This window comes from Vibrio sp. SCSIO 43097 (assembly GCF_023650755.1).
Lineage (GTDB): Bacteria > Pseudomonadota > Gammaproteobacteria > Enterobacterales > Vibrionaceae > Vibrio > Vibrio alginolyticus.
This window is the reverse complement of the sequence record NZ_CP071840.1, coordinates 2,537,417-2,652,759: the sequence shown is the minus strand read 5'-3', so window position 1 is coordinate 2,652,759 and position 115,343 is coordinate 2,537,417. Positions and strand designations below refer to the sequence as shown.

Annotated in this window: 105 protein-coding genes, 22 tRNA genes and 1 pseudogene (2 of these 128 running past the window's edge); 55 read left to right on the top strand and 73 right to left on the bottom strand. The window is 44.5% G+C overall.

The features are described from left to right. From rsfS to leuS, 4 genes are all read right to left on the bottom strand, one after another. Positions 1-54, bottom strand: the start of a protein-coding gene (gene rsfS, locus J4N40_RS12905; RefSeq protein WP_005373015.1) for a ribosome silencing factor. Its footprint begins 264 nt before the window's first position; 54 of the gene's 318 nt are visible here — the first part of the coding sequence; the start codon lies at positions 52-54; the stop codon falls past the left edge of the window. Between the two features lie 88 nt (positions 55-142). Further along, entirely contained in the window at positions 143-1,162 is a 1,020-nt protein-coding gene (holA, locus tag J4N40_RS12900; RefSeq protein ID WP_064369038.1) for a DNA polymerase III subunit delta, read from the bottom strand. A 5-nt stretch (positions 1,163-1,167) separates the two neighbouring features. Then, on the bottom strand, positions 1,168-1,707 hold the full coding sequence (locus J4N40_RS12895) for an LPS-assembly lipoprotein LptE (RefSeq protein ID WP_005384122.1): 540 nt from the start codon (positions 1,705-1,707) through the stop codon (positions 1,168-1,170). A 152-nt stretch (positions 1,708-1,859) separates the two neighbouring features. After that, a complete protein-coding gene (gene leuS / locus J4N40_RS12890; RefSeq protein WP_005391313.1) occupies positions 1,860-4,433 on the bottom strand; it encodes a leucine--tRNA ligase in 2,574 nt (857 codons plus the stop codon). Positions 4,434-4,586: 153 nt separating this feature from the next. Here leuS and J4N40_RS12885 point away from each other — a divergent pair, with 153 nt between their 5' ends. Then, complete coding sequence (locus J4N40_RS12885) at positions 4,587-5,057, top strand: zinc ribbon-containing protein (RefSeq protein WP_005373024.1); 471 nt, start codon at positions 4,587-4,589, stop codon at positions 5,055-5,057. An 84-nt stretch (positions 5,058-5,141) separates the two neighbouring features. Here the strand turns inward: J4N40_RS12885 and lnt are convergent, their stop codons facing one another. From lnt to miaB, 5 genes are all read right to left on the bottom strand, one after another. Beyond that, positions 5,142-6,659: an apolipoprotein N-acyltransferase gene (gene lnt / locus J4N40_RS12880; protein WP_005384119.1), complete on the bottom strand. Its 1,518-nt coding sequence runs from the start codon at positions 6,657-6,659 to the stop codon at positions 5,142-5,144. Between the two features lie 33 nt (positions 6,660-6,692). Next, positions 6,693-7,592: a CNNM family magnesium/cobalt transport protein CorC gene (corC, locus tag J4N40_RS12875; RefSeq protein ID WP_005384118.1), complete on the bottom strand. Its 900-nt coding sequence runs from the start codon at positions 7,590-7,592 to the stop codon at positions 6,693-6,695. Positions 7,593-7,697: 105 nt separating this feature from the next. Beyond that, positions 7,698-8,162, bottom strand: coding sequence for an rRNA maturation RNase YbeY (ybeY, locus tag J4N40_RS12870; RefSeq protein WP_005373030.1), 465 nt, complete (start codon positions 8,160-8,162; stop codon positions 7,698-7,700). A 2-nt stretch (positions 8,163-8,164) separates the two neighbouring features. After that, on the bottom strand, positions 8,165-9,262 hold the full coding sequence (locus J4N40_RS12865; protein ID WP_005373033.1) for a PhoH family protein: 1,098 nt from the start codon (positions 9,260-9,262) through the stop codon (positions 8,165-8,167). A 73-nt stretch (positions 9,263-9,335) separates the two neighbouring features. Continuing rightward, positions 9,336-10,760, bottom strand: coding sequence for a tRNA (N6-isopentenyl adenosine(37)-C2)-methylthiotransferase MiaB (miaB, locus tag J4N40_RS12860; RefSeq protein ID WP_005373038.1), 1,425 nt, complete (start codon positions 10,758-10,760; stop codon positions 9,336-9,338). A 257-nt stretch (positions 10,761-11,017) separates the two neighbouring features. Between miaB and J4N40_RS12855 the strand changes: the two genes are divergently transcribed. Beyond that, positions 11,018-12,196 carry a 2-octaprenyl-3-methyl-6-methoxy-1,4-benzoquinol hydroxylase gene (locus tag J4N40_RS12855; protein WP_170890799.1) on the top strand — a complete coding sequence of 393 codons (1,179 nt, stop codon included), beginning with the start codon at positions 11,018-11,020 and terminating at the stop codon, positions 12,194-12,196. Between the two features lie 135 nt (positions 12,197-12,331). On the opposite strand, the gene J4N40_RS12850 is transcribed toward J4N40_RS12855, so the two are convergent. From J4N40_RS12850 to lolB, 25 genes are all read right to left on the bottom strand, one after another. Then, a tRNA-Leu gene (locus J4N40_RS12850) sits at positions 12,332-12,416 on the bottom strand. Positions 12,417-12,469: 53 nt separating this feature from the next. Then, positions 12,470-12,544, bottom strand: a tRNA-Gln gene (locus J4N40_RS12845). 50 nt (positions 12,545-12,594) lie between these two features. After that, positions 12,595-12,679, bottom strand: a tRNA-Leu gene (locus tag J4N40_RS12840). 29 nt (positions 12,680-12,708) lie between these two features. Then, a tRNA-Leu gene (locus J4N40_RS12835) sits at positions 12,709-12,793 on the bottom strand. 46 nt (positions 12,794-12,839) lie between these two features. Continuing rightward, a tRNA-Met gene (locus J4N40_RS12830) sits at positions 12,840-12,916 on the bottom strand. A gap of 22 nt (positions 12,917-12,938) precedes the next feature. Next, positions 12,939-13,023: transfer RNA gene (locus J4N40_RS12825), tRNA-Leu, on the bottom strand. Positions 13,024-13,076: 53 nt separating this feature from the next. Next, positions 13,077-13,151 (bottom strand) — tRNA-Gln (locus J4N40_RS12820). 30 nt (positions 13,152-13,181) lie between these two features. Further along, positions 13,182-13,266: transfer RNA gene (locus tag J4N40_RS12815), tRNA-Leu, on the bottom strand. Positions 13,267-13,320: 54 nt separating this feature from the next. After that, positions 13,321-13,397: transfer RNA gene (locus J4N40_RS12810), tRNA-Met, on the bottom strand. 22 nt (positions 13,398-13,419) lie between these two features. Beyond that, positions 13,420-13,504 (bottom strand) — tRNA-Leu (locus J4N40_RS12805). A 53-nt stretch (positions 13,505-13,557) separates the two neighbouring features. Next, positions 13,558-13,632: transfer RNA gene (locus J4N40_RS12800), tRNA-Gln, on the bottom strand. Between the two features lie 30 nt (positions 13,633-13,662). Further along, positions 13,663-13,747 (bottom strand) — tRNA-Leu (locus J4N40_RS12795). Positions 13,748-13,800: 53 nt separating this feature from the next. Next, positions 13,801-13,875, bottom strand: a tRNA-Gln gene (locus J4N40_RS12790). Between the two features lie 30 nt (positions 13,876-13,905). Then, a tRNA-Leu gene (locus tag J4N40_RS12785) sits at positions 13,906-13,990 on the bottom strand. Between the two features lie 53 nt (positions 13,991-14,043). Continuing rightward, positions 14,044-14,118, bottom strand: a tRNA-Gln gene (locus J4N40_RS12780). 30 nt (positions 14,119-14,148) lie between these two features. Next, positions 14,149-14,233: transfer RNA gene (locus tag J4N40_RS12775), tRNA-Leu, on the bottom strand. 54 nt (positions 14,234-14,287) lie between these two features. Beyond that, positions 14,288-14,364 (bottom strand) — tRNA-Met (locus tag J4N40_RS12770). A 77-nt stretch (positions 14,365-14,441) separates the two neighbouring features. Further along, a tRNA-Gln gene (locus J4N40_RS12765) sits at positions 14,442-14,516 on the bottom strand. A gap of 32 nt (positions 14,517-14,548) precedes the next feature. Continuing rightward, positions 14,549-14,633, bottom strand: a tRNA-Leu gene (locus J4N40_RS12760). 40 nt (positions 14,634-14,673) lie between these two features. Continuing rightward, positions 14,674-14,750 (bottom strand) — tRNA-Met (locus J4N40_RS12755). Between the two features lie 284 nt (positions 14,751-15,034). After that, entirely contained in the window at positions 15,035-16,126 is a 1,092-nt protein-coding gene (gene ychF / locus J4N40_RS12750) for a redox-regulated ATPase YchF (RefSeq protein ID WP_005393178.1), read from the bottom strand. Positions 16,127-16,136: 10 nt separating this feature from the next. Then, the gene (gene pth, locus J4N40_RS12745) at positions 16,137-16,727 is read right to left on the bottom strand and encodes an aminoacyl-tRNA hydrolase (protein WP_005384112.1); all 591 of its coding nucleotides are present in this window, start codon (positions 16,725-16,727) and stop codon (positions 16,137-16,139) included. Between the two features lie 151 nt (positions 16,728-16,878). After that, positions 16,879-17,823, bottom strand: a complete 945-nt coding sequence (locus J4N40_RS12740) for a ribose-phosphate pyrophosphokinase (protein ID WP_005393176.1) — start codon at positions 17,821-17,823, stop codon at positions 16,879-16,881. 27 nt (positions 17,824-17,850) lie between these two features. After that, complete coding sequence (gene ispE, locus J4N40_RS12735; RefSeq protein WP_167415055.1) at positions 17,851-18,723, bottom strand: 4-(cytidine 5'-diphospho)-2-C-methyl-D-erythritol kinase; 873 nt, start codon at positions 18,721-18,723, stop codon at positions 17,851-17,853. Then, positions 18,720-19,358 carry a lipoprotein insertase outer membrane protein LolB gene (gene lolB, locus J4N40_RS12730; RefSeq protein WP_250654274.1) on the bottom strand — a complete coding sequence of 213 codons (639 nt, stop codon included), beginning with the start codon at positions 19,356-19,358 and terminating at the stop codon, positions 18,720-18,722. Before lolB ends, ispE begins: the two co-directional genes overlap by 4 nt. 134 nt (positions 19,359-19,492) lie before the next feature. Between lolB and hemA the strand changes: the two genes are divergently transcribed. From hemA to ybaK, 8 genes are all read left to right on the top strand, one after another. Continuing rightward, positions 19,493-20,749, top strand: coding sequence for a glutamyl-tRNA reductase (hemA, locus tag J4N40_RS12725; RefSeq protein WP_005384104.1), 1,257 nt, complete (start codon positions 19,493-19,495; stop codon positions 20,747-20,749). A gap of 29 nt (positions 20,750-20,778) precedes the next feature. Continuing rightward, positions 20,779-21,867, top strand: a complete 1,089-nt coding sequence (gene prfA, locus J4N40_RS12720) for a peptide chain release factor 1 (RefSeq protein ID WP_171346010.1) — start codon at positions 20,779-20,781, stop codon at positions 21,865-21,867. 3 nt (positions 21,868-21,870) lie between these two features. Beyond that, positions 21,871-22,725, top strand: a complete 855-nt coding sequence (prmC, locus tag J4N40_RS12715; RefSeq protein WP_171346011.1) for a peptide chain release factor N(5)-glutamine methyltransferase — start codon at positions 21,871-21,873, stop codon at positions 22,723-22,725. Between the two features lie 40 nt (positions 22,726-22,765). Further along, entirely contained in the window at positions 22,766-23,149 is a 384-nt protein-coding gene (locus tag J4N40_RS12710; RefSeq protein WP_005382225.1) for a SirB2 family protein, read from the top strand. A 5-nt stretch (positions 23,150-23,154) separates the two neighbouring features. Then, positions 23,155-23,964 carry a SirB1 family protein gene (locus J4N40_RS12705; protein WP_005384098.1) on the top strand — a complete coding sequence of 270 codons (810 nt, stop codon included), beginning with the start codon at positions 23,155-23,157 and terminating at the stop codon, positions 23,962-23,964. Positions 23,965-24,017: 53 nt separating this feature from the next. Further along, positions 24,018-24,869, top strand: a complete 852-nt coding sequence (gene kdsA / locus J4N40_RS12700) for a 3-deoxy-8-phosphooctulonate synthase (protein ID WP_005384095.1) — start codon at positions 24,018-24,020, stop codon at positions 24,867-24,869. Between the two features lie 220 nt (positions 24,870-25,089). Further along, a complete protein-coding gene (gene ushA, locus J4N40_RS12695; protein ID WP_025768955.1) occupies positions 25,090-26,772 on the top strand; it encodes a bifunctional UDP-sugar hydrolase/5'-nucleotidase UshA in 1,683 nt (560 codons plus the stop codon). A 102-nt stretch (positions 26,773-26,874) separates the two neighbouring features. Next, positions 26,875-27,348: a Cys-tRNA(Pro) deacylase gene (gene ybaK / locus J4N40_RS12690; protein WP_005382231.1), complete on the top strand. Its 474-nt coding sequence runs from the start codon at positions 26,875-26,877 to the stop codon at positions 27,346-27,348. Positions 27,349-27,412: 64 nt separating this feature from the next. Here the strand turns inward: ybaK and rluF are convergent, their stop codons facing one another. The 3 genes from rluF to J4N40_RS12675 all read right to left on the bottom strand — a co-directional run bounded on the left by rluF (position 27,413) and on the right by J4N40_RS12675 (position 29,519). Next, positions 27,413-28,570, bottom strand: coding sequence for a 23S rRNA pseudouridine(2604) synthase RluF (gene rluF, locus J4N40_RS12685; RefSeq protein ID WP_104978867.1), 1,158 nt, complete (start codon positions 28,568-28,570; stop codon positions 27,413-27,415). Positions 28,571-28,664: 94 nt separating this feature from the next. Further along, complete coding sequence (gene smrA, locus J4N40_RS12680) at positions 28,665-29,246, bottom strand: DNA endonuclease SmrA (RefSeq protein ID WP_250654273.1); 582 nt, start codon at positions 29,244-29,246, stop codon at positions 28,665-28,667. A 132-nt stretch (positions 29,247-29,378) separates the two neighbouring features. Next, positions 29,379-29,519 carry a DUF3149 domain-containing protein gene (locus J4N40_RS12675; protein WP_005382236.1) on the bottom strand — a complete coding sequence of 47 codons (141 nt, stop codon included), beginning with the start codon at positions 29,517-29,519 and terminating at the stop codon, positions 29,379-29,381. 259 nt (positions 29,520-29,778) lie between these two features. Here J4N40_RS12675 and J4N40_RS12670 point away from each other — a divergent pair. After that, a tRNA-Pro gene (locus J4N40_RS12670) sits at positions 29,779-29,855 on the top strand. 441 nt (positions 29,856-30,296) lie between these two features. On the opposite strand, the gene J4N40_RS12665 is transcribed toward J4N40_RS12670, so the two are convergent. Both J4N40_RS12665 and J4N40_RS12660 read right to left on the bottom strand, forming a co-directional pair. Further along, positions 30,297-30,680, bottom strand: a complete 384-nt coding sequence (locus J4N40_RS12665) for a hypothetical protein (RefSeq protein WP_005384085.1) — start codon at positions 30,678-30,680, stop codon at positions 30,297-30,299. 152 nt (positions 30,681-30,832) lie between these two features. Beyond that, positions 30,833-31,705 carry a TraB/GumN family protein gene (locus tag J4N40_RS12660; RefSeq protein WP_064353689.1) on the bottom strand — a complete coding sequence of 291 codons (873 nt, stop codon included), beginning with the start codon at positions 31,703-31,705 and terminating at the stop codon, positions 30,833-30,835. A 494-nt stretch (positions 31,706-32,199) separates the two neighbouring features. Between J4N40_RS12660 and J4N40_RS12655 the strand changes: the two genes are divergently transcribed. Next, positions 32,200-34,851 (top strand): beta-N-acetylhexosaminidase, encoded by a 2,652-nt coding sequence (locus tag J4N40_RS12655; protein ID WP_250654272.1) that lies wholly within the window; start codon positions 32,200-32,202, stop codon positions 34,849-34,851. Between the two features lie 439 nt (positions 34,852-35,290). Then, positions 35,291-35,983 carry an oligogalacturonate-specific porin KdgM family protein gene (locus tag J4N40_RS12650; RefSeq protein WP_005382004.1) on the top strand — a complete coding sequence of 231 codons (693 nt, stop codon included), beginning with the start codon at positions 35,291-35,293 and terminating at the stop codon, positions 35,981-35,983. Positions 35,984-36,048: 65 nt separating this feature from the next. Here the strand turns inward: J4N40_RS12650 and J4N40_RS12645 are convergent, their stop codons facing one another. Continuing rightward, a complete protein-coding gene (locus J4N40_RS12645) occupies positions 36,049-36,498 on the bottom strand; it encodes a DUF411 domain-containing protein (protein ID WP_047102912.1) in 450 nt (149 codons plus the stop codon). A gap of 21 nt (positions 36,499-36,519) precedes the next feature. Beyond that, positions 36,520-39,216: a heavy metal translocating P-type ATPase gene (locus tag J4N40_RS12640; protein ID WP_250654271.1), complete on the bottom strand. Its 2,697-nt coding sequence runs from the start codon at positions 39,214-39,216 to the stop codon at positions 36,520-36,522. Between the two features lie 478 nt (positions 39,217-39,694). Between J4N40_RS12640 and chiP the strand changes: the two genes are divergently transcribed. The 4 genes from chiP to J4N40_RS12620 all read left to right on the top strand — a co-directional run bounded on the left by chiP (position 39,695) and on the right by J4N40_RS12620 (position 44,746). Beyond that, positions 39,695-40,816, top strand: coding sequence for a chitoporin (gene chiP, locus J4N40_RS12635; protein WP_033906930.1), 1,122 nt, complete (start codon positions 39,695-39,697; stop codon positions 40,814-40,816). A 123-nt stretch (positions 40,817-40,939) separates the two neighbouring features. Beyond that, positions 40,940-41,536, top strand: a complete 597-nt coding sequence (locus tag J4N40_RS12630; RefSeq protein ID WP_005382008.1) for a YccT family protein — start codon at positions 40,940-40,942, stop codon at positions 41,534-41,536. Positions 41,537-41,713: 177 nt separating this feature from the next. Beyond that, positions 41,714-43,141 carry a glutamate--tRNA ligase gene (gltX, locus tag J4N40_RS12625; protein ID WP_005384075.1) on the top strand — a complete coding sequence of 476 codons (1,428 nt, stop codon included), beginning with the start codon at positions 41,714-41,716 and terminating at the stop codon, positions 43,139-43,141. Positions 43,142-43,783: 642 nt separating this feature from the next. Continuing rightward, positions 43,784-44,746, top strand: coding sequence for an OmpA family protein (locus J4N40_RS12620; protein ID WP_006743033.1), 963 nt, complete (start codon positions 43,784-43,786; stop codon positions 44,744-44,746). Positions 44,747-44,860: 114 nt separating this feature from the next. Here the strand turns inward: J4N40_RS12620 and J4N40_RS12615 are convergent, their stop codons facing one another. The 3 genes from J4N40_RS12615 to J4N40_RS12605 form a co-directional block, all read right to left on the bottom strand. Then, on the bottom strand, positions 44,861-45,367 hold the full coding sequence (locus J4N40_RS12615; protein ID WP_005382011.1) for a hypothetical protein: 507 nt from the start codon (positions 45,365-45,367) through the stop codon (positions 44,861-44,863). A 279-nt stretch (positions 45,368-45,646) separates the two neighbouring features. Continuing rightward, a tRNA-Arg gene (locus J4N40_RS12610) sits at positions 45,647-45,723 on the bottom strand. Positions 45,724-45,898: 175 nt separating this feature from the next. Then, positions 45,899-47,032, bottom strand: coding sequence for a flagellar assembly protein FlgT (locus J4N40_RS12605; RefSeq protein WP_005382012.1), 1,134 nt, complete (start codon positions 47,030-47,032; stop codon positions 45,899-45,901). A 169-nt stretch (positions 47,033-47,201) separates the two neighbouring features. Here J4N40_RS12605 and J4N40_RS12600 point away from each other — a divergent pair, with 169 nt between their 5' ends. Continuing rightward, positions 47,202-47,840 (top strand): FlgO family outer membrane protein, encoded by a 639-nt coding sequence (locus J4N40_RS12600; RefSeq protein ID WP_005382013.1) that lies wholly within the window; start codon positions 47,202-47,204, stop codon positions 47,838-47,840. Positions 47,841-47,849: 9 nt separating this feature from the next. Continuing rightward, positions 47,850-48,281 (top strand): flagellar assembly lipoprotein FlgP, encoded by a 432-nt coding sequence (gene flgP / locus J4N40_RS12595; protein WP_005382014.1) that lies wholly within the window; start codon positions 47,850-47,852, stop codon positions 48,279-48,281. Positions 48,282-48,383: 102 nt separating this feature from the next. Here the strand turns inward: flgP and J4N40_RS12590 are convergent, their stop codons facing one another. From J4N40_RS12590 to flgA, 3 genes are all read right to left on the bottom strand, one after another. Beyond that, positions 48,384-48,809, bottom strand: coding sequence for a flagella synthesis protein FlgN (locus tag J4N40_RS12590; RefSeq protein ID WP_005382015.1), 426 nt, complete (start codon positions 48,807-48,809; stop codon positions 48,384-48,386). 27 nt (positions 48,810-48,836) lie between these two features. Further along, a complete protein-coding gene (flgM, locus tag J4N40_RS12585) occupies positions 48,837-49,151 on the bottom strand; it encodes a flagellar biosynthesis anti-sigma factor FlgM (protein ID WP_005382018.1) in 315 nt (104 codons plus the stop codon). A 116-nt stretch (positions 49,152-49,267) separates the two neighbouring features. Beyond that, a complete protein-coding gene (flgA, locus tag J4N40_RS12580) occupies positions 49,268-50,014 on the bottom strand; it encodes a flagellar basal body P-ring formation chaperone FlgA (RefSeq protein ID WP_005382020.1) in 747 nt (248 codons plus the stop codon). Between the two features lie 76 nt (positions 50,015-50,090). Here flgA and J4N40_RS12575 point away from each other — a divergent pair, with 76 nt between their 5' ends. The 16 genes from J4N40_RS12575 to J4N40_RS12500 all read left to right on the top strand — a co-directional run bounded on the left by J4N40_RS12575 (position 50,091) and on the right by J4N40_RS12500 (position 67,592). Then, positions 50,091-51,017: a chemotaxis protein CheV gene (locus tag J4N40_RS12575; RefSeq protein WP_005382022.1), complete on the top strand. Its 927-nt coding sequence runs from the start codon at positions 50,091-50,093 to the stop codon at positions 51,015-51,017. A gap of 11 nt (positions 51,018-51,028) precedes the next feature. Beyond that, on the top strand, positions 51,029-51,856 hold the full coding sequence (locus tag J4N40_RS12570; RefSeq protein WP_005382024.1) for a CheR family methyltransferase: 828 nt from the start codon (positions 51,029-51,031) through the stop codon (positions 51,854-51,856). A gap of 303 nt (positions 51,857-52,159) precedes the next feature. Further along, a complete protein-coding gene (gene flgB / locus J4N40_RS12565) occupies positions 52,160-52,555 on the top strand; it encodes a flagellar basal body rod protein FlgB (protein ID WP_213901882.1) in 396 nt (131 codons plus the stop codon). A gap of 5 nt (positions 52,556-52,560) precedes the next feature. Further along, positions 52,561-52,974: a flagellar basal body rod protein FlgC gene (flgC, locus tag J4N40_RS12560; RefSeq protein ID WP_005393132.1), complete on the top strand. Its 414-nt coding sequence runs from the start codon at positions 52,561-52,563 to the stop codon at positions 52,972-52,974. Between the two features lie 17 nt (positions 52,975-52,991). Further along, positions 52,992-53,702 carry a flagellar hook assembly protein FlgD gene (gene flgD, locus J4N40_RS12555; protein ID WP_005382029.1) on the top strand — a complete coding sequence of 237 codons (711 nt, stop codon included), beginning with the start codon at positions 52,992-52,994 and terminating at the stop codon, positions 53,700-53,702. A 30-nt stretch (positions 53,703-53,732) separates the two neighbouring features. Then, positions 53,733-55,046, top strand: coding sequence for a flagellar hook protein FlgE (flgE, locus tag J4N40_RS12550; protein ID WP_250654270.1), 1,314 nt, complete (start codon positions 53,733-53,735; stop codon positions 55,044-55,046). Between the two features lie 330 nt (positions 55,047-55,376). Next, on the top strand, positions 55,377-56,126 hold the full coding sequence (gene flgF / locus J4N40_RS12545; protein WP_005382031.1) for a flagellar basal-body rod protein FlgF: 750 nt from the start codon (positions 55,377-55,379) through the stop codon (positions 56,124-56,126). Positions 56,127-56,144: 18 nt separating this feature from the next. Then, a complete protein-coding gene (gene flgG / locus J4N40_RS12540; protein WP_005382032.1) occupies positions 56,145-56,933 on the top strand; it encodes a flagellar basal-body rod protein FlgG in 789 nt (262 codons plus the stop codon). Between the two features lie 30 nt (positions 56,934-56,963). After that, complete coding sequence (gene flgH / locus J4N40_RS12535; protein ID WP_017634834.1) at positions 56,964-57,743, top strand: flagellar basal body L-ring protein FlgH; 780 nt, start codon at positions 56,964-56,966, stop codon at positions 57,741-57,743. 43 nt (positions 57,744-57,786) lie between these two features. Further along, positions 57,787-58,878, top strand: a complete 1,092-nt coding sequence (locus J4N40_RS12530; RefSeq protein WP_005393118.1) for a flagellar basal body P-ring protein FlgI — start codon at positions 57,787-57,789, stop codon at positions 58,876-58,878. Positions 58,879-58,894: 16 nt separating this feature from the next. Next, positions 58,895-59,821, top strand: coding sequence for a flagellar assembly peptidoglycan hydrolase FlgJ (gene flgJ, locus J4N40_RS12525; protein WP_115385802.1), 927 nt, complete (start codon positions 58,895-58,897; stop codon positions 59,819-59,821). A gap of 160 nt (positions 59,822-59,981) precedes the next feature. Next, positions 59,982-61,922: a flagellar hook-associated protein FlgK gene (gene flgK, locus J4N40_RS12520; RefSeq protein WP_250654269.1), complete on the top strand. Its 1,941-nt coding sequence runs from the start codon at positions 59,982-59,984 to the stop codon at positions 61,920-61,922. Between the two features lie 13 nt (positions 61,923-61,935). Continuing rightward, complete coding sequence (gene flgL / locus J4N40_RS12515; RefSeq protein WP_005382037.1) at positions 61,936-63,129, top strand: flagellar hook-associated protein FlgL; 1,194 nt, start codon at positions 61,936-61,938, stop codon at positions 63,127-63,129. A 427-nt stretch (positions 63,130-63,556) separates the two neighbouring features. Then, positions 63,557-64,711, top strand: a complete 1,155-nt coding sequence (locus tag J4N40_RS12510) for a flagellin (RefSeq protein ID WP_005382038.1) — start codon at positions 63,557-63,559, stop codon at positions 64,709-64,711. Positions 64,712-65,217: 506 nt separating this feature from the next. Continuing rightward, positions 65,218-66,351 carry a flagellin gene (locus tag J4N40_RS12505; protein WP_005380447.1) on the top strand — a complete coding sequence of 378 codons (1,134 nt, stop codon included), beginning with the start codon at positions 65,218-65,220 and terminating at the stop codon, positions 66,349-66,351. Between the two features lie 116 nt (positions 66,352-66,467). Continuing rightward, positions 66,468-67,592, top strand: coding sequence for a flagellin (locus J4N40_RS12500; protein ID WP_005382040.1), 1,125 nt, complete (start codon positions 66,468-66,470; stop codon positions 67,590-67,592). A gap of 80 nt (positions 67,593-67,672) precedes the next feature. On the opposite strand, the gene crr is transcribed toward J4N40_RS12500, so the two are convergent. From crr to cysZ, 5 genes are all read right to left on the bottom strand, one after another. Next, positions 67,673-68,182 carry a PTS glucose transporter subunit IIA gene (gene crr, locus J4N40_RS12495; protein WP_005382041.1) on the bottom strand — a complete coding sequence of 170 codons (510 nt, stop codon included), beginning with the start codon at positions 68,180-68,182 and terminating at the stop codon, positions 67,673-67,675. Between the two features lie 121 nt (positions 68,183-68,303). Then, the gene (gene ptsI / locus J4N40_RS12490) at positions 68,304-70,028 is read right to left on the bottom strand and encodes a phosphoenolpyruvate-protein phosphotransferase PtsI (RefSeq protein WP_005389298.1); all 1,725 of its coding nucleotides are present in this window, start codon (positions 70,026-70,028) and stop codon (positions 68,304-68,306) included. Positions 70,029-70,168: 140 nt separating this feature from the next. Further along, entirely contained in the window at positions 70,169-70,426 is a 258-nt protein-coding gene (locus J4N40_RS12485; protein ID WP_005382043.1) for an HPr family phosphocarrier protein, read from the bottom strand. Positions 70,427-70,726: 300 nt separating this feature from the next. Beyond that, positions 70,727-71,695, bottom strand: coding sequence for a cysteine synthase A (cysK, locus tag J4N40_RS12480; protein ID WP_005382045.1), 969 nt, complete (start codon positions 71,693-71,695; stop codon positions 70,727-70,729). Between the two features lie 164 nt (positions 71,696-71,859). Continuing rightward, the gene (cysZ, locus tag J4N40_RS12475; protein WP_025998633.1) at positions 71,860-72,603 is read right to left on the bottom strand and encodes a sulfate transporter CysZ; all 744 of its coding nucleotides are present in this window, start codon (positions 72,601-72,603) and stop codon (positions 71,860-71,862) included. Positions 72,604-72,854: 251 nt separating this feature from the next. Between cysZ and zipA the strand changes: the two genes are divergently transcribed. The 3 genes from zipA (at position 72,855) to J4N40_RS12460 (ending at position 77,834) form a co-directional block, all read left to right on the top strand. Further along, positions 72,855-73,811: a cell division protein ZipA gene (gene zipA / locus J4N40_RS12470; protein WP_115385804.1), complete on the top strand. Its 957-nt coding sequence runs from the start codon at positions 72,855-72,857 to the stop codon at positions 73,809-73,811. A 90-nt stretch (positions 73,812-73,901) separates the two neighbouring features. Next, a complete protein-coding gene (gene ligA / locus J4N40_RS12465; RefSeq protein ID WP_017819968.1) occupies positions 73,902-75,914 on the top strand; it encodes an NAD-dependent DNA ligase LigA in 2,013 nt (670 codons plus the stop codon). A gap of 510 nt (positions 75,915-76,424) precedes the next feature. Next, positions 76,425-77,834 (top strand): OprD family porin, encoded by a 1,410-nt coding sequence (locus J4N40_RS12460; protein ID WP_005382055.1) that lies wholly within the window; start codon positions 76,425-76,427, stop codon positions 77,832-77,834. A 40-nt stretch (positions 77,835-77,874) separates the two neighbouring features. Here the strand turns inward: J4N40_RS12460 and J4N40_RS12455 are convergent, their stop codons facing one another. The 6 genes and pseudogenes from J4N40_RS12455 to J4N40_RS12430 all read right to left on the bottom strand — a co-directional run bounded on the left by J4N40_RS12455 (position 77,875) and on the right by J4N40_RS12430 (position 83,330). After that, positions 77,875-78,057: a hypothetical protein gene (locus J4N40_RS12455; protein ID WP_021707681.1), complete on the bottom strand. Its 183-nt coding sequence runs from the start codon at positions 78,055-78,057 to the stop codon at positions 77,875-77,877. Between the two features lie 617 nt (positions 78,058-78,674). Then, a complete protein-coding gene (locus J4N40_RS12450) occupies positions 78,675-79,136 on the bottom strand; it encodes an NfeD family protein (RefSeq protein ID WP_250654268.1) in 462 nt (153 codons plus the stop codon). A gap of 3 nt (positions 79,137-79,139) precedes the next feature. After that, on the bottom strand, positions 79,140-80,057 hold the full coding sequence (locus J4N40_RS12445; RefSeq protein ID WP_005382060.1) for an SPFH domain-containing protein: 918 nt from the start codon (positions 80,055-80,057) through the stop codon (positions 79,140-79,142). 159 nt (positions 80,058-80,216) lie between these two features. Next, complete coding sequence (locus tag J4N40_RS12440) at positions 80,217-81,071, bottom strand: co-chaperone YbbN (protein WP_005388628.1); 855 nt, start codon at positions 81,069-81,071, stop codon at positions 80,217-80,219. Positions 81,072-81,543: 472 nt separating this feature from the next. Beyond that, positions 81,544-82,371 (bottom strand): annotated as a pseudogene (locus J4N40_RS12435) (SDR family oxidoreductase). A gap of 44 nt (positions 82,372-82,415) precedes the next feature. Further along, positions 82,416-83,330, bottom strand: a complete 915-nt coding sequence (locus tag J4N40_RS12430; protein WP_065274254.1) for a TIGR01777 family oxidoreductase — start codon at positions 83,328-83,330, stop codon at positions 82,416-82,418. A gap of 255 nt (positions 83,331-83,585) precedes the next feature. On the opposite strand from J4N40_RS12430, the gene J4N40_RS12425 reads away from it, so the two are divergent. The 6 genes from J4N40_RS12425 (at position 83,586) to yfcE (ending at position 86,832) form a co-directional block, all read left to right on the top strand. Further along, on the top strand, positions 83,586-84,320 hold the full coding sequence (locus J4N40_RS12425; RefSeq protein WP_005382077.1) for a DUF1538 domain-containing protein: 735 nt from the start codon (positions 83,586-83,588) through the stop codon (positions 84,318-84,320). Next, entirely contained in the window at positions 84,317-85,108 is a 792-nt protein-coding gene (locus tag J4N40_RS12420) for a DUF1538 domain-containing protein (RefSeq protein ID WP_005382078.1), read from the top strand. The genes J4N40_RS12425 and J4N40_RS12420 overlap by 4 nt, the downstream gene beginning before the upstream one ends. Further along, positions 85,098-85,448: a P-II family nitrogen regulator gene (locus J4N40_RS12415; RefSeq protein WP_054578025.1), complete on the top strand. Its 351-nt coding sequence runs from the start codon at positions 85,098-85,100 to the stop codon at positions 85,446-85,448. The genes J4N40_RS12420 and J4N40_RS12415 overlap by 11 nt, the downstream gene beginning before the upstream one ends. Then, positions 85,445-85,852, top strand: coding sequence for a CBS domain-containing protein (locus J4N40_RS12410; RefSeq protein WP_005382085.1), 408 nt, complete (start codon positions 85,445-85,447; stop codon positions 85,850-85,852). Before J4N40_RS12415 ends, J4N40_RS12410 begins: the two co-directional genes overlap by 4 nt. A gap of 149 nt (positions 85,853-86,001) precedes the next feature. After that, positions 86,002-86,211, top strand: a complete 210-nt coding sequence (locus tag J4N40_RS12405) for a hypothetical protein (RefSeq protein ID WP_005382086.1) — start codon at positions 86,002-86,004, stop codon at positions 86,209-86,211. A 75-nt stretch (positions 86,212-86,286) separates the two neighbouring features. Further along, positions 86,287-86,832 (top strand): phosphodiesterase, encoded by a 546-nt coding sequence (gene yfcE / locus J4N40_RS12400; protein WP_047102892.1) that lies wholly within the window; start codon positions 86,287-86,289, stop codon positions 86,830-86,832. A gap of 38 nt (positions 86,833-86,870) precedes the next feature. Here yfcE and J4N40_RS12395 read toward each other — a convergent pair whose 3' ends face one another. The 4 genes from J4N40_RS12395 to J4N40_RS12380 are packed head-to-tail and all read right to left on the bottom strand — an operon-like array spanning position 86,871 to position 89,378. Next, entirely contained in the window at positions 86,871-87,149 is a 279-nt protein-coding gene (locus J4N40_RS12395) for an Rdx family protein (protein WP_005382088.1), read from the bottom strand. Between the two features lie 21 nt (positions 87,150-87,170). Further along, positions 87,171-87,926: a sulfite exporter TauE/SafE family protein gene (locus tag J4N40_RS12390; RefSeq protein WP_042523148.1), complete on the bottom strand. Its 756-nt coding sequence runs from the start codon at positions 87,924-87,926 to the stop codon at positions 87,171-87,173. A gap of 46 nt (positions 87,927-87,972) precedes the next feature. Further along, positions 87,973-88,488: a transmembrane regulator ToxS gene (gene toxS, locus J4N40_RS12385; protein WP_005382091.1), complete on the bottom strand. Its 516-nt coding sequence runs from the start codon at positions 88,486-88,488 to the stop codon at positions 87,973-87,975. A gap of 11 nt (positions 88,489-88,499) precedes the next feature. Beyond that, positions 88,500-89,378 carry a transcriptional regulator gene (locus J4N40_RS12380; RefSeq protein ID WP_250654267.1) on the bottom strand — a complete coding sequence of 293 codons (879 nt, stop codon included), beginning with the start codon at positions 89,376-89,378 and terminating at the stop codon, positions 88,500-88,502. 271 nt (positions 89,379-89,649) lie between these two features. On the opposite strand from J4N40_RS12380, the gene htpG reads away from it, so the two are divergent. From htpG to hemH, 3 genes are all read left to right on the top strand, one after another. Next, complete coding sequence (gene htpG, locus J4N40_RS12375; protein ID WP_053303298.1) at positions 89,650-91,554, top strand: molecular chaperone HtpG; 1,905 nt, start codon at positions 89,650-89,652, stop codon at positions 91,552-91,554. 320 nt (positions 91,555-91,874) lie between these two features. Then, positions 91,875-92,519 carry an adenylate kinase gene (gene adk, locus J4N40_RS12370; protein ID WP_005382094.1) on the top strand — a complete coding sequence of 215 codons (645 nt, stop codon included), beginning with the start codon at positions 91,875-91,877 and terminating at the stop codon, positions 92,517-92,519. A gap of 167 nt (positions 92,520-92,686) precedes the next feature. Beyond that, positions 92,687-93,649 carry a ferrochelatase gene (gene hemH, locus J4N40_RS12365; protein WP_053307522.1) on the top strand — a complete coding sequence of 321 codons (963 nt, stop codon included), beginning with the start codon at positions 92,687-92,689 and terminating at the stop codon, positions 93,647-93,649. Positions 93,650-93,698: 49 nt separating this feature from the next. Here hemH and J4N40_RS12360 read toward each other — a convergent pair whose 3' ends face one another. Continuing rightward, positions 93,699-95,087, bottom strand: coding sequence for a peptide MFS transporter (locus J4N40_RS12360; RefSeq protein WP_005382097.1), 1,389 nt, complete (start codon positions 95,085-95,087; stop codon positions 93,699-93,701). Positions 95,088-95,420: 333 nt separating this feature from the next. Here J4N40_RS12360 and rfaH point away from each other — a divergent pair, with 333 nt between their 5' ends. After that, positions 95,421-95,921: a transcription/translation regulatory transformer protein RfaH gene (gene rfaH / locus J4N40_RS12355; RefSeq protein WP_005382098.1), complete on the top strand. Its 501-nt coding sequence runs from the start codon at positions 95,421-95,423 to the stop codon at positions 95,919-95,921. A gap of 115 nt (positions 95,922-96,036) precedes the next feature. Here rfaH and asnB read toward each other — a convergent pair whose 3' ends face one another. The 4 genes from asnB to nagA form a co-directional block, all read right to left on the bottom strand. Then, positions 96,037-97,701 carry an asparagine synthase B gene (gene asnB / locus J4N40_RS12350; RefSeq protein ID WP_005384979.1) on the bottom strand — a complete coding sequence of 555 codons (1,665 nt, stop codon included), beginning with the start codon at positions 97,699-97,701 and terminating at the stop codon, positions 96,037-96,039. A 230-nt stretch (positions 97,702-97,931) separates the two neighbouring features. Then, positions 97,932-99,521, bottom strand: coding sequence for a cation:proton antiporter domain-containing protein (locus J4N40_RS12345; protein ID WP_005384981.1), 1,590 nt, complete (start codon positions 99,519-99,521; stop codon positions 97,932-97,934). Positions 99,522-99,602: 81 nt separating this feature from the next. Further along, positions 99,603-100,817, bottom strand: a complete 1,215-nt coding sequence (gene nagC, locus J4N40_RS12340) for a DNA-binding transcriptional regulator NagC (RefSeq protein WP_005382105.1) — start codon at positions 100,815-100,817, stop codon at positions 99,603-99,605. Positions 100,818-100,819: 2 nt separating this feature from the next. Then, positions 100,820-101,956, bottom strand: coding sequence for an N-acetylglucosamine-6-phosphate deacetylase (gene nagA / locus J4N40_RS12335; protein WP_054578023.1), 1,137 nt, complete (start codon positions 101,954-101,956; stop codon positions 100,820-100,822). Positions 101,957-102,445: 489 nt separating this feature from the next. On the opposite strand from nagA, the gene nagE reads away from it, so the two are divergent. Together nagE and glnS are read left to right on the top strand one after the other, a co-directional pair. Beyond that, a complete protein-coding gene (gene nagE, locus J4N40_RS12330) occupies positions 102,446-103,939 on the top strand; it encodes an N-acetylglucosamine-specific PTS transporter subunit IIBC (RefSeq protein ID WP_104975952.1) in 1,494 nt (497 codons plus the stop codon). 276 nt (positions 103,940-104,215) lie between these two features. Then, positions 104,216-105,886: a glutamine--tRNA ligase gene (gene glnS / locus J4N40_RS12325; protein ID WP_115385807.1), complete on the top strand. Its 1,671-nt coding sequence runs from the start codon at positions 104,216-104,218 to the stop codon at positions 105,884-105,886. Between the two features lie 220 nt (positions 105,887-106,106). Here the strand turns inward: glnS and fcrX are convergent, their stop codons facing one another. Then, positions 106,107-106,556, bottom strand: coding sequence for a ferric iron uptake transcriptional regulator FcrX (fcrX, locus tag J4N40_RS12320; protein WP_005382141.1), 450 nt, complete (start codon positions 106,554-106,556; stop codon positions 106,107-106,109). Positions 106,557-106,756: 200 nt separating this feature from the next. Here fcrX and J4N40_RS12315 point away from each other — a divergent pair, with 200 nt between their 5' ends. Then, entirely contained in the window at positions 106,757-107,260 is a 504-nt protein-coding gene (locus J4N40_RS12315) for a DUF4442 domain-containing protein (RefSeq protein ID WP_005382144.1), read from the top strand. 52 nt (positions 107,261-107,312) lie between these two features. On the opposite strand, the gene fldA is transcribed toward J4N40_RS12315, so the two are convergent. The 3 genes from fldA to J4N40_RS12300 form a co-directional block, all read right to left on the bottom strand. Next, on the bottom strand, positions 107,313-107,846 hold the full coding sequence (gene fldA, locus J4N40_RS12310) for a flavodoxin FldA (RefSeq protein WP_005382146.1): 534 nt from the start codon (positions 107,844-107,846) through the stop codon (positions 107,313-107,315). 48 nt (positions 107,847-107,894) lie between these two features. Then, positions 107,895-108,116 carry a DUF2788 domain-containing protein gene (locus J4N40_RS12305; protein WP_005393038.1) on the bottom strand — a complete coding sequence of 74 codons (222 nt, stop codon included), beginning with the start codon at positions 108,114-108,116 and terminating at the stop codon, positions 107,895-107,897. Positions 108,117-108,228: 112 nt separating this feature from the next. Beyond that, complete coding sequence (locus J4N40_RS12300) at positions 108,229-108,996, bottom strand: alpha/beta fold hydrolase (RefSeq protein WP_115385808.1); 768 nt, start codon at positions 108,994-108,996, stop codon at positions 108,229-108,231. A gap of 92 nt (positions 108,997-109,088) precedes the next feature. Here J4N40_RS12300 and seqA point away from each other — a divergent pair, with 92 nt between their 5' ends. Beyond that, positions 109,089-109,631: a replication initiation negative regulator SeqA gene (gene seqA, locus J4N40_RS12295; protein ID WP_005382149.1), complete on the top strand. Its 543-nt coding sequence runs from the start codon at positions 109,089-109,091 to the stop codon at positions 109,629-109,631. Positions 109,632-109,723: 92 nt separating this feature from the next. Beyond that, on the top strand, positions 109,724-111,370 hold the full coding sequence (gene pgm, locus J4N40_RS12290) for a phosphoglucomutase (alpha-D-glucose-1,6-bisphosphate-dependent) (RefSeq protein ID WP_053303294.1): 1,647 nt from the start codon (positions 109,724-109,726) through the stop codon (positions 111,368-111,370). A 61-nt stretch (positions 111,371-111,431) separates the two neighbouring features. Here the strand turns inward: pgm and J4N40_RS12285 are convergent, their stop codons facing one another. Next, the gene (locus tag J4N40_RS12285) at positions 111,432-112,205 is read right to left on the bottom strand and encodes a DUF1853 family protein (protein ID WP_064369057.1); all 774 of its coding nucleotides are present in this window, start codon (positions 112,203-112,205) and stop codon (positions 111,432-111,434) included. A 232-nt stretch (positions 112,206-112,437) separates the two neighbouring features. On the opposite strand from J4N40_RS12285, the gene J4N40_RS12280 reads away from it, so the two are divergent. Beyond that, the gene (locus tag J4N40_RS12280) at positions 112,438-113,196 is read left to right on the top strand and encodes a Nif3-like dinuclear metal center hexameric protein (protein ID WP_025766984.1); all 759 of its coding nucleotides are present in this window, start codon (positions 112,438-112,440) and stop codon (positions 113,194-113,196) included. A gap of 92 nt (positions 113,197-113,288) precedes the next feature. Here J4N40_RS12280 and J4N40_RS12275 read toward each other — a convergent pair whose 3' ends face one another. Next, on the bottom strand, positions 113,289-114,578 hold the full coding sequence (locus J4N40_RS12275) for a citrate synthase (protein WP_005382163.1): 1,290 nt from the start codon (positions 114,576-114,578) through the stop codon (positions 113,289-113,291). A 396-nt stretch (positions 114,579-114,974) separates the two neighbouring features. Between J4N40_RS12275 and sdhC the strand changes: the two genes are divergently transcribed. After that, a protein-coding gene (sdhC, locus tag J4N40_RS12270; RefSeq protein ID WP_017634811.1) for a succinate dehydrogenase cytochrome b556 subunit crosses the window boundary here: on the top strand, positions 114,975-115,343 show its 5' portion. 24 nt of this gene lie beyond the right edge of the window; only the first 369 of its 393 coding nucleotides appear in the window; the start codon lies at positions 114,975-114,977; the stop codon falls past the right edge of the window.

The following is a 115,343-nucleotide window of genomic DNA, read 5'->3' as shown; positions in this document are numbered from 1 at the left end:
TTTCATGTCGTCGGCTTTATCAGCTAAAAAGTCTTTCAGTTCTTCGCGAAGCACTCGGTTTTCCTCGGTTTGTCTCTTATCTCTACAGTGTTTTACATTCTTGCTTGCAAAACAGGTCGCGCACTATATCACGCTTTGATTTTTAAATTGCCAGCTTAATATCAGGAGAGCAGGTTTCTAAGCTCAACTGATGAATAGTTGGCCATACAGACTCGTCATATTGAGTTTTGGCTTTTATCTCGGCTTGAGCCAATAAGGAGAGCAATGCACAAATACGACTCGCTGATAAGCGGGCCAGTGCTGCGTTATAGAGTGGACGCTTGTTTTGCCAAACTCGATATTTCTCAAATACCTGGTTCATTCCCATTTGAGTTAAGTCTTGATGCATATTTAAAAGTTGGCTCAACTCTTTTTGTACACTTCGAATCAAGATCACGGTCTCAACCCCTTCCGCCTCAAGTTGGCGAAGAATACGTTGTGCACGGTTTGCTTTACCTGCCAGTAAGGCGTCGATCCAGTTAAAGGTAGTGAAGTGATTATGGCGACTTAGGGCTTCCTCTAAACGTATGATGGTCAGCTCACCATCCGGATAGAGTAGGGCCAATTTCTCTAAGCTTTGTGTCAATGCAAATAGGTTACCTTCATGCCATTGAGCCAACATTTGCAGTGATTGCTGATCGGGTTTTAGTCCCAACGTGCGGCAACGTGTCTGAATGAACATAGGTAGGCGTTGAAGGTCTGGCGACAAGCAGCTTACCCAATCGCCTTTTGAGCTTAATGCTTTGAACCATTTCGCATTTTCTTGGGCTTTGGTCAGTTTGCTACCAACAATGACGAGCATGATGTCATCATGAAGCATATCACACAGTGTTTGCAGCTCTTTGCTGACGGCGGTTGTTACGCCACTTTCAGGAATTTCAAGCTCAATCAATTGACGGTTTGAAAACAGGCTCATCGCTTGGAAACAGTCGTAAACTTGGTTCCAGTCGATGCTAGCATCCACCGAAAAACGGTGTTTTTCCTCAAAACCTTGCTGAAACGCTGCCTTTTGGATTGCTTGGCGGCTTTCTTGAATCAGTAACGGCTCATTACCAAAGATTAAGTAAACCTGTTTAATTTGTTTAGTTAAATGATCCGTTAGCTTATCGGCATAAATTCGCATAGTGACTAAGAGTTTTTGTTCGCTGGCTCAGAGATTTGTCCTGCTTCATATTCGGCACGAATACGGCCCAACTGGCGCATCATCTGTTTTGCAGCTTGCAAGCGCATCTCGTCTTCAATTACGTCACGCTCAACAGATTTTGCAAGTGCGGTCAACGGGTTGTCTAGGTAGTTGCGGTTTACTGTTGTCGTAAAGTTTTTAGAACCATAGCCAGGAATTGTCACACGGTATTTTACTACGTATGTCAGCTCTTTTTCTGCTGCACGGCTATTTTGATAAAGCGATAGTGTACGCTCATCGATTGTCGCTTCCGTCAAATGAAGGTTGGGTACCGTCGATGATGGTTGAACAAGTTCAACTTTGTTCAGTTCGAGTTGAGAGCGAACATAGCGAGTTAATTCACTGTATTCATCGTAGCTGGAGAAAGACATAGTGTGCAGCTCTTCCGGTACGGAATACTCGCCGCGAAGGTGAAAACCACAGGCAGAAAGAAGCCCCGCTAATACCAATACCACTGGTAGTTTAATCAAAGAGAAAAAGCGCATTGATTGTATTCATCCTAAATTGAAGGGGTTATTTACCTTAAACCACTCATGTGAATGGTTTGAGGTAAATAAACAGGGTAGAAAACTACCCTGTTTAATGACTCTTGGTTAACAAATAAGTTCGCTAAACAGAGACAAATTGACAGCTGCGATTAGTTTGCAACGATGTTCAGCAGTTTACCTGGAACGTAAATAACTTTACGAATAGTCAGGCCATCAGTGAACTTAACCACGTTTTCGTCGTTTAGACCAAGCTGTTCGATATCGTCTTTAGAGATATCAGCTGGGACTGTTAGCTTCGCACGTAGCTTACCGTTAACTTGAACAACGATAGTTTTTTCGTCTTCAACTAGCGCTTTTTCGTCAAACGTCGGCCATGCCGCGTTATCAATGTCTGTTTCACCTAGTGCTGCCCATAGCTCGTATGAGATATGCGGAGTGATAGGGTAAAGCATGACAACAATAGCTTTCAGTGCCTCGTCAAGGATTGCACGATCTTGCGCAGATTCTTGAGGCGCTTTCGCTAGTTTGTTCATCAGCTCCATGATCGCTGCGATCGCGGTGTTGAATGTTTGACGACGAGCGATATCGTCCGTCACTTTCGCGATAGTCTTGTGAACGTCACGGCGAAGTGCTTTTTGATCACCAGAAAGCGCTGCGGTATCTACTGCTTCTGCTGCGCCTTTCGCTGTGTGCTCTTTCACTAGTTTCCAAACACGTTTTAGGAAGCGGTTCGCACCTTCTACGCCAGACTCTTGCCATTCAAGTGTCATGTCCGCTGGAGACGCGAACATCATGAATAGACGTACTGTGTCAGCGCCGTACTTGTCTACCATTTCTTGAGGGTCGATACCGTTGTTCTTAGACTTAGACATCTTGATCATGCCTGAGTGCGTTACATCACGACCTTCAGTGTCTTTAGCAGAAGTAATGCGGCCTTTACCATCACGTTCAACGGCTACGTCTGTTGGAGCTACCCACTCTTTACCACCTTTCTCGTTCTCGAAGTAGAACGCATCAGCCAGTACCATGCCTTGACACAGTAGTTGCTTGAACGGTTCGTCAGACGTTACGTAGCCCGCGTCACGTAGCAACTTGTGGAAGAAGCGTGAGTACAGTAGGTGCATACAAGCGTGCTCGATACCGCCGATGTACTGGTCTACTGGTAGCCAGTAGTTTGCTTTTTCTGGATCTAGGATGTCGTCCGCTTGTGGTGAACAGTAACGCGCGTAGTACCAAGAAGATTCCATGAACGTATCGAACGTATCTGTCTCACGTAGAGCAGGTTCGCCGTTAAAGGTTGTCTTCGCCCACTCTTTGTCTGCTTTGATTGGGCTCGTTACGCCGTCCATTACTACGTCTTCTGGAAGAATCACTGGTAGTTGGTCAGCAGGTACTGGGTGAACTTCACCGTCTTCAGTGGTTACCATTGGGATTGGCGCACCCCAATAACGTTGACGAGATACACCCCAGTCGCGTAGACGGAAGTTTACAGTCTTAGTGCCTTTGCCCTCTGCTTCTAGCTTCGCTGCGATTGCGTCGAATGCCGCTTGGAATTCTAGGCCATCGAATTCACCTGAATCGAACAGTACACCTTTCTCAGTGTATGCTGCTTCAGAGATGTCTAGCTCGCTGCCATCAGCAGGCTTGATAACTGGCACGATGTCTAGACCGTACTTCGTTGCGAACTCGTAGTCACGTTGGTCGTGCGCAGGTACAGCCATTACCGCGCCTGTACCGTAGTCCATCAGAACGAAGTTTGCTACGTATACTGGTACTTCGCGGCCGTTCAATGGATGAATAGCAGTAAGGCCAGTTGCCATACCTTTCTTCTCCATTGTCGCTAGCTCAGCTTCTGCAACCTTGTTGTTCTTACATTCGTCGATAAACGCTGCAAGCTCTGGATTGTTCTCTGCTGCAAGAGCTGCAAGAGGGTGGCCGGCTGCGATACCCACGTAAGTCACACCCATTAGCGTATCTGGACGTGTTGTGTAAACTTCTAGGTCTTGTTGACCCTTAACTTCAAACTTCAGTTCAACACCTTCAGAACGACCAATCCAGTTGCGCTGCATGGTTTTCACCATTTCAGGCCAACCTTCAAGCTTGTCTAAGTCGTCTAGTAGCTCTTGAGCGTACTCAGTGATTTTGATGAACCATTGAGGGATTTCTTTTTGCTCTACAGGCGTATCACAACGCCAGCAACAACCGTCTTCAACCTGCTCGTTTGCAAGAACAGTTTGGTCGTTAGGACACCAGTTAACAGAAGAAGTCTTTTTGTAAACTAAACCTTTCTCGTAAAGTTTAGTGAAGAACTCTTGTTCCCAGCGGTAGTACTCCGGTGTACATGTTGCGAATTCACGGTTCCAATCGTAACCAAAGCCTAGAAGCTTAAGTTGGTTCTTCATGTATTCGATGTTTTCGTAAGTCCAAGGTGCTGGCGCAGTTTTGTTTTTTACTGCTGCGTTTTCTGCAGGTAGACCGAATGCGTCCCAACCGATTGGTTGCATCACGTTTTTGCCTTGTAGGCGTTGGAAACGAGATACTACATCACCGATAGTGTAGTTGCGCACGTGACCCATGTGCAGTCGACCACTTGGGTATGGGAACATGGACAGACAGTAGAATTTTTCTTTATTTGGGTCTTCACTTACAACAAAGGTTTTGTTGTCATCCCAGTGCTTTTGAACTTTTTGTTCAATATCTTGTGGGTTGTATTGTTCTTGCATCGATGGTATCCGTTATCTTGGAATTTGTGAGTTCGGTTAGAACAGACTTAAATAGATCGTCATAGAATACCTAAAGCTAGGGATCACAACAATAGCCAATCTGTACCCATGCGCCCTTAAGTGACGCAGGTAGGAGAAAGATGGAGGTCAGTTATGCCTAAACGTAAAACAGGTTATGAGGAAATGCTCGAGGATGTGATTGAAACCTTGAAGCACAGTCCGGAAGAAGTTAACAAAGCGATTGAGACGTCGGGCAAAGTGGTGGATGCTGCTAATGACTTGACCAAAGATGAATTGGCTTTAATCAAAGCGTACCTTAAAGCAGACTTAAAAGAGTTTTCAGAGAGTTACGAGGATAGCAAAAGCGGTCCGTTTTACTTAACGATTGCGGATTCGATATGGCAAGGGCTGTTAGAGATTACAGACCGAACTAAAGTTGAGTGGGTTGAGTTGTTCGATGACTTAGAGCATCAAGGGCTATATGAAGCAGGAGAGGTGATAGGCTTAGGCACTTTAGTTTGTGATGAGTGTGGTCACAAGACAACGTATAACCACCCAACAGTAATCATTCCGTGTATTAAGTGTGGTCACAAAGGCTTTACTCGTCAGTCATTAAAGCCATAAATGGCGAGTAACGACTGTATAATGCAATGAATAAAAAAGAGGCTTAGTCGCCTCTTTTTTGTCTTTTCTACTTTCAAGCTGTTATCAGCTCTGTTTTCTTCTTAAACCGAAAGCCAGCGCTAAACTTAACCCTACCCAAATATACAATGGCCAAGTACCAACGATTCGATATGGCGTTTTCCCATCGGTTGGGGTGAGCTCTGCGCGCAGTACTGCAGTTTCAAACTGCGGAACTTGCTCAACGATTTTACCCTTGTGATCGGTTACCGCTGTTAATCCATTGTTAGTCGAGCGGATGAGCGGTTTGCCCAACTCTAAGGCACGCATACGGGCGATCTCCATATGCTGAAGAGGGCCGATAGAGTGACCAAACCATGCATCGTTTGAAAGCGTTAGAATGAAGTCTGTTTCGTCAGTCACATTTTGACGCACTTGCTCATTAAAGATGATCTCATAGCAAAGCGCTGGTGCCATGTGCATGCCATTCGCAACGATGTTTGGCTGCACAAAAGCCCCACGGCTAAACGATGACATCGGTAGGTTAAAGAATGGCGCTAATGGGCGCAAAATATCTTCAAATGGTACAAACTCACCAAACGGTAGTAGGTGATGCTTATGGTAACGTTCGCTTAAATCGAAGCTGTAGTCACCGTATGGTGTGATGCCGAGGGACAGAATACTGTTGTAGAACTGTCGATCTTCAGCTTGGTTGACGACACCGGTGATGATTGCGCTGTTATTCATTTTTGCAGCGCTGTCGATATTGCTCAAAAATGAAGGCACTTCAATTTCAAAAGCAGGAATTGCTGCTTCTGGCCAAACGATAATGTCAGCATCCCAGTTTTCACGAGTTAAGTCAGCATATTTCATTATGGTTGGCCAGCGTTGACTTGGTAGCCACTTTAGGTTCTGGTCTACGTTACCTTGAATCAGCGCGAGCTTAGTCGTGTCTTCTGGTCGGGGTGTTACCCAATCGTAGTTGCGAATCCCAAAGCCAGTACTGAGTAGTACCGCAGGGATAATCACCATCAGCCACTGCTTATGAATCCATGCATAGGCTAACGCCCCTGCGCTGATAAGGATAAATAGAGTAAGCAGTTCTACGCCGCCAATTGGTGCAAAGCTTGCGAGTGGAGCATCTATCTGGCTATAGCCTAGCCATAACCAAGGGAAGCCGGTCATCACCCAACCACGCAACCAATCACTTATCAGCCATAAAGCAGGTGCAGCGAGAAGTGCTTTTGTGAGCGTAAATTGAGGAAACAGCTTGTTGTTGAGCCAAGCAAATAAGCCTGAATAAACAGCCAAGTAGGCAACAAGTAAGCCCATTAAAAATAAATTGGCAATGAGCGGCATACCGCCAAAACCGGAGATACTGACGTAAACCCAGCTAACGCCAGTTGCAAATTGACCTAACCCCCAAGCATAACCAATCCATAGTGCGCGTTTCGGAGTTTGGTTAGCAAGAAGAATCAGTAGAATTGCAGGGCTAAGAATGGCAATAGGCCACAGCTGGTAAGGAGCGAAAGCGAGTGTAGTAGAGGCGCCAACAAAAGCGGCCACTAAGGGCCGCTTAAGGCGATGAAAGAGTTCATTCATCATTGTAATTTTCTGAGATTCCCAATGGGTATCGCGTTACTCTTGAGTGGCTTCAACCAGGGTTTCTTCGTCTGGGATCGTCACTTGGAGTTGAATGACACGACGGTTATCGGCAGCGGTGACTTTGAAGTTGTAGCCTTCAATTTCAACCAGTTCACCACGAGAAGGTAAGTGACCAAAGGCAGTCATGACCATACCACCAACGGTATCAACTTCCTCATCGCTGAAGTTGGTTCCGAATGTCTCATTAAACTCTTCGATGGTTGTCAGCGCTCTGACAGCAAACGTATGCTTGCTCAGCTTACGAATGTCCGTCTCTTCACTTTCATCGAATTCATCTTCAATATCCCCGACGATTTCCTCAAGGATATCTTCAATGGTCACAAGACCAGAAACACCACCGAATTCATCGACAACAATGGCCATATGATAACGTTCTTCACGGAATTCTTTCAGCAGTCGATCAACGCGTTTACTTTCCGGTACCACAACCGCTGGTCGAATGACTTCTTCGATATCAAATGGATTACTGCCTGAGCCTAAGTATTTAAGTAAGTCCTTCGCTAGAAGTATGCCTTCCACATGGTCTTTATCTTCGCTGATCACAGGGTAGCGAGAGTGTTGAGCATCGGTAATCAAAGCAACCAAGGTATCAAGGTCGTGAGTACGCTCAACTGTAACCATTTGCGAACGCGGGATCATAATGTCACGCACACGCATTTCGGAGATTTCCATAACACCTTCGAGCATATCGCGAGTGTCATGGTCAATCAGGTCGTTAACTTCAGAGTCGCGGATAACATCCACAAGCTCTTGGCGATCTTTTGGTTCGCCCTGAAATAGTTGACCTAGACGTTCAAAGAAGGACTTTCTACTCGGACCTTCTGCCTTTTCTTTCTTATCTTCGTTAGAAGAGGGAGAATTATCTTCGTTCATTGTTTCTCAATTAAGTAACGCTATCAGAAGTGTGATAGCACACATAGAGAGGCGAACACGAGAGTCATTTAGGTGGTTCGCCTTTCCCTGTCGAGTGGCCAATAGCTACTCTTTTTCAGCAATGTAAGGATCTTCATAACCCATACCTTGCATGATTTCGGTTTCGAGGGACTCCATCTCTTCGGCTTCGTCATCCTCTATATGATCATAACCTAGCAGATGCAAGCTGCCATGTACAACCATATGCGCCCAATGTGCTAGCAGAGGCTTGCTCTGTTCAACCGCCTCTTTTTCAACAACTTGGCGGCAAATAATCAAATCACCAAGTAAATCTATTTCCATACCAGGAGGTGCTTCAAATGGAAACGACAACACATTAGTTGGTTTATCTTTGCCGCGATACTCATGATTGAGCGTATGACTTTCTTGTTCATCAACAATACGAATGGTGACTTCGGCTTGTGGCTGGAAGAGAGGAATTGTCTTATCTAGCCACAATTGGAAATCTTGCTGCGAAGGCAGACCTTCTTCATTTTCGACTGCCAGTTGCAGATCAAGTTCAATCGCCATGATTATTCCTTAGTTGAAGCAACTTGTGCATTCAGTTCGGCTTTTGCTGCTTCTAGTAACTTCGCATCGCGTTCTTCACGACGGCGTTTCTCGAACTCTTTACGCTCTTTCTGGTCTTGTGCTTCCCACTTCTCGTACGCGTTAACGATACGAGCAACCACAGGGTGACGTACAACGTCGTCGGCTAAGAAGAAGTTAAAGCTGATGTCGTCAACTTCGCTTAGTACTTCAATAGCATGACGAAGACCCGATTTCGCACCACGAGGTAAGTCAATCTGCGTGACATCACCAGTGATAACCGCGCGAGAGTTAAAACCAATACGCGTTAGGAACATCTTCATCTGCTCAACAGTGGTGTTCTGACTCTCATCAAGAATGATGAAGGCGTCGTTTAGAGTACGACCACGCATGTAAGCAAGAGGGGCAACCTCAATCACGTTACGTTCAATCAGCTTCTCTACGCGCTCAAAGCCCAGCATTTCAAATAGGGCGTCGTATAGCGGACGTAGGTATGGGTCGACTTTCTGGCTTAAATCACCAGGTAGGAAGCCCAATTTCTCACCAGCTTCAACCGCTGGACGAGTAAGTAGAATACGGCGGATCTCTTGGCGCTCTAGTGCGTCAACAGCTGCTGCTACAGCAAGGTAGGTTTTACCTGTACCTGCCGGGCCAATACCAAAAGAAATATCATGCGTGACCATGTTAACCAAGTACTGCGCTTGGTTTGGCGTACGTGGTTTGATCACACCTTTCTTGGTTTTGACGAAGACTTCTTTACCATGCTCGATATTAGACTCAGTATTCTGCTCAAGAACACCAGACTCTTTGATCGCTAGATGGATTTGCTCAGGCTCAATATCTGGGATCTCACCTCGTACAGGTGCGGTATCAACATATAGAGTTTTCAGGATATCCAGCGCAGCTGATGCGGTATGAGGTTTACCGACAATCGTAAAGTGGTCACTACGGTGGTTAATTTCAACGCCTAGACGACGTTCTAAATGCTTGATGTTGTCATCGAATGGACCGCACAGGCTAGCTAGTCGGCGGTTGTCTGAAGGTTCTAGGTTAATTTCTAGAGTTACGATTTTATTGCTCAATGTTGCCTCTCATTTTTTGCCACTTAGTGAGAGCCTGATAACGACCAGGCTCTCTATGGCTATTTATACGAGCTTACGGCGTAAAAGTAGCTACACCCAGCTCATCTTCGCGACGTGTTTTCGCCATCATCTGCGTTGGGGAAATCACACTACGAAGATCCATGTCTTTTTCAGTACGTACTAGCTCACCACGCAGTGAGTTTGCAAATACGTCTACGATCTTCACATCAACGAACTGACCAATTAGGTCTGCACTACCTTCAAAGTTTACTACACGGTTGTTTTCTGTACGAGCGCGTAGTTCCATTAGGTTTTTCTTCGAAGGACCTTCAACTAGAACACGTTGTTCTGTGCCAAGCATTAAGCGAGAGTAACGCATCGCTTGAGCATTGATAGTTTGCTGTAGTTCGTAAAGGCGCTCTTTCTTCACTTGTTCTGACACATCGCAAGGGTAATCCGCTGCTGGCGTACCTGGACGTGGAGAGAAAATAAAGCTGAAGCTCATGTCAAAGTCTACATCTTTGATTAGCTTCATGGTGTCTTGGAAGTCTTTGTCTGTCTCACCAGGGAAACCAACAATAAAGTCTGAACTGATTTGAATATCAGGACGAGCTTTACGCAGTTTACGGATGATCGATTTGTATTCGATAGCGGTGTGAGGGCGTTTCATCATCGTTAGGATACGGTCACTACCACTTTGCACAGGTAAGTGCAGGAAGCTCACAAGTTCTGGCGTATCTTCGTATACTGCGATGATGTCGTCTGTGAATTCTAACGGGTGGCTCGTCGTGAAACGAATACGGTCGATACCATCGATAGACGCAACCAAACGAAGCAGTTCTGCAAATGAACAGATCTCACCATCGTGCATAGGACCACGGTACGCGTTTACGTTTTGCCCCAGAAGGTTTACTTCACGTACGCCTTGTTCAGCAAGTTGGGCGATTTCGAACAGTACGTCATCCATTGGACGGCTTACTTCTTCACCACGAGTGTACGGTACGACACAGTAAGTACAGTACTTAGAGCAGCCTTCCATAATAGAAACGAATGCTGTCGCACCTTCTGCGCGAGGTTCAGGTAGGCGGTCGAATTTTTCGATCTCTGGGAACGAAATGTCCATAACTGGTGCATCATCGGACTGAGATTGTTTGATCATCTCAGGTAGGCGGTGCAAAGTTTGTGGGCCAAAAATAACGTCAACGTATGGTGCACGTTCACGAATATGGTCACCTTCTTGCGTTGCTACACAACCACCTACACCGATAACTACGCCAGGTTTTTTATCTTTTAGTGTTTTCCAGCGGCCTAGCTGGTGGAAAACTTTCTCTTGCGCTTTTTCACGGATCGAACAGGTGTTAAGTAGAAGTACGTCTGCTTCCTCTGGCTCTTCCGTCAGCTCGTAGCCGTTTGCAGCATTAAGCAGGTCGGCCATTTTTGATGAATCGTATTCGTTCATCTGGCAGCCCCAGGTTTTAATTAGCAGTTTCTTACTCATCTCACTTTCGCTCGTTCAGTTGTACTTAAATCGGAGAGCTATTGCTCAAATTATAGCCGCCATCACGGCGGTAAGCGGCGTATTGTACTGCTTTAAAAAGCACCTGACTAGTGATCTAGCTAATTCTCTGCAAAGCCTGATGAAATCTAGTTTTTCGCCCTATGCAGAACAAGGTTTTTTGTTAAACAATTTTGTAAAAATAGCCATGGAAAGTACAATAAAAAACGCCAATTAATCAGCACGATGAAGAGTGAAAAATGAACAAGTATGACATCGCCGTGATCGGTGGCGGTATGGTCGGGGCAGCCGTCGCTGTTGGATTTGCCAAGCAGGGCAGAAGCGTTGTCTTGGTTGAAGGTACAAAACCTAAAGTTTTTGATGCCGCTCAGGCGATGGATATTCGTGTATCTGCAATCTCGCACCAGTCGGTGGAGTTACTTGATTCACTCGGAGCATGGTCAGAGATCAAGAGCATGCGAGTTTGTCCTTATCGTCGCTTAGAAACTTGGGAGCACCCAGAGTGCCGTACTCGTTTTCACTCTGATGAATTGTCATTGGATCAGCTAGGTTACATCGTTGAAAATCGCCTAATCCAATTAGGTCTTTGGCAAGTCTTCTCTCAGTATGAAAATCTAACCGTGATGTGTCCTGAGCGATTAAAAGCCATTGAGTTTGCAGATGTAAACCTTGTGACACTAGAAAGTGGGGAGCAGTTTGAAGCTAACTGGGTGATTGGTGCTGATGGTGCAAACTCTAAAGTTCGTCAATTGGCTGGAATTGGTGTAACTGCGTGGGACTACCGACAACACTGCATGTTGATTAACGTGAAAACAGAATTGCCTCAGCAAGATATTACTTGGCAACAATTTACACCTTCAGGCCCACGTTCATTTTTACCTCTGTGCTCTTTGAGTAACGACGATGGTCAAGTAGTAGGCCAAGGTTCTTTGGTTTGGTATGACTCGCCTAAACGTATTAAACAACTGTGTGCGATGGGTAAACCTCAACTAAGGGAAGAAATCTTACGTCATTTCCCTGCTGAATTAGGCGATATTGAAGTTTTACAGTTTGGCTCATTCCCACTCACTCGTCGTCATGCGCAAAGCTACTCAAGCAAAAATTGCGTGTTAGTGGGTGACTCTGCTCATACGATCAATCCGCTTGCAGGGCAAGGGGTAAACTTAGGCTTCAAAGATGTAGACGTTCTCCTTTCGGTAACAGAACAACAAGAAAAGCTGGAAGATACCTTACTCGCGAAATACGAACGCGCACGTCGACCTGACAACTTACTCATGCAGACGGGCATGGACTTTTTCTATAAAGGTTTTAGCAACGATCTAGGGCCATTGAAGTTCGTACGTAATGCTGCATTGAAGCTTGCTGAAAACTCAGGGCCAATTAAGGCTCAAGTACTGAAATACGCGTTAGGTATGTAGTAAGCTACTCAAATCACAGATAGAAAAAAAGCGAGCCATGAGCTCGCTTTTTTAATTCGGCAAATCTAATGATTTCCCGAGTCCAGAACCAAAAAAAGAAAAAACCCAGCAAAGTCATGCTGGGTTTTCCGATAATGGTGCGGAAGGAGAGACTTGAACTCTCACACCTTGCGGCGCCAGAACCTAAATCTGGTGCGTCTACCAATTCCGCCACTTCCGCAACTTAATCTATAGATATCAAGATAATTGGTAAAATCTCAATATCGTTGTATATGGCAGGGCTACCTGGATTCGAACCAGGGAATGGCGGCATCAAAAGCCGCTGCCTTACCGCTTGGCGATAGCCCTACAGCGTAAATAGTCAAAGACTACTTAACCTCTCTTATCGAGAGAAAGAATGGTGCGGAAGGAGAGACTTGAACTCTCACACCTTACGGCGCCAGAACCTAAATCTGGTGCGTCTACCAATTCCGCCACTTCCGCGTATTCTGATAGTGTAGATTAATTTAAGATGGTGCGGAAGGAGAGACTTGAACTCTCACACCTTGCGGCGCCAGAACCTAAATCTGGTGCGTCTACCAATTCCGCCACTTCCGCATCTTAAATCTACGTGACTGATAGCTTATGCTAGCAATCCAATCAATGGTGGCTACGACGGGATTCGAACCTGTGACCCCATCATTATGAGTGATGTGCTCTAACCAGCTGAGCTACGTAGCCATTTTAAACTTTTGATCAAGAATGGTGCGGAAGGAGAGACTTGAACTCTCACACCTTGCGGCGCCAGAACCTAAATCTGGTGCGTCTACCAATTCCGCCACTTCCGCAACTTGATCTGTAGATATCAAGATAATTGGTAAAATCTCAATATCATTGTATATGGCAGGGCTACCTGGATTCGAACCAGGGAATGGCGGCATCAAAAGCCGCTGCCTTACCGCTTGGCGATAGCCCTACATTGCTCTAATAAAAGAGACTTAAATAATGGTGCGGAAGGAGAGACTTGAACTCTCACACCTTGCGGCGCCAGAACCTAAATCTGGTGCGTCTACCAATTCCGCCACTTCCGCAACTTATTCTGTAGTTATCAAGGTAATTGGTAAAAACCTAAATAACGTTGTTTATGGTGGCTACGACGGGATTCGAACCTGTGACCCCATCATTATGAGTGATGTGCTCTAACCAGCTGAGCTACGTAGCCATTTTAAAACTTTGATCAAGAATGGTGCGGAAGGAGAGACTTGAACTCTCACACCTTGCGGCGCCAGAACCTAAATCTGGTGCGTCTACCAATTCCGCCACTTCCGCAACTTGATCTGTAGATATCAAGATAATTGGTAAAATCTCAATATCATTGTATGTGGCAGGGCTACCTGGATTCGAACCAGGGAATGGCGGCATCAAAAGCCGCTGCCTTACCGCTTGGCGATAGCCCTACATTGCTCTAATAAAAGAGACTTTAATAATGGTGCGGAAGGAGAGACTTGAACTCTCACACCTTGCGGCGCCAGAACCTAAATCTGGTGCGTCTACCAATTCCGCCACTTCCGCAACTTATTCTGTAGATATCAAGATAATTGGTAAAATCTCAATATCATTGTATATGGCAGGGCTACCTGGATTCGAACCAGGGAATGGCGGCATCAAAAGCCGCTGCCTTACCGCTTGGCGATAGCCCTACATTGCTCTAATACAAGAGACTTAAATAATGGTGCGGAAGGAGAGACTTGAACTCTCACACCTTGCGGCGCCAGAACCTAAATCTGGTGCGTCTACCAATTCCGCCACTTCCGCAACTTGATCTGTAGATATCAAGATAATTGGTAAAATCTCAATATCATTGTATGTGGCAGGGCTACCTGGATTCGAACCAGGGAATGGCGGCATCAAAAGCCGCTGCCTTACCGCTTGGCGATAGCCCTACATTGCTCTAATAAAAGAGACTTTAATAATGGTGCGGAAGGAGAGACTTGAACTCTCACACCTTGCGGCGCCAGAACCTAAATCTGGTGCGTCTACCAATTCCGCCACTTCCGCAACTTATTCTGTAGTTATCAAGGTAATTGGTAAAAACCTAAATAACGTTGTTCATGGTGGCTACGACGGGATTCGAACCTGTGACCCCATCATTATGAGTGATGTGCTCTAACCAGCTGAGCTACGTAGCCATCTTTTGGAGCGAGACAATATAAACCTTCACGCTCTCAGTGACAACCCCTTTTATAAAGGAATCTCACTTGAATCATGGCAGGTCTACCTGGATTCGAACCAGGGAATGGCGGCATCAAAAGCCGCTGCCTTACCGCTTGGCGATAGACCTGTAGGCAATAGTCACAATGACTATTTAAAATATGGTGCGGAAGGAGAGACTTGAACTCTCACACCTTGCGGCGCCAGAACCTAAATCTGGTGCGTCTACCAATTCCGCCACTTCCGCATCTATTCCTAACTGCTCTGATAAAAAGAACATTTAGGAATGGTGGCTACGACGGGATTCGAACCTGTGACCCCATCATTATGAGTGATGTGCTCTAACCAGCTGAGCTACGTAGCCAAAACCATATTTTTTGTTCTCAACGCTTTGTTGCCTTGTCGTTGGGAACGGCGCGCATTATGCGAAGTTGAGTGAGATCCGTCAACAGTTTTTTTTAATAAATTTCGGAAAAAACCTCGTTCGCTTCCTTTTTAAACAAAGAGGCGTGTTTATGATCTAAAACTGGAAATAAATTAGCTTGCAGTTGCGTAATTTATTTTTGTTCATTTACTTAAGGTATTAAAAAAGCCAGCTTAACAGCTGGCTTTTAGTGTAAATGAAGTGTTTAGAATTCATTCATTTAATTAAACATTGAAGCGGAAGTGTACAACATCGCCATCTTTTACGATGTAGTCTTTACCTTCTAGACGCCATTTACCTGCGTCTTTTGCGCCATTTTCACCATTGAATTGGATGAAATCGTCGTAACCAACTACTTCTGCACGAATAAAGCCTTTCTCGAAGTCAGTGTGGATCTTACCTGCCGCCTGAGGCGCAGTTGCACCAACAGGGATTGTCCAAGCACGTACTTCTTTAACACCTGCTGTGAAGTAGGTGTGTAGAGTCAGTAGTTCGTAACCAGAGCGAATTACACGGTTCAGGCCCGGCTCTTCGATCCCCATATCTGCTAGGAATTCTTCGCGATCTTCATCTTCTAGTTCAGATAGTTCAGATTCGATAGCTGCACATACAGGTACAACGACATTGTTTTCTTTTTCTGCGAACTCACGAACCGCATCTAGATATGGGTTATTTTCGAAGCCATCTTCGTTTACGTTTGCAATGTACATAGTTGGCTTCAGTGTTAGGAAGTTTAGGTAGCCGATTGCTGCTAACTCTTCTTTAGATAGCTCAACTGTGCGTGCCATGCCGCCTTCAGTTAGTACTGGTAACAGTTTTTCTAGTACGGTTAGTTCAAATTTTGCGTCTTTATCGCCGCCTTTTGCCTTCTTCGCGTTACGTTGAATCGCTCGCTCACAAGAATCAAGGTCAGCCATTGCAAGTTCAAGGTTGATCACTTCGATATCTTCGATAGGTGAAACTTTACCTGAAACGTGAACAATGTTTTCGTTTTCAAAACAGCGTACAACGTGGCCAATCGCGTCTGTTTCACGGATGTTAGCTAGGAATTTGTTACCTAAACCTTCACCACGTGATGCACCAGCAACAAGACCAGCGATGTCCACGAACTCCATCGTCGTTGGAAGAACTCTCTGTGGGTTAACGATCTTAGCTAGTGCGTCTAGACGTAGATCTGGCACAGGAACCACACCAGTGTTTGGTTCAATGGTACAGAACGGGAAGTTTGCTGCTTCGATACCCGCTTTAGTTAGTGCGTTGAACAGAGTTGATTTACCTACGTTAGGTAGACCAACGATGCCACATTTAAAACCCATGATAGTAACCTTATTCAGCTTTGAACGTGTGGAGGCGATTTTGTGCTTTAGATAGGCCATCCTTAATCAGGATATCTAGACAACGAACAGCCTCATCAGCTGCTGCATCTAAAAGCTCTTGCTCTTTAGCTGGCGCTTTACCTAATACAAAACCCGCCACTTTATCTTTGTGTCCCGGATGACCAATGCCAATACGAAGACGATAAAAATCTTTGTTATTGCCCAGTTTGCTAATGGTGTCACGCAGACCGTTGTGTCCACCGTGCCCCCCACCTTTTTTAAACTTAGCGACACCTGGCGGTAAGTCTAGCTCGTCATGAGCAACCATGATCTCTTCAGGTTTAATTTGATAAAATTTCGCAAGCGCAGCGATCGATTTACCTGATAGATTCATGAAGGTGGTTGGGATAAGCAAACGGAGATCCTGGCCATTGACCATAATGCGTCCTGTTAGACCAAAAAACTTTGGTTCGTTCTTCAGTGTAACGTTGTGAACGCGTGCTAATTCTTCTACAACCCAAGCGCCCGCATTGTGACGAGTTCTGGCGTATTCTGGTCCTGGATTAGCAAGACCAACAAGAAGTTTGATTTGTTGACTCAAGGTTAGGATCTCTCTGGAATCTCAAAAAGCGCAGTATGATAGCACAGAAAACTCGCGGTGGGCGACCAAGGGATTTTCTAGTTATCAGTACAAATAAAAAAACACCCCAAAGAGGGGTGCTTTTGAAATCAGTGTAACTGAAATGTTCGTATTAGTTGAACATTGCAGAGATTGACTCTTCGTTGCTGATACGACGAATCGCTTCAGCCAGCATGCGAGATAGGCTTAGTGTTGTCACTTTACCTGTTGCAGCCATCTCTTTAGACAGAGAGATAGAGTCAGTTACGATAACTTGGTCAAGAACTGAGTTCTTGATGTTATCCGCAGCGTTGCCTGAGAATACTGCGTGAGTAGCGTAAGCGAATACACGCTTAGCACCGCGCTCTTTTAGTGCTTCAGCTGCTTTACATAGTGTGCCACCTGTGTCGATCATGTCATCAACGATCACACAGTCACGACCTTCAACATCACCGATTAGGTTCATTACTTCAGAAACGTTTGCACGTGGACGACGCTTATCTACGATTGCGATGTCGATGTCGCCTAGTGCTTTTGCTGTTGCACGAGCACGAACAACGCCACCTAGGTCAGGAGATACCACTACAGGGTTATCTAGACCGCGAGCCTGCATATCTTCAAGTAGCACTGGCGTGCCGAAGATGTTGTCTACAGGTACATCGAAGAAGCCTTGAATTTGCTCTGCGTGTAGGTCGATAGTTAGAACGCGGTCAACACCAACGTTAGATAGGAAATCAGCAACAACTTTTGCAGTAATTGGCACACGCGCAGAACGTACACGACGGTCTTGGCGAGCGTAGCCGAAGTAAGGGATAACTGCAGTGATACGGCCTGCTGAAGCACGGCGCATTGCATCAATCATAACAACCAATTCCATTAGGTTGTCGTTAGTCGGTGCACAAGTGGATTGAATGATGAAAACATCGCTACCACGAACATTCTCATTGATTTGAACTGCAACTTCGCCATCAGAAAAGCGAGAAACAGATGCATCACCAAGAGAGATGTAAAGACGATCAGCAATACGTTGGGCTAGTTCAGGTGTTGCGTTACCAGCAAATAGCTTCATATCAGGCACGGTGGAAACCTCGGGTTTGCGTCCAGTTTAAATAGGTCGGTGTGAGGCTGATTGGTATTCAGCCAAAGTCTCTTTTAATGGCGAAATATTGCGCCCTTGAGCGATAAATGCCGAGACTTTATCAGAGAGTTGTGCAAGGATAGTTTCTGCTTCAGATTTGCTCGAAAATTCAGCAAAAACGCAAGATCCTGTCCCCGTCAATCTTGACGGCGCGTATTGTAGCAGCCAAGAAAGTTGCTTATCAACCTCTGGGTAGAGCATTCGTACAATTTTTTCGCAATCGTTTACGCTTGGCGTATTTAAAAGTGTTTCTAGATCTCGTTTTGGGGTGTTTCGCGTCAGATCTGGATGACAAAAAACGTCGACGGTTGCGATAGATACATTCGGTCTGACGACTAAATACCATTTTTCTTCGGGATAAGCAGGAGAGAGTTTTTCACCAACACCTTCAGCAAAAGCTGCAAATCCGCGCACAAATACGGGCACGTCTGCGCCTAGTTTTAAACCTATTTCAGCCAGTTCGTCGTCAGTTAGATTCAGTTGCCATAAGTAATTCAGTGCCACTAATGCTGTAGCTGCATTCGATGAGCCCCCACCAATGCCTCCACCCATAGGCAGCACTTTCTGTAGCTCAATATGCGCGCCAAAAGGGCAGTTTGAGTAAGTTTGAAGCGCGGTTGCAGCTTTCCAAATTAAATTGTCTTGAAGAGGCACACCTTCTATCTCTGGAGAAATCGTAATATCACCAGAATGGTTCGCTTGAATGGTGAGCTCATCGCCGTGATCGACGAATTGGAATAACGTTTGTAACTCGTGATAGCCATTCTCTGTACGGCCGTTGATATATAGAAAGAGATTCAATTTCGCTGGTGATGGCCAGCGTGTTGAAAGTTCAATCATTGGGTGATGTTCCATTTTGTGATCACTAGATTTATTTTGACATCAGCTGTGGTGAGTTTCAGCTTATTTGGCAGAGGGAGAGACTGTTCATGCCATTGAACGTCGCTATATCTTTGATATGCAATACTCCAATCATTTAAACCAATTTGTTTGTTTAACGCTTGCAGTGTATTGGTTGGAGACAGTTGGAATTTGTCGGCATCGGTCGGTAGACCTAATAGCCAGTCAGGCATGTGCTCGACGGGCATCATTAACCCTGTAAGACGGTAAATCAGCTGGTTAGCACTGCGAGAAGAAAGGACCTGATCATCGTAAGTTTCTACTGTGGCGCCTTGTGGGGTGATGGTGAGCTTTAATGCCGTTTGTCCGAGAATCGTTGTTAAACGCAACTGGCTTAGTGCTGAAGAATGTTTCCAGTAGAAGTTTAAATTTTGTCTTTGGTCTGGGCCAATATAACCAAGTTTCCCCGTTGCTTGAAAATCTTGGATGGTTTCGAGTCGCTGCTCATGAGCTTGCCATTCAACGCTGGTAACACTTTCAGGAACGGACGAACAACCAGCGAGCAGTAAGCTCGACAAGAAAAAAAGAATAAAGGAGCGTAACGTCATGTTTGATGGCTTATTAATCAGTTTCATCGGGAATCGCTCACAACTATAGCATTGAAAAGTCGCACTTAGGAAAACAAATCCGGCTTACCCTTTCAATAAATGCGTGCTTACAGTAAAATTCTGGACCTATTTTATAACCTATCCCAGAGATACCACGTTAGATGTCCTTGCTTGCTATTGGAATTAATCACAATACAGCGTCTGTCGACTTGCGAGAGAAGGTGGCGTTTGGTCCGGATAAACTCGGCCCTGCACTCGAGCAACTTAGAGAGCACGAAGCGGTTAACGGCAGTGTGATTGTTTCAACCTGTAACCGAACTGAGTTGTACTGCGATGTTAAGCAAGGAGCGCGAAACAAGTTGATCGATTGGCTTGCTCAATTTCATCAAGTGAGCCGCGAAGATTTAATGCCGAGTTTGTATGTTCATGAAGAACAAGCTGCAATAAAGCATTTGATGCGCGTATCGTGCGGTCTTGACTCTCTGGTGTTGGGTGAGCCTCAAATTTTGGGGCAGGTAAAGCAAGCATTTTCTGACTCGCGAGATCATCAAGCCGTCGATGCCTCGATTGATAAATTGTTTCAAAAGACGTTCTCAGTCGCCAAACGGGTAAGAACAGAGACAGATATTGGTGGTAATGCCGTGTCCGTGGCTTATGCGGCATGTACACTGGCAAAACATATTTTTGAGTCGTTATCAGATTCAACCGTGCTTTTAGTTGGTGCGGGTGAGACGATTGAATTGGTCGCGAAGCATTTAGCGTCCAACGGTTGCACAAAAATGATTGTCGCGAACCGCACTAAAGAGCGCGCGCAAGGCTTAGCGGACCAATTTGGCGCAGAAGTGATCAGTTTGAACGAAATTCCTGAACATTTGGCGAAAGCGGATATTGTGATTAGCTCAACGGCGAGTCCATTGCCTATTATTGGCAAAGGTATGGTCGAAACGGCTCTAAAGCAGCGCCGGCATCAACCTATCTTGTTGGTCGATATTGCGGTGCCGCGAGATGTGGAGTCGGAAGTCGGTGAACTGAACGACGCATATCTGTATTCTGTTGATGACTTGCAATCTATCATCGACAGCAACATTGAGCAGCGTAAAGTCGAAGCGATTCAAGCTGAAGCGATTGTTAGTGAAGAAAGCGCTGCGTTTATGACATGGTTGCGTTCACTGCAAGCCGTCGATAGTATTCGCGACTATCGCAAATCAGCCAACGAAATTCGTGAAGAGTTACTGAGCAAAAGTTTGCAATCTTTAGCGGCAGGCGCAGATCCGGAGAAAGTGCTGCGCGAGCTGAGTAATAAACTCACCAACAAACTGATTCACGCTCCAACTCGCGCATTGCAAAGTGCAGCAGAGCAAGGCGAACCAGCAAAATTAACGATTATCCGCCAAACACTTGGCTTGGATGATCTATAACTCACGCTTTTTATTAAGAAAACGACACTATGAAAGCCTCTATTCTGACTAAGCTAGAAACGCTAGTAGAACGTTACGAAGAAGTTCAACATCTTCTTGGTGATCCTGATGTAATTGGAAATCAGGACAAATTCCGTGCTCTATCAAGAGAGTACTCTCAGCTAGAAGAAGTAACCAAGTGCTTCCAAGCTTATCAACAAGCACAAGAAGATCTTGTCGCCGCTGAAGAGATGGCAAACGAAGACGACGAAGAGATGCGTGAAATGGCGCAAGAAGAAATCAAAGAAGCGAAAGCGACGATTGAGCGTCTTACTGATGAGTTACAGATTCTTCTTCTGCCAAAAGATCCGAACGATGATCGTAACTGTTTCCTAGAAATTCGTGCAGGTGCGGGTGGCGACGAAGCGGGCATTTTCGCGGGTGATCTATTCCGTATGTACAGCAAGTACGCAGAAAAGCGTGGCTGGCGCATCGAAGTCATGTCTTCAAACGAGTCAGAGCACGGTGGTTACAAAGAGATGATCGCGAAAGTAAGCGGCGACGGTGCATACGGCGTGTTGAAATTTGAGTCAGGCGGTCACCGTGTACAGCGTGTTCCAGCAACTGAATCTCAAGGCCGTGTGCATACTTCTGCTTGTACAGTAGCAGTAATGGCGGAAATCCCTGAAGCGGATCTGCCAGAAATCAAAGCAGCAGACCTGAAAATCGATACGTTCCGTGCATCTGGCGCGGGTGGTCAGCACGTTAACACCACGGATTCTGCAATCCGTATTACCCACTTACCAACGGGTACGGTAGTAGAGTGTCAGGATGAGCGTTCACAGCACAAGAACAAAGCGAAAGCAATGGCGGTTCTTGCTGCTCGTATCGTTCAAGCGGAAGAAGAGCGTCGTGCCGCAGAAGTGTCTGATACACGTCGTAACCTTCTAGGTTCTGGTGACCGTAGTGACCGTATTCGTACATACAACTACCCACAAGGTCGTGTGTCTGATCACCGTATCAACCTGACCATCTATCGTTTGAACGAAGTGATGGAAGGTGACCTGCAGAGCTTGATTGATCCTGTGATTCAAGAGCACCAAGCAGACCAACTTGCGGCGCTCGCAGAGAACGGCTAATCGATGAGCCAAGTTCAATCGATTGAGCAAGCACTGAAAAGTGCGACGGCGAAACTGGCAGAAGGCGGCAAAGAGTCGCCTTCTCTCGATGCAGCTGTACTCCTTTGCCATGTCCTTGGCAAACCACGAACTTATCTACTGACCTGGCCAGAAAAAGCATTAGAAGCAGAGCAACAAGCAAAATTCGACGCTCTACTTGAACGACGTTTAACTGGTGAACCCGTCGCTTATATTATTGGTGAGCGAGAGTTTTGGTCTTTACCGTTCAAAGTTTCTCCCTCTACCTTGATCCCAAGACCGGATACAGAACGTTTGGTCGAGGTTGCACTCGATAAGACCTACGAGCAAACTGGGCCTATTTTAGATCTTGGAACGGGGACGGGGGCAATTGCTATCGCACTCGCATCTGAAATGCCAAAACGTCAAGTGATGGGCGTAGATCTCAAACAAGAAGCGAAAGCACTTGCAGAGTACAATGCTGAGCAGCTAAACATCAAAAATGTGACCTTTGCTCAAGGCAGTTGGTTTGAGCCTATTACAGAAGGTACGAAGTTTGCTTTAATTGTCTCCAACCCGCCATATATTGATGAAAAAGATCCACATTTATCCCAAGGTGATGTGCGCTTTGAGCCAAAATCTGCATTAGTTGCTAAAGAGAATGGCTTAGCTGATATTCGTCATATCTCGGATCTTGCTCGTCAGTATCTTGAAGTGGGCGGTTGGCTGGCATTTGAACATGGTTATGATCAAGGTGAGGCGGTGCGTGAGATAATGCGTGGCTTAGGTTACCAACAGGTCGCTACGGCAAAAGATTATGGCGGTAACGATCGAGTAACGCTTGGTTGTCTGGCCAGTTAATCATGGAAGTCAGCAAACACTAACTAAAAAGAGAAGAAAAATGTACGTAGCTCTAAAACACATACACTTAGTGACGATCGCTCTCAGCGCGACGCTACTATCGATCCGATTCGTGTTAATGATGATGAACTCACCGAAGCGAAATAATCGTTTTTTGAAAGTGTTTCCCCACATCGTTGATACTGCATTGCTAGTGTCAGGTATCGCGCTTATTTTCATTACGGGTTTCATCCCGTTTACCGATGCCGCACCGTGGTTAACAAACAAAATCACCTGCGTACTGGCGTACATTGCGCTTGGATTCTTCTCATTGAAACTTGCGAAAAACAACCTACTGAAGATATTTGGCTTTTTCGGCGCATTAGGTTGGTTGGTCATGGCTGCAAACATTGCTGTGTCTAAGAGCCCTACGTTATTTGGATAGACGTCATGTTAGAGTTTTTTGACGAAGATTTTGACAATATACCGTTGGTGGAAGGTGCGCTTGAGCTAAACAAAGCGATTAACCCAGAAACCAAAGTACATTGGGCGAAACAAGAGTTAGAGCGTCTTTACAAAGATGCAGAAGCCACGCTTGTTCATGAAACCGATGAAGAGCAACGATTTGATGCATTCCTACGACTGTTTTTCCACGAGTGGGGATTCAAAGGCGACGAGCAGGAATACTTTATTTCGGACAACAGCTTCATCGATAAAGTGTTGGAGCGCAGAAAAGGTATTCCTGTGAGCTTAGGTTCGATTTTGTTATACCTAGGCAAAAAGCTGGGGTTCCCGTTGAAGGGAGTTACTTTCCCTACTCAGTTCCTGTTAAAAGTCGACTGGATGCATAAGAAGCCAGACTACATCAACCCATTTAATGGTGAGTATGTAGGTGAAAGGATTCTTCAAGCTTGGCTTATTGGCCAAGAAGGACCGCTAGCTCAGCTAAAGCCTGAACATTTTGAGGAAGCTGACAACCCAACAATTATTGGTCGCTGGTTGGCGTTGATTAAAAGTGCGATGTTGCGCGAAGAGCATTATACGCTGGCATTACGTTGTACGAATCTTGCTCTAACGTTTGTGCCAGATGATCCATACGAAATTCGTGACCGTGGTTTTATTTTCCAACAGCTAGAGTGCCCTCAAGTAGCGGTATCAGATTTTCAGTACTTTATTGACCAATGCCCTGATGATCCGGCTTCCGAGCTACTAAAATCACAAGTTAATGTGATGAGTGAAACGCACGTCACACTTCACTAATTTTATCGATGTGCCGAACTGTGGCGTATCGTGGACAGAAAAAGAGAATCAAAATGGAACAGAAAATCGTTAATATCGGCGACATTCAGGTTGCTAACGACAAGCCATTCACCCTATTTGCAGGTATGAACGTTCTTGAGTCTCGTGATCTTGCGATGCAGATCTGTGAGCACTACGTAAAAGTAACGGAAAAACTTGGTATTCCTTACGTATTTAAGGCGTCGTTTGACAAAGCAAACCGCAGTTCTGTTCATTCATACCGTGGTCCAGGTCTGGAAGAAGGTATGAAAATCTTTCAGGAGCTGAAAGACACTTTTGGTGTAAAGATCATCACGGACGTTCACACTGAAGCACAAGCTCAACCTGTCGCTGACGTGGTAGACGTTATTCAGCTTCCTGCATTCCTAGCTCGTCAAACTGACCTTGTTGAAGCTATGGCTAAAACAGGTGCGGTTATCAACGTGAAGAAACCTCAATTTATGAGCCCTGGTCAAGTGGGTAACATCGTTGAGAAGTTCGCAGAATGCGGTAACGACAAGATCATCCTATGTGAGCGCGGTTCTTGCCACGGTTACGATAACCTAGTTGTAGACATGCTTGGTTTTGGTGTGATGAAAAATGCTTCGAAAGGTAGCCCAATCATCTTTGACGTAACGCACTCACTACAAATGCGTGACCCATCAGGCGCAGCATCTGGCGGCCGTCGTGAGCAGACAGTTGAACTTGCAAAAGCGGGTCTAGCGACAGGCATCGCAGGTCTATTTATCGAAGCGCACCCAAACCCAGACCAAGCGCGTTGTGATGGCCCATCTGCACTGCCTCTAGACAAGTTAGAGCCATTCTTAGCACAAATGAAATCGCTTGATGATCTGATCAAGAGCTTTGCAGATATCGATATCAAGTAAACGCCAGATGACTGGTGGTAACAAATACTATAGCCAACCGAGTGTTGGCTATTTTTTTATCTGAAAAGCCGTGAATTCTCAAACTTGTTACTGATGAATTTGTTATTGCTAAACAATGCATCATAATTATTAAATCAATGTGTTAGGGTGCACGTGGTTTTCAAATAGATCCAATGCTTAAAATGTGCATCAGTAATCCCAATAAGAAAAAGGTAAATAAATGAATCAGCGTCTGATGATCAAAACTGTTTTGAGTGCCGCTATCTTGGCCTCGTTAGCTGGGTGTGCTACGCAACCTGCACCAGAATGGAATGCCGATACAACCTATAAATTGACCGTATTGCACACTAACGATCATCATGGTCGCTTTTGGCAAAATCGATACGGTGAATATGGCATGGCGGCGCGTAAAACGTTAATCGATGATTTGCGCGAAGAAATACAGGCTGAGGGGGGCAGCGTGTTACTGCTTTCTGGTGGTGACATCAACACAGGAGTACCTGAGTCTGATTTACAAGATGCCGAGCCGGATTTCAAAGGCATGAGCAAAATTGGTTACGATGCGATGGCTCTAGGTAATCATGAGTTTGATAATCCATTGGACGTGCTATTCAAGCAGCAAGAGTGGGCAAACTTTCCGATGTTGTCTGCCAATATTTACGATAAAAATACTGGCAAGCGTTTATTCCAACCATACGCGATGTTTAACAAGCAGGGCATTAAAATTGCGGTCATTGGTCTTACAACCGAAGACACAGCGAAACTTGGCAACCCTGAATTCATTGAACAAATTGACTTCCGTGACCCGAAAGAAGAAGCCAAGAAGTTGATTGCAGAACTGAAAGAAACAGAGTATCCAGATCTGATTTTTGCTGTCACGCATATGGGACACTATGAAAATGGTAATAGAGGCATCAATGCTCCCGGCGATGTGGCGTTAGCTCGTTATTTGAATGACGGCGATCTCGACATGATCGTTGGAGGACACTCACAAGAGCCTGTTTGTATGGAAGGGCCAAACGTTATCAAAAAGAACTTTAAACCAGGTGATGAATGTCAGCCCGATAAACAAAATGGTACCTTTATTGTTCAGGCACATGAGTGGGGGAAATATGTGGGACGCGCCGATTACGAGTTTCGTAATGGCGAACTCTCGATGGTGAGCTACGATCTGATCCCAGTAAACTTGAAAAAGAAAGTTAAAGTTGATGGTCAGTCGCAACGAGTCTTGATCCAAGAAGAGATTAAACAAGACGAAGCGATGCTTGAGTTTCTTCGTCCTTATCAAGAAAAAGGTCAGGGCAAGCTAAACGTGAAGATTGCAGAATCTAACGGTAAGCTTGAGGGTGACCGCAATGTGGTTCGTTACCAGCAAACAAACTTAGGTCGATTAATTGCAACGGCTCACATGGAACGTGCGAAAGCAGATTTCGCCGTAATGAATTCTGGTGGTGTTCGAGATTCGATTGCTGCGGGTGATATTACTTATAAAGACGTGCTCACTGTTCAGCCATTTGGCAATATGGTTTCTTACGTTGATATGACGGGTAAAGAGGTATTAGATTATCTAAATGTCGTTGCAACTAAGCCTGTTGACTCTGGTGCTTATGCACAGTTTGCAGGCATTGCGATGAGTATCAATAATGGTGAGGTAACCAATGTGTTTATTGGTAATAAGCAACTTCGCTTAGATGGTAATTACCGCTTTACAGTACCAAGCTATAATGCTGCTGGTGGAGATGGTTACCCTAAAATCGACGATCATCCAGGGTATGTAAATACAGGTTTTACCGATGCTGAAGTTTTGAAGGATTATTTAGAAACACACAGCCCTATTGATGTTAATGAGTATGCCCCTTCAGGTGAAATCACGTATTTAGTTGATACGGCGATTGATCAGTAACCCAACAGAGAAAAAGCGATTGACTCAAACTCGCTGATATCATTAACTAAAAGCGCAGATCCAATTCAGTCTGCGCTTTTTGTTTTTATGAGGAGAATCTTGATGACTCCGGCCATTAATCTTGCGAAAAAGAAAAAAATTCCACACACTATCCATCAATATGAGCACGATCCTAGAGCCGATAGTTATGGTTTAGAAGCTGCTGAAGTGCTAGGACAGGATCCGAAAACAGTATTTAAAACCTTGTTGTTCTGCTTGAACGGGGAGCCAAAGAACCTTGCGGTTGCGATTATCCCTGTTGATCAAAAGCTGAACCTAAAACTGGCAGCGAAAGCAGCGAAGGGCAAAAAGGCCGATATGGCTGATCCGGAAATCGCGCAAAAGACCACAGGTTATGTCGTTGGTGGAATTAGCCCACTAGGACAGAAGAAAGCCTTACCTACTTTTTTGCACGAAAGCGCAGCAGAGCAAGACACAATCTGTGTGAGTGCTGGTAAACGTGGTTTAGAAATTGAGTTAGCCCCGAGAGATTTGCTGAGCTTAACTCGCGGTCAGTTTGCACCTCTTTGTTTGTAAACTCATGACAAATAAAAAGGACGCTCATGAGCGTCCTTTTTTGATCTTGCCGGTCAGTGAAGCGTTACTTCTTCAGACTCAATGTACCACCAGTGCGTTTAGCTGGTTTACTTGGTTTCGCGGCATTTGGGTTCATGTAATGCTGCTTGGGCTTACTCGGTGATTGAGGCTTGTTTGCTGAATGCGTATTGCTCGATGCATCTGGTTTACGGTGTGATTTACCATGCTCGCCTTGTGGTCTGCTGCGTTCACCTTGTGGTTTCGCTTTGTAATGTTCTTTAGCTGGACGTCCGCCTTCATCATCACGCTGACGACGCTTTTGTTGACCTTTTTTCGAGTTTGGTGCATGACGGAATTCATCAGCATTGTTACCACGGAAAGTTAGTGTCTTCTGGTTACGACGAGCAGTAGAATCTTGGTTTTCTTCACGGCTATCAAACAGCTTCGCGTCGGTCGCTTTACGAATGTTGCGACCTCTAGAGTCTGTTTTTGATGCTTCTTCTGTACCTACCGAGCCTTCACACATTGCTAGGATCTCTGCCACTTCTTCGTCACTTAGATAACGCCATTTTCCATTCGGAATACCATCAAGAGAGATATTCATGATGCGTACGCGACGCAGCTTGAATACTTCATAGCCCAGCGCTTCACACATGCGACGGATCTGACGGTTAAGTCCTTGAGTGAGCACAATACGGAAAGAGAATTTAGTTTCTTTCGTTACCTTACAAGGTAGGGTGACTGTGTCGAGAATCTTAACGCCACTCGACATCTGTTTGAGAAACTCGCCTGTAATTGGCTTGTCCACGCGTACGACGTACTCTTTTTCGTGGCTGTTGCCTGCGCGAAGGATTTTGTTCACGATGTCGCCATCGTTGGTCAAAAAGATCAGACCATCAGAGGGTTTGTCTAAGCGGCCGATCGGAAAGATACGTTTTTGGTGGCCGATGAAATCAACGATGTTTCCAGGGACGTCTCTCTCAGTTGTACAGGTGATACCTGTTGGTTTATTGAGAGCGATATAAATCGGCTTCTCTTTTGCTGCCACTGGCTTACCATCCACACAAACATCATCACCAGGTAGCACTTTTGTCCCCATTTCAGGTTTGTTGCCATTAATGGTGACACGGCCTTGCTCAATCAGTCTGTCTGCTTCACGGCGTGAGCAAAACCCCGTTTCACTGATGAATTTATTTAATCGTTTAGCGTTGTCTTGTGACATTTTTGTCTCCTAACGTTTCACAACGGCGAATGAAGCTCCCTTCCTTTAAGGGGAAGGAAGAATAAGGGCGGGCATTCTAGCATTAGGGTGAAATTTAGCCTAACCGTTTTTGGTGACGTTCGCGGGTTTCTAATTTCTTTTCCGCACTTTTTCTAAGTAGGACGTAAACGGCTCCAGTTCCACCGTGAAAGCGTTGCGCACTATGGACGCATTGGACTTCCTTTATTTGTCGTAGCCAACTGCTAACAAAGCTTTTCATCATTGCAGGTGGATTTGAGCGTTCTCCTCGACCATGGACGATAACGACCGTTCTAATGTCCATTGATAGGCATTGCTTTAAAAACGTCACGACTTCATCACGTGCTTCTCTCAATGTTTTACGGTGCAAATCCAAGCGAGCTTGGATTGGATACTTACCAAGGCGCAGTTTTCGGTATACGCCATCTTGTACACCATCACGTTTGAACTCAACAAAGTCCTCTGGCTTGAGCATTTCAGCGTGATCAAGTGATAGGTATTCTGGGTCATCTTCCGTTAACCAGATTGCTGCTTCGCGTTTTGCGAGCTGTGCTTCTGTTACTTGGTGTACTTTTTTGTGTTCGGTGGTGTCTTGAGTGATTGGCTTTACATCGCCCATCATCTGTTGAAATAGAGCAAAATCGTCGTCGTGAGACATAGCAGTAATCTCATTAAGAACAGGGAGGAATAATAGGATTATATCAATGAGTGGTGCATTGAGATCAAATAAAAAACCGGAGTAGGCAAGTAACCGACTCCGGTGCAAAGCGTTTCTAGAGCTAAGCGAGATCTAGTGAGGAGATTTGTCGTTCATGATCTTGTATATGAAGAAACCGCCGTAAAATAACATCAGACCAATTGCCCCAAAAATTACTATCATTGACGATAGACCCACTGCATTACCAAATAGGAGATCAAGCCAAAAGTCCATACGTTTCCTCCAAGATGTTCCCGACAGGAATAAACTAAATGGCGGTGTCTTGTTGCACACTGATCTGGATCAATTATGTTGCTAAGGTTAATAAACTGTATTTTGTTGTGAGTTATCAGTCACATTTTACGTGCTAGTGTTCAGTTATTCATCAAACGAATTAAGACCTAAGGTTTTTTTGTAAAAAGCACTTGCGCCACAGTTCAGAATCCGTAATATACGCATTCGTTGACGGGGACAATTCCTCAGTTAAACATCTCGGTGAATAGCGCAGCTTGGTAGCGCATCTGGTTTGGGACCAGAGGGTCGGGGGTTCGAATCCCTCTTCACCGACCACTTTCAGAAAGCCTGCTCAATGAGCAGGCTTTCGTCGTTTTAGCGGCAGCAAATTTGACTTTGATAGTAGCGAACCAAATGGGGTTCGCCTGAAGTTAGAATATGGCTCTTCATCGACACATATTGAGAAAAAGGCTCTACAGAAATGTAGAGCCTTTTTCGTATTTGGTGATATTTATTTGGAACCAGAGGGGCGGGGTCTGGAATGCCAGTCCTCTGGAAGCCCAGCCGCGTCGAATCCCTACTTCACCGACCACTTTTAGAAAGCCTGCTCAATGAGCAGGCTTTCGTCGTTTTTAGCGCTAGTAATTTTAGACTTCAATAGTTCGAATCAAATTGGGGTTCGCCTGATGTTCGAATGTGGCACTTCACCGACACGTATTGAGAGGAAGGCTCTACAGAAATGTAGGGCCTTTTCATTTTTTAGAGCGAGTAAATTTATTACTTGATGTCACACGAGATAGTATTGATAGGAGTTTCAGAAGTAGTGAAACAGACATAAGCGGTCTTTGGGTGATTTGGACCAATCTTGACGTAACCCGCTTTTAAATCGTCTTCATCAAACGTTACTGAGTGAGATTTGCTTGTATTTCCATCATAGTAAACCGCTTCAAAGCCTTGGTTCATCATATGTGCAACGCGATTTCGAGTGTGGGCTGTTGAAAACGTGATGTTCGCGCAACGCATCATTGGTTTTTCGGTAATAAGAAATTGACCACTCTCTTTATCTAAAACACCGCCTTTTACTTCCGGAGTTATATCAATAGCTTGAAAAGCTTCTACGTTGCATGGCGGTTTAGCATAAGACAGCGAAGAAGTGAGCATAATTCCAATCGTGTATAGGAATAAATATTTAAATTTCATATGAGTTGTTTTGTATCCACTTAGCTTAACGGCGTTTTATAAGAAAGTTTGAATGAATTTTTAAATGGTTGTATTTAAATAATTGTATTTAAATGGCATTTTTCACACAATCACTAGATATCACAATTTGCTTGGCGCGTCTTACCCAGTGGTTTGATGTTAAATCCCCGATTTTTAAGCAGTTCAATCAGGTTATCTTTACCTACTAAATGCAAGCCACCAACAACAACGGTGAAGCGACCCGATTGTTGAGGTAGAACACTGCCAGTGTCGAGTTTTTTAGCCCAATCTCGATTACGCTCGTATAAAAAGGCTTGGTTAAACTCTTCTGTTGTATGATCGGTCAAAGAGGCTTCGACCAACATGCTACCATCACCACTCTTCCAACTCTCTATCAAGCATTGAACCAACTCTTCTCCGCCATCATATTCTTCAATTGACGAGAGAAGTATCTCTTTACCGCCTTCTGATTGACCTGCGATTAAATCGATTTGGAATTGCACTGACTCTAGTGGAATGACCGGGATTTGCTTTTTATCAGCGAGTCCTATTAGGTGCATGTCGACCCCTTTATCAGAGACATACCCCAGTTTGTTGACTAAAGCGAGTTGGATGGTGAATGCAGCCATCCAAGGTGGGGAATTTAGGAGTTGAGTTTCTGGCAAACCTAAATCTTGGGCAATTTCAATTAAGTGGCGACGTTGAGCTCTGTCTAAAACATCTTTAGAAAGAATGGTTGTTTGTGGGTAAACCAAGCCTTCAGAATTCCTGACGTCTGCTTCAATAATCAACCCTGCGCTTTGGCTTAAATACTGGATGACCGTTCTAGGGAGTGGGTACATCGTTTTATCCCCCACATGTACCGAGCCAATAATCATAAGTTCGGTTTCCCCTTTTTTCGCTAACCAATGCTGTGGCTCTGCATAAGATGAAAAAGGCGTTAAAGTAACAAGTAGAGATGATATGAGCGTCAAGAGACGAAACATAGAATGGTCCTCAGATAAGATACCTTGAAACTTTATACGCAAAATAGCGTGAGGTTAAGTGCAATTTCTCCAGTGGTGTATTCGACAAAATCGTCATTTATAAAAATATTGACGAGTTTTGACGACGAATAAATGAGAGTCACTTCACGAAAGGTAAATAGGTAATTCGCTTACTAATGGTTCACAAAATAATTAGGCGTGATCCAAATCTTACAAAATCAGTCGTAACTCATGAATATAAGTGACCTAGATCGCAGCAAACTCGTCAAAACAAGTTGTTCGATTTTGACGTGTATTGTAACTCCATGAAAATTAGGTTTTTATTGTTTTTGCTGAGTGTCATTTTTTGAGCTGGATCACTTCCTATTTCTATTTATTTTACGCTTAGAAATAACAGGTTGTATGTTGAATGTAACGGTTAGGTACCTCGCATTTGAGGGGCCGAGATTTTTATCATTGTCGTTTTGAACCACTGACTTTTTTGGGGAAGTAAGATGTTTAAACCTAGTCTGATTGCTATTTCTGTTATCACTACATTAGCAGGTTGCGCTGCGCTGCAAAGCTCTGAACAACAAGTTGTAAATTCGTTGGCTAATAATCTTGATATTCAATACCAAGTGTTGACTAACCACGGCGCAAACGAAGGTCTTGCTTGTCAGGGCTTAGGGGCTGAGTGGGCGTCTTGTAACAAGGTAAACATGACGTTGGTTAACCAAGGAGAAGCGGTTGACTCAAAAGATTGGGCTATTTACTTCCACAGCATTCGTCTGATTCTGGATGTTGAAAACGAACAGTTCAAAATCTCTCGCGTAACGGGTGACCTACACAAACTAGAACCGACAGATAAGTTTGATGGTTTTGCTGCGGGTGAAGAGGTTGTGCTTCCTCTTGTTGCTGAATACTGGCAGCTATTTGAAACTGACTTCATGCCAGGCGCTTTCGTTGCTGCACCAAATGCAGAGCCTAAGATGATCGCTTCTCTTAACACAGAAGACGTTGCATCTTTCGTGACTGGCCTTGAGGGTAACAACCTAAAACGTACGCCAGATGACAACAACGTATTTGCGAGCGCTGTGTCTCGTTTCGAGAAGAACGAAGATCTAGCAAAACAAGACGTATCAACCACGTTACTACCAACGCCAATGTCTGTTGAAGCAGGTAAAGGTACGGTAGATATCGCGGCGGGTATTGCGCTGCCTAAAGACGCATTCGATGCGACTCAATACGCAGCAATTCAAGGTCGTGCAGAAGTGGTAGGTGTGGATGTTCGTGGTGATCTTCCTGTAAGCATCACTGTTGTTCCTGCAGACTTCACCGGTGAATTGGCAAAATCTGGTGCTTACGAAATGAGCATCAAAGGCGACGGTATTGCGATTAAAGCGTTTGACCAAACAGGTGCTTTCTACGCAGTACAATCTATCTTTGGCCTGGTAGATAGCCAAAATGCTGATTCTCTACCACAACTGTCTATTAAAGATGCGCCGCGTTTTGATTACCGTGGTGTGATGGTGGACGTGGCTCGTAACTTCCACTCTAAAGACGCGATTCTTGCAACGCTTGACCAAATGGCCGCGTACAAGATGAACAAACTACACCTTCACCTAACGGATGATGAAGGCTGGCGTTTAGAAATCCCGGGTCTGCCAGAGCTGACTGAAGTGGGTGCTAACCGTTGTTTCGATTTGGAAGAGAAAAGCTGTTTACTGCCTCAGCTTGGCTCAGGTGCAACGACAGACAACTTTGGTTCTGGCTTCTTCAGCAAAGCAGACTACGTGGACATCTTGAAGTACGCGAAAGCGCGTAACATCGAAGTGATTCCTGAAATCGATATGCCAGCACACGCTCGTGCAGCAGTGGTATCAATGGAAGCACGTTACGACCGTCTAATGGAAGAAGGTAAAGAAGCAGAAGCGAACGAGTATCGCCTGATGGATCCTCAAGATACATCGAACGTAACGACGGTTCAGTTCTACAACAAGCAAAGCTTCATCAACCCATGTATGGAATCTTCAACTCGCTTTGTTGATAAAGTGATTTCAGAAGTAGCAGCAATGCACCAAGAAGCGGGCACGCCGCTAACAACATGGCACTTTGGTGGTGACGAAGCGAAGAACATCAAGCTAGGCGCTGGTCTGCAAGACATCAACGCAGAAGACAAAGTAAGCTGGAAGGGTAACATTGATTTGTCTAAGCAAGACAAGCCATTCGCACAGTCACCACAATGTCAGGCGTTAATTGCAGACGGTACGGTAAGCGATTTTGCTCATCTACCAAGCCACTTTGCAGAAGAAGTGTCGAAGATGGTGGCAGAGAAAGGCATTCCAAACTTCCAAGCTTGGCAAGATGGCCTTAAGTACAGTGAAGGTGAGAAAGCGTTCGCAACAGAAAACACGCGTGTTAACTTCTGGGACGTTCTTTACTGGGGTGGCACATCATCAGTGTACGAATGGTCTAAGAAAGGTTACGACGTTATCGTTTCTAACCCAGACTACGTATACATGGACATGCCGTACGAAGTTGACCCGAAAGAGCGTGGTTACTACTGGGCGACGCGTGCAACAGATACTCGTAAGATGTTTGGTTTTGCACCAGAGAACATGCCTCAGAACGCAGAAACCTCTGTAGACCGCGATGGTAACGGCTTCACTGGTAAAGGTGAAATCGAAGCGAAACCTTTCTATGGTCTATCAGCACAGCTGTGGTCTGAGACAGTACGTAACGACGAGCAATACGAGTACATGGTATTCCCTCGCGTACTAGCAGCCGCTGAGCGTGCATGGCACCGTGCTGATTGGGAAAACGACTACAAAGTGGGTGTTGAATACTCGCAAAACTCTAACCTAGTAGACAAAGTCGCGCTAAACCAAGACTACAACCGCTTTGCGAACGTACTTGGCCAACGTGAACTGGCTAAGCTAGAAAAATCAGGTATCGACTACCGCCTGCCTGTACCAGGTGCGAAAGTAGAAGATGGCAAGCTAGCAATGAACGTTCAGTTCCCAGGGGTGACGCTTCAATACTCTCTAGACGGCAAGAACTGGCTAACTTACGCAGATAATGCTCGTCCAAATGTGAAAGGTGAAGTGTTTATCCGTTCCGTGTCAGCAACCGGTGAGAAAGCAAGTCGAGTGACCAGCGTGAAATAACTCAATTCTTGTAAGTTAATTTTTTGGCAAAGCCTCAACATCATGTTGGGGCTTTCTTTATTTTTTAAGGAAATTAAGCGTGATCGATGTCTAATTATTTTTCATTGATAAATAAGTTTTGGGTTGTAATGGTCAAGGTTATTGTGAACTGGATCGACTTAATCTGCTAAATATCAATAAATTATCTGTTTACGATCACACTTCTATTTTTTGAATAATTTTATAAAAATACGATAAGTGCCTGTATTTTCCATGTTTTTATCAGGGTTGTTGAGCGTCGGTTTGAACAAGATCACTTTTTAAAATGTTTTATTTTCCATCGCGAATTAATTGAAACAATATTGCGAACGCCAAGGAGGCACATTCCAAAGTTTGCGATAAAAGGGAAGAGATGCCCTCTAAAACTATCGCATAACGTGAATAAATAAAGGCAGTAATTATGAAAAACATTTTTGCACTGAGTGCTCTTTCTCTCGCTTTCGCTTCTAGCGCTTTTGCTGGTTCTTCTTACGTAACAGGTAATGTTCAATTCCACGATGATGGTCGAATTCATGGTTCGGACGTTACGTCTACACTGGAAGCTGGTCATACTTTTGATAACCAATTCGGCGGCTTTACGGTTTACACCGAATTTGATGGTATTCAGTTGGGTAAACTGGAAACAGAAAACGGTGGCGCAGGTAACACAACACCAGCAATCACTGTGGGTGGTGAGCAGTCATTTAATATTACCGATCATTTATGGGTTGCCGCTGGTTACCAACACCTGTTCTCTGCTGGCGAGAATGTACAGTACCGTCCATTGGTTAAGATCGGTTACAACTTCGATAACGGCATCTCCTTAAGTAACCGTACTCGTGCGCACATTGATGCGACAGACGCAGATGCGGATACAGATTACCGCATGGACAACCGCATCGGTTACGTGATGAATGAGGATGTGACGCTAAGCTACAACAACGTCTACATGATTGAAGCGGAAACCATGGACCACGAGCTTCGTGCAACGTGGACTCGTAAAGGTGTTCAACCTTACTTTGAGTTCCGTAGTCAAGCACACGGTGCAGAAAACGCGAGTGGTGACAGCCTAGTGAATAATGCTTTTGTATTTGGTGCCTCTTACGGCTTCTAATTTTATATTTGTCTTAACTGTCCATTAAGAAAAAGCCCAGCGGTTTGTCTCGCTGGGCTTTGTTTTTATTGGTCGTTGCCTTCGTGGTGGCTATATTCGAACACTTGGCCTTTTTCGTTAAAGGCGTAAACGGTGTAGCTGTCTTTTTTGTCGCCATATTCCATACCAGGGGAGCCCATTGGCATGCCCGGTACTGATAGGCCTTTTGCGTTACGTGGTGGATTTTTCAAAAACGCTTTAATGTCTTCGGCTGGAATGTGACCTTCGAACAGATAGCCGTTGATCTCTGCCGTGTGGCAAGAGTAAAGCTGTTCGTTCTTGATGCCTAGCTCGCGTTTGATGGCGTTCATGTCATCGTGCAATTTTTCTTCGACCGTAAAGCCGTTCTCTTCCATGTGTTTTGTCCATTCTCCACAACAGCCACAGTATGGCGATTTGTGGTTAATGACATCGGCTGCCAATACGTTGGCGGACACGGTCGCAAGCATTGCAAAGGTCAATAGTTTCAACTTCATAATACCCTCAAAAAGAAGTGGTTATTTTACTGAAAACAGTCGTAGTCGATTTGCATTACTAACGACAGTAATTGAAGACAGTGCCATTGCCGCTCCTGCGACAACAGGACTGAGCAAAAATCCAAACGCTGGGTAAAGCACACCAGCGGCAACTGGAATACCCAACGAGTTGTAAACAAAGGCACCAAATAGGTTTTGCTTCATGTTCTTAAGTGTAGCGCGAGAGAGTTCAATCGCATGTACTACCGCCATTGGTGACGTGTTCAGGATGGTCATTTGCGAACTTTCAATGGCGACATCACTGCCGCTACCCATGGCAATACCTAGGTTGGATAACGCGAGAGCAGGGGCGTCGTTAATGCCATCCCCCACCATTGCCACGACATGTCCTTGAGATTGAAGTTGCTCAATGTGCTGAGCTTTATCATCTGGCATTACTTGGGCAATCACTTCATCAATACCAAGTTCTTGGCCGATAGCATTGGCAACGTGTTGGTTATCGCCCGTCAGCATTACCGTTTTGATGCCTTGCGATTTTAATGCAGAGAGCGCTTGTTTCGCATCTGATTTGATCGGGTCGGCAATGGCGATCAGACCGATCAGTTCGCCGTTCAATGCCACAGCTACCGGAGTCCACGCATTTTTTGCGCATTCATCGATGGCAGATTTTAGTGCGCTAGTCTCGACGTTCTCTGCTTGCATAAATTGAAGCGAACCAATGAGTAGCGGTTTATCTTGATACGTCGCCCAAATGCCGCGCCCGCGAACGTTCTCAAACTTGTCTAATGAGACATCCTTTGCGTCGTGTCGTTTGGCGTAATCACATACCGCTTTTGCCAGTGGGTGCTCAGACTGACGCTCTGCCGCATACGCTAAAGCCAATAGATCTTCTTGGCTGGTGGCGTGAGTAAACACTTGCTGAACGCTAGGTTTACCTTGGGTAAGCGTGCCAGTTTTGTCGAACACAACCGTGTCGACTTTGCTTGCCAATTGCAGGGCGTCGGCGTCTTTGATCAGAATGCCGAGCTCTGCGGCTTTACCTACTCCCACCGTGACAGAAAGCGGGGTTGCTAAGCCTAGAGCGCAAGGGCAGGCGATGATCAGGACGGTTGTGGTGACCACCAGCATATAACTCGCTTTTGGCTCTGGGCCAACGGCAAACCAAACGAGCGCGGCCAGTATTGCTATGCCAACAACGACAGGGACAAACACCGATGAAATCTGGTCTGCCAGTTTCGCGATGGCTGGCTTACTGCTTTGCGCTGTGCGCACCATGCGGATGATACGAGCCAGCATGGTATTTGCGCCAATGCCCGTTGCCTCAATGACTAATCCACCATCGGTATTTAATGTCCCAGCAGACACTTGAGCCTCTTGCGCTTTTAACACTGGTACTGGTTCACCAGTGAGCATCGACTCATCAATGTATGATTCACCTTGAATCACAACACCATCAACAGGCACTTTCTCGCCTGGTTTGATACGCAGTTTCATGCCTAGCGTGATTTGCTCAACCGCGATTTGTTGATCGCCTTGTTCCGCAATTACCGTAGCTTGCTGAGGTTGCAGGTTAATCAGAGCTTGCAATGAGCGTGTTGTGTTTGCTTTGGCTTTTGCCTCTATATAGTGACCAAGAGAAATTAAGCCGATGATCATTGCACTCGCTTCAAAGTACACGTGGCGTGAAGCAAGAGGGAACCAGTCTGGGAAAATCACCACAAGCATCGAATAGAACCACGCTGCGCCAGTACCGAGCGCGACTAACGTGTCCATGGTGGCGCGCTTGTGAGTAGCTGCTAACCAAGCGTTACTGAAGAAGTGTTTCCCCGCTGTGGCAAGAAGGAGTAAACATACGATACCGATCGCGCCCCAAGCTAATTGGTCGTTGGTGTTGCGAATCATCATATTGCCGCCAGCAACGCCCCAAATCATTAAAGGGGCACCGACGACAAGGCCAGCAATAGCATCCAGTTTAAAGCGTTTTTGTTGCTGACGTTGTTGCTGCGCTTGCTTTTCTTGCTGGGTTGCGGCGTCTTGTAGGATCTCTGCTTGGTAACCGGCTTGTTTTACCGATTCAACAATTGCGTTAAGGAGGTCATCAGAGTCTTGGCTTGCGAATACTAGTGCGCTTTGTTCTGCGAGGTTGACCTGTGCTTTCTCAACGCCTTCTACGTTAGTAAGTGCTTTCTCTACTGAAGAGACGCAACTCGCACACGTCATGCCTTGAATCAGCATTTGCAATTGAATACTCGCTGGTGGCACCTGCGTATCTTTAATATTGCTTTGCTTTTCTACCTGTTCGGTCTCTGGTGAGCTTTCGTTCTCTACTTCGACAGAATCAAGGTTGGCGGTATAGCCGAGTGTTGCTATTAAGTCGATCACTTGTTGCTCGGAGAGGAGGGTACGAATCTCTAAGTGCGTTGTTGAAGCCTCAAAAGAAATAACGTCTTGATTAGATTCTAATAAAGATGAAAGTTTTTTGACGCAGCCGCCACAGCTTAAGCCTGAAAGGTTTAGTTCGTAGTGATTTCCTGCTTGGTAACCAAGAGATTCAATCGACGAGACGAGCTCTTTAAGAGAAGACTCGGTTTTGACCTCTACTTGCGTCGGGGACAAATTGAGGATCTCCACATCGTGATTTGCATGTAAAGCCTTCTCAACTTTTCTCGCACAGCCCATGCAGTTGAGCCCTGATAAAGGTATAACTAACTGATACATAATCTGCACCTCAATAGTAGTGATGCTATGAGCTTAAACCTTCCTGCAAGGGTAAGGTCAATACCCATTTGCTACTCACAACAATTTCGTCAAAATCTCTCGAATCCCACAAGTGCACGGTCATTTTACTTGCGAGTGATCTCAAGGTTTTTTCTCTTTGAATATAAAGTTCCGTTAAAACACCTAAAAGATGAATGAAGTCGCTCACGTTTTTTAGATACTCTCAATGTCAGTTCAGTGTCAAAACGTACTTTTAACGTTTTTTATTTTTTATATTTGATGTTAACCAATTGTTTTTTATTGATTTATTTTATTTTTGATTTTCTCATTTTGAAGTCGCTCAGATTGCTGTAGCGAAAGTTTTTTAGTGCGAAAAAAGTTTGTCATATTTGCCCCGTCCAAACACTGTTTCAAGTTCCTGCCATGTCCTAGTTAGTGAATTTGAAAATGGAAAAAACTAAAAATATAGGGGTTTATAATGTCTTACCTAAAGAAAAGCCTACTTGCCACGGCAATTACCGGCATGATGTTCAGTGGTGCTGCATTTGCTGATGGTGCAAACAGTGACGCAGCAAAAGAGTTTCTAACCAAAGATTCATTTTCTTATGAAGTTTACGGAATCATCGCGATGCAGGCCGCGTACCGCGATTACGATTCTGGTAGCAAAGCAACGGACGATGATTTGGGTGGCATGCAGCTAAACAACGAATCTCGTATTGGTTTCCGTGGTAAAAAACAATTTGCTAACTTCGACCCTACTTTTATTTGGCAAATCGAAGGCGGTTATGTAGACCCTAGCTTTGGTGGCGAGGGCGCAGGTCTTGGTGAACGTGACACATTCGTCGGTTTTGAAAGTGCATCTTGGGGTCAAATTCGTCTGGGTCGCGTTTTGACACCTATGTACGAATTGGTTGACTGGCCAGCATCTAACCCTGGTCTCGGCGATGTATACGACTGGGGTGGTGCTATTGGTGGCGCCAAGTACCAAGACCGTCAATCAAACACTATCCGCTGGGACTCTCCAATGTTTGCTGACAAATTCTCCCTAGATATCGCAGCTGGTGCAGGTGATAAAGCAGGTCTAGGTGAAGGGGATGACTACTGGGGTGGTATCGCAGCACACTACAAAATTGGTCCTATCCAGTTAGATGCGGCATATGAAGGTAACCGTAATATCAAGATGGAAAGCCAAACGTGGGAAAACAACACGTACTTGATAGGGGCACAAGGCTGGTTTGATAACGGGATCTCTTTCTTTGCGCAATACAAATACATGGAAGCGGACGCAAGCAATGGTGTGAGTGAAAAGCAAGATGCAATGTCTGCCGCTATCATGTACACCACGGGTGATTGGCAATACAAACTGGCTTACGCCGCTAACTTTGATCTCGAGCGTGATGGTAAGAAAATTAACGATACAGCGGACGATGTGTTATCAGCACAAGTTATGTATTTCGTAGACCCATCGGCAGTGCTGTACGTACGTGCTCGTACTCTAGACTTTGGCGACGGTGCGTCTCAATTAGATAAACCAACAGAAGCACGTTGGAAGTCTGCTGACTACGACGAGTTCTCTGTAGGTGTTGAATACTACTTCTAATTAAAGAAGCAGCTAAAAGGGCGGAAACGCCCTTTTTATCTTGATACTTATTCAAATAAGCCTTTGAAATGACTGGCCTGTAAGTTTTAGAGGCTTATCTAAATTGGTATAAAGTGAGAAACCATGATGAAAAAAACAACGACACTTCTCGGACTTTGCGCAATGCTTTCGGCGCCAGCTTTTGCAGCTCAACTCACTCTGCAATCTGAATTAGTTCCTCGCGTTCTCAACGGCGAGTTCGTCTACCCTGAGTGGATATCCAAGAATAACAGCATCGAGTTAAAAGATGGGGAAAACCAATTGGCGGTAACGGTTGGACAAATTGTATTTGAAGATGGAAAGCGCCGTAAATTCGATTCGCAGCCGCTGGTATTAGAGTTTGATGCAGAAAAAGACACCGAGCTTTCTCTGACTTATCAAACATTCCGTACTATTGAAGAGGCGAGAGCCTTCGAACTCGATCCTAAAGTGGTATTGAAAGACAAAAACGGAAAAGAAGTGGCATTCTCTATGGTTCAACTTCGTAAAGGTGGTTTGCAAGGTTTTCGTGATTACGAACGAGAAGTTGCCGACTATAACAACGCAATGAATAAAGAATCGACCAAGGCAAGCATTGCGTCTTCTCCAGCGGAAACCAAAACAATCAAAGCATCGTTTAATGAATTGAGCCGTGAAGAGCAGCAAGAATTTATGCAATGGGCAATGCGTAACCTGAAGTAATTTCGTCTCGTGCTTTAACAGTAAATAGCAGGGCTGTGCCTTTTTGGTTCTGCCCTGTTTTTATTTCTGTTGTCAAACCGATTGTAGAATTGACTTACGGTGGTAAAATGTCGCCACTTTTATCCTTGACATTACAACGAGAGATCTCTCGTTGCTCATTACCCCTAAGGAACTCAAATGACGGTTAAAACTCGTTTTGCTCCTAGCCCAACTGGCTATCTACACGTTGGTGGTGCGCGTACTGCACTTTACTCTTGGCTATACGCTAAAAACCAAGGTGGTGAATTCGTTCTACGTATCGAAGATACAGACCTTGAGCGTAACTCTCAGGAAGCGGTTGATGCAATTCTTGAAGGTATGGAATGGCTAGGCTTGGAGTGGGATGAAGGTCCTTACTACCAAACTCAACGTTTTGACCGTTACAACGAAATGGTTGATAAGCTTCTTGCTGAAGACAAAGCTTACAAATGTTACGCGTCTAAAGAGCTGCTAGATGAAATCCGTGCAGAGCAAGAAGCAAATAAAGAAATGCCTCGCTACGATGCTAACCATCCAAAAATCAAAGCAGCAAACGAAGCGGCAAAAGATGGCGATCCATGTGTTATCCGTTTCCGTAACCCGAAAGAAGGCAGCGTAGTATTTGATGATCAAATCCGTGGTCGCATTGAAATCCGCAACGATCAAATGGATGACCTAATCATTCGTCGTACTGACGGTTCACCTACTTACAACTTCTGTGTAGTAGTGGATGACTGGGACATGGGTATCACGCACGTTGTTCGTGGCGAAGACCACATCAACAACACGCCTCGTCAAATCAACATCTACGAAGCACTAGGTGCGCCAGTACCTACATTTGCACACTGTGCAATGATCCTGGGTGATGACGGCGCGAAACTGTCTAAACGTCACGGCGCTGTATCAGTCATGCAATACCGCGATATGGGCTACCTGCCTGCGGCACTAAACAACTACCTAGTGCGCCTTGGTTGGTCTCATGGTGACCAAGAAATCTTTTCTCAAGAAGAGATGATCAATCTATTTAGCCTAAACGCAGTATCTAAGTCAGCGTCTGCTTTTAACACTGACAAACTGCAATGGTTGAACAACCACTACATCAAGAACTCAGATCCTGCGTACGTTGCTGAGCATCTACAATGGCATCTAGACCAACAAAAACTAGACGTAACGAATGGTCCTGCTATTACTGACGTGATCAAGCTGGTGGGTGAGCGTTGCAACACACTAGTTGAGCTAGCTGAGCAAATCCGTTACTTCTATGAAGATTTCTCTGAGTTTGAAGCGGGCGCAGCGAAGAAACACCTGCGTGGCGTGGCTAAAGAGCCTCTAGAACTTGCATTAGCGAAAGTGGAAGCACTAACTGAATGGACGACAGCGAACATCAAAGATGGCGTTATCGCAGCAGTATGTGAAGAGTTGGAAATCGGCATGGGCAAAATCGGTATGCCATTACGTGTTGCTGTAACAGGCGGCGGTCAGTCTCCTTCTGTCGATGCAGTAATGGAGCTGGTTGGAAAAGAGCGTTGTATTGCTCGCATTAAGATGGCGCTTGAGTTCATTGCTGAGCGTGAAGCAAACGCATAATTGCTTTGAACTGAACGTTCTTTTTGAATAAATAGTCACAAAGCCGCGGTGAGCAACCGCGGCTTTTTTGTATCTTCAATTTAGATAACGAGAAACTTTCTCTCATATTGGTGAATGAAGAGATGGTTTCACCTGTAATATTACCTCAATATGGATAAGATTTTTTAATCCAAACATCGTTGGCGTGAATAAAAAACGAGCGATTATATATCAAATATCTGATTGATTTTTATCCATGTTCCTTAAAGTTCCATTTTGTTTGTCTCATTTTTAAGAAAAACCTTTGCTTTAGCTATGTTGTTCCAAAAATTAAAGCAAACGTTTGCGTGGTGATTGCGTGGGGATTTTTTTGCTTAAGATCACATGTTGTCGAGATTTATGATGACAATAAATTGACAGAATTGGGATTTTTCTCGCGATTTCTTAGCGTTATAGTTCATCCCGTCAGCGATACCGAGATGGCGATATGTATCACTGAACAGGAAATGTACGTAAGTTGCTTCCATAAAAAAAATGCATGTGCATAAAAAGAAGCTGACTAAGTATCTCACTCAAGGAATGAATAAAAAGAATTGAAATACAACGTCAGTCAGACGGCGCATTTCGGCATCTAACAAAAGAACTTCTTTAGAGGAATCAATAATGAAAAAATTAGCAGCGGTAATTTCAGCGTCTCTACTTATGGCTTCAGCAGCACAAGCAGAAGTATACGTTGGTGGTAAGATGGGTAAGTCATGGATGGAAGACGCGTGTGTAGCGGGCCAGGCTTGTGACAAAGACGATTCTACTCTTGGCGCTTTTGTTGGTTACGAAATGAATAAATACTTCGCAGTAGAAGCGGGTTTCGACAACATCGGTGATTTTAACCAAACTTCTTTCGGTGGCCACGTAGAAGCAATCACTCTTGCTCCTAAATTTAGCCTACCAATCACTGAAGACATCGCACTTTACGGTAAAGTGGGTGGCGCTTACGTAATGTTTGATGGCAAAGATGATTACTCTTACCTAGGCGCGGCTGGTCTTGAATTCAACCTAAGCCAAAACGTAACAGCTCGTGCGGAATACCAAACACTGACTGACATCAGCAACGATGTAACTCGTGCGACAGGTAACACTGCAACACTAGGTGTTTCTTTCAAATTCGGCGGCAACGATGAGCCAGTAATCGTAGAAGAGCCAGTTGTTGTTGAAGAAGTGGTTGTAGAAGAAGTGGTAGAAGAGCCAGTTGTAGTTACGAAAACATTCGAAACTCAAACAATTGGCACAGGTAGCTTCGATCTAAACAGCACAACTCTAAAACCAGAGAGCGCTGCAAAACTTGATAACCTAGTTGCTTTCCTAAACGAGCACCCACAAGCGAACGTTGAAGTTGTAGGTTACACAGATACGTCTGGTCCAGCAGCTTACAACCTAAAGGTTTCTGAAAAACGTGCTGAGTCTGTTGCTAACGCGCTCGTTGAAAAAGGTATTGATTCATCACGTATCCAAGCTCGTGGCGAAGGTGAAAACAACCCAATCGCTTCAAACGACACTCGTGAAGGTCGTCAACAAAACCGTCGCGTAGAAATCGTTGTTCCAGAATTTGAATACCAAGTTCAGCAATAAGCTCCTATTCGACCGTAGTATAGAAGACTGAAGCTGAAAGCCCCAAAGAGTTCGCTCTTTGGGGCTTTTTATTTCTCTTTAAAAACTGACTGAAATGTTCAAAGTGGCTAGGTATTATTTAAGATCAATGCTGTTTAAACGCCCCATAAATGTCAGGATCTCCAAGTTATCTTTATGTGCTTCTAACAACGCTTTTTTGGTTTGCATGTAGGCGGCAAGTTTGCCGTACTTACTAATAGAGCGAACCACCGTTTTATATTTATACTCACCATCATCATTGAACTCTCGCCACTTGGCGATGTAACACGTATCTCGGTTGTCAGGGTTTTCAAGAGTAGGGTTAGGCTTGTGAACGATTTTAGGCTCAACGCTATGTGGAAGCCTGGTCATTAAGTAAGGGTCTTTCAAAAGACGTCGCCAGAATTTGCCCCACATTTGCCGGCCTAACTCGTTTCTCAGCTTAATGGCTTTTTGTAAGCCTTTCTTTTCTCCAATACGAACAAATCCTACCGAGCGGTGTAGTACCGTATCCTCGGGGGTATGGATATGTATCTTAAAGGCTGTCTTGCCTTTAGAAATAAAGCGGTGTCCAGTGTTAGTTATTAAATTGCTCTTAGACATAGTGCTAACTAATAATTTTATTAATAGCTAAAAGGGTAAGCAAAACTCATAGATAATTAAAGTAATAAAATACAAAACTGTAAATAGGGCTTGTTGAAATGATTTCAAGGGGAAGAAGTCAGATCAGTAGAAGGGTTTATCCCGTAACCGAAACACCCGATCCGATCATATTGATTACTGGGAAGATTATCTAACACGGTGTACTAGGGGGAGCAGTGCGAGGCTTGAAATTGAAGATACAAAAAAGCCTTAGCTCAAGTGGGAGCTAAGGCTATGATATGGCGCCCCCAGTAGGATTCGAACCTACGACCTGTCCCTTAGGAGGGGACTGCGCTATCCAGCTGTGCCATGGGGGCGTAATACCAATAGTTGCAGTTCATTGCACTGTTTTACTGAGTTCAAATCTAGCAATCTACCAGATCTGTATCAGCATCACGTTGAACGATTCGCTACGGTCATTGGTATAATCAAATAAGATGCGCTGCCTATGATATTCAAAAGTGAGCATATCTCAAGACTTAATGTTTGCTTTTATAGGATCTTGTTCATTACGTCGCCAATTTGAACGCTAGATGCTAAATTTGGCTGATCAATCGTCAGTTCCGCTTCGTGTTCGTATATGCGTGATACCGTTAATGTAATTTCGCTTTGCGAGACTTTGTTTCTTGGCAATCCATTTTGGTCGATAAACGACGCGGTGTGCCAAAGCTGCAATTTGTCTCCCTCTTTTACGCCGTGCATACGGCCGAGATCCATCGTTACGGTATTACCGAAGACTGCCACAACCTCTGGCAATGTAATTTTGCAAGACAGCTCCGACTCCAGATCCAACATAATATTGCGACTAACGCGAAGCATCATCTCGCCATAGGTCGATGCCCAAAAACGTGCACTACGAGTGTCCACTTGACTCGTCTTAGCAAATGGCCAACGCGCGACCTCACGGTAGGCTTTGTTGAAGATTTCATGGCCAGTTTTACCATCAAATACTTTCATTTCTAACGCAAACTGACGATTGATGATGTCATCTTGCAATAGTTGAGATTCGACCGTTGCAGTGAGATCGGTTATGACCCCTCCAATGATGTATTGTGCGCCATTGTCTTGTGCGATCATTTGAGTGCGAGCAGGATAGTTGCTGCTTATTGAGTAGTCCGTTGTACCAACAGACACAAAGCTGCGTGAGGTTTGATCAAGTTGACGGTTCACTACGTGGCTAAAATCGTCACCAACTTGATAAATTTGTCCCATCACTGCTTGTTGTGGTGATGCGACCTCAATATTGCCGACCAGCATTGTCTTTTTGTATTGATCGGTGTGGCAACCCGTTGCCGATGGATAAATATCAACGCGGATTTTTACCTCGACTTTACCGCGACGTTTGCGTTCAGACTCGACCAAAATGTAACGGACTTCATGATTGGTAAACTGGTATTCGTTGCGGCTTTCTTCTAATAGCGGCATCAAGTTGCTAATACTGCCAATATCTGCGCCCGAAAAATTGACGGCTTTGAACAGCGCGTCTTCCAACGCATGGAGCCTTGCCGTCTCTTCTGAAGAAACGATGGTGGCAACGCCTGTGACTTCATACCAAGATGCCATTACCTTAAAAGGCACAAGCATCACTAAAGTGATTGAAAACAGACTGTTTAATATTTTTTTCATTGGTTACAACCGTTCGGGTATAAATATTGCTTTAACAAATTCAGTGAAGTTTGGTGGGTTTTTCTTCGTTAGGCAAACAAAGAAAAGCAAAGACTGTTCCAATATTCACTTTCTTGGAAAGGAATTAATAAAGAACGGTATCACCTAAGATTATCTGGAGAATCAAACCATGAAAAAGTGGCTTGTCGCCGCATCGATGATGACGCTTCTGACATCGTGCGCGTACTCACCGATTTACAATGGTAAAGAACCGTACTCGGGAAGCCAGTTCATGCTGATGGATAGTCCGCGTCATACGATGGACTTTTTCATTGAGAGCATGACAGAAGACCTGATGGTTTCTAATGTGGCAGTATCAGCGCGGACACCGATTGCGATTACCTCGTTTGTTGATCTACAAAATATGGATGCAACAAACTGGTTAGGTAACTCGGTCTCTGAAGGTTTTATCCATCAGTTTCAGCGCCGAGGGTTTAAAGTGGTTGATTTCAAAACTACGGGCTCTATTCAAGTGACGCAGCAGGGCGATTTTGCTTTAAGTCGTGATTGGCAAGATTTAGCTCAAGAGCAGCAAATTCAGTATGTACTGACCGGAACAATGCTGCGCCAAGAGGGCGGAGTGCTTGTCAATGCACGCGTGGTTGGCATGCAAAGCCGTGTAGTTGTAGCGACAGCGCAAGGTTTCCTTCCGGCTGACCGTATTGGGCGTGACTTAGATACGTTAAATAGCATCCGCACACAAGATGGTGTGTTGATTCGTTCTGACCCTACTATTCGTCAGCCGTACACTGTGATTCTCCGTCCATAGGATAGAAGCATGAAGAAGTTATTATTTATTGTTGCCACACTGATATTGGTTGGGTGTCAGCCATTACAACAGATGCGTCAAGATGAAATCTTAGTGGCGGTGGGTTATGCCAGCGTCAGTGAGCAAACAGGCCGCACAGTTGAAGAAAAGCGTGTACGAGCAATGCGCGCATCAAAAATTGATGCTTATCGTGAGCTAGCAGAGCAAGTTTATGGCATGCGTGTTAGTGGACGTGCAGAGCTGCAAGACCAGCGTTTGGGTATTGAAAGCACCACTGGTGCCGTCGATGGTGTAATTCGTGGTGCAGAAGTTGTGCGTAGTTATCTTGTTGAAGACAGTTATGTGACTGAGCTGCGCCTGGATATCCGTAAGATGGATAAGCTACGTGATTATGGAGAAGTTCAGCAGGTGCCTGAGAAGCGTCAGCAAACCTTGTTTTAAACCATTTCACTAGACAGATAATCTTTTTGAGCGGCTGATTGGTAACAATGAGTCGCTTTTTTATATCTACGTGAGCGCGGGAATTGAGGGTAAGAGTGACGTTTAAGCTTTTATATTGGTGCCAAGCGTCGAGATGGTGTGGGTTTTTCCGCCCGCATTGTAGGTCATGCCAACTTTGCCATGAGTTCGCTGAAGCATGTTGTTGAGTTTATTGAAGCTCAGCTGTGCGCGACTAAGCGATTCGCCATTTACTTGGTTAACTTGTTGACAGTCGAGGACGATCGATTGGATCTGAGCAACAACCTGACTTAGGTGCTCATCTTCAGTAAGTTGATTGACGTGCGGGTGAGAGGCGATTCGCTGATCAGTTGTTCTGAGCTGATCAATGAGCGTCATCTTCTGTTTGGCAATGTTCTCAATCTCGGTAGAGACACGCGCCGTGATTGCTTGTGTTTCTTGGCGTAAAACAGCGGAAAGTGCCTTAGCATTTTCTAGCTGGAAATTAACGAGATCGACTAATGCTGCCATAAAATACTTACCTTCGGCCTAAGTCAGTTAGCTTTTGCCTTGCAATTCGTTTTCAAACTTAATCATGTTGTCAGCCAATTTTTCAGGATCGACTTTGTATGAACCGTTTGTGATAGCTTCTTTGATTGCTGCAACTTTGGCGCTGTCATATGCCGGAGAAGCTGCCATATCCTTCTGGAGTTTACTGACGGCTTTACTTTGCTGGCTGAGTGATACTGCGTCTTGTTGCGCTGGCGCCTTTTTTGATTCTGTCGTGCTGGTAGCATTGGAATCGTTACGTGCAGGTGCGCGACTTGTTGTCGTCATCATTTGCCCTGAACGTATATTATCTATACCTGCCATGTTTAACCTTTGCCTTGTATCGTAATACTGGTATCCAGACTATCGACCAGCGCAAAAATAACTTTAGTCATTTTTTGCATTTTTATTGATCAGTTTAAACACGCTACCAGTGGGTATTAAAAATTAACAGTGATTTCCGCAATGTCAGTCACTATGCCTTCTATTATACGTTGTGACTTATCATTTTTCACTCTTACTTGATCGCCAGCTGAACCATCCTGCAATGCTGTGCCTTGCGTTGTGATCGTCATGCCAGAATTCACCGCTTTGATAATGACCTTTTCATTTCGGCATACCACACAAACATCATTTCTCTCTACGACATCGCCTAAACGAACATTACGCTTTAGCTTTGCCCCAACCACTTGATCGTAGCTAGAAAATCCATCTTTACGAAAGCGCTGTAGCTCGATCATGGAAGTGGTAACATCCGATGCGCTGACGATTTCTCCTCTCCCTAATGTTCGTGTCGCGACGATCATTGGTACTGATACCGAGATCCTCACAGGGACATAGACTTTCCAGTCATCCGGTTGGCATTCCACTAACACATTGATGTTACTTCTCGTGCTGCTGGTGGAAGAGGCAGATGTATCTAACGGAACAGGGCAATCCGTTGCTTTTATTCTCGAGTCGATCTCTGCCGCATTAACAGATAGCTCGCCACCATCAGGCTGATCAACCGTAGCAAGAATATGTTGTTCTGCTGCTGTTTTTATTTGCTCGATCTGATTATCTGAAGCTGAATGAACAAAAAAGCTAAACATACTGAGCAAAATGCCGATAGACTTAGCGTACTTTGTAATTAGCGCTCTACATATTGTCATAGTCAATGGTGTCGAAGTGAAAGTGAAATACGCCATACTGTCTCCCTGGTATCGTGCTTGCCAGTGGTAGAGTATCATTTAAAAACAAAAAGTTTGAGATGGAGATGAGCATATGACGGGGATTCTTGACTCGGTGAATCAGCGTACGCAACTCGTCGGTCAGAACCGATTGGAATTATTGACCTTTCGACTGATGGGCCGACAGCGCTACGGCATTAACGTATTCAAAGTGAAAGAAGTACTACAGTGCCCTAAGCTGACTTCAATGCCAAATCTACACCCTCTGGTTAAAGGTATCGCTCATATCCGCGGCCATACCGTGTCCGTTATTGATTTGAGCCTGGCAATTGGTGGCCGCCCAACCACTGATTTAGATAAATGTTTTGTTGTTATTGCAGAATTTAACCGTACGATCCAAGCATTTTTGGTATCATCGGTTGAGCGTATTATCAATATGCATTGGGAAGCGATTTTGCCACCGCCAGACGGCGCAGGTAAAGCGCACTACTTGACTGCCGTGACAAACATTGACAATGAGCTGGTTGAAATCCTTGACGTTGAAAAAATCCTGGCAGAAATTGCGCCAGTTGATGAAACGATGGATTCCGCTATTGGCGAAGAAATCGCACAAGCAGAGCAAGAAAAGCCTATTGTACGCCGCATACTGATTGCTGATGACTCGACGGTCGCGCGTAAACAGGTAGAGCGTGCGATTACATCCATCGGTTTTGAGGTCGTATCTGTCAAAGACGGCAAAGAAGCGTACAATAAGTTGATTGAAATGGCTCAAGAAGGCAATATCTACGATCAAATTTCGTTGGTTATTTCCGATATTGAAATGCCAGAAATGGACGGCTATACCTTAACGGCTGAAATTCGCAGACATGCCGATTTGAAAGACCTTTATGTTATCCTCCATTCTTCATTAAGTGGTGTATTCAACCAAGCTATGGTTGAGCGTGTAGGTGCCAACACCTTCATTGCGAAATTTAACCCAGATGAGTTGGGTAACGCGGTTAAATCTGCATTAACACAATAAAAGAGACATTAATGACTGCTATTACAATCAGTGATCAAGAGTATCGTGACTTTAGCCGTTTTCTAGAATCGCAATGTGGCATCGTGTTAGGTGATAGCAAGCAATACCTCGTGCGTAGCCGACTGAGTCCTTTAGTGACGAAGTTTAAGCTCGCATCGTTATCAGATTTGCTACGTGATGTTGTTACAGGGCGTAATCGAGAATTACGAGTCGCCGCTGTGGATGCGATGACGACTAACGAAACCTTGTGGTTTCGAGATACTTATCCGTTCACGGTTTTAGCTGACAAATTATTGCCAGAAGTAGCGGCAAGTAAGCGCCCAATTAAGATCTGGTCTGCTGCCAGTTCATCGGGCCAAGAACCGTATTCTATTGCAATGACGATCCTGGAAACGCAACAGCGCAAGCCGGGCTTGTTACCAAACGTGTCCATTACAGCCACAGATATTTCGGCAAGTATGCTCGAGATGTGTCGTGCAGGGGTGTACGACAACTTGGCTTTGGGTCGCGGGCTTTCACCAGAACGTCGTCGCACCTTCTTTGAAAATGCGGACGGTGGTCGCATGAAAGTCAAAGATAACGTCAAGCGTTTGGTGAACTTTCGTCCACAAAACTTGATGGACAGTTACGCACTGATGGGTAAGTTCGACATCATTTTCTGTCGTAACGTATTGATTTACTTTTCTCCAGAAATGAAATCTAAAGTGCTTAACCAAATGGCGAGCAGTTTAAACCCTGGTGGTTACTTGCTGTTAGGGGCATCAGAGTCGCTAACTGGTCTGACTGATAAATTTGAAATGGTGCGCTGTAATCCGGGCATCATTTACAAGCTTAAATAGCGGTATCTCTTCATTGATAGAAAAGCCTGACTTCGTGTCAGGCTTTTTTGTTTGTTACCTTTCTGCGCCGAGCGCTTCATGTATCACTCAATTAGTTGAAGCGCGTTTTTGCCTTGTGCCCTCAACACGGTGTATCTTTATTAAGTGAGCAAAGTGATACGACATGACATTCCAGTTACTTTGGCTCACTTATTGCTATTTCAATTCACGGTAACCACTAGGTTGGTGTAATGCTTTAGGTTTTGGCATGCTAATTGCTTTTTGGTTATCAATCACGGTCAGTTCTTAATTGTAGAGGCAAACATGGCTATATCTTTTGACAATGCACTAGGCATCCACCAGCACACGGTGGGTGTACGTGAGCGCAATGCAGAGGTGATTTCCACCAACATCGCACAAGCAAACACGCCTGGTTACAAAGCAAGAGGTTTAGACTTTGCGAAGGAATTGCAAGCGGCAACATCTGGGGCAAGCATTGGTCTTAGTCGCACAGATGGTCGGCATATTCCTGCCACTACAACGTTGGTTGGGGACAAGTTATATCGTCTTCCTACGCAACCAGATACGGGAGATGGCAACACGGTAGACTTGGATTTAGAGCGTAACTTGTTTATGCAAAACCAAATCAGACACCAAGCATCACTCGACTTTCTAGGCGGCAAATTCAAGAACTTAACCAAAGCAATCAAAGGGGAATAATTTAGATGAGCTTATTTAACGTTTTCAATGTGACAGGTTCCGCAATGAGCGCTGAATCCGTTCGTCTGAATACTACCTCAAGCAACTTGGCGAACGCCGACAGTGTCAGCAGCTCTGCGAAAGACACTTACAAAGCGCGTCATGCGGTGTTTGGTGCAGAGTTAAGTAACGCCATGCGTGGCGGTGATACGGTGCCAGTGAAAGTGATGGGTATTGTAGAAAGTGATAAACCGCTGAGTGCGGAGTACAACCCAGACCATCCCCTTGCAAACGAAGAAGGCTACATTTACAAGCCTAACGTCAATGTAATGGAAGAAATGGCAAACATGATTTCAGCTTCTCGTGCATACCAAACTAATGTACAGGTCGCTGATTCTAGTAAACAAATGCTGCTGCGTACGCTGCAGATGGGTCAATAAGGATAAGGGGGTAGCGTATGGCCGGAATTAACAACGTTGGTCAAAGCGGCTTGTCCTATATCGACCAGCTTAAAAGTCTACAAGAGAGTAACAAGAAAGCGGAAGAGAGCACGGGTAAGCAGGACCTAAAACAGGAAGACTTCTTATCATTGCTCACGAAGCAACTGTCTCAGCAAGACCCTTTTAAGCCGGTAAGTAATGACCAGATGATTGCGCAAATGGCTTCATTTGCGACCGTTGATGGCATTGGCAAGATGAACACTCAGTTTGAGAGTTTGAATTCGTCAATGACATCAAATCAAGCGTTACAAGCTTCCTCTTTGGTAGGGCGTGACGTATTGGTCCCAGGAGCAGCAGGTGTGAAGCAGGACGACGCACCAATGGCGGCAATGGTTAAGCTTTCACAATCTATCGATAATCTGTTTGTTCGTGTAGAGGATGAAGCTGGCCAACTGGTTCGTACCTTTGAGGTAGGGGCGAAACCAGCCGGCGACACGCGTGTGCTTTGGGACGGTAAAGATGAAAGCGGAAATCCACTGCCAGCTGGCAAATACAAAGTGAAAGCGTCTGGCTTAGTTGAAGGGGAGTCGCAAGAGTTCCCAGTATCGACGTATGCCAACGTAAACAGCGTATTGCTTGGCAAAGGTGACGGAAACGTATTACTCAATCTGGCTGGTTTTGAGTCGCCAGTTCGACTTGCAGAAGTATTGGAAGTCGGCAAAGCGTAGTCATAGCTCGCTAGATTAGGAGATTTTGGAATGTCATATGTATCTTTAAGCGGTTTGTCCGCCGCCCAACTGGATTTGAACACCACCAGTAACAACATTGCTAACGCCAACACGTACGGCTTTAAAGAGTCCCGTGCTGAGTTTGCTGATGTTTACTCTAACTCTTTATTTACTAACGCAAAAACCACGCCGGGTGGTGGTGCGCAAGCAAGCCAAGTGGCGCAGCAGTTCCATGAAGGCTCAAGCATTTACACCAACAACCCAATGGATCTGCGTGTTTCGGGTACAGGTTTCTTCGCCGTGGCGAAGGAGCGTCTGACTCCACAACAGAATGAACTGACACGTAATGGTGCATTCCATTTAAATAAAGAAAACTACATGGTGACCGCGAACGATGAGTTCTTATTAGGTTACCAAGTGGATCCAAGCTCTGGTGAGGTTTCTTCATACGAGCCACAACCTATCAATATTCCTGCTGAATTTGGTAAGCCAAAGCAAACAGCAAACATTGAAGTGGGCGTGAACTTGCCAGCTAACGGCGATTTGAAAGATCCAACGCAGTTTGATTTTTCAGACCCAGATACATACAACCGTTCAACCTCTTCGACAATTTATGACTCGATGGGTCAGTCTTACAAGCTAACGACGTATTACTTGAAAGATCAGACTCAGCCCAATACATGGAACACTTACTACACCGTGACAGATAAAGAAGGTGAAAAGCCTTTAAATGTTGCGGCTGGTGATGCGCAAACGCCAACAGGTCATGTGGGGCATACCATGAAGTTCAACAACGATGGTACGTTGGCGAGCTTGAACAATGGTCAGCCAATCACTTCTGTGGCTCTGGGCGATCCGGCGACGAACACGACACCAGTCGATATGAATGGTGCCGATCCTGCGCAGACGCTTAACTTCGGCTTAGGCTCAGCAACACAGTTTGCGGCTCCGTTCGAACTGACTAAGTTTGACGAAGACGGTGCAACAACGGGCTTCCTAACCAAAGTTGACTTCGATGAAAACGGCAGCGTATTGGGAACTTACTCAAACGGTGAAAACGTTACATTGGGTCGTGTTGCTCTCGTACGTGTTCCAAACGAGCAAGGTCTGGATAAGAAAGGCGGCACTCAATGGGATTCAACGCAGTTCTCTGGTGACAAGGTCTGGGGTGAATCAAATAAAGGCTCTTTCGGCACCATCAATAACGGTATGCTGGAACAGTCAAACATTGATATGACGCAGGAGTTGGTGGACCTGATCTCTGCTCAGCGTAACTTCCAAGCAAACTCACGTTCGCTCGAAGTACACAACCAACTACAACAGAATATCTTACAGATCCGCTAGAGCACTAGCTGGGTCATTCGATACTCTGCTTGAGTAAGCAATGGCGTGTGATTGCTTCTTAGTAATTACCGCTTTGTTCACTTTCATCATGACATTCATCTGATGCTTAGCCTGAATACACCTCACTCAGGCTAAGCATGCTTTGATCTACGATTTGCCGCTGTTGCCGCCGTATGGATCAAAACCTTGCCTCTCGTTACAGTTTTCTGCCCCTATTGACCTCTTTTAATTGTTGATTGTTAATTCAAAGTATTGATTGATAAGCCTATTTTTGTTTTGGCATAACTATTGCTTTTACTCCGTGTACAGAGAGATTTTTTGGAGTAATTTATGGATCGCGCACTGTTTCTCGCAATGAGTGGCGCCAAGCAAAATATGCAGGCACTACAATTGCGCGCTAATAACTTGGCTAACGTAAGCACGACCGGATTTCGGGCTGATTTAGCACAGGCTCGCTCAATGCAGGCTTATGGTGAAGGCCATCCTTCACGTGTGTTCAGCATGACAGAGCGTCCAGGGCATAACTTTGCTCAAGGTAGCGTGATTACAACAGGGCGTGATCTGGATGTGACGATTGAAGGCAGCGGTTGGATATCGGTACTCGATCACACAGGGAAAGAAGGGTTGACCCGTAACGGCAACCTAAAAGTCGATCAAAATGGCATGCTTACCAACGCAAGTGGTCATTTGGTGCTGGGTGAAAACGACGCGCCGATTACTTTGCCTATTCCTCTCTCCAAAATTGAAATCGGTCGGGATGGCACCATCTCTGTACTTCCTCAAGGTGCCCCGGCAGAAGAATTCCAAGCGGTTGATCGCATTAAGCTTGTTAAGCCTAATGATCAAAGCTTGTTTAAAGACACCAATGGCTTATTTCGCCATAAAACTCCAAACCAACCTTACGAAGCAGACGCGACTGTTAGCCTCCAGACGGGAGCGATAGAAGGCAGTAACGTGAATGCCGTAGGTGAAATGACCGCATTGATTGACTTACAACGTCAGTTTGAAATGCAAGTCAAGATGATGAGCACAGCTGAAGAAATGGATAAATCTTCAGATTCACTGCTTCGTATGAGTTAACAGAGTTAGAGGTTCACTATGCATCCAGCACTATGGGTAAGTAAAACAGGTCTAGACGCCCAACAAACCAACATTGCCACGATTTCGAACAACTTGGCGAACGCCTCTACTGTCGGCTACAAAAAGAGCCGTGCAGTATTCGAAGATCTGTTCTATCAGAACATCAACCAGCCTGGCGGCCAGTCATCTCAGAACACGGAACTGCCAAGTGGCTTGATGCTAGGTGCGGGTTCTAAAGTGGTTGCGACGCAAAAAGTGCACACGCACGGCAATGCACAGACAACGACCAACGCACTGGACATGATGGTGGAAGGCGACGGCTTTTTTCAAGTGACATTGCCGGACGGCAACATCGGTTATACCCGTAACGGTCAGTTCACGCTAAATGGTGAAGGCACGTTAGTCACGTCGGGTTCTGGCTACCCTGTAGAGCCTGAAATTGTGATTCCAGAAGATGCGATTTCTATTACTGTCGGTACGGATGGTGAAGTGTCGGTTCGCGTCCGAGGGCAGCAAGATAACCAAGTCGTTGGTCAGTTAACCATTACAGATTTTGTTAACCCGGGTGGCCTAGAGCCAATTGGTCAGAACCTTTACTTACCAACGGGGGCCAGTGGCGATCCACAAGAGGGTGTTCCTGGTTTGGACGGTTTGGGGGAAATTCGTCAATCCATGCTGGAAGCGTCCAACGTGAATGTAACAGAAGAGTTGGTCAATATGATCGAAGCCCAGCGCGTTTACGAAATGAACTCAAAAGTGATCTCGTCAGTCGATAAGATGATGAGCTTCGTTAACCAGCAATTGTAACGATTAAGAGCAAGATTTGAGGAGCTCACGATGAAACGTATTTGCCTACTCGCTTTGATTGCTACGATGTCGGGCTGTGCCATGTTGGAACCGATTGAAACGGATGAAGTGACACAAGCAACCACTGTGGTCGACGCAGTAGAAGGTGATAAATCGAAAGAAGAGAGCAGCGGTATTGTAGATACTTTACGTGGTAGAAGCGATCCGGTTGCTGGCGACCCTGCTTGGGCTCCAATTCATCCGAAAAACAAACCTGAGCATTACGCTGCTGCAACAGGTTCGTTGTTTAGCGCCGAGCACATTACCGATCTCTACGACGATTCTAAACCACGTGGTATTGGCGACATTATTACCGTAACACTGGATGAGACAACCAGTGCGACGAAAAGCGCAAATGCCGATTTATCGAAAACCAATGAAGCGCAAATGGACCCGCTTCAAGTGGGCGGAGAAGAGCTGAAAATTGGCGGAAAATATAATTTCTCTTATGACTTAAACAACTCCAACTCATTTGCAGGTGACTCTTCTGCAAAGCAGAGCAACAGCATCAGTGGTTACATCACTGTTGAGGTGATCGAAGTACTGGCAAACGGCAACCTCGTGATCCGCGGTGAGAAGTGGATGACGCTAAATACGGGTGATGAGTACATACGTTTAAGTGGCACTATTCGTCCGGATGATATTAATTTCGACAACACCATTGCATCAAATCGCGTTTCTAACGCAAGAATTCAGTACTCTGGCACTGGTTTGCAACAAGATATGCAAGAGCCAGGCTTCTTGGCACGATTCTTTAATGTAGCGCTATAACACGCCGTGCTGACGGCAATTTGACTGCAAGAGATAAGTAAGCATGAAAAAACTCCTTTTAGTACTGATGAGCGTTGCTCTGTTTTCTACCGTAGCCCAAGCCGCACGTATCAAAGACGTCGCGCAAGTGGCAGGTGTACGAAGCAACCAACTCGTGGGTTATGGTTTGGTTTCAGGCTTACCTGGTACGGGTGAAGCGAACCCGTTTACAGAGCAAAGTTTCGCCGCCATGCTGCAAAACTTCGGCATTCAGATGCCGCCGGGCACAAAGCCAAAAATTAAAAACGTTGCCGCAGTCATGGTTACGGCCGAATTGCCGCCTTTCTCTAAACCGGGTCAGCAAGTGGACGTGACTGTCTCTTCCATCGGAAGTGCTAAAAGTTTGCGTGGTGGCACCTTGCTGCAAACGTTCCTCAAAGGTCTCGACGGTCAAGTTTACGCGGTTGCTCAAGGTAACTTAGTAGTGAGCGGCTTCAGTGCTGAAGGTGCTGACGGTTCAAAAATCGTAGGTAACAATCCAACCGTTGGTCTTATCTCTAGTGGTGCGACAGTAGAGCGCGAAATTCCAAACCCATTTGGTCGTGGCGATTACATCACGTTCAACTTGCTTGAGTCAGACTTCACAACGGCTCAACGTATGGCGGATGCGGTAAACAACTTCCTTGGCCCACAAATGGCGAGCGCTGTTGACGCGACATCAGTGCGCGTGCGTGCTCCTCGTGACGTCAGCCAGCGTGTTGCGTTCTTATCGGCAATCGAAAACCTAGAGTTCGACCCAGCAGATGGTGCAGCCAAAATCATCGTTAACTCACGAACGGGCACCATCGTAGTTGGTAAGCATGTGCGTCTTAAACCTGCAGCAGTAACGCATGGCGGCATGACGGTTGCGATCAAAGAAAACCTGAATGTTAGCCAACCTAACGGCTTTTCTGGTGGGCAAACCGTTGTCGTACCAGACTCGGATATCGAAGTCAGCGAAGAGCAGGGCAAGATGTTTAAGTTTGAGCCAGGCTTAACGTTGGATGATTTGGTCCGTGCAGTGAATCAAGTCGGCGCAGCGCCGTCGGATTTGATGGCTATCTTGCAAGCATTGAAACAAGCTGGTGCCATTGAAGGCCAGTTGATCATCATTTAATGGTTAGGAGGTAGGTATAATGAACAATCCTAACGACATTGGTTTTATTCATGACATCAGTTCGCTGGATACCTTGCGTCAAAAAGCAGTGAAGGAAGGTAAAGATGGCGAGCAAGAAGCACTGCGTGCAGCAGCTCGTCAGTTCGAATCTATTTTCACCTCCATGATGTTGAAATCCATGCGAGAAGCCAATGAGGGCTTTGAGTCCAACATGATGAACAGCCAAAACGAGAAGTTCTATCGACAAATGTTGGATGAACAGATGGCGAGTGAATTGAGTTCGTCTGGTTCAATGGGACTGGCCGATATGATTGTTAAGCAATTAACGGCTGGGCAAGGGAACGACAAAAAAGAAACGGCTATGCGTGATGCGGCAAACAATGCTGCGGAATATCGTCGTGTTGACCCGAAAAAAGCGCGCGAGATTGAACAGCGCTTGATTGAGTCTGGTCAGCTATCTCGACCAAGCAATGAACCCACTCGATTCGATTCACCAGAATCCTTTGTTAACTCGATGAAGCCATACGCGGAGAAAGCTGCGAAAGCCTTAGGTGTCGAGCCATCTCTGCTACTTGCGCAAGCCGCTTTGGAAACGGGGTGGGGACAAAAGGTCGTGAAGAACGCGCGTGGCAGCAGCAACAACTTATTTAATATCAAAGCAGATCGAAGCTGGCAGGGTGACAAAGTGACGACTCAAACTTTAGAGTTCCACGATAACACGCCAGTGAAAGAGACGGCAGCGTTTCGCTCCTACTCAAGTTACGAAGACAGCTTTAATGACTTTGTACGATTTTTGAATGACAACCCACGTTACGAGACAGCATTGCAGAAACGCGGGAATTCAGAGTTGTTTATTCGCGGTATCCACAGTGCGGGTTACGCGACCGATCCGAATTACGCAGATAAAGTCCTGCAGGTGAAGGATAAAATCGAAAGTATGTAATGTCTCTGCGACAATTTATGACGTTCTCGAAGGCTTGCCATAGTGCAAGCCTTCACTTTATCTGAACATCTACGCCTTTCTATCACTTGGCACATCTTTTGCTTTTAATGTGTCTAGGTGATCGGTTTTGCCGATTTATATTTCGTTTTCGGGGGCATGTATGGCGTCAGATCTTCTGAATGTAGGTACTCAAAGTGTGCTTACTGCTCAGAGACAATTAAACACCACTGGTCATAACATTTCTAATGTTAATACAGAGGGTTATAGCCGTCAGTCTGTTATCCAAGGCACGAATGATCCGCGCATGTTTGGTGGTTCTACCTACGGCATGGGTGTGCATGTGGAAAATGTTCGCCGCTCGTGGGATCAGTTTGCCGTGAATGAACTGAACCTGTCGTCGACCAACAATGCCAACAAAACGGATACCCAAGACAATCTTGATATGCTCTCTAGCATGTTGAGTTCAGTGGCATCGAAGAAAATTCCCGAGAACCTGAATGAGTGGTTCGATGCGGTAAAAACCATGGCAGATACCCCGAACGATTTAGGGGCACGAAAAGTGGTATTGGAAAAGGCGAAAATCTTCTCTGATACATTAAATGATTTCCACGAAACCGTTCGACTGCAATCTGATGTCACCAATAAAAAATTGGATATGGGCATTGAGCGCGTTAACCAACTTGCGTTGGAAATTCGCGATATTCATCGACTGATGATGCGCACCCCTGGCCCACATAATGACCTGATGGATCAGCATGAAAAGCTGGTTACTGAGCTGTCAGAGTACACCAAAGTTACCGTAACCCCACGCAAAAATGCGGAAGGGTTTAATGTTCATATCGGCAATGGACACACTCTTGTTTCTGGCACGGAAGCAAGCCAGCTCAAAATGATCGATGGCTATCCGGATGTTCATCAAAGACGATTAGCAATGGTGGAAGGGAATGGCATTAAAGCGATCAAGTCTGATGATATGGATGGCAAAATCGGCGCTTTACTTGAAATGCGCGACAAACACATCCCACAACTGCAAGATGAAATGGGCCGTTTAGCGACGGGTTTTTCCTACAAAATTAATCAGCTGCAATCTCAAGGTCTGGATCTCAACGGTAAGATAGGTAAAGACGTATTTACCGACGCGAACTCTGAGCTGGTAGCAAAATCTCGAGTTTTTGCTGCGCCTGACTCCCAAGCTGATGTTGCGGTTTACATTGAGGATATTTCCGAGATCAAAGGTGGTGAATATTCGCTGCGTTATGATGGCGATCAATACAGCGTGACAACACCGAAAGGTGAGCAAATGTCGTTGAACATCGACCGTTCGGATTCGTCATTTGTTCTGGATGGTATGAAAGTGCAAATTGGTGAAGGCCTTGCCGCCGGTGAGCGCGTATTGCTCCGCCCAACGAGAAGTGGTGCAGCCATCATAAAGATGGAAACCAATGACGCAAAAGCTATTGCCGCACAAAGTTATGAAGCCTCAACCACTTTTGCACAAGGTAACGCCAAGTTTAAAATTCGTGAGGCGGGGGATGTTAAAGAGTTTGAGGTTACCGTACAACCAGCCGACGAGAAGCATGATAAGCCGTGGTTAAAGATCACGGATAACAAGGGTAATTTACTATCGGACAAATACTCATACCCGTTAGATAAAGATAACCCGATGATTGAAATCTCAGTGCCGAAAAGCCATCCGCTGTATAAAAACGGCGATGCAACCGTGTTTGAGTTGAGCGAAGGCGCTCTGATGAATGATAAATTCACCGCAAACTTGGTGCCTTCTGAAGGTGGTAACGGCAACTTGAGAAAAATGCAGAAGATCCAAACAGACAAGATGATGGATGGAAAATCCAGTACCTTGATCGATGTTTATCATAACCTCAATACTGAAGTTGGACTGAAATCTTCTACAGCAAACCGTTTAGCCTCTGTCGCTCGTTTAGAGCATGAAGCGGCGCAAGAGCGCGTTGCTTCTATTTCTGGTGTTAACCTCGATGAAGAAGCGGCCAACATGATGAAGTTTCAACAAGCGTACATGGCTTCATCACGTGTGATGCAAGCGGCGAATGATACCTTCAATACCATTTTACAACTGAGGTAAGGAGAAGAGATAAGTGCTAACCCGAATTTCTAGTTTCCATAACTATCAGTCCGTACAAAATGATCTGCGTCGTCAAGAGAATAAGGTTCACCACAACCAAGAGCAGCTTGCTTCAGGGAAAAAGTTACTGAAACCTAGTGACGACCCCCTCGCTGCGCATTACATCCAAAACATTAGTCAGCAACAAGAACAGCTACAACAATATCTTAGCTCGATAGTGTTGGTGCGTAATCGTCTAGAAAACCACGAAGTTAATATCGCCAATGCGGAGAATTTTGCCGACGAGTCGAAGCGCTTAACGATGGAGATGATTAACGGTGCGTTTTCTGCGGAAGACCGACAAGCAAAGAAGCGTGAGCTAGAAGAGATTGCGAACAACTTCCTTAACTTGGTGAACTCGCAAGATGAATCTGGTAACTACGTGTTTGCTGGCACTAAGCCAAAAAGCCAACCATTTTATCGCGATAAAGACGGTAGCGTGCAATACGCTGGGGACGATTATCAGCGCAAAATGAAAGTCTCCAGCATGCTTGAGATGCCAATGAACGATCCTGGCAGCAAGCTGTTTATGGAGATACCAAACCCATTTGGCGACTATCAGCCGAATTACGATCTACAAAATGGCTCTGAGCTGTTGCTAAACAAAGCTACTAACGTTGACGCTAAGGATGATGCGGCGTATCGCGTGACATTTGTCGATATGAATAACGGCAAATTTGGTTACCAATTAGAGCGTAACGGCAAAGTAGTGGATGCCGATGAGTTTTCTCCAGAGAAAGGGATTGAATACAAAGGCCTGAAAGTGCACGTAAAAGGCCAAATTACGCCTGGTGACAGCATTGAGATCGAAAAGCGGGCAGAGTTCAGCATTTTCGATACCTTCAAGGATGCAATGGCATGGTCAGACAAATCGGTTTCGGATACGTCGGCGACCGCCAAATTGCACCAAATGACAGAAGAATTCCACGCTGCTTTTATCCATTTGAATAAAGCGCGTACAGATGCCGGTGCTCGATTGAGTACGCTGGATATCCAAGAGCAAAATCATGAAGACTTTAATTTGTCTCTGGCAAAAGCGAAGAGCAACTTTGAGGACTTGGATTACTCCAAAGCCGTGATCGAGTTCAGTGAAAACTCGCGAGCGTTACAGGCATCGCAACAAGCATTCGGTAAGACCAAAGATCTAACGTTGTTTAACTACATCTAGTATGACACTCATACACATTGTCTGATTTTGATGCCTTATGTGCAAAGCCTTAAGCGCGATAAGTCGACGTAACCTGAGAGTCTGAGATGTCATGCGGCACGATTTTACCCAAAGCGGCAATGATGCGGGAGGCAAGTCGGGCGGCAACAGGGCAGCGTTCAATACCCTTGGGCTAAGATGAGTCTGACAAACCGGAAATAGCTTAATGATAAAGCTAACTTATTGTTTATTTGATTCTTTTAAAAGTAGTTAAATAATTCACGCAAGTTGGCACACAAATTGTATTGAAAATATCAGAACAGATTTAGAGATTCTAAACCCTGCGTTTAAGGCAGATTTAGCAAGTAACTTTTACGGTCAGTGCTTATCCAAATGAGAGTAAAGCTGGCCGCTTCGCAAAAGCTTGCGAACTCAACAGGAGAGCAAAATGGCTGTAACAGTTAGTACTAACGTCTCCGCGATGACCGCGCAGCGTTACCTAAACAAAGCGACTGATGAATTAAACACGTCGATGGAGCGCTTATCTTCAGGACATAAGATTAACAGTGCAAAAGATGATGCGGCAGGTCTACAGATCTCTAACCGCTTAACTGCACAGTCTCGTGGCCTAGATGTCGCAATGCGTAACGCGAACGATGGTATCTCGATTGCACAAACCGCTGAAGGTGCGATGAATGAGGCAACCTCTGTCATGCAACGAATGCGTGACCTTGCGATTCAATCATCGAACGGTACTAACTCTCCGGCTGAGCGTCAGGCGATCAACGAAGAGTCAATGGCATTGATTGACGAGCTAAACCGTATTGCAGAAACCACTTCATTTGGTGGTCGTCGTCTATTGAACGGCTCATTCGGTGAAGCAGCATTCCAGATTGGTGCGAGCTCAGGTGAAGCCATGATCATGGGACTCACCAGCATTCGTGCGGACGATACTCGCATGGGCGGTGTGACCTTCTTATCTGAGAACGGTAAAGATAAAAACTGGAGCGTTGACCCAGCTAAATCTGACTTGAAGATCACGCTACCAGGTATGGGTGAAGACGAAGACGGCAATGTTGATGATCTAGAAATCAACATTAATGCTAAAGCGGGCGACGACATCGAAGAGCTTGCCACTTACATTAATGGTCAGTCTGATATGATTAATGCGTCTGTAAGTGAAGATGGCAAGTTGCAAGTTTTTGTCGCGCATCCAAACGTTCAGGGTGAGATTTCTATTTCTGGTGGATTAGCATCTGAGCTTGGCCTGAGTGATGAACCTATCAGAACGTCAGTACAAGATATTGATATGACCACGGTACAAGGTTCTCAAAACGCGATTTCTGTGCTGGATTCGGCACTGAAATACGTAGACTCGCAACGTGCAGACTTAGGTGCGAAGCAAAACCGTCTGAGTCACAGCATCAACAACTTGGCAAACATCCAAGAAAACGTTGACGCATCGAACAGCCGAATTAAAGATACAGATTTTGCGAAAGAAACCACGCAAATGACCAAAGCACAAATTTTGCAACAAGCAGGTACATCGATTCTTGCTCAAGCGAAACAGTTGCCAAACTCTGCAATGTCACTATTGCAGTAGTTTACTTAGCCTGTACTCAATACATTCAGACGTGGATGGGAATGCAGGCTTTTGGCAAGCAGCTTTACAATAGAATGAGCGGCTCTCTCATCTCTCACCTGCCAATCATTTTCAATGTAAAGTTGCACTCGGTATGCCGGAAATGTGTTCATTTCTCTTGATCTCCACATAGGCTCTGGCGACCAACCTAGCCCCAGTTCTCTCAAAGGAAAAGGGGCTTTTTCTTTTCTAATCTTCACGTCTATCGTCTGCGAACTTACCTTTAATTGTTTCCTTTTGCTGGTTTTCTATACAATTTAGCCCTCTCGGCTCGATTTGTGGAAACTTGAGCACTTTTTCTTACTTTTCTTCAATTTTATTAGCTAAATCTCGCAATGTTATTTTTTTAAACTTTTTTCTAAAGCTTCTGAATTTGGTGTCGTTAATAGAGGTAACTTTGAGAGAACTACTTGGTTTTCCGAGACGTCGGAAACCGCTACACCGGAAAATCAATTGGAGAAATCACCATGGCAGTGAATGTAAACACTAACGTATCAGCGATGACCGCTCAGCGTTACCTAAACAACGCAAACTCAGCTCAACAAACTTCTATGGAGCGTTTGTCTTCGGGTTTCAAAATCAACAGCGCAAAAGATGACGCTGCGGGTCTACAAATCTCGAACCGTTTGAACGTACAAAGCCGTGGTTTGGATGTAGCGGTTCGCAACGCGAACGACGGTATCTCGATTGCACAAACTGCTGAAGGTGCAATGAATGAGACCACTAACATTCTTCAACGTATGCGTGACTTGTCTCTGCAATCAGCAAACGGTTCAAACTCGAAAGCAGAGCGTGTTGCGATTCAAGAAGAAGTGACCGCACTCAACGACGAACTAAACCGCATCGCAGAAACAACCTCTTTCGGTGGTAACAAGCTGCTAAACGGTACCCACGGCGCGAAATCGTTCCAAATCGGTGCGGATAACGGCGAAGCGGTAATGCTTGAGCTAAAAGACATGCGCTCAGACAACAAAATGATGGGCGGTGTAAGCTACCAAGCAGAAAGCGGTAAAGGTAAAGACTGGAACGTTGCTGAAGGTAAGAACGACCTAAAAATCAACCTAACGGACAGCTACGGCCAAGAGCAAGAAATCAACATCAGCGCAAAAGCGGGTGACGATATCGAAGAGCTTGCGACTTACATTAACGGCCAAACTGACCTAGTGAAAGCCTCAGTAGACCAAGACGGTAAACTGCAAATCTTCGCTGGCAACAACAAAGTTGAGGGCGAGGTCGAGTTTTCAGGCGGTCTATCTGGTGAACTAGGCTTAGGCGAAGGCAAAAAAGTAACAGTAGATACTATCGACGTAACCTCAGTTGGTGGCGCACAAGAATCTGTTGCTATCATCGATGCGGCACTGAAATACGTAGACAGCCACCGCGCAGAGCTAGGTGCATTCCAGAACCGTTTCAACCACGCAATCAGCAACTTGGACAACATTAACGAGAACGTGAATGCGTCGAAGAGCCGTATCAAAGATACAGATTTCGCGAAAGAAACGACGGCAATGACCAAATCACAAATTCTATCGCAAGCGTCAAGCTCAATCCTTGCGCAAGCGAAACAAGCGCCTAACTCAGCGCTAAGTCTGCTAGGTTAATCAATTTAACAAAGCAAGAAACCAAAGCCAGGCTCATCCCTGGCTTTTTGCTTATTGGCTATAACGATTCAGATGTGTCCTGACAGTATGTTCGATAAGGCATTCATATCGATTAGATGATCTCTTTAAATTCCAATGTTTCTGCGATGGTGGCGCAGAGACACCTGAGTCAAGCAGCTGCGCAAAATGTTGAGTCACAACGCAACCTAACTTCGGGGTTTCGAATCAACTCGGCGAGCGATGATGCGGCAGGTTTACAGATATCGAATACTCTCCATGTACAAACGAGAGGGCTTGATGTCGCCTTAAGAAATGCGCACGACGCTTTTTCTGTTGCTCAAACAGCGGAGGGAGCATTGCACGAAAGCAGTGACATATTGCAACGCTTACGCTCTCTGGGGCTTCAAGCAGCAAACGGCAGTTATGACTCAAGTGATCGGCAAAGTATTCAATATGAGGTCGTAGCGCTGCAAGATGAGCTTGATCGTGTCGCGATCACGACAACATTTGCGGATAAAAACCTGTTTGATGGATCTTACGGTTCACAAAGTTTCCATATTGGCGCGAACGCTAATTCAATCTCTTTGACGTTACGTAACATGCGTAGCCATATCCCAGAGATGGGAGGGCAGCATTATGTTGGTGATGCGGTCGATAAAGATTGGCGAGTCACTAAAGATAACCAAACCCTAAAAGTCGAATACCAAGACAGTAAAGGGCAAACCCAAACGGAATCCATTGGACTCAAATTGGGTGACCGTATAGAACAGGTCGCCACTTACATCAATGCTCAACAATCGATAGTGAATGCTTCAGTAACGGAAAACAACGAACTGCAATTCTTCGCTTCTACGATGAAGGCGCCAGAGGGTGTGGTTCTCGATGGGAGTTTAGCGGATGAGCTTGATGTGAGCGCTGGTCAATTAGTCACAATGGATGACATCGATATGTCGACGGCAGGTAAGGCGCAGCTTTCAATTGGGGTGATTGATGCAGCAATTAAGTATGTTGATTCGCACCGGAGTGAAATTGGCAGCTTTCAGAACCGTGTAAACGGCTCGATGGATAACTTAAATACTGTGAATCGGAGTGTTACAGAATCCAAGAGTCGAATAAGAGATACAGACTTCGCAAGAGAATCTACGGAAATGGTGCGTTCTCAAGTGCTCCAAGATGCGACAACTGCGTTATTGGCTCAGGCAAAGCAAAGGCCGAGTTCGGCACTTGGTCTACTCAGTTGAATCCGGTAAGAAAGTATAAACTTCAGGTAATAAAAAACGCTGCCAATGGCAGCGTTTTTTCGTGTTCGGCTAAGTAAAAATTACTTAGTTACACGTAGAACTGGAGTTTCACCAACAGTCACAGAACCAGAAAGCTTGTTCAGCTCTTTGATTTCGTCCATGTTAGAGATAACAACTGGAGTTAGCGTTGACTTCGCTTTCTCTTCTAGAAGAGCTAGATCGAATTCAATAACAGTGTCGCCAGCTTTAACAGTTTGACCTTCTTCAGCGATACGCGTGAAGCCTTCGCCTTTTAGTTCAACTGTGTCGATACCGAAGTGAACGAAAAGCTCAACACCGTCGTCAGACTCGATAGAGAATGCGTGGTTAGTTTCGAAGATCTTACCGATAGTACCGTTTACAGGAGCTACCATTTTGTTGCCTGCTGGCTTGATAGCAATACCGTCACCAACGATTTTCTCAGCGAAAACAACATCTGGCACGTCTTCGATGTTTACAATCTCACCAGAAAGTGGCGCGATGATTTCGATAGCACCAGCGTCAGCGCTGTCATCAGATACAAGCTTCTTAAGTTTGTCAAACAGACCCATTGTGTCATGCTCCTAAGGTTTGGTTTTATTCTGTCGAATTATAGTATACCAATATAGCTCATTAGACGACTTTTTTCGCCGTCTAATGGCCATTAAGTATTGAATTACTTGGTACTACCGATTACTGAGCTTTCTCAGCAATAAACTTTTCTACCACGGCTTCGATTTCTTCTGCTGTTGGTAGAGAAAGGGCTTCTTCAGCCATTGCTTTCACTTCTGCGAAGTTAGAGTTACGAACTACTTTCTTCACTTTAGGGATTGAAATGCCGCTCATTGAGAACTCGTCCAGACCCATACCTAGAAGTAGAAGTGTTGCACGCTCGTCACCTGCAAGTTCACCACACATACCAGTCCATTTACCTTCTGCGTGAGAAGCGTCGATAACTTGCTTGATCACTGTAAGTACAGCTGGTGATAGTGGGTTGTATAGGTGAGAAATCATCTCGTTACCACGGTCAACCGCTAGCGTGTACTGAGTTAGGTCGTTTGTGCCGATAGAGAAGAAAGACACTTCCTTCGCTAAGTGGTGTGCGATCGCAGCAGCAGCAGGAGTTTCAACCATAACACCGATTTCGATGTTTTCGTCGAACGCGTGGCCTTCAGCGCGTAGCTCTTCTTTGTACTCTTCGATCGCTTTCTTAAGCTCACGGATTTCTTCGACAGAGATGATCATTGGGAACATGATACGCAGTTTGCCGTGTGCAGAAGCACGTAGAATGCCACGTAGCTGATCACGAAGGATCTCACGACGATCTAGACTGATACGTACAGCGCGCCAGCCTAGGAATGGGTTCATCTCTTTTGGAAGATCCATGTATGGGAGATCTTTATCGCCGCCGATATCCATAGTACGGATGATCACAGCTTGACCGTTCATTGCTTCCGCAACTTCTTTGTACGCTTGGTACTGTTCTTCTTCAGTTGGTAGCGCAGTACGGTCCATAAATAGGAATTCAGTACGGTACAGACCAACACCTTCACCGCCGTTACGAAGGATACCGTCACAGTCTTTCACTGTACCGATGTTACCGCAAACTTCTACACGGTGACCGTCAGTCGTTTCTGCGTGTAGGTCTTTCAGTTTCGCTAGCTCTTCTTTTTCAGCTAGGAATGCTGCTTTAACCGCTTTCGCTTCTTCTAGCTCAGCTTCTGATGGGTTAACAACAATCTTGTTGTTCATTGCGTCAAGAATCAGCATGTCGCCATTCTTAACTTTCTTCGTGATGTCGTTAGTACCAACGATAGCTGGAAGCTCAAGTGAGCGAGCCATGATTGAAGTGTGAGATGTACGACCACCGATGTCACAAGCAAAACCAAGCACGTAGTCTAGGTTAATTTGTGCAGTTTCAGATGGCGTTAGGTCGTAAGCAACAAGAATTACTTCTTCGTTGATATCGCTAAGCGAAACAATGTTGATGCCTAGTGCGTTCTTAACAAAACGAGAACCGATATCGCGGATGTCAGTTGCACGCTCTTTTAAGTATTCGTCGTCTAGAGACTCAAGAGCACATGCTTGCTCTTCGATCACTGAGTGGATAGCGTGATCAGCAGTCATCTTGTCGTTTTTGATAAGTGCTAGGATTTCCTCTTCTAGCTCTTCGTCTTCAAGAAGCATGATGTGACCTTCAAAGATCGCTTCTTTTTCTTCGCCAAACGTTTCAAGCGCTTTTTGCTTGATAGTTTCTAGCTGAGCTGCAGATTTGTTACGAGCGTCAAAGAAACGCTGAACTTCAGCTTCTACTTGATCGTCAGAAATAGTGTTTGTGTTTAGGACAATTTCATCTTCTTGAAGTAGTAGTGCTTTACCGATTGCAATACCAGGAGATGCTAGGATGCCTGAAATCATAGCCTTACCTTAAGTTTGGTCAACTTTATAAAACGGGAGAATAATGGGTGCGCTAACGAATAGTTTTAGCTTAGTTTTGAGCCTATTTCCAACAAAGCCATTTTGCTTTCACAAAATGGCTTCTGGAGTAGGAGACCGGATTAGTGTAGTTGGTCCATTAGAGCAACTAGGTGGTCAACTGCTTGCTGAGCTTGTGGGCCTTCAGCAGAAATAGTAACTTGAGTACCTTTTACTAGGCCTAGTGTTTGTAGTTTGAACAGGCTCTTAGCGCTAGCGCTTTTACCGTTAGAAGTCACAGTGATGTCTGCGTCGAATGCTTTTGCTTCTTTAACAAACTGTGCAGCTGGACGAGTGTGAAGGCCGTTTTCTGCTGTGATTTCTACTTGCTTCTCGTACATGTGATATACCCCAATAAATGTATTTTTTTGTTAGTTTGTGACCAGATTTTAGCTTAACTGCTTTACATCTTGTGCGCTAGCACGGGAAGAGTTCAAAGCGCGTCAGTTCTGATACTAGTCAAAAGTTTGGTAACTACGCAACTGTTTGCGTGCGTAATCACTTTGAAACCTTTTTGTGTTCTGCTTCTTTATTTTGAAGCTAGAAATAAAACACCCTGATATTACCAAAGGTAGGGCAGGGATCAACAAAAAAGCCCCTAAACGGGGCTTTTTTAAACTAAAAATTGATTTGAACACATATTATTGTTGGTTCTCTTTTTCGGTAAAGATACCTGCAAAGAGTGCTGTACTTAGGTAACGCTCACCGGAACTTGGCAAGACAGTTACAATTGTTTTTCCTTCAAATTCAGGTAGTTCCGCAAGTCGGTTCGCTGCAACAACCGCTGCGCCAGATGAGATACCAGCTAGGATACCTTCCTCTTCCATTAGGCGACGAGCCATCTCAATCGCTTCTTCTGAGGTAACTTGCTCAACACGGTCAATAATGTCTAAATCGAGGTTACCAGGGATGAAACCAGCACCGATACCTTGAATTTTGTGTGGGGCAGGTTGGATTTCTTCGCCAGCAAGTGCTTGTGCAATAACCGGAGACTCTGCTGGCTCAACTGCAACAGAAGTGATGGCTTTGCCTTTTTCACCTTTGATGTAACGGCTTGTACCTGTGATAGTACCGCCCGTACCAACACCAGCAACGAATACGTCGATTTCACCGTCTGTCGCTTCCCAAATCTCAGGGCCCGTAGTCTTTTCGTGGATTTCTGGGTTCGCTGGGTTGTCAAATTGTTGAAGAAGTAGGTACTTCTCAGGGTTGCTTGCTACGATTTCTTCTGCTTTAGCAATCGCCCCTTTCATGCCTTTCGCCGCTTCAGTCAGCTCAAGGTTCGCGCCTAGTGCTTTTAGTAGCTTACGGCGTTCTAGGCTCATTGATTCAGGCATGGTCAATGTTAGCTTGTAACCGCGAGCAGCCGCTACGAATGCTAGAGCAACACCTGTGTTGCCACTGGTAGGTTCTACAAGCTCTACACCTGGCTTAAGAAGGCCCGCTTTCTCTGCTTCCCAAATCATGTTTGCACCGATACGGCACTTAACACTGAAGCTAGGGTTACGCGCTTCAATTTTCGCGAGAACTTTGCCTTTACTTACTTTGTTTAGACGAACGAGAGGTGTATTACCAATAGTAAGAGAGTTATCTTCGTAGATTTTGCTCATAGTGATGTTCCTTCATTACACGTTGTGTGAATATGGATAGAAGAATATGCGGTATGAAAAAAAGGGAAAAGGATTAAAAAGTTATATCTTATTAGGTTGGCCCAGAACTTGATAAAAGAAAAGGGAAAAGCTGACGCTGATCCCTTTCCTTAATCTCTAATCGACTATCGTTGGTGCTTAAACTCCGCGACCCACATAGCGGTTGCACCACATATTGCTACAGGCATGACAATGAGGTTCAAAATTGGGATCGTCGTAAATACAGACACCAATACCCCAAAGCCATAGGCCTTACCTTGCTTTTGTTTCAATTTGTAACGCATGTCGTTAAATGGGATTTTGTGGTTATCAAACGGGTAGTCACAATATTGAATCGCGAGCATCCAGGCGGTAAAGATAAACCATAAAAATGGGCCTACTGTTTGTCCAAGGGCAGGGATGAGCAATAACAGGAATAGGCCTATTGCTTTAGGTAAAATGTAAAGGAGCTTTCTCCACTCACGAGCTAAAACGCGAGGAACATCTTTCAGGACGGCAGTGAAACCATCATCATTTACTTTTTGTCCCGTTAAGTACTCTTCCACTTTTTCAGCCAAGAGGCCATTGAATGGCGCGGCGATAAAGTTCGCGAGCGTGCTGAAAAAATAGGAGAAGGTAGCGAGTATCGTCAGAGCGAGTAAAGGCCAAAGAATGTAAGTTAACCAGGATAAAAACTCAGGCAGCTGCCCAATCCAGCCTTCTATCCATATATTAAGGTTTGAAAATAGATAGAAGATGGCACCACCTACAAGCAAGATATTTGCAAGTAGAGGTAAGATGACAAAGCGCCTGATTTTAGGGGCAAGTGCCAATTGTATCCCGTATAGAAAATAACCGAACCCGGTTCTCTGCTGATTGTTTTGCTTCATGTCTATTTTGGCTTCGTGTAAATGAAAACTCATTGTACCTGTGAGGACTTTTCTTTCAATGCCCTGACAAATGACGTCTTGTTAAGTGGAATCGTGGCAAGAATCACAACAAAAAACGGAACTTCTTGCATTAAGTTGTTCTAAATCTACATATAGTTTTGGTAAAGTAAACGTATCATTCAGATTTATTGCACTTGGGTTGCTGCTCAAGGAACTGCGAGTAGTAAAAACAAGTATATTGAGAGTAAATAATGCAGGAATTGCGATTCGTACTCATTGTTGTTGGCGCATTAGCCATCGCGGCATTACTGTTTCATGGTTTATGGAGCAGTAAAAAAGAAGGCAAAGCAAAGTTTGGTAACAAGCCACTTGGTAAGCTGGATGTTAACCAAGAAGACAAAAATGATCTTGTTGAGAAAGAACGAGACTTCGCTCCCGCTCCTGAAGATGACTTTGAGATCATTCGCAAAGATCGCAAAGAACCAGATTTTGGGATGGCGAATTCTTTCGACAACAAGTTTGAATCTGACCCGTTATTCGGTGGCCCATCTGAAGTCAAACAGACGCAGCAGGAGCCGGATGACATCCCTTCATTTGGTGCAGAAAAAGATAAAGAAGAGGACGTTGAGCCTGTTGTTCAAGCAACAGTAGCTGAAGAGCCATTCCAGCCCGCTGTGGAAGAAGACGCTATTCCCGCCGCGTTTGATATTACGGAGAAAGAACAGCAAGTCGAAACGGTTAGTGAGCCTGTCGTTGCAGAGCCTAAGGAAGAGCCAAAGCTAGAACCTGAAATGCAAGTGATTGTATTGAATGTGCACTGTGCGGGTGAAGAGCCATTTGTTGGTACTGCTTTATTTGAAAGTATGCAACAAAACGGTCTAATTTATGGCGAGATGGATATTTTCCACCGTCATGTCGACTTGTCCGGTAACGGCAAAGTGCTGTTTAGCGTCGCTAATATGATGCACCCTGGTACGTTTGAACATGCTGATCCTGCTGAGTTTACAACGAAGGGTATTTCATTCTTCATGACATTGCCTTGTTATGGCGAGGCTGAACAGAACTTCAACTTAATGCTCCGAACTGCGCAGCAAATTGCTGATGATTTAGGTGGTAACGTACTTGATGACCAGCGCAACTTAATGACGCCAGATCGTTTAGCATCTTATCGACGTCAAATAGTTGAGTTTAATGCCGCTAACGCATAATCTTAACTGCAAATAATAATAGGGCTCCGGATGGAGCCCTTTTTCTTGGATTTCCCAACCTCACCGATTGAAAATACACGGGGCTTTACTATGTCTGAATCAGTACTTCAGCGACTAGAAGAACTAAAAGAGTCGTTGCATTACCACGCTGTGCGTTACTACGTGGAAGATAACCCAGAGATCCCTGATGCCGAGTACGACCGTTTAATGCGAGAGTTACTGGATATTGAAGCTGAGAACCCTGACTTAATAACCGTAGACTCGCCAAGCCAACGTGTCGGTGGGCAACCTCTCTCTGCGTTTAGCCAAGTGACACATGAAGTACCGATGCTTTCGCTTGATAACGCGTTTGATGATAGTGAACTCGATAGTTTCCACAAGCGCGCACAAGAGCGCGTGGGCAGCCAGAGTGTGAAAGAATACTGTTGTGAGCCTAAATTGGATGGACTCGCCGTAAGTTTGTTATATGAGAATGGCGTTTTAGTTCAGGCGGCCACTCGAGGCGATGGTACTACGGGTGAAAACATCACAGAGAATGTGCGTACGATTAAAGCTATTCCTTTAAAACTCAGAGGTAATGACTGGCCAAATCGTCTTGAAGTTCGTGGTGAAGTCTTTATGCCGAAAGCTGGGTTTGAAAAGCTCAATGAATTAGCAAGGAAGAAAGGCGAGAAAATCTTTGTTAATCCACGTAACGCTGCGGCAGGTAGCTTACGACAATTGGATTCACGTATTACGGCTTCTCGTCCGCTTAGCTTCTATGCATACAGTGTAGGCGTGGTGCAAGGTGCAGAATTGGCAGCAAGTCATTACGAACGCTTTTTGCAAATCAAATCTTGGGGACTGCCAATGTGTCCGGAAACTAAGCGAGTTGAAAGCTTGGCGGATGTAAAAGCTTACTACCAAGATATATTGCAGCGTCGTGATGCCCTCCCTTATGAGATCGATGGTGTCGTTATTAAAATTGACGATATTGCCGTGCAAGAGCGTCTGGGGTTTGTTGCTCGCGCTCCACGTTGGGCGATTGCCTACAAATTCCCAGCACAGGAAGAAATGACGACACTGAATGAAGTGGAGTTCCAAGTCGGTCGCACTGGTGCGATTACACCTGTTGCTAAACTAGAGCCTGTATTTGTTGGCGGGGTAACGGTAAGTAATGCGACGCTTCATAACGCAGATGAGATAGAACGTCTGCAAGTCAAGATTGGTGATCACGTTGTGATCCGCCGTGCTGGCGATGTTATTCCCCAAGTCGTATCTGTCATCAAAGAGCGTCGACCAGAAACAGCTCGAGATATTGTTTTCCCAACTCAGTGTCCTGTTTGTGGTTCGCATGTTGAGCGGATCGAAGGAGAAGCGGTAACACGTTGTATGGGGGGCTTAGTTTGCCAAGCCCAACGCAAACAAGCGCTAAAACACTTTGTTTCTCGTAAAGCGTTAGACGTTGACGGTTTAGGCGATAAAGTGATCGAGCAGCTTGTTGATCGTGAGATGGTGAAAACTCCTGCTGACTTATTTAAGTTATCTGCGGGGATTTTAACCGTACTAGATCGCATGGGGCCAAAGTCTGCGCAAAATATTGTGAATGCGTTAGAAAAATCCAAAGAAACAACTTTACCTCGGTTTTTGTATTCACTGGGGATCCGTGAAGTTGGCGAGGCAACCGCAGCAAACTTAGCAATGCACTTTAAAACGTTGGGAGCGATCCAAAATGCTACCGAAGAGCAGTTGATTGAAGTGCAAGACATCGGTGCTGTGGTTGCTCAACATATTACGACTTTCTTTAGTGAAGAACAGAACCAAGCGGTGGTTAAAGATTTGCTTGAACAAGGAATTCATTGGCCAGAGATTAATACTACTGAGCAGGTGGGGGAATTACCATTAGAAGGTAAAACAGTAGTATTAACGGGAACACTTTCTCAACTGGGGCGTACAGAAGCCAAAGAAGCCCTCCAAGCACTGGGGGCTAAAGTGACGGGTAGTGTTTCTAAGAAAACCGATATTTTGTTTGCTGGTGAAAATGCAGGTTCGAAGCTCGCAAAGGCACAAGAACTGGGTATCGAAATTAAAACAGAACAAGACTTACTCGAACTGATGAATTAAGTCTTCTCAAAAAAGCTAAAAAATAACTAAAAGCCCCGTATGGTAAGCATGCGGGGCTTTTTATTGTTCATAATTAAGTGTTTTTTTATTGAGTAATTGGTGCCTTTGTTCTTTTCAGTGATCAAGATCGAACCTTGGGTTATTGGTTTTTTTGGCTTTTTTAGTCTGCGAGTGACTTCAAGTTGATACTTTTAAGTTCAATTTAAGTGTTTGATTTTAAATAATAATTTATTGTGTTGTTTTGATGTTGTTAAAAATAAGATCTGGATCAATAAGTTATATGGAACTTTGGAGTGGCTCATATTTTTTTAGAAAAAAAATAAGTTCCATTTGGATGTTTTTAGCTGCGAAGTTAGTCTTAATCACGTGGATACACGGTGTGTATGCAGGAACTAAAAAAAGCCAAATTAGAAATAATGAGGTTTGATCAGGAATTTACTTCTCTCCTTCGGCGGCCAACTAAAGGTGAGATAGAAAAATACAGCTATATCCATTTTTAGGAGTTTTTCCATGGACAAATTTTTTAAGGTTTCAGCGTTAACCGCAGCAATGTTTGGTGTTGTTGCTGTCGCTCCAGCTACAGCGTCTACTGAAAGTGCAGCAGGTGGCGAGTACGTAGAGAAAGTGAACGAATTTATGCAAGACTCAAGTCTAAATGCATTATTCATAGTTGATACTCGTTCACGAACTCGTACAACAGGTAAGCCCGGCGGTGAAAATGGTGACCGTTGGAGTCGTCTAAACTACTCTTCTTACAACGCAATTTTAGACTTCACTTCTGGCTACCACGATGGTTGGGTGGGCGCAGATGTTGCGGCTTACTACTCTGGCGATCTTTACAACGATAGTCTTTACAATTCAAACGAAGGCTACCTATGTAACGAAATCTCAACTTGTAACAACCTAGACTGGGGTGCAGGTGATGGTCAGCAGCTTAAAGTTTACAAAGCAGCGCTGAAATTCAAAGCAAACGAAAACTTTAATGCTCGTTTCGGTATGTTACAGGCTGGTGGTAACGGTACAATCGGTAACGTTTGGAGCTTTGTACCTGGTACTTACCGTGGTTTCGAACTGAACGCTAAACTTGGTGATTTCAACCTAAGCTACTTTGGCGCAGACCAATTTACAGCACCTTGGCTGCTTCACGAAGATGATTACGCACCAGCGCTTTGGTCTGACACGTCATGGAGCTACCTACACTCTCTAGGTCTAAATGGTAACCTAACTGACAGCCTGTTTATGCAACTTGGCCTAGGCCAAGCAACTGGCGTTCAATATGCAAATGGTGTTGACTGGGGTGCAGGTCAAGTGACTAGCTACCACAACGAGACTGATAACACATCTTACAAAGCGTATTTGAAGTACACAGTGAGCGATCGTACAACTCTAGCATTTGATTTCTACGGTGTTGATGACGATGTGAAATACGATGGTCTAGGTTTCCACACTGGTCTGTCTTTGAACCAATCTTTCGGCAAGCTAGCTTGGATGTCTGAGTTGCGCTACACAGACACAGATAACCGTGCGGACTTCGTTCCTCGTACTATTCATACATATGGTATGAACAATGGTACTTGGTCTCAGTGGTGGGATGCGCTATCTGACTGGAACAAAGCGGGTGAGCTAGCATGGTACAACCGTCTATCTTACAACCAAGGTAACGGCTGGAACTACTACCTAGGCTTTGGTTACGGTACTGGCGCTGACTCTGCAGCAAGCGGAGCATCAGGTGACTGGGATTACGAAAGCGAATACGCAGTTAACGCAACAGTATCTTACTCACTACAAAGTGGCGCGCTTAAAGGTTCTACCATTCGTTTACACGGTACAATCCTAGAACGTGATGAGTACGCAGGTGCAGGCGATGCGGATGAGACAGACTTACGTCTACAAGTTCTTATCCCTTACAGCTTCCACTAATACTTAGTGAAATAATAAAAGGAGCCGCTAGGCTCCTTTTCTATTTCACTTCTCGGCCGTCGTATATTTTGCAATATAACGGTGGCAACATATGTACATTACCGTTTGGCAACTCACACTTTATCTCTGGGCCTAACGTACGACCACCGGATGCACCATTAGCATGAGTGGTTAACGGAATTATGGCAAAAGATATTACTAATAGACCAGATAAAAATCTCATAATCATCACCTTAATATAAACTTTAAATATCTACGTACTTGTATAAACCGTGACTACGCAGAAAGGCAAGGTTGAATAGGGCTCTTATATCAAACTAAGCTCTTACTTCTTTACTATTCCCATTCCCCACCTCTAAATCGACACATTTCACTTGGAATATTCGTAACGTCGCCACTTGGCATCTTACATTCGACTATAGGTCCCAAATTAGTTGTACCGCCGTTTCCGTTGTTGTAGGCAAAGGAAGAAAAAGAAAAAATACCGCACAACATTAAAAAGAGAAGTTTATTCATAGTACATCCTCTTACTTACCAAATAAAAAGCACTCAACTTAAATGCTTATGCGTTAAGTATGTATCCGAGGATAAAAAGATCAAAAAATAATTCAATAAAGTTTTATTTTTTAAAATAAATTTAGAGCAATAATTTACCTAGATATATTTCTATCTTATTGATTGTCGTGTGTTGAATAATTAAATGATAGGGAATGCGAGGTAGGGTATTAATAATATTACTACTACTTATTTTTTTCTCGATTTTAATTAAGGTAATGAAAAGAAAGCAGTTGTTTAGATTAAAGTAATGGCGCATGATTTGCCCCATTACTTTGGCATAAATTAATTAGAACCAGGCTCAATGATTAAAATAATACCTTCCACATCGGTGATTCTTACGCGGGTACCGGCTGGAAGTGCTTGATCCGATTGTGCGGACCATGTGGTATCGGCTACCTTGATGCGATTGAGCCCGACGGAAAAGTCTTCTTCAAGGATAAGAGTACGCCCAATTAACTGCTTGTACTTTTGGTTCAGATCTCTTTCTTGGTCTTCTTGCTTGTCTTTAGACCATTGTCGTCGCCACCAAAGCCAGGTGGTGATTAAGCTGAAGCTTGCAAAGCAAAGCCATTGCAATTGCCAGCTCATTGGCAAAACGGTCATGATGGCTCCAACGATAAGTGCAGACATCCCGAGCCAGAGAAAATACCCTGCGGTACCAAGTAGCTCAACTGCTAAAAGAGCAAAGCCAAACGCTAGCCAATGCCAGAAAGAGATACCTTCCAACAAACTAAAAAAGTCCATAAATTATTCTTTATCTTGCTGTTTAAACATTTCTGCTATCCCTGCAACCGAGCCCATTAGTCCGGTTGCTTCTAATGGAAGCATAATGATTTTACCATTTTCGGCTTGACCAATGCTCTTGATCGCTTCGGTATAACCCTGTGCAATGAAGTAATTGACGGCTTGCATGTCACCTTTTGCAATGGCTTCGGAAACCATGTAAGTCGCTTTTGCTTCTGCTTGCGCGGCACGCTCACGTGCTTCTGCATGGAGAATAGCAGACTGCTTTTCGCCTTCAGCTTTTAATATCTCTGATTGTTTATGACCTTCGGCCTTTAATATCTCAGCTTGGCGAACCCCTTCTGCTTCAAGAATTTCCGCACGCTTATTACGCTCGGCTTTCATTTGCGCATTCATTGCAGCGGTCAGATCGGCTGGTGGCTGGACATCTTTAATCTCAATTCGTGTGACTTTTACGCCCCAAGGGTTTGTTGCTTGGTCAACAATCGCCAACAGCTTAGAGTTGATCATGTCGCGTTGGCTCAGCATTTCGTCCAGTTCCATTGAACCTAAAACGGTACGAATGTTCGTAAGGGTCAAGTTTCTAATAGCGTGTTCTAAGTCGTTGACTTCATAAGCCGCTTTTGCAGCATCGATCACTTGAACAAATCCGACAGCGTCAATAACCACGTTAGCGTTATCTTTTGAAATGACCTCTTGCGCAGGAATATCGAGAACGCGCTCCATCATGTTTACTTTTTGACCAACTTTATCAACGAATGGAATGATCAAGTTTAAACCCGGCTTTAATGTGTGGGTGTAGCGTCCGAAGCGTTCAACTGTCCAGTTGTTTCCTTGCGGAACCGTTTTAATGGCTGAAGATAAGATAACGACAGCAAGAACGACGAAAATACCGATGGTGATCAGTGAATCAATTGGCATGAGTTATTCCCTTAAGTGCATAATATTCGATCCATTTTTACCTATTTATAGACAATAGACAATTGAAGTTCTGAGACCTTTGAGAGGTTATTGGTTTTTTATATGACAAAGGCCGGAAATCCCGGCCTTTGTTGTCTTATTCCTAGAAGAATGCTGCGCTTAGTACAAAATTGAGTAAAGCTGGCGACGATATTTGCTTGCTAATGCGTTACCTTGACCTAGCGCACTGAGAATATCCATAAAAGTCTTCTTCACGTCACCGTCTTGGGCGCCCAAGTCTTTTTTAAGAATATTCCACAGCAGTTCCAACGCTTCTTCATCCCGACCAACTTGGTTGTATTGTACCGCCAATTCACAAGCGAGTTCGAAGTTTGCCATGTCTGCTGCGTATGCTTGTTCTAGTCGCTGTAACTCAGGGCTATCTGCAGCCTGCAAATGCAGCTCGAGCTTGGCTATTAGGCTCTTGTAGTAGTTATCTTGATACTCGAGAGGGATAGCGTTCAGTAGTTCTTGGGCAATATCAAATTGTTTGGTTTCTAGCAAACAATCAGCCATCGCGAGTTTCACATCACCACGCTCTTGCAGCTCTGGCGGCAAAGTGTGGATGATGCTCAAAGCCTGAGCATGCTCACCTTGCTGAAGAAGTTCACTGACTTGTTTTAATAGTTGTTCATCTGGGCTTGGCAAATGCTTTTGTAGCATGGTAGCAATGGCATCAATTGGCTGGGGGCCTCCCAGACCATCGACGGCTTGACCATTTATAAACAGCGCGATAGTTGGCAATACTTGCACGCCAAATTGAGACGCTAAAGCGGGCTGATCTTCACAATTTAGTAGAGCAAGCGTAAATGCACCGTTGTACTGTTGAGCAAGAGATTGCAACTCAGGGAGTATCTGTGCGCTTTCTGGCTGAGCGTTGGCCCAAAAGTGGATCAAAACGGGCGTGTTCATTGATCCTTCAAGCGTTTCGCGAAAGTTCTGTTCTGTTATCTCAACGATAAATGGGGATTGCATCAGAGTATCCTTGCCTTGTGTCTTGTCGTTGATATTAGATATGGAGTTGATTTAGGTGAAATTCAAGCGACATTCACCATCAATAATGAATCATTCTATTTTGAGAAAACGTGAGGTAATAGAGTGAGGTTATTGCTGCTCAGGTGTTAGATAAAAAGAAAACGCTGCCGAAGCAGCGCAATTCTAATGCTATTTGTTAGTGCGGTATCAAAATAGGATGAACATGGTCAACACTACACCCACACTAAGCCAGTTAAGCTGATTTAATGTCATTGTTGCCTCGCAGTAGTATAAACATTGCTACAAAACGTAATGGGTGGCGATACCAAATCTAAGCAACTCAATCACTTTGGGCGAAAGAATCCCCGCTGAATTGCGTAGAAATTGATTCGTTTAGTTGAGGTTTTTTTAACCTACATGTTCATAATGACATCACATTGTTACGGTGAAATTACATTTCGACAAAACTTTTTTATGCAGCCTGTCGCAAAATTTTATCAAGTACACGGGTTGGTAATAGTCTTTTCAAGACTGCGAATAATTTAGTCGGTGTAGTAATTCGATAACGAATTTTCGGTGAAACGCTAGTTAATGCATGAAGAACTGGTGCGATGCAAGACTCTGCAGGCAAAACAAATCGATTATTAGACTTGTCGTTGTTGAGTCGCTCTCTTTGTCCTTCATAAGCATGACGATGGGGGCTAGATTCAATATCAACCCACTTCTCAAAGGCTCGTAATGCATTGTTTCTAAATTGAGTTTCGATCGGTCCTGGTTCTATCAATGCCACTTTGATATTCGTATCCGCAAGCTCTAGCCTGAGCGTATCTGTCCAGCCTTCTAAGGCAAATTTTGATGCATTATAGGCACCACGGTATTTCATTGCGGCAAAACCAAGAACAGAGCTGTTTTGTATGATGCGTCCTTCGCCTTGCTGGCGCATATGAGGAAGCACCTCTCTGACCAACTGGTGCTAACCAAAAAAGTTGGTCTGAAATTGATCTTGAAGAGCCTCGGTGGGTAAGTCTTCCAGTGCTCCGGGCTGACCATAGGCACCATTATTGAACACTGCGTAAAGCTTACCTTCTGCTAACTCTAGCGCTTGCTTCACGCCCGAAGAAATGCTTTCTGGGCTATTTAGGTCTAGATTGATGCAGGTTAGCCCTTCATTAATTAGGCGCTGGACATCTTGTTCTTTCCTACAAGATGCAATGACATTAAATCCCTTGTTTTGTAGGGCGTGAGCGCACACGTAACCGATGCCGGTTGAACAACCCGTAATAAGAATCGACTTTTTCATAATTTAATTTAAGACTCAGAAACATTGATTAGAGCCATCATTCATCAGCTCCGGTCATGAAGCAAGTGCTTGAGTGCTGGCTCTATTCTGGAGTAGCTAAATTTAAAGCCCAGTTCGGTGAGTTTTTTGGGTTTGGCTCTCATGCTATCGAACAATAAGCAGGAAGATTCTCCCATTAGGAGTTCAATCGCCCATTTAGGCGTGAACAAGATATGCGGACGTTTGAGCGTTTTAGCTAGTGTACCGCTGAATATACGATTAGTCACAGGATGGGGGGCGCACATATTGAATGCACCGTGGGCATGTGGTGTTTCAAGCAAGTACATGATGGCGCGGACCATATCTAGGATGTGAATCCAAGGCATGTACTGATTACCGTTCCCAAGTGGGCCGCCTACGCCAAGCTTGTAAGGTAATAGCATCTTTGCCAACGCACCACCATTGAGGCCGAGTACCACGCCAGTTCTCATTAGACAAACCCGAGTTTGCTCCGACTCTGCGCGCTTGGCTATTTGCTCCCACTTTGCACAAACCTCGTGAGGAAAGTCGTCGCTATTAACATGTAAGCACTCATCAAACGGATGATCTTGTTGATCACCATAGTAGCCAACTGCCGAGCCACTAATAAAAACAGAGGGAGGTTCGGTACTTGCGTGGATCAGCTCAACAATTTGCTCGGTAATTTTCCAACGACTTTTGCAGATTTTTTCTTTTTGCTCGCTGGTCCACCTTTTATCCGCAATAGGCTCACCTGCAAGATTAATGACGGCATCAACGTGATTGAGATCGGCGAACGATTCGAGCGAGTCAAGGTATTCGATATTACCCAGATCAGCATGCTGTAGGCGTTGTTTTGCTCGCTCTGGAGAGCGTGTAAGTAGCATAACTTGGTGAGTTGATAGCAGCTTGAGCAACTCCGAGCCAATAAACCCAGTGCCACCTGTGAGTAATATCTTCATGTTATCTCTTTGAATGTACACGTATTAGAACATTATAGTCGTTTTGTGCTTAGCTTGATCATCTCAACACCATTATTTCTAGGATAGTGACAAGCTGACAGAGAGGCTATTAACTTCACATATTAGAAAATATGTAACTAAATGTTATAGATGGCGCTAGTGCATTCACGGTAGAAGAGTGAAATCTATGCCAGACTAGAAGTTATCGCTCATTGGAACGAGCGTAATCAGTTTGCACAATCAAGGAGGATAGGCATGGAAGCATTTGTTGCGCTTTTTCGAGCGCTCCTCAATAGTGCTCGTGACTTATTACCCATCATCATTGTTATCACTTTTTTCCAATTAGTCGTTTTGCAAGAGCCGCTGCCCAACCTGGTCTCCATTCTTTTTGGCTTGTTGCTTGTCGTTTTAGGATTAACCTTTTTTATCTTTGGCCTAGAACTTGGTCTTTTTCCTATCGGAGAGAGTATGGCTCAAGCCTTTGCAAAAAAAGGCAGCGTGTTTTGGTTATTAGTCTTTGCGTTTTGTTTGGGGTTTGGCACCACGATAGCTGAACCTGCATTAACCGCGGTAGCGGAAGAAGCCTCAGAAGTTGCGGCTGAGGGCGGAATGATCGCTAACTCAGAGCAGTCCATGCAGGATTACGGAGAAGGACTTCGAGTAACAGTAGCTCTCTCTGTGGGGATAGCCATCGTTATCGGCGTTTTGCGTATCTTAAAAGGGTGGCCGATTCATTACATGATCATTGGTGGCTATGTAGGCGTTGTAATACTGACGTGGTTTGCACCTGAAGCCATTATTGGCGTCGCTTACGATTCCGGAGGTGTAACCACGTCCACCATAACAGTACCTTTGGTCACTGCACTGGGTGTCGGTTTAGCGTCTTCTATTAAAGGGCGTAACCCTATGGTGGATGGCTTTGGTTTAATCGCTTTTGCCTCGCTGTTACCGATGATGTTTGTGATGGTTTACGGAATGGTCGTAACATGATTTCAATTGATCATTTCCTAGACACTTTGTTATCGACCGTTCGAGACGTCGTTCCCATCGCCAGCATTATTTTTGGTTTTCAGTTAGCGGTGTTAAGGCGTCCTGTTAGCAACCTTAAGAAAGTTTTGCTTGGGTTCGTTTATGTGATTTTCGGGTTAGCTCTTTTTTTACTTGGATTAGAAATGGCGTTGTTTCCACTTGGGGAGACGATGGCTGTGCAATTAACGGCGCCGGAGTTTTTACAAGAGTTCAAAGTATCGGTAGGGAAAGCCTTAATGTGGGTCGACTATTATTGGGTTTACACCTTCGCCTTTTTTATAGGCTTTAGTACCACGATTGCAGAGCCTTCTTTAATCGCTGTAGCGATAAAAGCAAACCAAGTCTCTGGAGGCAGTATCAGTATTAACGGCTTGCGCGTAGCCGTTGCGTTTGGGGTGGCAATTGGTATTGCATTAGGGAGTTACCGGATTGTCGTGGGCGATCCCATTCATTATTACATCATCGCGGGTTACATCGTCGTTGTGATTCAAACGTTTTACGCTCCTAAGCTTATTGTTCCACTCGCCTACGATTCTGGAGGCGTAACAACTTCTACCGTCACTGTCCCACTTGTAACTGCATTAGGGTTAGGGCTTGCTTCGACCGTCCCTGGAAGAAACCCAATGATTGATGGCTTTGGCTTGATCGCGTTTGCCAGTCTATTTCCTATGATCTCTGTGATGGGCTATGCGCAAATAACCCAGTGGCTGAATAAAAACGTCTCGGAGGAAGAAGAAAATGCGCTTTAAATTGATACTTGCGTTTGTTGAAGACAGCAAAACAGACAAGGTGTTGGACGCTGCACGCGATGCTGGTGCGACCGGTGCAACAGTGATTAACAATGCTCGCGGGCAAGGTTTAAATCAAAAGCGAACGTTTTTTGGTTTAACGCTAGAAGTGCAAAAAGATGTGCTGCTGTTTGTGGTCGAGGAACATCTATCTCGACACATATTAGAGACCATTAATGAGGTTGGTGAATTTGACAGAGAGTCGGGACAGGGGATTGCTGTTCAGATCGATATTGAAGATGCAGTCGGTGTCGCGCATCAAGTCGAGACATTGACCAAAGTAGTCGAGGATGAATTATGAGTGATCAAACGATAATTAGAGTTCGAGATGTTATGGCGGCAACGTATGTAATGGTTGATGGACTGATGACCGTATACGAAGGCATAACGCTAGCGAAAAAATACCAAGTCAAAGCGCTGGTGGTGAAAAAGCGAGATGATAATGATGAATATGGCATCGTGTTGATGAATGATATCGCCAAAAAGGTGCTGGCGAATAATCGTTCTCCTCAGCGCACAAATATTTATGAAATCATGACCAAGCCCGCTTTGTGTGTCGAACCAGATATGAACGTAAAATATTGTGCCCGTTTGTTTGAGCGATTTGGCATAAGCAGAGCGCCGGTCATTGAAAGTGGCGAGGTCATTGGGATGGTGAGTTATAACAATATTGTCATCAATGGTATGGTGCGAGAAGAAGTGTAATAGGTTGATATAAATGAAAAATCAACGAATTTTTTCTCAAGTCAGCGACTGTTACAAAGAACTAAAATATTTAATATATGTTAGGTTGCATATGTGTTAATTCACCATTATTCTTTGCGCCCTAAGCCTAATGTCGAGGAATCTGTATCATGCCTTTAGTCTCTTGCCCCGTGTGTGAGAAACAAATCTCAAAACGCGCTCATGCATGTCCAGGATGCGGAGAGCCCGATCCGCTGCACCATCTAGCCAAATCAAAATTTATGTCGATGGTGTTTTGGATACTGGTGTTGGTTGGAACAGCGTATGCAGCATGGTTCTATGTTTTGCCTATGGTCATTGAATCATTGCGCTATCAGTAGTATTCAAACCGTCGTAGGTTGAGCTGCTAAAAAAATGCCGTAGAATGACCTCATACTTTTTGAGGAGACGATGTCGTGAAACTATTTTTTGCCTCAGACCTGCATGGCTCTTTGCCAGCAACTAAAGAAACCATTGATCTATTTTTGGCTTCTGGTGCGCACCACCTGATTTTGCTAGGAGATACGCTAAACCATGGGCCGCGAAACCCTATTCCGGAAGGCTACAACCCTCCACAGGTAGCAGACTTATTGAACCAATACAGTGATCAAATTATTTCTGTACGTGGCAACTGTGATAGTGAAGTAGACCAAATGCTATTGAAGTTTCCAATGATGATGGATTACTCATGGGTGCTACTTGAATCTGGCAAGAGAATCTTTTTGACTCATGGTCACTTGTACAACTCTGAAAAACGGCCGCCACTGCGTGAAGGTGATATCATCGCCCACGGTCATACACATGTTCCCGTCGCAGAGATGCAAGATGGAGCCATTATATTCAACCCAGGCTCGATGACATTCCCACGTAATGGCTTACCGAGAAGCTTTGGTACTCTAGAAGGCAATAAGCTAACGGTAAAAACGCCAGAAGGCGAAGTATTAGCACAAACCATGATTTAACGGTTTTACTAAGTAAAAAATAGGGAGCGAATTGCTCCCTATTTTGTGTCTGAATGTCCTAAATCGCGTTCTGGGTCGATAATGTCTCTTACGCGCTGTTTTAGCACCTTGGCTTCAGGAAAGCCGCTGTCTTTTTTCCGTTCCCAAATTTGCTGGCCATTACAGAAAATTTCGAAGCGACCACCTGTGTCCGGGTGTAAGCTGATTGTTTCTATTTCTTCGCTAAAAGTATGCAGTAATTCTTGCGATAGCCAAGTTGAACGCAACATCCAGTTGCACTGGCGGCAGTAATAAATATCAATGATTGCTTTATCCATGAAACTTTCCTTTTAATCTTTTTAAACCAGCAACTTGATGCCCACGGCAAACGTGAGAATTTCGAATGCAACTTTAATCACTCTGTTACTGTATCGAGTCGCGGCCCATGCGCCTAAACTGCCGCCTAGAAATGAGCTTAACAATAAAACAGGCATCCAAGCCCAGTGAATAGGGGCCCCTGCCTGTACGACGGCAATGCCTCCAATGCCATTCCAAAACAGGCCGACACAAATCATGGTGTAAGCAACGGCTTGTTTGTAGTCGTAACCAAACCAGCGCACCAAAAATAGTGTCACGAGCAAACCAGAACCTGCGGTAAGAGATCCGTTAATGATGCCGATAAACAGTAAGCCAATTCCACCAATAACCCAACCGATAGGATGACGGTTACGTATTACTTCAGCTTGGCCTAGCGATGTCTTAAATCGCGAGTAGATACCTAGCGCTAGGATCATCGTGCCGAGCATCTTTTCCGCGATACCATCAGGGATCTGTACAATTAAGTTAGCCCCTAAAATCACGCCAATACTACCGGACAAGATAAGGTAGAGCGCGATTTTCCATTTAATAGTGCCTGATCTTAAATGCGTGCTTGCTGCGCCTAAGCCTAAAGCAACCGAAGCCACCTTATGTGTGCCTAGCGCAACGGAGAACGGTAAGCCGAGAAAGATGAGTAAAGGGAATTGAAGCAAGCCTGCTCCGCCACCAGAAAGTGAAGCCAGCGTGTTGGCGATTAGTGAACCGAAAAAGAGAGTAGTGGTATCTAGCCAATCCATAAGCAAAACAAAGGGGGCGTCTTGCCCCCTTATCATCCAATCAAAATTAGTTTTTAAACAGTACCGAAGAACCGTGGTTCAAGCTAGTGAGCAATAGTGTTTTTTCGTTCACGACGTCAATACGACGACTTTGCTCCGCATCTAGCTTAAAAATTTGAGTAATTAAACGTAGCTGTGCTTCGGAAAAGTCTTTTGATTGAGAAGATGAAATATCTTTAAACTCCGAAGGCGAGACCAACAAATAGTTGTCACTTACTTCCCAGCGGCCTTTTTCCGAGATATTTATCGTTGATTCTGCGGTTGAACCTTGAGCGAATAGTTTGATATTTGCTACGCGAATATAGTCACCATTAGGGAGATATTTCACGTTTGATTCAACATTAACTCGGCGTAGTGGGCCGACAGTATCGTCAGGCAAGCTGTCTGTAATGACTGTCACCATGGTCGACTGCCATTCGTTTGCTGTGAGGAGCTGCTCCACTTTTAGGTCACTTCCCCAATACAACCAACTACTGAAAAGAACGGATACGGCCAAAACCGCAGATGCTAATTTAATCTTCATATTGGCCTCCTTTATTTGCAGATGTCTGTTGGATCGTTTTGACCTGCGAAAATACGCAGTGTTACGTTCTCGTAAGAGTGGTTACTGTCATGAATGTAGTTCAGAATCAGCTGGTTATTTTGTCCACCAGTGGCAATCACTTCCACTGGCAACGAGTCTTCTGCATGGTGCTTCACGTAGCGCTCAATGCATTGCTCTATTGAAGGCAACCAGTTGTTGATTTGAGGGTGATTTACAGGTGTCATCACCGGTACATTTTGATACTCACCAATTTGACGGAATTGGGATTCCGCAGGGTTCGTGAATAACAATACGCAAACAGGAAGCAGCAGAGACAAAAAGATAATGACACGCGGTAGCCAGTTAATCGTGTTAGATGCTGGCTTCGGCTGAGTTTTAGTCAGCTCTACTTGAGGCTCAATATCAGCAGTAGTATCGGTCACTACCTCTGTCGGTAGCATATCGCTCGCTTCTAACTCCACTGCTGGCGCTTCTTGTTCAGAAGAGGTTTCTTCAGCGTCAGTGTTAGCGTCAGTAGAAAATGGGCTCAAGCGTTCCACTGAACAAATGAGTTGGTAGCCACGTTTAGGTACCGTTTTAACAAACTCTGGAGATTTTGTTGAATCCTTCAACATCTTACGCAGAGTAGAAATCGCTTGAGTCAGGCTTGAGTCATCCACCTCAAAACCTTGCTCACGCCAAACAAACTCGTGAAGCTCGTTACGGGTTAAAACTTCGTTTGGTCTCTCTGCCAACATCAGAAGTATACGGCTTTCGTTGCTTCCTAATCGTACAACGTCGTTGCCGTTTTGTTGGTCAGCGAGCGAATTACTATTTGGATCAAAGGTGAACCTTTGAGCAAGTAGAAATTTGGTGCCAATGTTAGTCATTTAGTTCTTCTTAGATGGATGATGTTGTAATTATGGTGATTTATGTCACAAAATTACCGAGGCGCTTGGAGTGCGCACGACATTTTAGATGCTTTTAGACGGGTAGGATAATTAAAATTTTCTAAAAAAACACCGTTTTTAGCAATATTGACCTTGAATTTACATTTGTCAGCCACATGTTAAATGACATCTCGGTAGGGTGATTTCAAGGGGAAAGTCACAAACTTGTCCCTATGAAAAAGCCAATTAGTTTAGATGTTATGGAGCACACATGAGCGAAACCGTATCTCAAAATAAAGAAACTCGTGGTTTTCAATCAGAAGTAAAACAACTACTGCATTTAATGATCCATTCTCTTTATTCAAATAAAGAGATCTTTTTGCGCGAGCTGATCTCTAACGCATCAGATGCATCAGACAAACTGCGCTTTCAGGCGTTATCTAACCCAGATCTATACGAAGGTAATGCAGACCTTTGCGTGAAGCTGTCGTTTGATGAAAGCGCAAATACCTTAACCATTTCTGATAACGGTATCGGTATGAGCCGTGATGATGTGATTGAGCACTTAGGAACAATCGCAAAATCTGGAACAGCCGAGTTTTTCTCAAAGCTATCTGAAGAGCAGAGCAAAGACTCTCAGCTTATTGGTCAGTTTGGTGTTGGTTTCTACTCGGCATTTATCGTTGCTGACGCCGTTACCGTGCGCACTCGCGCTGCGGGTCTAGCCGCTGATGAAGCGGTACAATGGCACTCAGCGGGTGAAGGTGAGTACACCATCGAAAACATTACCAAAGAGTCACGTGGTACCGACATCATTCTTCATATGCGTGAAGAGGGTAAAGAGTTTTTGAATGAGTGGCGTCTACGTGACGTTATCAGTAAGTACTCTGATCACATCGGCATTCCTGTTTCAATCCAAACTGTCGTTCGTGATGACGAAGGCAAGGAAACAGATGAGAAAAAGTGGGAGCAAATCAACAAAGCCCAGGCACTGTGGACGCGTAACAAATCTGATATTTCAGAAGAAGAGTATCAAGAGTTCTACAAGCACGTATCACATGACTTTGCCGATCCCTTGGTCTGGAGTCATAACCGTGTAGAAGGTAAAAACGACTACACGAGCTTACTATACATCCCATCGAAAGCACCTTGGGATATGATGAACCGCGACCACAAATCAGGCTTGAAACTGTACGTACAGCGCGTATTCATTATGGACGATGCAGAGCAATTTATGCCGTCATACTTACGCTTCGTACGTGGTTTAATAGACTCAAACGATTTACCGCTAAACGTATCGCGTGAGATCTTACAAGACAATAAAGTGACTCAGTCTCTACGTAATGCTTGTACTAAGCGCGTGCTAACGATGCTTGAACGTATGGCCAAGAATGACGAAGAGAAATACCAATCATTCTGGAAAGAGTTTGGTCTTGTGATGAAAGAGGGCCCTGCGGAGGACTTTGCAAACAAAGAGAAAGTTGCAGGTTTATTGCGCTTTGCCTCAACTGAAGTGGACTCTTCTGAGCAAACTGTGGGCTTGGCGTCTTACGTTGAGCGCATGAAAGAAGGTCAAGATAAGATCTACTACTTGACGGCAGACAGCTATGCAGCTGCGAAAAACAGCCCTCACTTAGAACAGTTCAAAGCGAAAGGCATTGAAGTTATCTTGATGTACGACCGCATTGATGAGTGGCTGATGAACTACTTAACTGAGTTTGATGGTAAACAGTTCCAGTCAATCACTAAAGCTGGGCTTGATCTAAGTCAGTTTGAAGATGAAGCAGAAAAAGAGAAGCAAAAAGAAACCGAAGAAGAGTTTAAGTCGGTTGTAGAGCGCACGAAGTCTTACCTAGGCGATCGTGTGAAAGAAGTTCGTACCACCTTCAAACTCGCATCTACGCCTGCTGTTGTGGTAACGGACGATTACGAAATGGGTACTCAAATGGCGAAGCTTCTTGCGGCAGCTGGTCAAGCTGTGCCGGAAGTGAAATACATCTTTGAGCTAAACCCTGAGCACAAATTGGTTAAGCGTATGGCTGACGAAGCCGATGAAGAAGCGTTTGGTCGCTGGGTTGAAGTTCTGCTTGGTCAGGCAATGCTAGCGGAGCGAGGCTCTATTGAGGATCCAACAGAGTTCTTAGGAGCCGTTAATCAACTTTTGACTAAGGTGTAATAACCTCTGCAAATCAAAAAGCTCGCATTTCGCGAGCTTTTTGTTTGTTGTCGCAAAATTTTGCATCTCAAGTGCTGAGTTAATAATCAATAGGGCGTGAAAGAGGGTACTGTTAACATTCTTTAGTCTTAATACACTCTTTGCTCAGAGAACCTGTGATAGAATCTGCGACTTGAATGTGAGTAATAAGGCGTGTATTTTTGCTCGCCTATATACGTTATACCGAAACTTATCGTTGCAGGTGCTTCTCAGGTTTGATGTCTAAGAGGTCAGCTATTGTGAGCTTCGGTATAAATCTTAAATATTAAAGAGGATAAATCATGCGCATCATTCTTCTAGGTGCTCCAGGTGCAGGTAAAGGCACACAAGCAAACTTCATCATGGAAAAATACGGTATTCCACAAATCTCTACTGGTGATATGCTTCGTGCTGCTATCAAAGCAGGTACAGAGCTTGGTAAACAAGCTAAAGCTGTTATTGACGCTGGTCAGCTAGTTTCTGATGAAATCATCCTTGGTCTTATCAAAGAGCGCATCGCTCAAGAAGACTGTGCAAACGGTTTCCTACTAGATGGTTTCCCACGTACTATCCCTCAAGCTGACGGCCTAAAAGAAATGGGCGTAGACGTAGACTACGTTATCGAATTTGACGTTGCAGACGATGTAATTGTTGAGCGTATGGCTGGTCGTCGTGCTCACCTTCCTTCTGGTCGTACTTACCACGTGGTTTACAACCCGCCTAAAGTGGAAGGTAAAGATGATGTAACTGGTGAAGATCTTGTTGTTCGTGATGACGACAAAGAAGAAACAGTACGTGCTCGTCTAGGTGTTTACCACGAGCAAACTGCGCCGCTAATCAACTACTACGGCAAAGAAGCTGAAGCAGGCAAGACTAAGTACCTTAAGTTTGATGGTACTAAGCAAGTAGCTGAAGTTAGTGCGGATATCGAGAAAGCACTATCTTAATTTGCTGAAGTCAAAAATTTAATATTTTGATATATTGAAAGCGGCCCAAGTGGTCGCTTTTTTTAGTTTACTCGTAAACATATATCTAATTAACTTCAGCTCGGCTATTCGTTACTTCGAGGTTACTTAAATATATGAACCAAGCCGTTTACCATGAATAGGATGTTATGAAAGAGAATAATAAACAGGGTGTACTCCTAGTTAACCTGGGAACTCCTGACGCACCAACCGCTCCTGCCGTAAAGCGCTTTTTAAGTCAGTTTCTTCATGATCACCGAGTGGTAGACATGACTCGATGGCTTTGGTGTCCACTATTGCACGGCGTTATCCTTCCTATCCGAGCTCCTAAAGTTGCCAAACTCTATCAATCAGTATGGATGGAAGAGGGCTCGCCGTTGATGGTGTACTCTAAACGCCAAACGGAAAAGTTGGCACAAAAGCTTGATATACCTGTAGAGCTTGGTATGACGTATGGTAACCCAAGTTTGCAATCAGGCTTTGAAGCCCTATTGGCGCAAGGCGTTGATGAAGTCATTGTTTTACCTTTGTATCCGCAATACTCGGGCACAACAACGGCAGCGGTTTCTGACGGAATCACTAAAGCATTTAAGAACCTGCCTGTGATGCCAGGCTTTATCTTTATTCGTGATTATTACAATCACCCAAAATATATTGAAGCGTTAGCGCACTCAGTTCGTGAACATTGGCAAAAGAATGGTCAAGGAGATTACCTGCTGTGTTCTTATCATGGTATTCCAAAACGCTATGCTGACAATGGTGATGTTTACCCACAGCATTGTGAAGAGACGACTCGCTTGCTTGGGGAAGCGTTAGGTTTAAGCGAACAACAAATTGGCATGACGTATCAGTCCCGATTTGGGAGAGAAGAGTGGCTTCAACCTTATACCGATAAGACCCTAGAGGCACTTCCTGCAAAGGGTGTGAAAAATATTAATGTTGTGACCCCTGCATTTTCGTCAGATTGTTTAGAGACGTTGGAAGAGATCTCGGAAGAGTGTAAAGAGATTTTCCTTGAAGCAGGTGGTGAAAACTTTACCTACATCCCTTGTTTGAACGACAGTGCACTTCATATCGAGATGATGGTTGAGTTAGTTCAATCTAAACTTTAGATACAAAAAAGGGTCGCAATAGCGACCCTTTCTACGTTTAGTTGAGCGATCAAGCAACTTGTACTTGCTGCTCTTCTACTTGCTCTGCCGTGCTGTGCGTATTTTCAGCGCCATGCATCCAGCGAACGAGTGTATTAGAGAATAGGAGCAAAATTACGCCACTTACGGTTGCACTGACCGCAATACCACTAAAGATAGCCATAGCGCCTAACTCGCCTACGTGAGAGCCCACATAGCCCGCAACATAGTTAGCAATCGCATTACAGCCAAACCATGCACCCATCATAAGTGAAGCTAAGCGAAGCGGTGCTAATTTAGTCACCAATGAAAGACCAATTGGTGATAAACACAGCTCGCCTAATGTGTGGAAGAAGAAAGCGCCGACCAACCATAACATCGATGTTTTTACTGTTGTATCTCCACCTTGTTCTAGCACTGCGCCAACCATACAAAGGAAACCAATCGCCAAGAAAAATAGTGCCATCGCAAATTTCACTGGCGAAGTAGGTTCACGTTTACCCAATTTTACCCAAAGGACAGCCAGAACTGGCGCTAGAGTAATAATGAAAAATGGGTTTAGTGATTGGAACCACGCAGCAGGAACTTCGAAACCACCAATCATGCGATCAGTATATTGTTGAGTGTAGATGTTCATCAGACCACCAGCTTGTTCAAAGCCTGCCCAGAAGACAATAGTGAATAAGCTCATGACCAGAATTACTTTTAGTCGATTCACTTCTTCTTTGGTGAGTGGCTGCTTCGTGGTGGCGTTTTTGTTGTTTAGATCTCGTTTCGCCGCTGGTTCACGACCAATATCACCAAGCCATGATTGAGCCAGTACCATTTGCATCACTAGGCTAACCAGCATACCCACACCAGCGGCAACAAAGCCTGCTTTCCAACCGTAAGAGGTTGTCACAGAGCCAGAAACGACGCCGGCAAGTAATGCACCTAAGTTGATACCCATATAAAAGATAGTGAATGCGCCGTCACGACGGTTGTCACCTTCTTGATAAAGGTCGCCAACCATGGTTGAGATATTTGGCTTAAAGAGACCGTTACCAGTGATAAGTAGGCCAAGACCTAAATAGAAACTGTGTAGCGAACCAATACCTAAAGCATCAGCAGGAAGTGCAAGAGTAAACTGGCCGATGGCCATTAACGCGCCACCAAGCAAAATTGAGCGACGTTGACCTAAATAGTTATCTGCTAGGTAACCACCGATAAGAGGCGTGATATACACAAGCCCTGTGTATATGCCGTATAGGTCTAATGCATCTTTGGTTGACCAGCCAAGGCCGCCATTCATTGTTGTATCGGTGAGGTAAAGCACGAGAATGGCACGCATTGCGTAGTAAGAAAAGCGTTCCCACAGTTCAGTACCGAACAATAAGAACAGGCCACGTGGATGACCAAAATATTGATGTTGGTTTGACATAAGCTCTTCTAATAATAGTTATTACATTTTTTAACGACTTCTACGTATACAATGCAATTCAACGAGTGACAAATAATAAAATTTTGCCATTCAACTATTTTTGTTTGTTAAGTGGCTGTTTTTGATTGGATTTGCAGATTATATGATGGTGTATTGGTTGTGTTACAAACTTAATTTCCATTTTTGCCTATGGACTTCTTTATCGTAAGTTGCTGAAAAATGTCGTTAATGCGAGCGATGTATAATCATACTTTTATAGATAAACTGAATATCAATGACTCAACTTTGGCTTAATGCTAGGATAAAAACAAAATAGAATTGGCTAGTAAAAAGATGAAACGTTGGTATCTACTTTATTGTAAACGTGGGGAGCAGGTTAGGGCGAAACAACACCTTGAAAATCAAGGTGTAGAGTGCTTTTATCCAACTGTAGAAGTTGAGAAGATTTTGCGCGGTAAAAGACAAAAAGTCGAGGAACCGCTGTTTCCTTGTTACGTATTCGCTTACTTTGATTATGAGCAAGGGCCAAACTTCACCTCAGTCCGCTCTACTCGAGGTGTTGTTGACTTTGTGCGTTTTGGTGCTCAACCGAAAGAAGTTCAAGGTGACTTGGTCTTCGAATTGATGCAGCTAGAAAAGTGTTGTAATGACAATACCGTTTCTGAATGTATGCCAAAACCAGGCGATCAAATTAGAGTTAAAAGCGGTCAATTTGCGGGCATAGATGCCATCTTCCAAGAACAAGATGGTGAGAAACGCTCAATTATGCTAGTTCAGATGATCACCAAGCGTGTGCCTGTCAGCATAGACAATAGTGATTTAGATTTAAAATAGCCTAATTCCATCAAACATAAAAAGAGGTGCAAAAGCACCTCTTTTTGATCGTATCTAATTTTTTGTCTGTTTTAAAAGGGTTGGACGAACCAACCCTTATCTTTATCGTAGAGAATTAGTATGAGTCGTTGTGAACGGTCTGTACTGCACGACCTGATGGGTCAACACAGTTTTGGAACGATTCATCCCATTCAATCGCCTTCGCTGAAGAACACGCTACTGAAGGGCCTCCTGGTACACACTCTGCTGCTGATGGAAGTGGGAATAACTCTTCAAAGATTTCACGGTACACGTAGCCTTCTTTTGTCGTTGGCGTGTTGTATGGGAATCGATATTGAGCTGTTTCCATCTGCTGGTCTGTCACTTTCTGTTCTGCTACTTCTTTCAGCGTATCGATCCAGCTGTAGCCAACGCCATCAGAGAACTGCTCTTTTTGACGCCATGCGATCGATTCTGGCAGGTAGTGCTCGAAGCACTCACGAAGGATGTGTTTCTCCATTTTACCGTTGCCACACATCTTGTCTGCTGGGTTCAAGCGCATTGCTACATCAATGAACTCTTTATCTAGGAAAGGTACGCGTCCTTCAACTCCCCATGCTGCCAGCGACTTGTTAGCACGAGCACAGTCGAACATGTTCAGAGCAAGCAGTTTACGCACAGTCTCCTCGTGGAACTCTTTCGCGTTTGGCGCTTTGTGGAAGTAAAGGTAGCCACCAAAGATTTCGTCAGCGCCCTCACCAGACAATACCATCTTGATACCCATCGCTTTGATCTTACGACCCATTAAGAACATAGGTGTTGATGCGCGGATAGTCGTCACGTCATACGTTTCAATGTGGTAAATCACGTCACGAATCGCGTCCAAACCTTCTTGAATCGTGTACGTCATTTCGTGGTGAACGGTACCAATTTGGTCGGCAACTTCGCGAGCGGCTTTCAGGTCAGGAGCGCCTTCTAGGCCAACAGCAAAAGAGTGCAGTTGAGGCCACCAAGCTTCAGACTTTTCATCATCTTCAATACGCATCGCTGCAAAGCGTTTTGCTACCGCAGATGTAATAGAAGAATCTAGACCGCCCGAAAGAAGTACACCGTAAGGCACGTCAGTCATTAGTTGGCGTTTAACAGCCGCTTCTAGCGCTTCAGTCAATTCTTCTTTGCTAGTGCTGTTACCTTGTACTGCTGCGTACTCGTTCCAGTCACGAACATAGTAACGTGTTGGCTCAGTATCTTTAGAGCTGTAATAGCTACCAGGAGGGAATTCACTTACTGTTTTACATACTGGAACAAGAGCCTTCATCTCTGATGCCACATAGTAGTTACCATGCTCATCGTGACCTTGATAAAGAGGGATAATACCAATATGGTCACGGCCGACTAAATACTCATCTTTTTCTTCGTCGTAGAGCACAAAAGCGAAAATACCGTTTAGTTCTTCAAGGAGATCTGCACCCATATCTTGGTAAAGTGCAAGAATGACTTCACAGTCTGAATCGGTTTGAAATTCGTACTTTCCTTCGTAACGAGCACGAATTTCTTTATGGTTGTAGATTTCACCATTGACGGCAAGGATGAGCTTCTTATCAGGGCTGTATAGCGGCTGTGCACCACTATTTAGACCAACAATCGCCAAGCGCTCGTGCGCTAAAATAGCACGCTCTGAAGAGTAAATCCCAGACCAGTCTGGGCCACGGTGACGAAGTTTTTTCGACATCTCTAATGCGATAGGGCGCAATGCGGCTGCATCGCTTTTAATGTCTAAAATGCCAAATACTGAACACATACTACATCCTTACTAAACTAAACAATTTCTAATCGGTATGGTTTAAATTTGCCATTACTAATAAAAAAAGCAACGTTTTGTGATTAAAAAAATGATAAAAGGCCTTGTTGTATGGAAAATATTTAACTCAATCGTTGTTTTGGTGAATGAGATCAAGGTTTGGTATAAAAACTATACAAAAAAGGCTTTCTATCAATAGAAAGCCTTTCAAAAAATATCAGTGCTGTTGCTTATTTAATTGGTGTGAATTTAGGCTGAAGTTGTTTACAGACGTGTCGAGCAAAACCGCTACCAGCTTCACTATATATATTGAATGCTGCGTCAACGCCATTTTCAAGTAAGCCTTCCAATTGATCTGGGTATTCGGCGATAGCGGCAATTTGCCCCTTATATTTTCTGCGTTTAAGCTGCTCAAGTGCTGTTTGGTTACCTTGATGATGTGGCATTGCAAGCAGAACCAGTTTTACATGACCTGTATCTAAAATTCGCTCCCAGAAATCCGGGTCGGTGGCATCACCAGAAATCACATTTCTTCCTTCTGAACGATGATGATGTGCAGCGTCTTCACGAATTTCTATACCCAATGAAATTTTGCCATAGCGTGAGCGTAGCTCATCATAAGCGCCCGTTCCAATACGCCCCATACCTAAGATCAATACTTGGGCATGACCTGGGTTGATGAGTTGGTCGCGTTGATTGAGCTTTTCTACCGCTGTCTCTTGCAGCCACTTACCTGAATGTTGATAAATTTTATGGCTAAGGCGGTTAAGTGGCGCGGAAATTACAAAGGATACCGACACCGCAACCGCAATCGCAGCAAGCATATCACTTGGCATCCAGCCCATTTTATAGGCCAATCCAGCAACAATAAGACCAAACTCACTGTAGTTAAATAGTGATAAAGAGGCGAGCAAAGAGGTACGTACTCGAAACTTAAAATGATTAATAGTGACGAAGTACAAGAGTCCTTTGATTGGTAGCAGTAAGATAAATAGCAGGGCGAGAACGACGCCATTCACGCTCAATGAGGCGGATAAACCAATGTTTAAAAAGAAGCAGACTAAAAAGAGCTCCTTCATATTGAATAATGACTTGGATAGTTCTGAGGCTTTTGGGTGACCTGCGAGTAGCATGCCTAAAATTAGCGCGCCCAAGTCTGGTTTCATCCCGACCAACTCGAATAGCCCAGCACCGACAACAAGCGCGAAGAAAATACCGAATAGCACCAGCATTTCGCCGTGGCCAACTTTATCGAGCAGCTTATAGAATAGGGGACGAAGGAAAGGCAGTGCGAACAAACCGATGGCATACCATTCTGGGACTTTTCCGGTTGAAGCAGTCAGGAATACTACGGCAAAAATATCTTGCATGACCAAGATACCGATCGCGAGTGTGCCGTAGGTCGCGTTCATTTCGCCTTTTTCTTGCAATGCTTTTACGGCAAAAACGGTACTAGAGAACGATAGTGCAAAAGCTAAAAGCAGGATTTGGCTGCCGTCCATACTGGCTAGCGAAGTCAAGCCCAGTAGTTTTAAGCCGGATAACGCTAGGGCAAAAAAAGCGGTAGAGAGTATGTTGTGGGCGGTTGCCCCTCCCCATATTTCTTTGGACAGCAGGGTTTTTACATCGAGTTTGAGTCCAATAGTAAACAGAAGAAGAGTAACACCAAGATCTGCGAGAGTGACAATAACGTCATTGCTTTGGTAACCAAATGCATGCAAGCCAAATCCAGCTAGTAGAAAACCAACGAGGGGAGGGAGGCTGCATTTAAGCGCAATAAAACCAGCTAAAAAAGCGGCTGTAATTAGAATAATTTCCATACTGTTGAGCTGTATTCCTGATATACAAAAACGGGCTGTGAAAACACAGCCCGAGATTGTAACTCAATTGGTTGTATAAACTTAGTCTTCCAGTAACTTTTGTAACAAAACTCCGTTTAGCATAGCGCGTTTAATCATCGCAAATGCGCCCATCGTTGGCTGCTTATCAATGTGAGAAGCCACGATAGGGAGGTCGTTATGGAAAGTTTTAAGAGATTGATTCTCTACGTTGCGTTGAATTGCAGGGAAAACAATATCTTGTGCTGCAGTAATATCGCCAGCAATTACAATTTTCTGTGGATTAAATAAGTTAACCGTAATCGCAATCGCTTTACCTAGCTGGTTGCCCACTCGCACTAAACTCTGTTTCGCAAGTTCATCACCATTCATTGCGTGCTGACATACCGCTTCAATTGTGATGTTTTCAAGGTCGGTTAAGCTTGATTCGTATCCTTGAGTAATCAGTTGCTTCACTCGTTGAATAATCGCTGGGTTTGCAGCTACGGTTTCTAAACAGCCAAAGTTTCCACATTGGCATTGCTCACCAAGCGGGTCAATTTGGATATGACCAATTTCACCGACGTTGCGGTTAAAACCAAGAAAAACCTGGCCGTTAACGATAATACCTGCGCCAGTACCGCGGTGGACGCTAACCAAAATAGAATCCTGGCAGTCTTGGCTTGCTCCAAAGTAGTGCTCAGCCAACGCCATGCCACGTACGTCGTTGCCAACAAAGCATGCTGTATTAAACTTCTCTCCAACAATTTCACCGAGAGCAAGATTATCGATATCGGTATTAGGCATGTATTCGACCACGCCAGTTGTTGGGTTAACAAGGCCCGGTAAAGTGATGCCGATAGCGATGAGTTGATCAATTTTGTCTTCGCAACGGCTTACGAAATCTTTTAATAAATCGATAAGTCCTGCGATTAAGTCTGCTTGGTTAGTGTAGTGCAGTTCATGCTGATCTTCTGCCAGCGCGGTACCACCTAAATCGTATAAACTGAACTGTACGTAATCTCGACCTAAGCGAACGGCAATCGAATGAAAAGGTTTGACTTCAGTAGTCAAAGAGATCGCACGACGACCACCAGTTGAAGCTTGTTGGGCGACCTCCTTAATAAGGCCGCGCTCTAAAAGTTGGCGGGTTATTTTGGTAACACTAGCAGGCGCGAGCTGACTCACGTCCGCGACTTGAATACGGGAGATAGGACCTTGCTGATCAATCAGCCTATATACCGCAGCGCTGTTAAGCTGTTTTACTAAATCTACATTACCAATCTGTCCGCCATTCATGCTTAATTTTGCTCGTATTGTCCGTTAACAACCGTCGCTTTTACTTTAAAGTCACGATCGAAAATAGTCAGGTTTGCAACCATCCCTTTTCGAACTCGGCCAAGGCGATCCTCAACACCAATTGCTGTTGCTGGGTATAACGTGGCCATTCGTAGAGCTTCGTCTAAAGCGATCCCCGCGTGCTCAACTGAATTCTGAACTGCTTCAATCATTGTCAAAGCTGAGCCGCCTAGCGTGCCATTTTCATCAACACACTTACCATCTCGGTAATATACTTTCTTACCGACAAAAATAAAGTGATCAATGTTAGCACCTGCTGGAGCTGTGGCATCCGTCACCAAAACAAGCTTTTCACCTTTGATTTTATGAGCAATTCGGATGTTTGCGTAGTCGACGTGAAAACCATCAGCAATAATGCCAGCGTATACGTCAGGAGTATCGTAAATTGCACCAACAACTCCTGGTTCACGACCAACCATTGGTGTCATTGCATTAAAGAGGTGTGTGGCAAAAGTAATGCCTGCTTCAAAGCTTTTACGTGCTTCGGCGTAGGTTGCATTTGTGTGGCCAATTGAAACCACGATGCCAGCAGCCTTTAATCGCGCAATATGCTCTGGGTCGTTATGCTCAGGTGCTAGCGTTACTTTCGCTACGATATCGGCGTTTGCGCAGATAAGGTCGATCATGCTTTCGTCTGATGGGCGAATAAAATCGACGTTATGGATGCCTTTTTTCGCGACGTTAAGGTAAGGACCTTCGAGGTGTAAACCAAGCGATTGATTTTGATACTTGTTGTGGTACTCACGAGCTGCGGCAATTGCAGTTCGCATATCTTCATCAGATGACGTAATGAGTGTTGGCAGGAAGCTAGTACAGCCAGATTTGAGGTTTGCCTGGTGCATGATTTGCATGGTTTCAGGGGTAATTGCATCGTTTAGCATTACACCGCCACAACCGTTCAACTGCAGATCGATAAAGCCTGGACTTAGATTAGCGCCTGCAAGGTCTTTTAGTTCGATGCTTTGAGGTAGCTCAGAAACCGGCACAATAGATTGAATAAGATCGTTTTCGATGATGACCGCATGATCGGTAAGAACATCACTACCGGTATAAATTTTACAGTTACTTAGCGCGTACATAGTCAGCTAGTCCTTATAGATGAGAATTCAATTTCTATATCGTTATCTAAGTAGAGACTGCTTCAGTCATATGGGTACTTAGTTTGTATCACTGAATTAGATAACGAGTCACATACAGCAAGTCGCGTTTTATCGATGTTATTGTCATAGTAACTAACTGAAAAGTAATAATTGTATGGTTTTTTATGATTCTTTTTCAGAGCAAAGTTACAGTGATTTACCCGCCTAGATACCAAAATAACACTGATTCTGCCTTGCATAAAGTGCGAGAATATTATCTTTAAAACGCCATTTTTTCGTATAATAAAATAAGTTTTATGATCTCGCTAGCAAAAACCTTCCGAAAGGGCAAATTGTGGTGATTATGATCACAAACGGTGAGCTTTTAATTTGCGGAGCAAAATTAATATCATAAACTTAGGATGACTAAATTGGACGGCTGAAATAAGTCATTCAACATAACATCTAATCCTATAGGGGGAACTTAAGGTGAACATTCTCGGATACTTCCAGAAGGTGGGTAAGGCGCTTATGGTGCCGGTTGCCACACTTCCTGCAGCAGCAATACTCATGGGTATTGGCTACTGGATCGACCCAAATGGCTGGGGCGCAAACAGTGCACTTGCTGCATTTCTTATTAAAGCTGGTGCAGCGATCATTGACAATATGTCAGTATTGTTCGCTGTTGGTGTTGCTTACGGAATGTCTAAAGACAAAGATGGCGCCGCTGCACTTTCAGGTTTCGTGGGCTTCTTAGTTGTCACAACGCTTTTGGCCCCTGGTGCAGTATCACAGATTCAAGGCATTGACCCAAGTGAAGTACCTGCTGCATTTGGTAAAATCAATAACCAGTTCGTCGGTATCTTGGTTGGTATTGTTTCTGCTGAGTTGTACAACCGTTTTTCTCACGTAGAGCTGCACAAAGCACTGGCGTTTTTCTCTGGCAAGCGTCTTGTACCGATCCTAACGTCTTTTGCTGGTATCGTTATTGCGTTCATCCTGATGTACGTTTGGCCATCAGTTTACGGCGGTCTGGTCAGTTTTGGTGAAAGCATTCAAGGTATGGGTGAAGCAGGTGCAGGTGTTTACGCATTCTTCAACCGACTTCTAATTCCTGTTGGTCTGCACCATGCACTAAACTCAGTGTTCTGGTTTGATGTTGCTGGTATTAATGACATTCCAAACTTCCTTGGCGGTGCGAAATCATTAGCTGAAGGCACGGCAACGGTAGGTGTTACGGGGATGTACCAAGCGGGCTTCTTCCCAATCATGATGTTTGGTTTACCAGGTGCTGCTCTAGCGATGTACCATACTGCGAAATCAAAGAATAAAGAGAAAGTGGCATCTATCATGATTGCAGCTGCGTTTGCTTCATTCTTTACAGGTGTAACAGAACCACTTGAATTTGCATTCATGTTCCTTGCTCCAGGACTGTACGTTCTTCACGCAGCGCTGACTGGTCTATCAGTTTATATCGCGGCATCAATGCAGTGGATTGCAGGTTTCGGTTTCTCTGCTGGTCTAGTCGACTTAGTATTGTCAACTCGTAACCCGCTAGCGGTAAACTGGTACATGCTCATTGTACAAGGCCTTGGTTTCTTTGCGGTTTACTACTTCGTGTTCCGTACCGTGATTGTTAAGTTTGGCCTTAAAACACCGGGACGTGAAGATGATGAAGAATCTTCATCTAACGTGGCTGGCTCAAGCAACTCTTCTGAGCTCGCTCGTCAGTACTTGAAAGCACTTGGCGGTCATGACAACCTAAGTTCTATCGATGCCTGTATTACTCGTTTGCGCCTTTCTGTGAAAGATATGAGCGTTATCAATGAGAAAACTCTGAAAGATCTTGGAGCTATGGGAGTTGTGAAGCTAGGTACAAACAACCTACAAGTTATCCTTGGTCCTCTAGCAGAGATTGTTGCTGGTGAGATGAAGAATGTATCTAAAGATGAAGATTTAAGTGGTGTTCAGCTACCAGCTTAACTGTTTAATAGTGGTGTGATTGTTTGTTATTGGTATTGCAAACAATTGATACTACAACATCGCAAAAGGCCTCCGCAGGAGGCCTTTTTTCGTTTAGGCCCTTTGAATCTGCTTTGCTTTCACGCTAACTCGATAAATATTGTCGTTTTAGAGCGAGTTCTTGTTGTCTAATTGCTTAGAATTGTGGATCATTAGGAACAATGTACTCTGTGAAACCATACTTGGAAACAGGGTTCCGTTTTCTCTGACAATACTAATATTTTTGAGGTGCTATAGATGAGTGAAGCTGATGCTCGTCCATCAAACTTTATTCGCCAGATCATTGATAAAGATCTAGCGGATGGTAAACACACTAGCGTGCATACTCGATTCCCGCCGGAGCCAAATGGCTACCTGCATATCGGTCATGCTAAGTCTATCTGTTTGAACTTCGGTATTGCTCAGGACTACCAGGGTCAATGTAATCTGCGTTTCGACGATACAAACCCTGAAAAAGAAGACATCGAATACGTTGAGTCTATCAAGAAAGATGTAAACTGGTTGGGCTTTGAGTGGAGTGGTGAAGTATGTTACTCATCAAACTACTTCGATAAGCTTTACGAATATGCAATTGAATTGATTAACAAAGGCTTAGCGTATGTAGATGAGCTAAGTCCAGAGCAAATTCGTGAATACCGCGGCACACTAAAGGCGCCAGGTAAACCAAGTCCATACCGTGACCGTCCTGTTGAAGAGAACTTGGCGTTGTTTGAAAAAATGCGCGCTGGTGAATTTGAAGAAGGTAAAGCGTGTCTTCGTGCTAAAATCGACATGGGTTCTTCATTCATGGTCATGCGCGATCCAGTTTTATACCGTGTGCGTTTTGCTACGCACCACCAAACTGGTGATAAGTGGTGCATTTACCCAATGTACGACTTTACGCACTGTATTTCTGATGCATTAGAAGGCATTACGCACTCTATTTGTACGCTTGAATTCATGGATAACCGTCGTCTGTACGATTGGGTTCTAGACAACATCACGATCGAAAGCCGTCCACATCAATACGAGTTCAGTCGTTTAAACCTTGAATACACAGTGATGTCTAAGCGTAAGCTTAACCAGCTAGTTACTGAAAAACTGGTTAATGGTTGGGATGATCCACGTATGCCGACTGTCTCAGGTCTGCGTCGTCGTGGCTTCACACCTGCATCTATTCGTGAGTTTTGTAAGCGTATTGGTGTAACGAAGCAAGAAAATATGATCGAGTTTAGTTCATTAGAATCTTGTATTCGTGATGACCTAAACGAGAACGCTCCGCGTGCAATGGCTGTACTGGATCCTGTTAAAGTTGTTATCGAAAACTTTGAAGCAGGCGCAGTAGAAAACTTGACAGTTGCCAACCACCCAAATAAACCTGAAATGGGCGTGCGTGAAGTGCCATTCACGCGTGAACTGTGGATTGAGCGTGAAGACTTCCGTGAAGAAGCGAACAAAAAGTACAAGCGTTTAGTGCTAGGTAAAGAAGTTCGTTTACGTGGTGCTTACGTGATCAAAGCTGAGCGCGTTGAAAAAGATGCCGAAGGCAACATCACAACGATTTTCTGTTCTTACGATGCAGATACGCTAGGTAAAAACCCAGCAGATGGTCGTAAAGTGAAAGGCGTTATTCATTGGGTGTCAGCAGATAAAGCTCTTCCTGCGGAAATTCGTCTGTACGATCGTTTATTTACGGTGCCAAACCCAGGCGCAGCGGAAGATTTTGCTTCTACTATTAACCCTGAATCATTAGTAGTGATCAATGGCTTTGTCGAGCCTAGCCTAGCTTCTGCAGAAGCAGAAAAAGGTTACCAGTTTGAACGTATGGGTTACTTCTGTGCAGACTCGAAAGACTCTTCAGCAGATAATCTAGTATTCAACCGCACGGTTGGTCTACGTGATACCTGGGCAAAAATTGAGAATCAATAATCTCGATTAATGCTGAGAGTGATGAAAATGCCAGCAAATGCTGGCATTTTTTATACCTAATCCCACAGAGTGCTATATAGATGTGCAAAACTGTGGATAAAAAAGATGGGTGTTTAGTAGCCTTTGTTCTGTAACCAAAGTACTGACGTCTAAGGTACTGACTTCTAGAAACAAAAAACGCCAGCATGTGCTGACGTTTACTTTTTAAATTAACAAACCCTTATTTTTTCGGTTTGTGTGCATCTGGATTGTCTTTACAACCACCATCGCTACACTTGCCGTACAAGTATAAGCTGTGGTTTGTTAGTGTGACATTGTACTTAGCTGCAATCTCTTTTTGACGTTCTTCGATAAGATCGTCAGAAAATTCAATTACCTCACCACAATCTAGGCACACTAGGTGGTCGTGGTGATGTTGAGTCGATAATTCGAAGACTGACTTTCCACCTTCAAAGTGGTGACGAGTTACAATACCAGCATCGTCGAACTGGTTTAGAACTCGGTAAACAGTTGCTAGGCCAATTTCTTCACCTAGATCAATCAACTTTTTGTACAAATCTTCAGCACTGATGTGCTGGCAGTCTGGCTGCTGAAGTACTTCTAGAATTTTTAGCCTCGGAAGGGTTACTTTTAAACCCGCATCCTTCAGCGCCTGATTATTATCTGACATATACTTTCCCGTTGGATCATCTGCAGCGATTTAACAGAATTCAATCTTCCTACCATTATAGGATAAGCGTTCGGAACATTAAACCACGAACTTCAAAGGGTTAATAGAATCTTTTTGTAAATTAGAAACAGGTCCATTATATTACAGCTCTGACCAGTTACAATTGTGTAACATTAAGCTTGGAGAGGGCAGGGATAGCGATGAATAGGCGACTAGCGAAGATATACAAACCAGGAATTGTAAAGTTCGCACTCAATATTTGGCCTCCTTTTTGGGGGGCGGGTATTAAAATCTTACATATTTCTCAAGACTTCCGTACTGTAAAGGTACGTTTAAAGCTTCGCTGGTGGAATAAAAATGCCAATCGCACCCAATATGGCGGCAGTATTTTCTCTTTAACTGATCCTATTTACTCGTTGATGCTGATGGGGATTCTACGAGAGGAATATTATGTGTGGGATAAAGAGGCAAGCATTAACTTTATTAAGCCGGGGCAAAGTGATTTGTTTGCAGAATTTGAGGTCACTGAAGGGATGCTGGAAAACATTTATCAAATGACACGGAATGGAGAAAAGTGTTTTCCTGAGTTTATTACTCATGTAAAAGATAAACAGGGGAATGTGGTTTCAGAGGTTCAACGCAAGCTTTATGTAAGAAAGAAACCTCAGTATCGCGAAGAGGAAGTACTTACCGATGCTGTGTGACAATACATACAAAAAGACCTCCAAGTGGAGGTCTTTGTATCATTCAATTTGATTAGCCTTCTAGCTCAGCTAAACACATCTCTTCATAGATCTGTTTAACCCAGCTTTCAACACGCTCGTCAGTCAATTCTGGTTGGCGGTCTTCATCAATACATAGACCTACGAATTGGCTTTCGTCACCTTCAACAAGTGCTTTAGACGCTTCAAATTCGTAGCCTTCTGTCGAGGTATGGCCAAGAATTGTGCCGCCTTTAGATTCAACGATATCACGGACTGTGCCCATCGCGTCACAGAAGTATTCTGCGTAGTCTTCTTGGTCGCCACAGCCAAAGATAGCCACTAGCTTAGTAGAGAAGTCGATTTGCTCAAGCTCAGGGAAGAAGTCATCCCAATCACATTGTGCTTCGCCGTAGTACCAAGTTGGGATACCTAGAAGAAGAAGATCGAAGTTATCAATGTCTTCTTTGCTGCTTTTCGCGATGTCTTGAACGTGAACTAGATGTTTACCTAGTTGCTTTTGAATCATCTTTGCAACGGCTTCAGTATTACCTGTGTCGCTACCGAAGAAGATACCTACACTTGCCATAGAGTCTATACCTTTACATTGTTTGTTATTGGCGATGCTACTAAGGGTTTAACCTAACCCTGAGCCTTCCCAAGTTAGCTGAATTACACCTTTTGCAATAAAGCCAGCACAGCCTAGGAAAAGGACTAACCACACAATACGACGACCAAAAACAGGTACATTGCCTTGCTTTAGTACATCTTTTATCGCCATCCCGATGAAAAAAAAGATAGCAGCAAAAAGAAGATCGAGTCCAATAGACTCGAGCATATCCATATAGTCGTAAAGCATTTTAGCCCTTCATGCCGAAAAATCTTGGGCGCACTATACCACTGTTAAACGGTAAAGTTAATGCACTACAAGAAGGGTTATTTCAATAATCTAGTGTTGCTTTTCGAATTTGTTAACTCGAAATGTATTTTCGAATGACTCTCATTACTTCTGTCGGTTTCTCGGCGTGTAACCAGTGACCAGTGCCAGCGATAATGTGTGCTTTAGCATGGTTAAATTGTCGCTTCACTGCCGGCTGATGTTCTGGCATTAAGTAGTCAGAGTCGCCGCCTTTGATAAATAAAGTTGGGATATCTGTTGGTGTGATTTCTTGCCAGCCAATAATTTGGTCATAATTCTCAAAAAGGCTCGGTACGTTAAACCGCCAATCCATCTTATCGCCATTTTTGTACAGTGATTTAGAGAGAAATTGTCTTACACCATCGAGTTCAATATGTTGAGCTAGGATATCCATGGCTTGCTGTCGATTTGTTGGTTTTTCATTAATAACAGCATGTAAGCCGTTAAAAACATTATCGTGACGGTTCGTAGTGTAGGCAACAGGCGCCATGTCGAGAACGACTAACTGCTTGACTACATTTGGCGCAATGTCCACAAGAGCCATCGCGACTTTTCCGCCCATGGAGTGACCAATAACAATAGATGGCTCAACGTTTAAGTGCTGAAGGAGCTGAGCCACATCTTTTGCCATATCGGTATAGTTATGGACTTCGGAGTGGAAAGAGAGGCCGTGATTTCTCAGATCAATACTGATCACCGTGTGATCTTTAATAAGATCGCGGGCGAGTAGACCCAGATTACTTAAACTACCAAACAATCCGTGAATCAAAACAACTGTTTGGCCTTGGCCTTCCTGCTTATAGTTGAGTAATGCTGACATTTTATCTTATTCGTGATGGGTTTAACGTGGAGTATCCGCGTGGATCTCGTTATAATCCCCCAGAGTTTAAACATTGAGAATGTGAAAAGCGAATGAAAACAATTGAGGTTGATGAGGATCTATACCGTTATATAGCTAGTCAAACTAAGCATATCGGTGAAAGCGCCTCGGATATTTTGCGACGCCTTTTAAACCTTGATGGTCAGTTGCAGGAAGCTAAAGCCGCGCCTGTAGTAGAGAAGCCACAAGGGATTGTAGTAAGTAAAGATGCGGGTAAAACGGAATCTGTTGATGTAGTGAAAGAAATGCGTTCACTGCTTATTTCTGATGAGTTTGCCGGTCTAAAAAAAGCGATTGATCGCTTTATGTTAGTATTATCGACCTTACATAAATTGAATCCAGAAGGTTTCGCCCAGGCTACGAATGTAAAAGGACGCAAACGCGTGTACTTTGCAGATAATGAAGAAACCTTGCTAGCAAACGGTAATACGACCAAGCCAAAAGCCATTCCTGGCACACCGTTTTGGGTTATCACGAATAACAATACAAGTCGTAAAAGACAGATGGTTGAACAAGTGATGGCACACATGGGGTTCCAACCTGACTTAATAGAAAAAGTAACAGGTTCAATCTAAGAAACCTGATAGAAGCCTCATAATGCGTCGCAGTGAGCGGATATTATGAGGCTTTTTTAATTTTATTTGTATTGAAAGAAAGGATGTCAAACATGGCTATGCACCCTCGTGCTGGGCAAAAAGCGCAGCAGGAAGATCTTCACAATATCCCAGCACTCGTTGCTAACTACTTCTTACTTCAACCAGACGCGGCAAACGCAGAACACAAAGTTCAATTTGGTACTTCTGGCCACCGCGGTACTGCAGACAAGCACACTTTTAACGAAAACCACATTTTAGCGATCGCTCAAGCGGTAGCAGAAGTTCGTGCTGAGCAAGGCACAACTGGCCCGTTGTTTGTGGGTAAAGACACGCATGCGCTATCTGAACCAGCTTTTTCAAGTGTGATTGAAGTATTGATCGCAAATGGTGTGAAAGTGATTGTCCAACAAGACAACGGTTACACGCCAACACCGGGTATTTCACACGCGATTCTGACTTACAACATCAAACACGATGAAAAAGCAGACGGTATCGTTATTACCCCATCACATAACCCACCACAAGACGGCGGTATCAAATACAATCCGACACATGGTGGTCCTGCTGAAGCTGAGTTGACTCAAGCTATCGAAGATCGTGCGAACGAATTGATTGCTGAAGGTTTACAAGGTGTTAAACGCCTACCACTAGCAGAAGCAAAAGCATCGGATCTGTTTGTAGAGATGGACTTGGTGAAGCCATACATCGATGACCTGGTGAACGTTATCGATATGGAAGCAATCCAAAAGGCGAACCTGAAGATTGGTGTAGATCCATTGGGTGGCAGCGGTATCGATTACTGGCGTCAAATTGGTCAGGCATACAACCTAGACCTAACGCTAGTAAGTGAATCGATCGATCCTTCTTTCCAATTCATGTCGCTAGATAAAGACGGCGTTGTGCGTATGGACTGTTCTTCTCCTTACGCAATGGCGGGTCTATTGGCACTGAAAGACGAATACGATTTAGCATTTGGTAACGATCCTGACTACGACCGTCACGGTATCGTTACGCCAAAAGGTTTGATGAACCCGAACCACTTCTTAGCCGTTTGTATTGACTACTTGTACCGTCATCGTGACGCGTGGGGTAAAGACGTCGCTGTTGGTAAAACACTAGTTTCAAGTGCGCTGATTGACCGTGTTGTTGCGGATCTAGGTCGTGAGCTATGTGAAGTGCCTGTTGGTTTCAAATGGTTTGTAGACGGTCTGTACACTGGTAAGTTTGGTTTCGGCGGCGAAGAAAGTGCTGGTGCGTCTTTCCTTCGTAAAGATGGCACGCCTTGGTCAACAGACAAAGATGGCATCTTGCTATGCCTTCTAGCAGCAGAGATCACTGCGGTAACGGGTAAGAACCCTCAAGATTACTATGAAGAGCTTGCAGCGAAGCACGGTGAATCTAAGTACAACCGTATTCAAGCTGTAGCAAATGGCCCACAAAAAGACGTGCTGAAGAAGTTGTCGCCAGAAATGGTCGCGGCTGAAACACTAGCGGGTGATCCAATTACGGCTCGTCTCACGCATGCGCCTGGTAATGGTGCTGCAATCGGTGGTCTAAAAGTAACAACAGCGAATGGCTGGTTTGCTGCTCGTCCATCAGGCACAGAAGATATCTACAAGATTTACTGTGAGAGTTTTAAAGGTGAAGAGCACCTAAAACAAATCGAAGCAGAAGCACAAGAAATAGTTAATCAAGTGTTTGCAGCCGCTGGTTTGTAAAACATCCAATGGTCAATGTATCTAGCAAAGGGTTGATGTGAAAACATCAACCCTTTCATGTTTAAGTGCCCCGAACAGCTTTATCTCCGGGCCATGAATCTGGTACCACAAACCAGAATTGACCGTCTTCCGTTTGTGCGTGTATGAATCGATCTAAAGGCTTTTCAATAGGTTGAGAGAAATCGTCTGTTCCGATCGCCCAGCATGGTTTATGTAAATGATAAAGGGGTTTACCAATTAAATCCCATTGACTTTGATAGCACCAGTAACCACTAATCTGACTTGGATTTAATTCATAACCCAAGCACTCGCTAGGAGTTGGCTCTGGAGTAAACGGATTAATATAGAGTCGTCCTTGCATCAATAGACGTTCTTGTGGAGCGTCGTTTAACGGAATTATTTTTTGAAATTCCGGGCGATCGCTCATTTTTAACTGATGAGTAAGCATTCTATTCAGTTTTGTATGCAGCTGGTCGTGAGCATTCGGACCATACCATACGCCGTTATAAAGAAGATAAAACTTAATCGCTACTTCCCAGTGTTCTATTTGATTTGATTCTGTATTCCGCAACACCAAGTCGATAGCACCAATAGTCTTACCTTCGATGTCGTTTAACTGAACCTCTTCCGCGATAACCTGATATCGTTCTGAACTAGAGAGAACTGCAGTGCATAAGTGCTGATATAAAAAGCCCAATCTTGGATTACCATTGTATTGCTCAGCGTTATTTAAAGGCGTTACCGAAAGATCCTCTAAGGTTGTAAACGGAGGGCGTAACTTGAAAAGAGGAGGTGAAGTGGCGATCCATTGGTAAAAGCGTTGCAGTTGGTTCATCCGTATCCCTATATGTATGGTGAGGCGAAAAGCTTTGTTATTGTAACTAAATTTGCTTTTGAGGGTAGGGTGGCTAGCATCGATATTAGGGTTCGAGATACACTTTAAGTACCTAAATGATATCAAGGTGCCAGATGTCAAAACGTTGTTGTATCAACTAGGTTGCACACTCTCGGTCTGATTTCATCGAGAGGTTATTTAGGTTTACATGCGCTAGAAATTGGAAGTAATAATGAATAACTTAAAGCTAGAACAGATTCTTAATGACAAACTGTCACCGCAGTTAATTAAAGATTACGCACCAAACGGGTTACAGGTAGAAGGGACGCCAGCCGTAAAGCGTATTATCACTGGCGTAACTGCCTCTCAAGCCTTAATCGATAAAGCGATTGAGCTTAATGCAGACGCATTACTCGTTCATCACGGTTATTTTTGGAAAGGTGAACCTGAGCCAATTCGTGGTATGAAAGGTAAACGAATTCGTAGCCTGATCAAAAATGATATCAACTTATATGGTTATCACCTTCCTCTAGATATTCATCCAGAGCTAGGCAACAACGCTGAATTAGCTCGCTTACTTGAAATCGAAGTAGAAGGTGGGCTTGAAGGGCACCCTCAGTCAGTTGCTATGTTTGGGCGCTTGAAAAAGCCGATGTCTGGTGTTGAATTTGCGAGTAAGATCAACCAAGTTCTTGAAAGAGAGCCTCTGCATATCGCTCCAGAGAATACTGATAAGATGATTGAGACAGTCGGCTGGTGTACTGGTGGAGGGCAGGATTTCATTGAACTTGCTGTACAGCACGGGCTGGATGCATTTATCTCTGGAGAAATTTCAGAGCGCACCACTTATACTGCTCGTGAAATGGACATTCATTACTTTGCTGCAGGTCATCATGCTACTGAGCGTTATGGTGTTCAGGCCTTAGGCAAATGGCTAGCGGATGAATATGGCCTACATGTGGAGTTTATCGATATTGATAATCCGGTTTAGCGTTCTCCATTAATAACGTTAAACGCAAAAAAGAAAAAAGGGTTGAGACGAAAATCTCAACCCTTTTGTTTGTCTATCTTCGTACTAAAAGATCATTCACGTTCGTGAAGTGGAGAAAACTCACGTTGTGTTTCGCCAGTGTATAGCTGACGAGGACGACCGATGCGGTTCAGTGGATCGCTGTGCATTTCGTTCCAGTGAGCAATCCAGCCGATGGTACGAGAAATCGCGAAGATAACCGTAAACATAGAAACTGGAATACCAATCGCTTTAAGAATGATACCTGAGTAGAAGTCTACGTTCGGGTACAGCTTCTTAGACACGAAGTACTCATCAGAAAGTGCAATGCGCTCAAGTTCCATTGCAACGTCTAGCAGAGGGTCTTGAATGTTTAGCTCTTTGAGAACTTCATGACACGTTTCGCGCATTACTGTCGCACGTGGGTCGTAGTTCTTGTAAACGCGGTGACCAAAGCCCATTAAGCGGAATGGGTCATCTTTGTCTTTCGCGCGGTCTACATATTCAGGGATGTTATCGACGCTGCCAATCTCTTCTAGCATTCTCAAGCAGGCTTCGTTTGCACCACCGTGAGCAGGCCCCCAAAGGGATGCAATACCAGCGGCAATACATGCAAATGGGTTCGCACCAGAAGAGCCAGCTAGGCGTACAGTTGATGTCGACGCATTCTGTTCGTGATCCGCGTGTAGAGTGAAAATCTTATCCATCGCACGGGCAACCACAGGATTTACTTCATATTCTTCGCAAGGGTTTGCGAACATCATATGCAAGAAGTTCTCAGCGTAGCTAAGGTCGTTACGAGGGTAAATAAATGGCTGACCGATAGAGTATTTGTAACACATCGCCGCCAGTGTTGGCATTTTTGACAGCAGACGGTACGCTGCAATTTCGCGGTGTTCGTCGTTGTTAATGTCAAGAGAGTCGTGATAGAAGGCTGCAAGTGCTCCAACTACACCACACATTACCGCCATTGGATGAGCATCGCGTCGGAAGCCATGGAAAAAGCTTGCGATTTGCTCGTGTACCATTGTGTGACGAGTAACGGTCGTTTTGAATTGCTCGTATTGTTCTCGGGTAGGGGCTTCACCATAAAGAAGGATGTAACATACTTCTAAGTAATCTGCGTTATTGGCTAATTGATCAATCGGGAAACCGCGGTGCAAAAGAATACCTTTGCCGCCATCGATGTACGTGATTGATGATTCACAAGATGCAGTGGCAAGAAAACCTGGGTCAAAAGTAAAGTAACCATTGGCTCCCAGCTTACGAACGTCAATTACAGGTGTACCTAGCGTACCGTCCATAATTGGCAGTTCGATTGGCGCTTGACCTTCAACATGAAGGGTCGCTTTCTTATCCGCCATAACAATCTCCTTTGTTTATTATTTAATCCGTCCAGGATGTTTATGTGCCATTTTTGTACTGTTGTTAAAGCTTAAAGTCAATTTTTCTCCATCTTTGTGTGCACTTGTTATGATTTTTCTCATGAAAATCGTTAAAAATCTGTTCTATGTAGCATAATTTGTTACACCAATTGTATTAGAATGTTGCTCGCCGTATATTGGCAAAGAAAATTTTAGTTAAATCCTTATAAATTCGGGGCTAGAAACAAAGAGTGAGGTTTGTTGCTGGATTCCGTCTGTTAACAAATTGTTTACAATTATCTGGGTGGTTACTCGCGATATTTGTTAAATAGATGTTAACTTTTGTACGTTTGGAAGCTGAAATTGGTTATAACAATAAATGCTCAATGGAGCTGAGTGAGCAAGCCCGTGAAAGAAAGAAAGTCAAGACCTGTTAATTTAGATTTACAGACCATCCACTTTCCTATCACAGCAATCGCATCCATCCTACACCGTGTGTCTGGGGTAATTACGTTTGTTGCGGTGGGTATATTACTGTGGTTACTATCCATTTCTCTGTCATCCCCAATGGGTTTTATGGAAGCCGCTGACATCGTCGATAGCTTCTTCGTAAAATTCATCCTGTGGGGAATTCTTACTGCACTTGCCTACCACATCGCAGGTGGTATCCGTCACTTATTGATGGATCTAGGTCACTTTGAAGAACTAGATTCAGGCACGATGAGCGCTAAAGTCGCGTTTGGTGCAACAGCAGTATTATCATTA

What these genes read in the sequence shown, in the direction of transcription:
- J4N40_RS12345 (WP_005384981.1), bottom strand. Translation starts at nt 99,521, where the DNA reads ATGGAAATTATTCTAATTACAGCCGCTTTTTTAGCTGGTTTTATTGCG.
- zipA (WP_115385804.1), top strand. Translation starts at nt 72,855, where the DNA reads ATGCAGGAATTGCGATTCGTACTCATTGTTGTTGGCGCATTAGCCATC.
- J4N40_RS12280 (WP_025766984.1), top strand. Translation starts at nt 112,438, where the DNA reads ATGAATAACTTAAAGCTAGAACAGATTCTTAATGACAAACTGTCACCG.
- J4N40_RS12390 (WP_042523148.1), bottom strand. Translation starts at nt 87,926, where the DNA reads ATGGATTGGCTAGATACCACTACTCTCTTTTTCGGTTCACTAATCGCC.
- flgB (WP_213901882.1), top strand. Translation starts at nt 52,160, where the DNA reads ATGGCTATATCTTTTGACAATGCACTAGGCATCCACCAGCACACGGTG.
- J4N40_RS12710 (WP_005382225.1), top strand. Translation starts at nt 22,766, where the DNA reads ATGTACGTAGCTCTAAAACACATACACTTAGTGACGATCGCTCTCAGC.
- J4N40_RS12415 (WP_054578025.1), top strand. Translation starts at nt 85,098, where the DNA reads ATGCGCTTTAAATTGATACTTGCGTTTGTTGAAGACAGCAAAACAGAC.
- J4N40_RS12620 (WP_006743033.1), top strand. Translation starts at nt 43,784, where the DNA reads ATGAAAAAATTAGCAGCGGTAATTTCAGCGTCTCTACTTATGGCTTCA.
- ptsI (WP_005389298.1), bottom strand. Translation starts at nt 70,028, where the DNA reads ATGATTTCAGGCATCCTAGCATCTCCTGGTATTGCAATCGGTAAAGCA.
- J4N40_RS12575 (WP_005382022.1), top strand. Translation starts at nt 50,091, where the DNA reads ATGACGGGGATTCTTGACTCGGTGAATCAGCGTACGCAACTCGTCGGT.
- adk (WP_005382094.1), top strand. Translation starts at nt 91,875, where the DNA reads ATGCGCATCATTCTTCTAGGTGCTCCAGGTGCAGGTAAAGGCACACAA.
- flgC (WP_005393132.1), top strand. Translation starts at nt 52,561, where the DNA reads ATGAGCTTATTTAACGTTTTCAATGTGACAGGTTCCGCAATGAGCGCT.
- fldA (WP_005382146.1), bottom strand. Translation starts at nt 107,846, where the DNA reads ATGGCAAGTGTAGGTATCTTCTTCGGTAGCGACACAGGTAATACTGAA.
- flgE (WP_250654270.1), top strand. Translation starts at nt 53,733, where the DNA reads ATGTCATATGTATCTTTAAGCGGTTTGTCCGCCGCCCAACTGGATTTG.
- J4N40_RS12360 (WP_005382097.1), bottom strand. Translation starts at nt 95,087, where the DNA reads ATGTCAAACCAACATCAATATTTTGGTCATCCACGTGGCCTGTTCTTA.
- J4N40_RS12485 (WP_005382043.1), bottom strand. Translation starts at nt 70,426, where the DNA reads ATGTACGAGAAGCAAGTAGAAATCACAGCAGAAAACGGCCTTCACACT.
- J4N40_RS12600 (WP_005382013.1), top strand. Translation starts at nt 47,202, where the DNA reads ATGAAAAAGTGGCTTGTCGCCGCATCGATGATGACGCTTCTGACATCG.
- J4N40_RS12300 (WP_115385808.1), bottom strand. Translation starts at nt 108,996, where the DNA reads ATGTCAGCATTACTCAACTATAAGCAGGAAGGCCAAGGCCAAACAGTT.
- J4N40_RS12430 (WP_065274254.1), bottom strand. Translation starts at nt 83,330, where the DNA reads ATGAAGATATTACTCACAGGTGGCACTGGGTTTATTGGCTCGGAGTTG.
- J4N40_RS12655 (WP_250654272.1), top strand. Translation starts at nt 32,200, where the DNA reads ATGTTTAAACCTAGTCTGATTGCTATTTCTGTTATCACTACATTAGCA.
- asnB (WP_005384979.1), bottom strand. Translation starts at nt 97,701, where the DNA reads ATGTGTTCAGTATTTGGCATTTTAGACATTAAAAGCGATGCAGCCGCA.
- J4N40_RS12505 (WP_005380447.1), top strand. Translation starts at nt 65,218, where the DNA reads ATGGCAGTGAATGTAAACACTAACGTATCAGCGATGACCGCTCAGCGT.
- J4N40_RS12570 (WP_005382024.1), top strand. Translation starts at nt 51,029, where the DNA reads ATGACTGCTATTACAATCAGTGATCAAGAGTATCGTGACTTTAGCCGT.
- J4N40_RS12305 (WP_005393038.1), bottom strand. Translation starts at nt 108,116, where the DNA reads ATGCTTTACGACTATATGGATATGCTCGAGTCTATTGGACTCGATCTT.
- pgm (WP_053303294.1), top strand. Translation starts at nt 109,724, where the DNA reads ATGGCTATGCACCCTCGTGCTGGGCAAAAAGCGCAGCAGGAAGATCTT.
- flgD (WP_005382029.1), top strand. Translation starts at nt 52,992, where the DNA reads ATGGCCGGAATTAACAACGTTGGTCAAAGCGGCTTGTCCTATATCGAC.
- J4N40_RS12640 (WP_250654271.1), bottom strand. Translation starts at nt 39,216, where the DNA reads ATGTATCAGTTAGTTATACCTTTATCAGGGCTCAACTGCATGGGCTGT.
- prmC (WP_171346011.1), top strand. Translation starts at nt 21,871, where the DNA reads ATGAGCCAAGTTCAATCGATTGAGCAAGCACTGAAAAGTGCGACGGCG.
- smrA (WP_250654273.1), bottom strand. Translation starts at nt 29,246, where the DNA reads ATGTCTCACGACGACGATTTTGCTCTATTTCAACAGATGATGGGCGAT.
- gltX (WP_005384075.1), top strand. Translation starts at nt 41,714, where the DNA reads ATGACGGTTAAAACTCGTTTTGCTCCTAGCCCAACTGGCTATCTACAC.
- miaB (WP_005373038.1), bottom strand. Translation starts at nt 10,760, where the DNA reads ATGAGTAAGAAACTGCTAATTAAAACCTGGGGCTGCCAGATGAACGAA.
- J4N40_RS12630 (WP_005382008.1), top strand. Translation starts at nt 40,940, where the DNA reads ATGATGAAAAAAACAACGACACTTCTCGGACTTTGCGCAATGCTTTCG.
- prfA (WP_171346010.1), top strand. Translation starts at nt 20,779, where the DNA reads ATGAAAGCCTCTATTCTGACTAAGCTAGAAACGCTAGTAGAACGTTAC.
- rluF (WP_104978867.1), bottom strand. Translation starts at nt 28,570, where the DNA reads ATGTCACAAGACAACGCTAAACGATTAAATAAATTCATCAGTGAAACG.
- J4N40_RS12885 (WP_005373024.1), top strand. Translation starts at nt 4,587, where the DNA reads ATGCCTAAACGTAAAACAGGTTATGAGGAAATGCTCGAGGATGTGATT.
- flgF (WP_005382031.1), top strand. Translation starts at nt 55,377, where the DNA reads ATGGATCGCGCACTGTTTCTCGCAATGAGTGGCGCCAAGCAAAATATG.
- corC (WP_005384118.1), bottom strand. Translation starts at nt 7,592, where the DNA reads ATGAACGAAGATAATTCTCCCTCTTCTAACGAAGATAAGAAAGAAAAG.
- J4N40_RS12380 (WP_250654267.1), bottom strand. Translation starts at nt 89,378, where the DNA reads ATGACTAACATTGGCACCAAATTTCTACTTGCTCAAAGGTTCACCTTT.
- lnt (WP_005384119.1), bottom strand. Translation starts at nt 6,659, where the DNA reads ATGATGAATGAACTCTTTCATCGCCTTAAGCGGCCCTTAGTGGCCGCT.
- J4N40_RS12675 (WP_005382236.1), bottom strand. Translation starts at nt 29,519, where the DNA reads ATGGACTTTTGGCTTGATCTCCTATTTGGTAATGCAGTGGGTCTATCG.
- nagA (WP_054578023.1), bottom strand. Translation starts at nt 101,956, where the DNA reads ATGTACGCGCTAAGTAACTGTAAAATTTATACCGGTAGTGATGTTCTT.
- J4N40_RS12510 (WP_005382038.1), top strand. Translation starts at nt 63,557, where the DNA reads ATGGCTGTAACAGTTAGTACTAACGTCTCCGCGATGACCGCGCAGCGT.
- hemA (WP_005384104.1), top strand. Translation starts at nt 19,493, where the DNA reads ATGTCCTTGCTTGCTATTGGAATTAATCACAATACAGCGTCTGTCGAC.
- flgA (WP_005382020.1), bottom strand. Translation starts at nt 50,014, where the DNA reads ATGGCGTATTTCACTTTCACTTCGACACCATTGACTATGACAATATGT.
- lolB (WP_250654274.1), bottom strand. Translation starts at nt 19,358, where the DNA reads ATGAAACTGATTAATAAGCCATCAAACATGACGTTACGCTCCTTTATT.
- nagC (WP_005382105.1), bottom strand. Translation starts at nt 100,817, where the DNA reads ATGAATGGCGGACAGATTGGTAATGTAGATTTAGTAAAACAGCTTAAC.
- cysZ (WP_025998633.1), bottom strand. Translation starts at nt 72,603, where the DNA reads ATGAAGCAAAACAATCAGCAGAGAACCGGGTTCGGTTATTTTCTATAC.
- flgP (WP_005382014.1), top strand. Translation starts at nt 47,850, where the DNA reads ATGAAGAAGTTATTATTTATTGTTGCCACACTGATATTGGTTGGGTGT.
- ychF (WP_005393178.1), bottom strand. Translation starts at nt 16,126, where the DNA reads ATGGGTTTTAAATGTGGCATCGTTGGTCTACCTAACGTAGGTAAATCA.
- chiP (WP_033906930.1), top strand. Translation starts at nt 39,695, where the DNA reads ATGTCTTACCTAAAGAAAAGCCTACTTGCCACGGCAATTACCGGCATG.
- J4N40_RS12275 (WP_005382163.1), bottom strand. Translation starts at nt 114,578, where the DNA reads ATGGCGGATAAGAAAGCGACCCTTCATGTTGAAGGTCAAGCGCCAATC.
- J4N40_RS12410 (WP_005382085.1), top strand. Translation starts at nt 85,445, where the DNA reads ATGAGTGATCAAACGATAATTAGAGTTCGAGATGTTATGGCGGCAACG.
- J4N40_RS12705 (WP_005384098.1), top strand. Translation starts at nt 23,155, where the DNA reads ATGTTAGAGTTTTTTGACGAAGATTTTGACAATATACCGTTGGTGGAA.
- cysK (WP_005382045.1), bottom strand. Translation starts at nt 71,695, where the DNA reads ATGAGCAAAATCTACGAAGATAACTCTCTTACTATTGGTAATACACCT.
- rfaH (WP_005382098.1), top strand. Translation starts at nt 95,421, where the DNA reads ATGAAACGTTGGTATCTACTTTATTGTAAACGTGGGGAGCAGGTTAGG.
- J4N40_RS12445 (WP_005382060.1), bottom strand. Translation starts at nt 80,057, where the DNA reads ATGCCAATTGATTCACTGATCACCATCGGTATTTTCGTCGTTCTTGCT.
- glnS (WP_115385807.1), top strand. Translation starts at nt 104,216, where the DNA reads ATGAGTGAAGCTGATGCTCGTCCATCAAACTTTATTCGCCAGATCATT.
- seqA (WP_005382149.1), top strand. Translation starts at nt 109,089, where the DNA reads ATGAAAACAATTGAGGTTGATGAGGATCTATACCGTTATATAGCTAGT.
- J4N40_RS12420 (WP_005382078.1), top strand. Translation starts at nt 84,317, where the DNA reads ATGATTTCAATTGATCATTTCCTAGACACTTTGTTATCGACCGTTCGA.
- J4N40_RS12315 (WP_005382144.1), top strand. Translation starts at nt 106,757, where the DNA reads ATGAATAGGCGACTAGCGAAGATATACAAACCAGGAATTGTAAAGTTC.
- flgG (WP_005382032.1), top strand. Translation starts at nt 56,145, where the DNA reads ATGCATCCAGCACTATGGGTAAGTAAAACAGGTCTAGACGCCCAACAA.
- J4N40_RS12500 (WP_005382040.1), top strand. Translation starts at nt 66,468, where the DNA reads ATGATCTCTTTAAATTCCAATGTTTCTGCGATGGTGGCGCAGAGACAC.
- J4N40_RS12645 (WP_047102912.1), bottom strand. Translation starts at nt 36,498, where the DNA reads ATGAAGTTGAAACTATTGACCTTTGCAATGCTTGCGACCGTGTCCGCC.
- J4N40_RS12650 (WP_005382004.1), top strand. Translation starts at nt 35,291, where the DNA reads ATGAAAAACATTTTTGCACTGAGTGCTCTTTCTCTCGCTTTCGCTTCT.
- J4N40_RS12460 (WP_005382055.1), top strand. Translation starts at nt 76,425, where the DNA reads ATGGACAAATTTTTTAAGGTTTCAGCGTTAACCGCAGCAATGTTTGGT.
- J4N40_RS12440 (WP_005388628.1), bottom strand. Translation starts at nt 81,071, where the DNA reads ATGCAATCCCCATTTATCGTTGAGATAACAGAACAGAACTTTCGCGAA.
- J4N40_RS12450 (WP_250654268.1), bottom strand. Translation starts at nt 79,136, where the DNA reads ATGGACTTTTTTAGTTTGTTGGAAGGTATCTCTTTCTGGCATTGGCTA.
- J4N40_RS12285 (WP_064369057.1), bottom strand. Translation starts at nt 112,205, where the DNA reads ATGAACCAACTGCAACGCTTTTACCAATGGATCGCCACTTCACCTCCT.
- J4N40_RS12395 (WP_005382088.1), bottom strand. Translation starts at nt 87,149, where the DNA reads ATGGATAAAGCAATCATTGATATTTATTACTGCCGCCAGTGCAACTGG.
- flgH (WP_017634834.1), top strand. Translation starts at nt 56,964, where the DNA reads ATGAAACGTATTTGCCTACTCGCTTTGATTGCTACGATGTCGGGCTGT.
- crr (WP_005382041.1), bottom strand. Translation starts at nt 68,182, where the DNA reads ATGGGTCTGTTTGACAAACTTAAGAAGCTTGTATCTGATGACAGCGCT.
- leuS (WP_005391313.1), bottom strand. Translation starts at nt 4,433, where the DNA reads ATGCAAGAACAATACAACCCACAAGATATTGAACAAAAAGTTCAAAAG.
- htpG (WP_053303298.1), top strand. Translation starts at nt 89,650, where the DNA reads ATGAGCGAAACCGTATCTCAAAATAAAGAAACTCGTGGTTTTCAATCA.
- J4N40_RS12455 (WP_021707681.1), bottom strand. Translation starts at nt 78,057, where the DNA reads ATGAGATTTTTATCTGGTCTATTAGTAATATCTTTTGCCATAATTCCG.
- hemH (WP_053307522.1), top strand. Translation starts at nt 92,687, where the DNA reads ATGAAAGAGAATAATAAACAGGGTGTACTCCTAGTTAACCTGGGAACT.
- J4N40_RS12425 (WP_005382077.1), top strand. Translation starts at nt 83,586, where the DNA reads ATGGAAGCATTTGTTGCGCTTTTTCGAGCGCTCCTCAATAGTGCTCGT.
- holA (WP_064369038.1), bottom strand. Translation starts at nt 1,162, where the DNA reads ATGCGAATTTATGCCGATAAGCTAACGGATCATTTAACTAAACAAATT.
- ushA (WP_025768955.1), top strand. Translation starts at nt 25,090, where the DNA reads ATGAATCAGCGTCTGATGATCAAAACTGTTTTGAGTGCCGCTATCTTG.
- J4N40_RS12605 (WP_005382012.1), bottom strand. Translation starts at nt 47,032, where the DNA reads ATGAAAAAAATATTAAACAGTCTGTTTTCAATCACTTTAGTGATGCTT.
- flgK (WP_250654269.1), top strand. Translation starts at nt 59,982, where the DNA reads ATGGCGTCAGATCTTCTGAATGTAGGTACTCAAAGTGTGCTTACTGCT.
- ispE (WP_167415055.1), bottom strand. Translation starts at nt 18,723, where the DNA reads ATGATTGAACTTTCAACACGCTGGCCATCACCAGCGAAATTGAATCTC.
- ybaK (WP_005382231.1), top strand. Translation starts at nt 26,875, where the DNA reads ATGACTCCGGCCATTAATCTTGCGAAAAAGAAAAAAATTCCACACACT.
- J4N40_RS12615 (WP_005382011.1), bottom strand. Translation starts at nt 45,367, where the DNA reads ATGTCTAAGAGCAATTTAATAACTAACACTGGACACCGCTTTATTTCT.
- J4N40_RS12665 (WP_005384085.1), bottom strand. Translation starts at nt 30,680, where the DNA reads ATGCTCACTTCTTCGCTGTCTTATGCTAAACCGCCATGCAACGTAGAA.
- J4N40_RS12530 (WP_005393118.1), top strand. Translation starts at nt 57,787, where the DNA reads ATGAAAAAACTCCTTTTAGTACTGATGAGCGTTGCTCTGTTTTCTACC.
- ybeY (WP_005373030.1), bottom strand. Translation starts at nt 8,162, where the DNA reads ATGGCGATTGAACTTGATCTGCAACTGGCAGTCGAAAATGAAGAAGGT.
- flgM (WP_005382018.1), bottom strand. Translation starts at nt 49,151, where the DNA reads ATGGCAGGTATAGATAATATACGTTCAGGGCAAATGATGACGACAACA.
- fcrX (WP_005382141.1), bottom strand. Translation starts at nt 106,556, where the DNA reads ATGTCAGATAATAATCAGGCGCTGAAGGATGCGGGTTTAAAAGTAACC.
- J4N40_RS12895 (WP_005384122.1), bottom strand. Translation starts at nt 1,707, where the DNA reads ATGCGCTTTTTCTCTTTGATTAAACTACCAGTGGTATTGGTATTAGCG.
- toxS (WP_005382091.1), bottom strand. Translation starts at nt 88,488, where the DNA reads ATGAAGATTAAATTAGCATCTGCGGTTTTGGCCGTATCCGTTCTTTTC.
- J4N40_RS12405 (WP_005382086.1), top strand. Translation starts at nt 86,002, where the DNA reads ATGCCTTTAGTCTCTTGCCCCGTGTGTGAGAAACAAATCTCAAAACGC.
- ligA (WP_017819968.1), top strand. Translation starts at nt 73,902, where the DNA reads ATGTCTGAATCAGTACTTCAGCGACTAGAAGAACTAAAAGAGTCGTTG.
- J4N40_RS12590 (WP_005382015.1), bottom strand. Translation starts at nt 48,809, where the DNA reads ATGGCAGCATTAGTCGATCTCGTTAATTTCCAGCTAGAAAATGCTAAG.
- J4N40_RS12660 (WP_064353689.1), bottom strand. Translation starts at nt 31,705, where the DNA reads ATGTTTCGTCTCTTGACGCTCATATCATCTCTACTTGTTACTTTAACG.
- kdsA (WP_005384095.1), top strand. Translation starts at nt 24,018, where the DNA reads ATGGAACAGAAAATCGTTAATATCGGCGACATTCAGGTTGCTAACGAC.
- J4N40_RS12855 (WP_170890799.1), top strand. Translation starts at nt 11,018, where the DNA reads ATGAACAAGTATGACATCGCCGTGATCGGTGGCGGTATGGTCGGGGCA.